Annotated in this window: 131 protein-coding genes, 1 other RNA gene and 2 pseudogenes (1 of these 134 only partly in view); 104 read left to right on the plus strand and 30 right to left on the minus strand. The window is 42.1% G+C overall.

The window, feature by feature from the left end:
* From M1E09_RS09255 to M1E09_RS09345, 19 genes are all read left to right on the plus strand, one after another.
* A protein-coding gene (locus tag M1E09_RS09255) for a VOC family protein (RefSeq protein WP_456274546.1) crosses the window boundary here: on the plus strand, positions 1-30 show its end. The gene continues 342 nt to the left of window position 1, outside the view; only the last 30 of its 372 coding nucleotides appear in the window; its start codon lies off the left edge, out of view; its stop codon occupies positions 28-30.
* Positions 31-43: 13 nt separating this feature from the next.
* Complete coding sequence (locus tag M1E09_RS09260) at positions 44-475, plus strand: DUF1801 domain-containing protein (RefSeq protein WP_456274547.1); 432 nt, start codon at positions 44-46, stop codon at positions 473-475.
* A gap of 218 nt (positions 476-693) precedes the next feature.
* A complete protein-coding gene (locus M1E09_RS09265; RefSeq protein WP_456272525.1) occupies positions 694-1884 on the plus strand; it encodes an IS4 family transposase in 1191 nt (396 codons plus the stop codon).
* 284 nt (positions 1885-2168) lie between these two features.
* Positions 2169-2519 carry a hypothetical protein gene (locus M1E09_RS09270; protein WP_456274548.1) on the plus strand — a complete coding sequence of 117 codons (351 nt, stop codon included), beginning with the start codon at positions 2169-2171 and terminating at the stop codon, positions 2517-2519.
* Between the two features lie 151 nt (positions 2520-2670).
* The gene (locus tag M1E09_RS09275; protein WP_456274549.1) at positions 2671-2877 is read left to right on the plus strand and encodes a hypothetical protein; all 207 of its coding nucleotides are present in this window, start codon (positions 2671-2673) and stop codon (positions 2875-2877) included.
* 131 nt (positions 2878-3008) lie between these two features.
* A complete protein-coding gene (locus tag M1E09_RS09280; RefSeq protein WP_456274550.1) occupies positions 3009-3335 on the plus strand; it encodes a hypothetical protein in 327 nt (108 codons plus the stop codon).
* Positions 3336-3350: 15 nt separating this feature from the next.
* On the plus strand, positions 3351-4385 hold the full coding sequence (locus M1E09_RS09285) for a serine hydrolase domain-containing protein (RefSeq protein ID WP_456274551.1): 1035 nt from the start codon (positions 3351-3353) through the stop codon (positions 4383-4385).
* A gap of 40 nt (positions 4386-4425) precedes the next feature.
* Positions 4426-5571 carry a substrate-binding domain-containing protein gene (locus M1E09_RS09290; RefSeq protein WP_456274552.1) on the plus strand — a complete coding sequence of 382 codons (1146 nt, stop codon included), beginning with the start codon at positions 4426-4428 and terminating at the stop codon, positions 5569-5571.
* A gap of 292 nt (positions 5572-5863) precedes the next feature.
* Positions 5864-6766, plus strand: a complete 903-nt coding sequence (locus tag M1E09_RS09295) for a TIGR01777 family oxidoreductase (RefSeq protein WP_456274553.1) — start codon at positions 5864-5866, stop codon at positions 6764-6766.
* Positions 6767-6968: 202 nt separating this feature from the next.
* A complete protein-coding gene (locus M1E09_RS09300; protein ID WP_456274554.1) occupies positions 6969-7445 on the plus strand; it encodes a DUF2975 domain-containing protein in 477 nt (158 codons plus the stop codon).
* Between the two features lie 578 nt (positions 7446-8023).
* Positions 8024-8425, plus strand: a complete 402-nt coding sequence (locus M1E09_RS09305) for a hypothetical protein (protein WP_456274555.1) — start codon at positions 8024-8026, stop codon at positions 8423-8425.
* 25 nt (positions 8426-8450) lie between these two features.
* Positions 8451-8615, plus strand: a complete 165-nt coding sequence (locus M1E09_RS09310) for a hypothetical protein (protein ID WP_456274556.1) — start codon at positions 8451-8453, stop codon at positions 8613-8615.
* Positions 8616-8648: 33 nt separating this feature from the next.
* Entirely contained in the window at positions 8649-9014 is a 366-nt protein-coding gene (locus M1E09_RS09315; RefSeq protein ID WP_456274557.1) for a cupin domain-containing protein, read from the plus strand.
* Positions 8998-9441, plus strand: a complete 444-nt coding sequence (locus M1E09_RS09320; protein ID WP_456274558.1) for an NUDIX hydrolase — start codon at positions 8998-9000, stop codon at positions 9439-9441. Before M1E09_RS09315 ends, M1E09_RS09320 begins: the two co-directional genes overlap by 17 nt.
* Positions 9442-9456: 15 nt before the next feature.
* Positions 9457-9939, plus strand: coding sequence for a GNAT family N-acetyltransferase (locus tag M1E09_RS09325; RefSeq protein WP_456274559.1), 483 nt, complete (start codon positions 9457-9459; stop codon positions 9937-9939).
* A complete protein-coding gene (locus tag M1E09_RS09330; RefSeq protein WP_456274560.1) occupies positions 9932-10222 on the plus strand; it encodes a hypothetical protein in 291 nt (96 codons plus the stop codon). Before M1E09_RS09325 ends, M1E09_RS09330 begins: the two co-directional genes overlap by 8 nt.
* A gap of 72 nt (positions 10223-10294) precedes the next feature.
* Positions 10295-11089 (plus strand): 2'-5' RNA ligase family protein, encoded by a 795-nt coding sequence (locus M1E09_RS09335; protein ID WP_456274561.1) that lies wholly within the window; start codon positions 10295-10297, stop codon positions 11087-11089.
* Between the two features lie 12 nt (positions 11090-11101).
* Positions 11102-11671, plus strand: a complete 570-nt coding sequence (locus tag M1E09_RS09340) for a GNAT family N-acetyltransferase (RefSeq protein WP_456274562.1) — start codon at positions 11102-11104, stop codon at positions 11669-11671.
* Positions 11668-12228 (plus strand): GNAT family N-acetyltransferase, encoded by a 561-nt coding sequence (locus M1E09_RS09345; protein ID WP_456274563.1) that lies wholly within the window; start codon positions 11668-11670, stop codon positions 12226-12228. Before M1E09_RS09340 ends, M1E09_RS09345 begins: the two co-directional genes overlap by 4 nt.
* A 334-nt stretch (positions 12229-12562) precedes the next feature.
* Here the strand turns inward: M1E09_RS09345 and M1E09_RS09350 are convergent, their stop codons facing one another.
* On the minus strand, positions 12563-13435 hold the full coding sequence (locus M1E09_RS09350; RefSeq protein ID WP_456274564.1) for a DUF6612 family protein: 873 nt from the start codon (positions 13433-13435) through the stop codon (positions 12563-12565).
* 143 nt (positions 13436-13578) lie between these two features.
* Here M1E09_RS09350 and M1E09_RS09355 point away from each other — a divergent pair, with 143 nt between their 5' ends.
* The 7 genes from M1E09_RS09355 (at position 13579) to M1E09_RS09385 (ending at position 18361) form a co-directional block, all read left to right on the plus strand.
* Positions 13579-13818: a hypothetical protein gene (locus M1E09_RS09355; protein WP_456274565.1), complete on the plus strand. Its 240-nt coding sequence runs from the start codon at positions 13579-13581 to the stop codon at positions 13816-13818.
* 18 nt (positions 13819-13836) lie between these two features.
* Positions 13837-14403 carry a 2'-5' RNA ligase family protein gene (locus M1E09_RS09360; protein WP_456274566.1) on the plus strand — a complete coding sequence of 189 codons (567 nt, stop codon included), beginning with the start codon at positions 13837-13839 and terminating at the stop codon, positions 14401-14403.
* A complete protein-coding gene (locus tag M1E09_RS09365; RefSeq protein ID WP_456274567.1) occupies positions 14387-14773 on the plus strand; it encodes a VOC family protein in 387 nt (128 codons plus the stop codon). The genes M1E09_RS09360 and M1E09_RS09365 overlap by 17 nt, the downstream gene beginning before the upstream one ends.
* A gap of 84 nt (positions 14774-14857) precedes the next feature.
* On the plus strand, positions 14858-15556 hold the full coding sequence (locus M1E09_RS09370) for a hypothetical protein (RefSeq protein WP_456274568.1): 699 nt from the start codon (positions 14858-14860) through the stop codon (positions 15554-15556).
* Positions 15557-15671: 115 nt separating this feature from the next.
* Positions 15672-16535, plus strand: a complete 864-nt coding sequence (locus M1E09_RS09375; RefSeq protein WP_456274569.1) for an STAS domain-containing protein — start codon at positions 15672-15674, stop codon at positions 16533-16535.
* 307 nt (positions 16536-16842) lie between these two features.
* On the plus strand, positions 16843-17367 hold the full coding sequence (locus M1E09_RS09380) for a sigma-70 family RNA polymerase sigma factor (protein ID WP_456274570.1): 525 nt from the start codon (positions 16843-16845) through the stop codon (positions 17365-17367).
* Positions 17360-18361 (plus strand): LCP family protein, encoded by a 1002-nt coding sequence (locus tag M1E09_RS09385; protein WP_456274571.1) that lies wholly within the window; start codon positions 17360-17362, stop codon positions 18359-18361. The genes M1E09_RS09380 and M1E09_RS09385 overlap by 8 nt, the downstream gene beginning before the upstream one ends.
* Positions 18362-18655: 294 nt before the next feature.
* On the opposite strand, the gene istB is transcribed toward M1E09_RS09385, so the two are convergent.
* Both istB and istA read right to left on the minus strand, forming a co-directional pair.
* Positions 18656-19420 (minus strand): IS21-like element helper ATPase IstB, encoded by a 765-nt coding sequence (gene istB / locus M1E09_RS09390; RefSeq protein WP_456273190.1) that lies wholly within the window; start codon positions 19418-19420, stop codon positions 18656-18658.
* Positions 19417-20991, minus strand: coding sequence for an IS21 family transposase (gene istA / locus M1E09_RS09395; protein ID WP_456273189.1), 1575 nt, complete (start codon positions 20989-20991; stop codon positions 19417-19419). Before istA ends, istB begins: the two co-directional genes overlap by 4 nt.
* Before the next feature lie 542 nt (positions 20992-21533).
* Between istA and M1E09_RS09400 the strand changes: the two genes are divergently transcribed.
* The 7 genes from M1E09_RS09400 to M1E09_RS09430 all read left to right on the plus strand — a co-directional run bounded on the left by M1E09_RS09400 (position 21534) and on the right by M1E09_RS09430 (position 27606).
* Complete coding sequence (locus M1E09_RS09400; protein WP_456274572.1) at positions 21534-23078, plus strand: CPBP family intramembrane glutamic endopeptidase; 1545 nt, start codon at positions 21534-21536, stop codon at positions 23076-23078.
* A gap of 196 nt (positions 23079-23274) precedes the next feature.
* On the plus strand, positions 23275-23817 hold the full coding sequence (locus M1E09_RS09405) for an RNA polymerase sigma factor (RefSeq protein WP_456274573.1): 543 nt from the start codon (positions 23275-23277) through the stop codon (positions 23815-23817).
* Positions 23807-24481 carry a hypothetical protein gene (locus M1E09_RS09410; RefSeq protein WP_456274574.1) on the plus strand — a complete coding sequence of 225 codons (675 nt, stop codon included), beginning with the start codon at positions 23807-23809 and terminating at the stop codon, positions 24479-24481. The genes M1E09_RS09405 and M1E09_RS09410 overlap by 11 nt, the downstream gene beginning before the upstream one ends.
* A gap of 13 nt (positions 24482-24494) precedes the next feature.
* On the plus strand, positions 24495-25367 hold the full coding sequence (locus M1E09_RS09415) for an ABC transporter permease subunit (RefSeq protein WP_456274575.1): 873 nt from the start codon (positions 24495-24497) through the stop codon (positions 25365-25367).
* Positions 25367-26371 carry an ABC transporter permease gene (locus M1E09_RS09420; protein ID WP_456274576.1) on the plus strand — a complete coding sequence of 335 codons (1005 nt, stop codon included), beginning with the start codon at positions 25367-25369 and terminating at the stop codon, positions 26369-26371. Before M1E09_RS09415 ends, M1E09_RS09420 begins: the two co-directional genes overlap by 1 nt.
* Before the next feature lie 203 nt (positions 26372-26574).
* Positions 26575-27039: a hypothetical protein gene (locus M1E09_RS09425; protein WP_456274577.1), complete on the plus strand. Its 465-nt coding sequence runs from the start codon at positions 26575-26577 to the stop codon at positions 27037-27039.
* Between the two features lie 9 nt (positions 27040-27048).
* The gene (locus M1E09_RS09430; RefSeq protein WP_456274578.1) at positions 27049-27606 is read left to right on the plus strand and encodes a GNAT family N-acetyltransferase; all 558 of its coding nucleotides are present in this window, start codon (positions 27049-27051) and stop codon (positions 27604-27606) included.
* Positions 27607-27720: 114 nt separating this feature from the next.
* Here M1E09_RS09430 and M1E09_RS09435 read toward each other — a convergent pair whose 3' ends face one another.
* Together M1E09_RS09435 and M1E09_RS09440 are read right to left on the minus strand one after the other, a co-directional pair.
* Positions 27721-28011, minus strand: a complete 291-nt coding sequence (locus tag M1E09_RS09435; RefSeq protein WP_456274579.1) for a hypothetical protein — start codon at positions 28009-28011, stop codon at positions 27721-27723.
* The gene (locus M1E09_RS09440; protein ID WP_456274580.1) at positions 28008-28241 is read right to left on the minus strand and encodes a helix-turn-helix transcriptional regulator; all 234 of its coding nucleotides are present in this window, start codon (positions 28239-28241) and stop codon (positions 28008-28010) included. Before M1E09_RS09440 ends, M1E09_RS09435 begins: the two co-directional genes overlap by 4 nt.
* A gap of 156 nt (positions 28242-28397) precedes the next feature.
* On the opposite strand from M1E09_RS09440, the gene M1E09_RS09445 reads away from it, so the two are divergent.
* The 12 genes from M1E09_RS09445 (at position 28398) to M1E09_RS09500 (ending at position 37865) form a co-directional block, all read left to right on the plus strand.
* Positions 28398-28802: a hypothetical protein gene (locus M1E09_RS09445; RefSeq protein ID WP_456274581.1), complete on the plus strand. Its 405-nt coding sequence runs from the start codon at positions 28398-28400 to the stop codon at positions 28800-28802.
* A gap of 106 nt (positions 28803-28908) precedes the next feature.
* Positions 28909-29742: a VanW family protein gene (locus M1E09_RS09450; RefSeq protein ID WP_456274952.1), complete on the plus strand. Its 834-nt coding sequence runs from the start codon at positions 28909-28911 to the stop codon at positions 29740-29742.
* 16 nt (positions 29743-29758) lie between these two features.
* Positions 29759-30481 (plus strand): class I SAM-dependent methyltransferase, encoded by a 723-nt coding sequence (locus M1E09_RS09455; RefSeq protein ID WP_456274582.1) that lies wholly within the window; start codon positions 29759-29761, stop codon positions 30479-30481.
* Positions 30478-30693 (plus strand): hypothetical protein, encoded by a 216-nt coding sequence (locus M1E09_RS09460; RefSeq protein ID WP_456274583.1) that lies wholly within the window; start codon positions 30478-30480, stop codon positions 30691-30693. Before M1E09_RS09455 ends, M1E09_RS09460 begins: the two co-directional genes overlap by 4 nt.
* Positions 30694-30832: 139 nt before the next feature.
* Positions 30833-31105, plus strand: coding sequence for a hypothetical protein (locus M1E09_RS09465; protein WP_456274584.1), 273 nt, complete (start codon positions 30833-30835; stop codon positions 31103-31105).
* 14 nt (positions 31106-31119) lie between these two features.
* Positions 31120-31677: a maltose acetyltransferase domain-containing protein gene (locus M1E09_RS09470; protein ID WP_456274585.1), complete on the plus strand. Its 558-nt coding sequence runs from the start codon at positions 31120-31122 to the stop codon at positions 31675-31677.
* 305 nt (positions 31678-31982) lie between these two features.
* Positions 31983-35066, plus strand: a complete 3084-nt coding sequence (locus tag M1E09_RS09475) for a GNAT family N-acetyltransferase (protein ID WP_456274586.1) — start codon at positions 31983-31985, stop codon at positions 35064-35066.
* A 91-nt stretch (positions 35067-35157) separates the two neighbouring features.
* Positions 35158-35691, plus strand: a complete 534-nt coding sequence (locus tag M1E09_RS09480) for a GNAT family N-acetyltransferase (protein ID WP_456274587.1) — start codon at positions 35158-35160, stop codon at positions 35689-35691.
* Positions 35692-35723: 32 nt separating this feature from the next.
* Entirely contained in the window at positions 35724-36341 is a 618-nt protein-coding gene (locus tag M1E09_RS09485; RefSeq protein ID WP_456274588.1) for a class I SAM-dependent methyltransferase, read from the plus strand.
* Between the two features lie 102 nt (positions 36342-36443).
* A complete protein-coding gene (locus M1E09_RS09490; RefSeq protein ID WP_456274589.1) occupies positions 36444-37181 on the plus strand; it encodes a protein phosphatase 2C domain-containing protein in 738 nt (245 codons plus the stop codon).
* 4 nt (positions 37182-37185) lie between these two features.
* Positions 37186-37389 carry a hypothetical protein gene (locus M1E09_RS09495; RefSeq protein ID WP_456274590.1) on the plus strand — a complete coding sequence of 68 codons (204 nt, stop codon included), beginning with the start codon at positions 37186-37188 and terminating at the stop codon, positions 37387-37389.
* A gap of 2 nt (positions 37390-37391) precedes the next feature.
* On the plus strand, positions 37392-37865 hold the full coding sequence (locus M1E09_RS09500) for a hypothetical protein (RefSeq protein ID WP_456274591.1): 474 nt from the start codon (positions 37392-37394) through the stop codon (positions 37863-37865).
* 20 nt (positions 37866-37885) lie between these two features.
* Here M1E09_RS09500 and M1E09_RS09505 read toward each other — a convergent pair whose 3' ends face one another.
* Positions 37886-39916, minus strand: a complete 2031-nt coding sequence (locus M1E09_RS09505) for a M3 family oligoendopeptidase (RefSeq protein WP_456274592.1) — start codon at positions 39914-39916, stop codon at positions 37886-37888.
* Positions 39917-40070: 154 nt separating this feature from the next.
* Between M1E09_RS09505 and M1E09_RS09510 the strand changes: the two genes are divergently transcribed.
* The 11 genes from M1E09_RS09510 (at position 40071) to M1E09_RS09560 (ending at position 49022) form a co-directional block, all read left to right on the plus strand.
* A complete protein-coding gene (locus M1E09_RS09510) occupies positions 40071-40784 on the plus strand; it encodes a class I SAM-dependent methyltransferase (protein ID WP_456274593.1) in 714 nt (237 codons plus the stop codon).
* Between the two features lie 216 nt (positions 40785-41000).
* Entirely contained in the window at positions 41001-41927 is a 927-nt protein-coding gene (locus tag M1E09_RS09515; protein ID WP_456274594.1) for an alpha/beta fold hydrolase, read from the plus strand.
* A 140-nt stretch (positions 41928-42067) separates the two neighbouring features.
* Entirely contained in the window at positions 42068-42403 is a 336-nt protein-coding gene (locus tag M1E09_RS09520) for an SdpI family protein (RefSeq protein ID WP_456274595.1), read from the plus strand.
* 4 nt (positions 42404-42407) lie between these two features.
* Positions 42408-43949, plus strand: coding sequence for a hypothetical protein (locus tag M1E09_RS09525; protein WP_456274596.1), 1542 nt, complete (start codon positions 42408-42410; stop codon positions 43947-43949).
* Positions 43950-44050: 101 nt separating this feature from the next.
* Positions 44051-45046 carry a DMT family transporter gene (locus M1E09_RS09530; protein ID WP_456274597.1) on the plus strand — a complete coding sequence of 332 codons (996 nt, stop codon included), beginning with the start codon at positions 44051-44053 and terminating at the stop codon, positions 45044-45046.
* A 360-nt stretch (positions 45047-45406) separates the two neighbouring features.
* On the plus strand, positions 45407-45703 hold the full coding sequence (locus M1E09_RS09535) for a YrhK family protein (RefSeq protein ID WP_456274598.1): 297 nt from the start codon (positions 45407-45409) through the stop codon (positions 45701-45703).
* A 147-nt stretch (positions 45704-45850) separates the two neighbouring features.
* A complete protein-coding gene (gene nagA / locus M1E09_RS09540; protein WP_456274599.1) occupies positions 45851-47032 on the plus strand; it encodes an N-acetylglucosamine-6-phosphate deacetylase in 1182 nt (393 codons plus the stop codon).
* Positions 47032-47784 carry a glucosamine-6-phosphate deaminase gene (gene nagB / locus M1E09_RS09545; protein WP_456274600.1) on the plus strand — a complete coding sequence of 251 codons (753 nt, stop codon included), beginning with the start codon at positions 47032-47034 and terminating at the stop codon, positions 47782-47784. The genes nagA and nagB overlap by 1 nt, the downstream gene beginning before the upstream one ends.
* 139 nt (positions 47785-47923) lie before the next feature.
* Positions 47924-48385, plus strand: coding sequence for a GNAT family N-acetyltransferase (locus tag M1E09_RS09550; protein WP_456274601.1), 462 nt, complete (start codon positions 47924-47926; stop codon positions 48383-48385).
* A gap of 4 nt (positions 48386-48389) precedes the next feature.
* Positions 48390-48581: a hypothetical protein gene (locus M1E09_RS09555; protein WP_456274602.1), complete on the plus strand. Its 192-nt coding sequence runs from the start codon at positions 48390-48392 to the stop codon at positions 48579-48581.
* 45 nt (positions 48582-48626) lie between these two features.
* Positions 48627-49022, plus strand: a complete 396-nt coding sequence (locus M1E09_RS09560) for an NUDIX hydrolase (protein ID WP_456274603.1) — start codon at positions 48627-48629, stop codon at positions 49020-49022.
* 64 nt (positions 49023-49086) lie between these two features.
* Here M1E09_RS09560 and M1E09_RS09565 read toward each other — a convergent pair whose 3' ends face one another.
* Positions 49087-49722 (minus strand): hypothetical protein, encoded by a 636-nt coding sequence (locus tag M1E09_RS09565; RefSeq protein WP_456274604.1) that lies wholly within the window; start codon positions 49720-49722, stop codon positions 49087-49089.
* Between the two features lie 324 nt (positions 49723-50046).
* Here M1E09_RS09565 and M1E09_RS09570 point away from each other — a divergent pair, with 324 nt between their 5' ends.
* The 9 genes from M1E09_RS09570 to M1E09_RS09610 all read left to right on the plus strand — a co-directional run bounded on the left by M1E09_RS09570 (position 50047) and on the right by M1E09_RS09610 (position 56155).
* On the plus strand, positions 50047-51237 hold the full coding sequence (locus M1E09_RS09570) for an MFS transporter (RefSeq protein ID WP_456274605.1): 1191 nt from the start codon (positions 50047-50049) through the stop codon (positions 51235-51237).
* 236 nt (positions 51238-51473) lie between these two features.
* Positions 51474-51776: an NUDIX hydrolase gene (locus M1E09_RS09575; protein WP_456274953.1), complete on the plus strand. Its 303-nt coding sequence runs from the start codon at positions 51474-51476 to the stop codon at positions 51774-51776.
* Between the two features lie 13 nt (positions 51777-51789).
* Positions 51790-52206: a metallothiol transferase FosB gene (fosB, locus tag M1E09_RS09580; RefSeq protein ID WP_456274954.1), complete on the plus strand. Its 417-nt coding sequence runs from the start codon at positions 51790-51792 to the stop codon at positions 52204-52206.
* A 15-nt stretch (positions 52207-52221) separates the two neighbouring features.
* On the plus strand, positions 52222-52776 hold the full coding sequence (locus M1E09_RS09585) for a histidine phosphatase family protein (protein ID WP_456274606.1): 555 nt from the start codon (positions 52222-52224) through the stop codon (positions 52774-52776).
* An 86-nt stretch (positions 52777-52862) separates the two neighbouring features.
* Positions 52863-53783: a nuclease-related domain-containing protein gene (locus M1E09_RS09590; protein WP_456274607.1), complete on the plus strand. Its 921-nt coding sequence runs from the start codon at positions 52863-52865 to the stop codon at positions 53781-53783.
* 737 nt (positions 53784-54520) lie between these two features.
* Positions 54521-55048 carry a hypothetical protein gene (locus M1E09_RS09595; RefSeq protein WP_456274608.1) on the plus strand — a complete coding sequence of 176 codons (528 nt, stop codon included), beginning with the start codon at positions 54521-54523 and terminating at the stop codon, positions 55046-55048.
* Positions 55049-55435: a flavoprotein gene (locus tag M1E09_RS09600; RefSeq protein ID WP_456274609.1), complete on the plus strand. Its 387-nt coding sequence runs from the start codon at positions 55049-55051 to the stop codon at positions 55433-55435. It begins immediately after the preceding gene.
* 74 nt (positions 55436-55509) lie between these two features.
* Positions 55510-55860 carry an STAS/SEC14 domain-containing protein gene (locus M1E09_RS09605; RefSeq protein WP_456274610.1) on the plus strand — a complete coding sequence of 117 codons (351 nt, stop codon included), beginning with the start codon at positions 55510-55512 and terminating at the stop codon, positions 55858-55860.
* A gap of 52 nt (positions 55861-55912) precedes the next feature.
* Positions 55913-56155: a hypothetical protein gene (locus M1E09_RS09610; RefSeq protein ID WP_456274611.1), complete on the plus strand. Its 243-nt coding sequence runs from the start codon at positions 55913-55915 to the stop codon at positions 56153-56155.
* A gap of 25 nt (positions 56156-56180) precedes the next feature.
* On the opposite strand, the gene M1E09_RS09615 is transcribed toward M1E09_RS09610, so the two are convergent.
* On the minus strand, positions 56181-57104 hold the full coding sequence (locus tag M1E09_RS09615) for a 3'-5' exonuclease (RefSeq protein WP_456274612.1): 924 nt from the start codon (positions 57102-57104) through the stop codon (positions 56181-56183).
* Between the two features lie 351 nt (positions 57105-57455).
* Here M1E09_RS09615 and M1E09_RS09620 point away from each other — a divergent pair, with 351 nt between their 5' ends.
* The 4 genes from M1E09_RS09620 (at position 57456) to M1E09_RS09635 (ending at position 60147) form a co-directional block, all read left to right on the plus strand.
* Positions 57456-58466: an ion channel gene (locus M1E09_RS09620; protein WP_456274613.1), complete on the plus strand. Its 1011-nt coding sequence runs from the start codon at positions 57456-57458 to the stop codon at positions 58464-58466.
* A gap of 145 nt (positions 58467-58611) precedes the next feature.
* Complete coding sequence (locus tag M1E09_RS09625; RefSeq protein ID WP_456274614.1) at positions 58612-59046, plus strand: peptidylprolyl isomerase; 435 nt, start codon at positions 58612-58614, stop codon at positions 59044-59046.
* Positions 59047-59198: 152 nt separating this feature from the next.
* On the plus strand, positions 59199-59651 hold the full coding sequence (locus M1E09_RS09630) for a CoxG family protein (RefSeq protein ID WP_456274615.1): 453 nt from the start codon (positions 59199-59201) through the stop codon (positions 59649-59651).
* Between the two features lie 91 nt (positions 59652-59742).
* Positions 59743-60147, plus strand: coding sequence for a cytochrome-c oxidase (locus M1E09_RS09635; RefSeq protein WP_456274616.1), 405 nt, complete (start codon positions 59743-59745; stop codon positions 60145-60147).
* Positions 60148-60178: 31 nt separating this feature from the next.
* On the opposite strand, the gene M1E09_RS09640 is transcribed toward M1E09_RS09635, so the two are convergent.
* Positions 60179-61210, minus strand: coding sequence for an alpha/beta fold hydrolase (locus M1E09_RS09640; protein ID WP_456274617.1), 1032 nt, complete (start codon positions 61208-61210; stop codon positions 60179-60181).
* A gap of 106 nt (positions 61211-61316) precedes the next feature.
* Between M1E09_RS09640 and M1E09_RS09645 the strand changes: the two genes are divergently transcribed.
* Positions 61317-61757: a ferritin-like domain-containing protein gene (locus M1E09_RS09645; protein WP_456274618.1), complete on the plus strand. Its 441-nt coding sequence runs from the start codon at positions 61317-61319 to the stop codon at positions 61755-61757.
* Between the two features lie 261 nt (positions 61758-62018).
* Here M1E09_RS09645 and M1E09_RS09650 read toward each other — a convergent pair whose 3' ends face one another.
* From M1E09_RS09650 to M1E09_RS09680, 7 genes are all read right to left on the minus strand, one after another.
* The gene (locus tag M1E09_RS09650) at positions 62019-62672 is read right to left on the minus strand and encodes an MtnX-like HAD-IB family phosphatase (protein WP_456274619.1); all 654 of its coding nucleotides are present in this window, start codon (positions 62670-62672) and stop codon (positions 62019-62021) included.
* A gap of 191 nt (positions 62673-62863) precedes the next feature.
* Positions 62864-63481, minus strand: coding sequence for a polysaccharide deacetylase family protein (locus M1E09_RS09655; protein WP_456274620.1), 618 nt, complete (start codon positions 63479-63481; stop codon positions 62864-62866).
* Positions 63482-63520: 39 nt separating this feature from the next.
* A complete protein-coding gene (gene phnC / locus M1E09_RS09660) occupies positions 63521-64276 on the minus strand; it encodes a phosphonate ABC transporter ATP-binding protein (protein WP_456274621.1) in 756 nt (251 codons plus the stop codon).
* A 10-nt stretch (positions 64277-64286) separates the two neighbouring features.
* The gene (phnE, locus tag M1E09_RS09665; RefSeq protein WP_456274955.1) at positions 64287-64979 is read right to left on the minus strand and encodes a phosphonate ABC transporter, permease protein PhnE; all 693 of its coding nucleotides are present in this window, start codon (positions 64977-64979) and stop codon (positions 64287-64289) included.
* A gap of 73 nt (positions 64980-65052) precedes the next feature.
* Positions 65053-65970, minus strand: a complete 918-nt coding sequence (phnD, locus tag M1E09_RS09670; protein ID WP_456274622.1) for a phosphate/phosphite/phosphonate ABC transporter substrate-binding protein — start codon at positions 65968-65970, stop codon at positions 65053-65055.
* 70 nt (positions 65971-66040) lie between these two features.
* Complete coding sequence (selD, locus tag M1E09_RS09675; protein ID WP_456274623.1) at positions 66041-67090, minus strand: selenide, water dikinase SelD; 1050 nt, start codon at positions 67088-67090, stop codon at positions 66041-66043.
* A gap of 2 nt (positions 67091-67092) precedes the next feature.
* Positions 67093-68112, minus strand: a complete 1020-nt coding sequence (locus tag M1E09_RS09680; RefSeq protein ID WP_456274624.1) for a glycosyltransferase — start codon at positions 68110-68112, stop codon at positions 67093-67095.
* Positions 68113-68511: 399 nt separating this feature from the next.
* On the opposite strand from M1E09_RS09680, the gene M1E09_RS09685 reads away from it, so the two are divergent.
* Positions 68512-70194, plus strand: a complete 1683-nt coding sequence (locus M1E09_RS09685; RefSeq protein WP_456274625.1) for a glycoside hydrolase family 13 protein — start codon at positions 68512-68514, stop codon at positions 70192-70194.
* Positions 70195-70584: 390 nt separating this feature from the next.
* A non-coding RNA gene (gene ssrS, locus M1E09_RS09690) (6S RNA) lies at positions 70585-70772 on the plus strand.
* Between the two features lie 87 nt (positions 70773-70859).
* Here ssrS and M1E09_RS09695 read toward each other — a convergent pair.
* The 4 genes from M1E09_RS09695 to M1E09_RS09710 form a co-directional block, all read right to left on the minus strand.
* Positions 70860-71057, minus strand: a complete 198-nt coding sequence (locus M1E09_RS09695; protein ID WP_456274626.1) for a hypothetical protein — start codon at positions 71055-71057, stop codon at positions 70860-70862.
* Between the two features lie 38 nt (positions 71058-71095).
* Positions 71096-71815, minus strand: coding sequence for an acetamidase/formamidase family protein (locus M1E09_RS09700; protein WP_456274627.1), 720 nt, complete (start codon positions 71813-71815; stop codon positions 71096-71098).
* 141 nt (positions 71816-71956) lie between these two features.
* On the minus strand, positions 71957-72322 hold the full coding sequence (locus tag M1E09_RS09705) for a hypothetical protein (protein ID WP_456274628.1): 366 nt from the start codon (positions 72320-72322) through the stop codon (positions 71957-71959).
* Between the two features lie 5 nt (positions 72323-72327).
* Positions 72328-73521, minus strand: a complete 1194-nt coding sequence (locus tag M1E09_RS09710; RefSeq protein WP_456274629.1) for a ParM/StbA family protein — start codon at positions 73519-73521, stop codon at positions 72328-72330.
* 213 nt (positions 73522-73734) lie between these two features.
* Here M1E09_RS09710 and M1E09_RS09715 point away from each other — a divergent pair, with 213 nt between their 5' ends.
* The 3 genes from M1E09_RS09715 to M1E09_RS09725 all read left to right on the plus strand — a co-directional run bounded on the left by M1E09_RS09715 (position 73735) and on the right by M1E09_RS09725 (position 76752).
* Entirely contained in the window at positions 73735-74553 is an 819-nt protein-coding gene (locus M1E09_RS09715; protein ID WP_456274630.1) for a CsxC family protein, read from the plus strand.
* 217 nt (positions 74554-74770) lie between these two features.
* A complete protein-coding gene (locus tag M1E09_RS09720; RefSeq protein ID WP_456274631.1) occupies positions 74771-75550 on the plus strand; it encodes a CsxC family protein in 780 nt (259 codons plus the stop codon).
* 110 nt (positions 75551-75660) lie between these two features.
* Positions 75661-76752, plus strand: coding sequence for a hypothetical protein (locus M1E09_RS09725; protein ID WP_456274632.1), 1092 nt, complete (start codon positions 75661-75663; stop codon positions 76750-76752).
* Between the two features lie 196 nt (positions 76753-76948).
* Here M1E09_RS09725 and M1E09_RS09730 read toward each other — a convergent pair whose 3' ends face one another.
* On the minus strand, positions 76949-77728 hold the full coding sequence (locus M1E09_RS09730) for a CsxC family protein (RefSeq protein WP_456274633.1): 780 nt from the start codon (positions 77726-77728) through the stop codon (positions 76949-76951).
* Positions 77729-77963: 235 nt separating this feature from the next.
* Here M1E09_RS09730 and M1E09_RS09735 point away from each other — a divergent pair, with 235 nt between their 5' ends.
* Together M1E09_RS09735 and M1E09_RS09740 are read left to right on the plus strand one after the other, a co-directional pair.
* Complete coding sequence (locus M1E09_RS09735; protein WP_456274634.1) at positions 77964-78539, plus strand: histidine phosphatase family protein; 576 nt, start codon at positions 77964-77966, stop codon at positions 78537-78539.
* 172 nt (positions 78540-78711) lie between these two features.
* The gene (locus M1E09_RS09740) at positions 78712-78885 is read left to right on the plus strand and encodes a hypothetical protein (protein WP_456274635.1); all 174 of its coding nucleotides are present in this window, start codon (positions 78712-78714) and stop codon (positions 78883-78885) included.
* 137 nt (positions 78886-79022) lie between these two features.
* Here M1E09_RS09740 and M1E09_RS09745 read toward each other — a convergent pair whose 3' ends face one another.
* Entirely contained in the window at positions 79023-79763 is a 741-nt protein-coding gene (locus M1E09_RS09745) for a ZIP family metal transporter (protein ID WP_456274636.1), read from the minus strand.
* A 156-nt stretch (positions 79764-79919) separates the two neighbouring features.
* Positions 79920-80471 (minus strand): DUF3231 family protein, encoded by a 552-nt coding sequence (locus M1E09_RS09750; protein ID WP_456274637.1) that lies wholly within the window; start codon positions 80469-80471, stop codon positions 79920-79922.
* Between the two features lie 162 nt (positions 80472-80633).
* Here M1E09_RS09750 and M1E09_RS09755 point away from each other — a divergent pair, with 162 nt between their 5' ends.
* The 6 genes from M1E09_RS09755 (at position 80634) to M1E09_RS09780 (ending at position 85372) form a co-directional block, all read left to right on the plus strand.
* Positions 80634-81188, plus strand: coding sequence for a DUF3231 family protein (locus M1E09_RS09755; RefSeq protein WP_456274638.1), 555 nt, complete (start codon positions 80634-80636; stop codon positions 81186-81188).
* A 116-nt stretch (positions 81189-81304) separates the two neighbouring features.
* Positions 81305-81538 (plus strand): DUF3231 family protein, encoded by a 234-nt coding sequence (locus M1E09_RS09760; protein WP_456274639.1) that lies wholly within the window; start codon positions 81305-81307, stop codon positions 81536-81538.
* Positions 81539-81553: 15 nt separating this feature from the next.
* A complete protein-coding gene (locus M1E09_RS09765) occupies positions 81554-82027 on the plus strand; it encodes a DUF3231 family protein (RefSeq protein WP_456274640.1) in 474 nt (157 codons plus the stop codon).
* Between the two features lie 178 nt (positions 82028-82205).
* Entirely contained in the window at positions 82206-82832 is a 627-nt protein-coding gene (locus M1E09_RS09770; protein WP_456274641.1) for a TetR/AcrR family transcriptional regulator, read from the plus strand.
* An 18-nt stretch (positions 82833-82850) separates the two neighbouring features.
* Positions 82851-83768 carry an ABC transporter ATP-binding protein gene (locus tag M1E09_RS09775; RefSeq protein ID WP_456274642.1) on the plus strand — a complete coding sequence of 306 codons (918 nt, stop codon included), beginning with the start codon at positions 82851-82853 and terminating at the stop codon, positions 83766-83768.
* Positions 83768-85372: an ABC transporter permease gene (locus M1E09_RS09780; protein WP_456274643.1), complete on the plus strand. Its 1605-nt coding sequence runs from the start codon at positions 83768-83770 to the stop codon at positions 85370-85372. Before M1E09_RS09775 ends, M1E09_RS09780 begins: the two co-directional genes overlap by 1 nt.
* Before the next feature lie 269 nt (positions 85373-85641).
* Here M1E09_RS09780 and M1E09_RS09785 read toward each other — a convergent pair whose 3' ends face one another.
* Both M1E09_RS09785 and M1E09_RS09790 read right to left on the minus strand, forming a co-directional pair.
* On the minus strand, positions 85642-86883 hold the full coding sequence (locus M1E09_RS09785; protein WP_456274644.1) for an MFS transporter: 1242 nt from the start codon (positions 86881-86883) through the stop codon (positions 85642-85644).
* A gap of 93 nt (positions 86884-86976) precedes the next feature.
* Entirely contained in the window at positions 86977-87534 is a 558-nt protein-coding gene (locus tag M1E09_RS09790; protein WP_456274646.1) for a GNAT family N-acetyltransferase, read from the minus strand.
* 74 nt (positions 87535-87608) lie between these two features.
* Here M1E09_RS09790 and M1E09_RS09795 point away from each other — a divergent pair, with 74 nt between their 5' ends.
* The 4 genes and pseudogenes from M1E09_RS09795 (at position 87609) to M1E09_RS09810 (ending at position 90393) form a co-directional block, all read left to right on the plus strand.
* Positions 87609-88109 (plus strand): hypothetical protein, encoded by a 501-nt coding sequence (locus M1E09_RS09795; RefSeq protein ID WP_456274647.1) that lies wholly within the window; start codon positions 87609-87611, stop codon positions 88107-88109.
* Between the two features lie 97 nt (positions 88110-88206).
* Positions 88207-88542, plus strand: a pseudogene (locus M1E09_RS09800) (PAS domain-containing protein); the annotation flags it as partial.
* Entirely contained in the window at positions 88525-89127 is a 603-nt protein-coding gene (locus M1E09_RS09805) for a methyl-accepting chemotaxis protein (RefSeq protein ID WP_456274956.1), read from the plus strand. The pseudogene M1E09_RS09800 and the gene M1E09_RS09805, both read left to right, overlap by 18 nt.
* A gap of 255 nt (positions 89128-89382) precedes the next feature.
* Positions 89383-90393, plus strand: coding sequence for a DUF3231 family protein (locus tag M1E09_RS09810; protein WP_456274648.1), 1011 nt, complete (start codon positions 89383-89385; stop codon positions 90391-90393).
* Between the two features lie 108 nt (positions 90394-90501).
* Here the strand turns inward: M1E09_RS09810 and M1E09_RS09815 are convergent, their stop codons facing one another.
* Positions 90502-90777, minus strand: coding sequence for a YqhV family protein (locus M1E09_RS09815; protein WP_456274649.1), 276 nt, complete (start codon positions 90775-90777; stop codon positions 90502-90504).
* Between the two features lie 272 nt (positions 90778-91049).
* On the opposite strand from M1E09_RS09815, the gene M1E09_RS09820 reads away from it, so the two are divergent.
* Together M1E09_RS09820 and M1E09_RS09825 are read left to right on the plus strand one after the other, a co-directional pair.
* Positions 91050-91490 (plus strand): hypothetical protein, encoded by a 441-nt coding sequence (locus M1E09_RS09820; RefSeq protein WP_456274650.1) that lies wholly within the window; start codon positions 91050-91052, stop codon positions 91488-91490.
* A 259-nt stretch (positions 91491-91749) separates the two neighbouring features.
* Positions 91750-92184, plus strand: coding sequence for a cell wall hydrolase (locus M1E09_RS09825; protein WP_456274651.1), 435 nt, complete (start codon positions 91750-91752; stop codon positions 92182-92184).
* A gap of 83 nt (positions 92185-92267) precedes the next feature.
* Here M1E09_RS09825 and M1E09_RS09830 read toward each other — a convergent pair whose 3' ends face one another.
* Together M1E09_RS09830 and M1E09_RS09835 are read right to left on the minus strand one after the other, a co-directional pair.
* Positions 92268-92708: a hypothetical protein gene (locus M1E09_RS09830; protein ID WP_456274652.1), complete on the minus strand. Its 441-nt coding sequence runs from the start codon at positions 92706-92708 to the stop codon at positions 92268-92270.
* Positions 92709-92760: 52 nt separating this feature from the next.
* The gene (locus tag M1E09_RS09835; protein WP_456274653.1) at positions 92761-94431 is read right to left on the minus strand and encodes a ribonuclease J; all 1671 of its coding nucleotides are present in this window, start codon (positions 94429-94431) and stop codon (positions 92761-92763) included.
* Positions 94432-94800: 369 nt separating this feature from the next.
* Between M1E09_RS09835 and M1E09_RS09840 the strand changes: the two are divergent.
* From M1E09_RS09840 to M1E09_RS09860, 5 genes and pseudogenes are all read left to right on the plus strand, one after another.
* Positions 94801-95120, plus strand: a pseudogene (locus M1E09_RS09840) (ArsR/SmtB family transcription factor).
* Between the two features lie 73 nt (positions 95121-95193).
* Positions 95194-95547 (plus strand): arsenite efflux transporter metallochaperone ArsD, encoded by a 354-nt coding sequence (arsD, locus tag M1E09_RS09845; protein WP_456274654.1) that lies wholly within the window; start codon positions 95194-95196, stop codon positions 95545-95547.
* 6 nt (positions 95548-95553) lie between these two features.
* Positions 95554-97335, plus strand: coding sequence for an arsenical pump-driving ATPase (gene arsA / locus M1E09_RS09850; RefSeq protein WP_456274655.1), 1782 nt, complete (start codon positions 95554-95556; stop codon positions 97333-97335).
* A gap of 255 nt (positions 97336-97590) precedes the next feature.
* Entirely contained in the window at positions 97591-97722 is a 132-nt protein-coding gene (locus tag M1E09_RS09855) for a hypothetical protein (protein ID WP_456274656.1), read from the plus strand.
* An 849-nt stretch (positions 97723-98571) separates the two neighbouring features.
* Positions 98572-99591, plus strand: a complete 1020-nt coding sequence (locus M1E09_RS09860; RefSeq protein ID WP_456274657.1) for a PD-(D/E)XK nuclease family protein — start codon at positions 98572-98574, stop codon at positions 99589-99591.
* A 473-nt stretch (positions 99592-100064) separates the two neighbouring features.
* Here M1E09_RS09860 and M1E09_RS09865 read toward each other — a convergent pair whose 3' ends face one another.
* Positions 100065-101216, minus strand: coding sequence for an ROK family protein (locus tag M1E09_RS09865; protein WP_456274957.1), 1152 nt, complete (start codon positions 101214-101216; stop codon positions 100065-100067).
* A gap of 267 nt (positions 101217-101483) precedes the next feature.
* Here M1E09_RS09865 and M1E09_RS09870 point away from each other — a divergent pair, with 267 nt between their 5' ends.
* The 7 genes from M1E09_RS09870 to M1E09_RS09900 all read left to right on the plus strand — a co-directional run bounded on the left by M1E09_RS09870 (position 101484) and on the right by M1E09_RS09900 (position 110511).
* Entirely contained in the window at positions 101484-103634 is a 2151-nt protein-coding gene (locus M1E09_RS09870) for a glycoside hydrolase family 52 protein (protein WP_456274658.1), read from the plus strand.
* A gap of 198 nt (positions 103635-103832) precedes the next feature.
* Complete coding sequence (gene xylA / locus M1E09_RS09875; RefSeq protein ID WP_456274659.1) at positions 103833-105164, plus strand: xylose isomerase; 1332 nt, start codon at positions 103833-103835, stop codon at positions 105162-105164.
* A gap of 79 nt (positions 105165-105243) precedes the next feature.
* The gene (gene xylB, locus M1E09_RS09880) at positions 105244-106743 is read left to right on the plus strand and encodes a xylulokinase (RefSeq protein ID WP_456274660.1); all 1500 of its coding nucleotides are present in this window, start codon (positions 105244-105246) and stop codon (positions 106741-106743) included.
* Between the two features lie 36 nt (positions 106744-106779).
* Complete coding sequence (locus M1E09_RS09885) at positions 106780-107436, plus strand: SGNH/GDSL hydrolase family protein (RefSeq protein ID WP_456274661.1); 657 nt, start codon at positions 106780-106782, stop codon at positions 107434-107436.
* 29 nt (positions 107437-107465) lie between these two features.
* Entirely contained in the window at positions 107466-108500 is a 1035-nt protein-coding gene (locus tag M1E09_RS09890) for an aldose epimerase family protein (RefSeq protein ID WP_456274662.1), read from the plus strand.
* Between the two features lie 15 nt (positions 108501-108515).
* Positions 108516-109499, plus strand: coding sequence for an aldo/keto reductase (locus M1E09_RS09895; protein WP_456274663.1), 984 nt, complete (start codon positions 108516-108518; stop codon positions 109497-109499).
* A gap of 352 nt (positions 109500-109851) precedes the next feature.
* A complete protein-coding gene (locus M1E09_RS09900) occupies positions 109852-110511 on the plus strand; it encodes a polysaccharide deacetylase family protein (protein ID WP_456274664.1) in 660 nt (219 codons plus the stop codon).
* A gap of 19 nt (positions 110512-110530) precedes the next feature.
* On the opposite strand, the gene M1E09_RS09905 is transcribed toward M1E09_RS09900, so the two are convergent.
* Positions 110531-111160, minus strand: a complete 630-nt coding sequence (locus M1E09_RS09905) for a YesL family protein (protein ID WP_456274665.1) — start codon at positions 111158-111160, stop codon at positions 110531-110533.
* Between the two features lie 195 nt (positions 111161-111355).
* On the opposite strand from M1E09_RS09905, the gene M1E09_RS09910 reads away from it, so the two are divergent.
* The 3 genes from M1E09_RS09910 to M1E09_RS09920 are packed head-to-tail and all read left to right on the plus strand — an operon-like array spanning position 111356 to position 115298.
* Positions 111356-113092 carry a sensor histidine kinase gene (locus M1E09_RS09910; RefSeq protein WP_456274666.1) on the plus strand — a complete coding sequence of 579 codons (1737 nt, stop codon included), beginning with the start codon at positions 111356-111358 and terminating at the stop codon, positions 113090-113092.
* A 6-nt stretch (positions 113093-113098) separates the two neighbouring features.
* Positions 113099-113884, plus strand: a complete 786-nt coding sequence (locus tag M1E09_RS09915; protein WP_456274958.1) for a response regulator transcription factor — start codon at positions 113099-113101, stop codon at positions 113882-113884.
* Positions 113885-113936: 52 nt separating this feature from the next.
* The gene (locus M1E09_RS09920) at positions 113937-115298 is read left to right on the plus strand and encodes an extracellular solute-binding protein (protein ID WP_456274667.1); all 1362 of its coding nucleotides are present in this window, start codon (positions 113937-113939) and stop codon (positions 115296-115298) included.
* The last annotated feature ends 45 nt before the right edge of the window (positions 115299-115343 follow it).

Consider the following 115343-nt stretch of genomic DNA (forward strand, 5'->3'; position numbering starts at 1 on the left):
GTGAAAGATAACACAGTATTTACAGGGTAAGGAGCTGAAAGGTATGTATGAATTGAAAACGAAAGAGAATGACAGAAGTGTCATTGAATTTATTGAAGCCGTCGATAATCCAAAGAAGCAGGAAGATGCGTACAGACTGTTAGATATTTTCACTGAAACCACCGGGTATGAAGCAAAAATGTGGGGGCCGAGCATCATTGGATTTGGTTCCTATCATTATAAATATAAAACTGGGCATGAAGGAGATGCTCCATTGGTCGGTTTCTCTCCGAGGAAGGCGAAAATCAGTTTGTATTTTGCAACCGGGGATCCTGACAGGGAAAAGCTGTTAGAACAATTCGGAAAACACACCTCCGGCAAAGCTTGTGTGTATATCAATAAGGTAGCGGATATTGAAGTGGAGGTTCTCAAAGAACTGATTAAGCAATCTATTCAATTCCTGAAAGAAACCTATCCAGAACAACCGAAGAAATAACTGCTGTGCACCCTGAAACCCAGGGTGTTTTTTCATGATCTGCACTTTAATGCTTTAAAGTAACAGGGGACAGTCCCACTAGCGATGCATGTGTTACAAAATATGGAAGCCTGTGGATAAAAAAATAAAAATACTTTCCTAAACGCAAAAAAAGCCCTAATGTAGAAGATGCAGGACCATACTTGTTCCCAAATCTTCTACAAAAGGAGCTCATCACAATGAGTAAAAGTATAGGTCATGAAACGTTAATTTGTCAATGTTTAAAATTATTGCCAACCGAACACCTGAGATGTCCACTACTGGACTACAGAAAGAAGCTCAAAACAGAGTCCTTAATCAAAGTTTTTATCGCTGGCCAGTTAGATCAGTGGAATTCGTACAATCGTATGGAAGAGAAGCTCTTCGCCCATCCTTCCTTACGCGAGGAGTTGGATCTCGATATGATCAGCGGCTCGCAATTAAGCCGCCGAATCAACGATCTTCCGACCGAAACTGTAGAGAAACTTTTCTATAAAGTTGTCGAGATACTTCTCCACCTTACACGCGACCAAAAAGGGATTTCAAAAAAAGTGGGGCTCCTCAAAATCGTTGATTCTACAGAACTGAAGCTGCCTAAAAGCTTGTGTGAGTGGGCAACGATTTCGAAGGATCATACGGCTGTAAAAATGCACACGAGGTTAGTTGTTACCTCACCAAATACGGCCTTTCCAGACAAAATCATTCCTTCTACGGGCAATGTCAGTGACTTTGAAAGTGCCAAATACCTCATCGAAGATTCTTATGCCACCTACGTAACGGACCGGGGCTATTCCTCCAAAATGAATCTGGAAGAATGGCTGAGGAGAGACATTTCTTTCGTTACGAGAATCTCGAAAAATTTGAGGGTATACATTGAAAAAGAGTTTGAACCAACTCATCCTTCTGTCACCAAGGATGCCATTGTCTATTTCGGCACCTCTCACCATCCTGTCCGATACATCGAATTTACGGATGAAAAGGATAGGGTGTATCGAATCTTAACCAATCGATGGGACCTTGAAGACACTGAGATTCTAGATATTTATAAAAACAGATGGATCGTTGAGCTCTTCTTTAAATGGATAAAACAGCACCTGAAATTCACTAAAATTTGGAGCACAAAGCCCCAAGGAATCTGGAATCAAATGTTCTTATCGGTCATTGCCTTTGGTCTATCTGTGATCGTTAAACTTATGACACGATCCACCAAGACTACATGGGGATTCTTTCAAGCACTTCAAACCTATCTCTATAAAACGTATAGCGATTTATTAGTAGAATTAGGGAGAAAGAAGAAAAAATCAAAAGGAAGGCAAAAAGTCCCGATCCCTTCGAAATCTAAACATGATTTTGGAACTGTAGCCATGGTAAAAGGAAAACGACGAATTTAACTATAAGTATGTAAAAAAATGGGAACAAGGTCTTTTACAACCATGTTACCATTTTTTAATTCCGGAGCTGAAACGAACTGTAAAAATTTTGAATAAATTTAAGAAATTTACATATATGCATCGCTAGTGGGACAGTCCCTCATTCCATTAAAGGGTTAAAGTGGAAAGGATTTAAATTTTTGTGGTTTTATGAAACAATTCTGAGGTTCGTTCAGTTACATAGTTAGGAAGAGGTTAAGTGTAATCACAAATCATTATCTTACATAATCCAAGGAGAGTGCAAAATGAAAAAAATTTCTGTGAAACTACTATTATCGACTTCTTTAATTCTTAGTTCTTTTACAATTGTGAGCGGTTGTTCAGTGAAACTGGACAACGAAACGGTTGAAGAGGAAAAAGGAAACGATGCTGAAACTGAAAAAACCGGTCTGGTGACAATCGAGCATTATAACTTACTCAAAAAAGGGATGTCATACGAAGAAGTAGTGGACATCACCGGATCAGAAGGGGATGGAGAAAGAGATGAAAATGGTGATGGAATATATATATGGGATGGCGAGATTCCCAACACTTTTATGAGTGTCAGTTTTAAAAGAGACAAGCTGACCATTAAGGAGAATATGGGATTAAGGTAATCCATATTTTCATCCTCTTCTTGCTTCTGCTGGGAAACTCCATAGCAGAAGCATTTTTAATTAATTCTGATTAATTGAATAATTAGAAGCAAAAGTCAAAAAAGTTGTGGTAAAATTTACAATAATAGAAGAATAAAAGAGGTGAGATTTTTTGGAGTTCATTGTACTTTCTATCCTTTCGGCAATTCTCAGTTTATATATTTTATACATCATTATCGAAAGGGCTGTAAGAAGGGGAATTGACACTTCGGAAACAGGCCAGCTGATCCAGCGCCATTTACAAGACAAAGGAGAACCTCCTTTAACCAACAGTGAAATTGAGGCAGAACTGGAAAATGACCGTAACAAGGAAGATTAATCAAACACCGTTCTTCATCTTTTGATATTTATCTCATACTGCAGGCTATAACATTTCTGTTTCTTGGGGTGATATCTGAATCATCTCCCTTTTTCATAATAGATTTCCAGTTTCAAAAAGGAGTAGATCATATGGGATTACCTAAATGCGGAGAATGTGGAAAGCCGCTTTCCTGGTGGAGGGTCTTTAAAGATTTATCAGTTGGAAGTATGTATAGCAAACGTAAAATTGAATGCAGCAAGTGCGGTACTAAGAATATGAGGATCATCTGGCAGCATTTAGCCGCTAATATCACTTTTATAGTATTGATCGCTACTGCAGGAACCTTTATCGAACTGGAAATATCACAATCAATCATCCTGTTGGTATCTATTCTTATTGGCGGTATGTTGCTTCTCCCTTTTGTGATTTCTTATGAGCCTTCCTATCTCCCAGAAGAAAAGGACAGTTACCAATAATTTCAAGACAAGGTGATGGTAAGAATGAAAGCACAACAACTATCTGAATTGATATCTATTGAAATGAAAAACGAAAAGTTCTCCGGCGCGGTACTTGTTAAAAGAAAAGATGAAAATATTTTGGAAGAATCAGCAGGATTTGCCGACAAAGCAGAAGAACGCCTCATTCACCTCCATACACGTTTTGGAATCGCTTCAGGCTGCAAAATATTTACCGCTATAGCCATTTGCCAGCTTGTCGGAAAAGGTATCATCACATTCGAAACAAAGTTGAAGGATTGCCTGGACATCGAATTTAAGGCATGGGATGAAGACATCACAATCCATCATTTGATGACCCACAGCGCAGGGATCCCTGACTATTTTGACGAAGAAACCATGAGTGATTTTGCTGACTTATGGAAAGAGACTCCAATGTATCTCTTGCACAAGCCGAAGGATTTTCTGCCGATGTTTCAGGATCAAAAAATGAAGTTCAAGCCTGGCGAAAAGTTTCATTATAATAATGCAGGCTATATTGTTTTAGGGTTGATTGTCGAACAGCAATCGGGCCTTTCTTTTACAGAATATATTAACGAAAATATTTTTGGAAAAGCAGGAATGTACGATTCTGGCTATTTTTCTATGGATTCTCTCCCAAAAAATACAGCTTATGGGTATGTAGAAAAGGCGGACGGAAGTTATAAAACCAATCTGTATTCCGTTCCAATCAAAGGAGGACCGGATGGAGGAGCTTTTATTACGGCTCCTGATATGGTGGAATTTTGGAAGGCTTTATTTAATCACCAGTTGGTATCCAAGGAAATCACCCAAATCTTGCTTGCTCCTCATGTACGGGTTAAAGAGGGTGTCGATTACGGATATGGGATCTGGATGAACAGCAGCGGTCCTTTCCGAAAATACCATGTAATGGGATATGATCCTGGGGTGAGCTTTCATTCCGGCTGTTATCCAGAAGCAGAAGTAACCTTTGCGGTTGTTTCGAACCATGGAAAAGGTGCCTTTGCGATTATGAAAAAGATAGAGGAATCCTTGTTTTCAATGAAGTGAAAACAGTGACAATACATAACAGAGCAGTGAGGGATTTAGTATGTGGAGAAAATTTTTTGCAGCAGCCGGTTTTACCATCTTCTTTGGGGTCGTTTGCTTATTTGCGATGGCATTTTCATTACTTGTTTCTTCTCAAAATGGCTATATTTATGTAGCGATTGTATTAGGAGCATCATTAATAACCGGGAACCTCCTTATTTTAGGAGTATTGAACAGGTTGAAAAAACAATTCCGTGTCCTGATTCCAATCCTTGTATATGGGATTCCGTTACTTTCATACGGTGGGTACGAAGCCTATATCAATCGCATTGAAATTTCAAATGCGGAAGTGGACTTGACCGCTTATGAACCATTTACAGCTAATTCAAAAGCAGCAGTGTTAGAAGAAGAATCGGACCTTAAACTCGAAGGCGATTTGCCGACATTGGATGGAGCAACAGCTCTATACCCAGTAATCTCCTCACTTGTCCAGTCTGTTTATCCAGAAGGTGACTATCCCCATGACAATCCCGCTCAAAGTGAAGTGGTGTCCTCAAAGACTGGTACAGCATACGACAGGCTCATCAAGCAGGAGGTTGACATGATTTTCGTGGCCGGACCTTCAGAAGCACAGCGTTCGGGGCTGGGAGAAGAAATGAACATGACCCCCATAGGGAAAGAAGCGTTCGTGTTTTTTGTTCATGAAAGCAACCCTGTCGAAAGCTTAACGATTGAAGAGCTGCAGAAAATCTATTCAGGTGAAATTAAAAATTGGAGAGAAGTTGGTGGGAAAGACAAGGAGATCATTGCTTTTCAACGACCTGAAGGCAGCGGCAGCCAAACAGGATTGCAAAATATGATGGGAGACATTCCAATCATGCAGCCGCCTACCGACCAGAGGGTGAGTGGCATGGGAGGAGTTATTGAAAAAGCATCAGATTACCGGAATTATCGAAATGCACTCGGTTTTTCATACCGTTATTTTGCTACAGGGATGGTTGACAGCAAAGGGGTCAAACTACTGAAGATTAACAATGTAGAGCCGGACACACAAGGCATTCAAAGCGGGGAATATCCACTCACCGGTGAATTTTATACGATTACTAACGGTACAGATAATCCAAACGTTGAACCGTTTATCAATTGGATATTGTCTGAACAAGGACAAAAATTAATAGAAGAAACAGGTTATGTACCGATTAACTGACTTAGCGGGGGGTGAACCTTGATTATTAGAAAAATCGAGCAAGCCCCAATTTTCCTTGCATCGGAAATAGATATTCTATGAATCCTTAAATTCTTTAGACCACTATCCAAGTGTTTTTGGCTAGTGGTCACTGAATAGTATTTAAGACATCATCTGATTTAACTTGAAATATATGATAATATAAAGATAATAATTTTCTAACTTCGAGAATTGAGCGGAAAGGAAAGCTTCGAATTATTATTTATAAAATTATTTGTGAATACATTCACAACCAGCGGGAGGGATGCTTAGGATGAAAAAGAAAGTGGTTCTGGCAGGCGGTACAGGCTTCATCGGAGAATACTTCAGTGAACAGTTCCGTCAAAGGGGTTATGAAGTTCACATTATATCCAGGGATTCATCCTATATTACATGGGAAAACCACAAGGGTATCATATCAGCTTTGGAAGGGGCGGAAATGGTCATTAATCTGGCCGGGAAATCTGTGAACTGCCGTTATCATGATAAGAATAAACAAGAAATCATGCAATCGAGAATCAGGACAACCAAGATCATAGGAAAGGCGATTGAATCCTGTGATAATCCCCCTGAGCTCTGGCTTAACTCTTCCACTGCTACGATTTATCGTCATGCGGAAGACATGCCAATGACAGAAACTGAAGGCGAAATCGGTTCCGGCTTTTCTGTAGAAGTCGCAAAAGAATGGGAAAAGGCCTTTTTCTCTTTCCAATTACCACATACCAGGCAGGCTGCTCTTAGGATTGCCATTGTCCTTGGAGAGGACGGCGGTGTGATGACTCCTTATATAAATCTAGTGAGATTCGGCCTTGGCGGGATCCAGGGGTCAGGAAATCAAATGTTCAGCTGGATTCATATCGAGGACTTATTTAATATCGTCCTTTTTCTTCAGAAAAACAAGAAAATAACCGGTGTATTCAATTGTTCAGCACCTGGACCAGTCACAAACCGGAAATTGATGAAAAGCTTAAGGAAAACAATGAACAAAGCAATCGGACTGCCGTCACCCAAGTGGATGCTGGAGGTGGGTGCGATGATGATCAAAACAGAAACAGAACTGGTGTTGAAGAGCCGCTGGGTCATTCCTGACAGGCTTGAGCGTGAAGGATTTCAATTCAAATACAGGGAGATTGATGAAGCCCTGCTCCAAATCGTCTCTAATCTGGAAGCCAGATGAATAATGTGGTTATCCATGATAGTCAAGGCGGTGAGCAGTAGACAATAACAAAGCAGTTTTACGTGAAGGAGCAGTTATCGCCGTATAGCTGTTTTTTTCTTATACCTTGAATATTATTTATAAGTGATAATTATTTATTGATAATCAATAAATAATGTAATAAGATGGATATTGAGAAAACAATCTGCTCAGGAGGTTACGGATGAAAGTTCATACTACTTTGTTTTTAAAGATTGCCTTAGTCATAATTGGTCTTTCAGTATTCTGCTTATGTCTATTCTGGCTCCCCTGGATCAGCAAGGAATCGGCTGAACTTGCTCCAGAGTTTGCTTTCTTACGGATACCAGTACTTACCGGACTGTATCTAACGGCTGTTCCATTCTTTTTCGCCATACTTCAGTCCTGGAAACTTTTGGTCTTTATTGAAGAAAAGAACGCCTTTTCGGTAAAGGCAGTTGAGACATTAAATTATATTAAATTCAGTGCTATTGCTATCATCAGTGTATATATCATCGGTATGTTTGCTTTAGTGATGTTCGAGGCTCTTCATCCGGGAATTGCCTTAATTGGAATCGGAATCATTTTCATTTCTGTGCTGGTTTCATTGTTTGCCTCCGTTCTTCAGCAGCAGGTAAGAAATGTACAGCAAATAAAAGCTGAACAGGACCTGACTGTATGAGGTGATTACAGGCTTTGGAGGGTATTTGATAAGTAATCGATTGCAAGTGCCAGGTGATTCCGGAGATTGTATGTTCAATAAGCGATTCTCTATTCATGCCACCCTCCACCATAAAAGCGAGGACCAATACTGAACCACTACCTGGAGCTTTTACCATAAGGGAAGAAATTTCCCTTATTGAAGAAAAGTCGAAAAAAATAGGTCAAATAAGGGTAAAAATTTCCGCTATTTACTTAAAAACATGAAAAATAGGGCTGAAGAGCATGCTTAACGGAAAATCCTTCCCTTATTTACCTATCCCCAGCTAATTTTTGCAATTTAACGGAAAAATTTTCCCTTATTATAAGTACTCCCCTTCCTTTGGAGACCTACTCAATTAATGAAATTTATTTTGTGCATTTTATACGAGTCCATAGTAAAAAAGCAGTCGGTTTAGACTGCTTTTTTCTAGTTTTGTACTCCAAAACTGAACTACTTATTTTTTTAAAAGGGAAGCTCTATTTTCTTTTGAAAGCCAAAAGCCATTGTAAAAAATGAGAAAATTTGAAATAATTGTTAACGGATAAACGGAAGAAGGGATGACTAATATCACTCGAATAAAGAGAAAGACATTAAAAGACTGGGGAAAATTTATCTTCATAACTTTTATGATACTGGGAGGTACTGTCTACTATACACAAGTTTTAAAACCTAAGAATTCTTTAGACTTATATCAATCAATTTCTTCTGCGGAAGATTTTGAAGAGGCTCAGGATATAACATTGGAAGGCTATGAAAAATATTTTAAAGAAGAAGATTTTGAATACATTCAGGATAATGCCAACCAGGCTGAATCTATCAAGCAATTTACCCTTTTTGAATATGAGGAAAATACTTACTTGATTATGACTACACCTGGAACTGAGAGCTTGAAGGTACTATCTGTGGAGGAGCTCCCCAAAGAAGTGAGATCATATTTTTTGAAAACCCTCCCCGAATGATTCATAGATGACAGGAGGAATGAAATTGGAAATGCTATTAAAAGCAGCTGCTTATATCATCTTTATCGCTGGCTCTGTCTATTTCTTTTATGGAGGAACAAAAAGGCCTGAAAACAGAAGAGGAAAATGGCAATCTGCGGCCATTATGTTCATAAGCATCATTCTTTTAAGTTATTATTATTGGGTTTAACTATCCTAACGATGGAAAGAGGAGATTAACTTCATGAGATATGAACCGCTGAACCTGAAAGAAAAGCTGACGAAATTTAATGACCATTGGTCACCAAGAGTCATAACCGAAATGAATGACTACCAATTCAAACTCGTTAAAGTACAGGGGGACTTTGTCTGGCATGATCATAAAGAAACAGACGAGGTGTTTTTCGTGCTGGAAGGAGAAATGTCGATAGAGTTTCGAGATGGGGAAGTGAAGTTGAAAAAAGGTGAGATGTTTGTTGTGCCCAAGGGTGTTGAGCATAAGCCTTTTGCAGAGAAAGAATGCCATATAATGCTGGTTGAGCCGAAAGGTGTTGTCAATACAGGAGAGGCAGAAGGAGACCTCACTGCCGACAATGACGTCTGGATATAGAAATGAGCTTGATTGGAGGGATGAAAGAATGCCGACAGTCGGTGTTTTTGCTGCTGTAATGGATGATGAAGACCGGATTCTCTGTGTGAAAATCAACTATGGGTCCTGTAATTGGACATTGCCGGGTGGACATTTGGAAAAAAATGAGTCCCCCGTGGATGGGGTCAAAAGGGAAGTATTCGAAGAAACAGGATATGAAGTGAATGTCACTGATTTAATAGGGGCATATTCAGCGCCTGAAAAAGACGATCTCGTCCTCTTATTCAAGGCAGTAATCAGGAAGGGTGGCCACTTTCTTCCTACAGATGAAATCTCTAAAATTGGTTTCTTCCATAAAAATGATTTGCCGAATGAAATGCACCCCTGGAATGTAAAAAGAATCACAGATGCTTATTCGGATAAAGTAAGCAATCTGCATATTTTTTAGAAAGTTGGCTGTTCTATGAAACTTTTACGTTTGTCCTCCGTACCTGTTAGGGAGAGAAGCGATTTCCTATCGTTTCTATTGATGGCTGATGAAAGCGAAGCCGCCGTTAAGGAATATATCAATGAGGGAGATTTGTTATCTATCCTAATGAACAATGTACCGGCAGGTGTCATCCTGTTTACAGAGATATCCGATGAGGTTGTTGAACTGAAGAATTTTGCTCTTCTGCCGGAATTCAGGGGTAACGGACTGGGAAAATCCATCATACAGGAGGCACTCCGGCTGCAGAAGGAAAAAGGGGTAAAAAAAGTGATAGTCGGAACTGCAAATTCCAGTATTGGAAACATAGCTTTCTATCAGAAGGCAGGGTTCAGGATGGCCGGAGTGAAAAGGGATTTTTTTGCCAGATATCCAGATCCAATCTTCGAAAATGGCATAAGAGCACTGGATATGATTATGTTTGAAAAAATGCTGATAAAGGGAGAAATTGATGGGTAAAAAAGTTTACTTAGGACTACTGGTGGTGGGGGGATTGCTAACTTTGATTGGGTTTGTAAAACTTCTTACAAGCGTTGATGATGGTATCGATACTGCCACTGAATTTTTTGTGATGGAAATGGATGGAGCCATGGATACTGAAACTTTTCAAACCGTGAAGGAAGGATTAATCATGAGAAATATCGCGATTGGTTCGATTGTATTTTCATCAGGGCTTTTATTCTTTCTCTTTAATCTTTATAAGGTTTCAGCACTCTTTTTTAATGAAAAGGATAAGATGTGAGCCTGAAAAGGAACAAAACCGACCATGTAGTATGTATGGAACAGATAAAGTATCAAAGAGGGAAGTGAGACTGTGTATTGGGTTGCTGCAATTTTTGATAGCAATACGGAACAGACCATCAAAGGGATCTGGAACGAATTATGTGAAGAGTCGATCTCCTTTTTTGCAGATGAAATTAGTAATGGCAGGCCGCATCTTACTTTAGCCAGTTATAGCAGCCTGGATAAGGAAGTTTACATTGAAGGCATGAAGGACTTTTACAAAGATAAACGGGCTATTGATATTTGTTTTAATACTTTGGGAACGTTTTTAAATTATGGAACCCTGTTCTTTTCTCCCACCATGACAAATGAACTGTTTGATCTCCATCAATCTCATCACCACTATTTCAAAGCTTTTAACCATACTGCCAACTCCCTGTATCTCCCTGGAAAATGGATTCCACATTGTACACTGGCGAATAATCTTGAGCCTGAACGAATGTCAGAAGCTTTTACATTTTGTTTAGAAAGTAACCATACGATTACCGGCAGGATTAAGGAAATTGCACTTATGGAAGAAAAAAGATGGACAAGGCGGACCTTTGGAAGCACCAGTTATTTTTTCAATTATACTAAAAGAGGGGGCAGAGTCATGAAGAAAACCATCGTTTTTATCGTGAGTTTTTTTATTGTATATACTGCAGTGCAGCTGATCTCAGGAATGTTTCTTACCCTCACTTATACTCCGGATATTGAAAAGTTGTGGCAGGGCAGTTCGATAACGAGTGTAGAACAGTCATCTTCTTTTTCACTTTATATTATACTGTTTCTTTCTGCTGGGATCGCCTTCTTAATTACAAAATTGTACAGTAAGTTAGTTAGATAAAGGAGCCAAGAAATGTTTAAAGTCAAACTGGATGAAAACACTTATCTTTCTCTTTTAGAGAGGCAACATGCTCCTGAGCTGTTTCAGGTGGTCGAGGAAAACCGGGAAATGTTAAAAAGGTGGCTTTCCTTTCCAAATAAAACGAACAGTGTAGAAGACTCAGAGCAATTTATAGACAGATCGATGAAACGCCATGAGAGTAATAACGGTTTTTGGGCGGGGATTTGGCATAAAGGAGAACTGGCTGGAGCTATCGGATTCCTGTATGTGGATTGGAATAATCACAAGACGGAAATTGGCTATTGGCTTGGAAGCAAGTTTGAAGGAAAGGGACTTGTCACGAGTGCTTGCAATAAGTTCATCAACCATAGTTTTGATACATGGGGATTGAATAAAGCAGAAATCAACATGGCAAAGGGAAATATTAGAAGCAGAGCGGTGGCAGAACGTCTTGGTTTGAAAGAAGAAGGAATAATAAGAGATTATGAGTTTTTGAATGACGAATACCGCGACAGGGTGTTTTATGGGGTTTTGAAGGATGAATGGATGGACAGAAAAGAAAATCGGAGAGAAAGCCAATGAAACCAGTAGATAAATCGCTAATAGGAAAAAGCATATTCTTCAGGGAACTGAAAGAGTCAGATTGGAGAGGGATCCATGAATATGCTTCAAAAGAAACAGTATCAAGGTTCCAGCCTTGGGGTCCCAATACAGAAGAAGAAACAATTGCCTTTGTCCAACAGGCATTGGAAGATAGCAATAATAACCCCAGAACACGTTTTATGTTTGCTGTCATTTGTAAGGAAGAGGGAAACCTGATTGGAGCAGGCGAACTGAATATCAGGGATTTCTGTAACCAGGCAGGTGAAATAGGATACATACTCAATCCAAACAGCTGGGGAAAAGGAATAGGGACAGAGGTCGCAAAGTTACTCATTCAATATGGTTTTGTAAATCTTGATCTCCATCGAATCTATGCCACATGTGCTCCGGATAATATTGCATCGTATAAGGTGTTGGAGAAGGCGGGTATGGAGAGAGAGGGTATCATGCGCCAGCATCTGAAGTTAAAGGAAGGCTGGCGCGATTCTATGCTGCATGCCATTTTGAGGAGCGAGTGGGCAGAAGAGGATTTGTAGCTCGCCATTATCAAGTCAGGGGGAGATGTATATTTTACTTCTATTAAAAATTCTGAACTTTATAGGGAACTTTGCAGTATTTCATTATCTACTCGGTAACCTCTATTTTAACAGGGCTCCAATATATTATTATGGAATAAGCATCCTGGGATACATTTTAGTCCTTGTGCTGTCGCTTGGAATGACTTGGTTCACATTCTGGTATGCTGAGAAAGTTTATTCAATAAAGGGTGAAAAAGCGAACTCCATATAGTTTGGAGAAGAGGATTAATTATTGTCCTTCACAATGAAAATAAGAAAGACTCTTAGAAACATACCTAAGAGTCACGAACCTTTATTGATCAAACATTGAATTCATTTCAACTGCAGCCTCTGTCACTTCTGCTGGAATTACAATGGATTCAAGCTCATTGAAATTTGAGAATTGGCTGTCGATCATTTGATTCATCTTTGTGATATCTCCATTTTTCCCCATCTCTATTACCTGTTCTACTTCCATTGCTGTAGTATGAAAGCTTTCTTTATCAATTGATACCTTCAGATTTAAAGCCAAAAGGCTGGTATCATCCATAATCCCTTCAAAGGTTCCTTCTAATTCACCTTGTATAATGGACATTCCTTCTTTCAACAGCTTATCAGCTTCTTCCCCTTCTAAAGCCAGTTGAAGAATATAAGAGTTCTCATCCTGAGTAAATGTAAATTGATCTAAGTATGGTTCATACTGTTGCAGCTGGTTTTTAGGTAACGATGATTCCTGGAAAGCCGCTCCGTTGAGAAGTCCAGCCATTTCGTTAGGAAGCTTTGTCCATTGATTCTGCATATTTTCCTTCATGTATATAGCTTCTTTGCCTAAGTACATTTCCAATTGTGTCACAGGAATTTCACTTAGCTCAGTGTCATCCATTGACATATTGACTGAGGAAGTTTGATGCATTGTCAGAGGCTCGAGAACGATATCGGAAGAAGAATTTGTACTCATTTTCATCGGGCCGTTTTCGCTGGCCTCTTCATGAATATCCTGCTCAAGATTCATTTCCATATGGAAACTGTTTAACTCGGCATCTGCCTTTTGTGATTTATCGAACACCTCTTTAAGTGTCAAATCACTTTGATTCTGGACATTCCCTTCAGGTGATGCTGTGGCCGAACAGGCGCCTAATGTGACGACAAGGGCAGCAGTTGTAAATAATTTAGAAAGCTTTCGCATTTTTCCACTCCTTTATTGTCTTCTACACCTATATACGATTCGCCCCGCGAAAAAGTTTCATAATTCAAAGAATTGTTCCTTTCTGCTGGATTCATTGTTATATACTAATAGAATAGAAAATGTCAGGAGGGGGCGCAGGCCATTTGAAGAATTATATTATTTTACTTTTAGCGGCATCCTTCCTTTTATCAGGATGTCTGCCTGAAGAAACAGGCAGGGAAGAATATACAATTTGGGTAGAAGGGTCACAGCAGAATAAGGAGATTGAAGAGTCAGCCTATGAAAGGCTTAAAGAAGCAGGAATCGATTTTAAAATCGATTCCAAGGGAAATCTGCTAATCAGGGAAAAAGATTTAGGAAAAGCAGTCATGTGCTGTTCTTGAGTGAAGGGAGTCTACAGAATGTATGGGGTAATTGGATTGTTTGATGAACACACCGGCAATAAGATAAGGACTATTTGGGAAGAGCTTAAAGAACAGTCGATTTCATTCTACGCAGAGGAAGTGGTGGACAGGAAACCCCATATAACCCTTGCAAGCTATAAGGAAATGAATGAAGCCGAATTTAGTAAGAAGATGGCCGAAATTTATAAAGCGCAGAGCTGCGTAGATATTTCATTTCCCTCGCTTGGATCTTTTCTCAATTCAGGGGCATTGTACCTTGCGCCTCTCGTCACAAATGAGCTGCTGGATTTACATAAGAGGCATCATGAACAGTTTGCCTGCATCAATCATTATGCTCAAACTCTATACTCTCCTAATCAATGGATCCCACATTGCACTCTGGCAAACAGACTGACTCAGGAGAAACTGTCACAAGCCTTCATTCATTGCCTCAAAAGAGAACAACCAATCGCTGGAAAAATAACAGAAGTGGCTCTTATCAGAGTAGAGGGAAATAAAGCTCCTGTCATATCATCGGTAAAATTAAAACCAACCGGGAGGGCGAAATATGCTTCATCATGTTGAAATCTATGTAACTGATTTAAAACGAACAGTGGAATTCTGGGGATGGTTCCTTGGGGAACTAGGATATACCTCATATCAAAAATGGGATAGAGGGCAAAGCTGGAAGTTTGGGGAAACGTACCTTGTATTTGTACAGACCGAAGACCGCTATATGGACATCCCTTACCACCGCTGCAGAACAGGATTAAATCACCTGGCATTCCACGCTGTATCCCGCAGCCAGGTTGATGAAATGACCGGAAAATTGAAAGACAGGGGAACGAACATCCTCTACAGTGACAAACATCCTTTTGCCGGTGGAGAGGATTATTATGCCGTATTTTTTGAGGATCCAGATCGGATCAAGGTAGAGCTTGTCGCCCCGAAATAAATGTGAAAAATAGCTTATTCATCATATCTAAATGCTGGAAAAATTTATATTATAGAAATAAAAGGTTTTTTCTGGGGGAGTACGATGAAAAGGTCAATCGGAACCTTTTGTTTAATTGGTTTTTCAATTCTATTGGCTGGCTGCAGGATAGACCTTCAATATTCTGCACCGGAAGCAGATGAAGCAGTGATAGACGAACCTGAGGAAGAAAAGGAAGAGGAAATTCAGTTTGTTACCGTAGAAGAGCAGCTTGAAGCTATTTCGGTAGGAGATGAATTGAATGAAGATGGCGAGATTAATACAAGTGTTGATATTGCCGGTATGGTCGAAGGCGGAATGCAGCTTAAGTTAAAAGGGAAATCCAATCTTCCGGAGGGTGCAGTATTGACCATATTATTGCAGGAATATGGGAAGCAGAGTGGTTTCAGCGTAAATAATATTTTGCAAGGTGAAGAACCAGAGGGAGACATAATTGCAGAAAGGGACATCGTCATTGGAGCTAGCGGGGAATTTAAAACTACCGTGACAAGGAAAGATAAATTGAAATACAGCAAGATGACTGTCACCTTCAGGCCGGAACGGCAGCCGGAAGAGCTGCAACTGATATATGGTCCACACGGTGAGAACATCACTCTCCCTGATAAGAGCCGAAGCCGGATAACATATACAGTAAATAATGAAGAATATACCGGCTACCAAGCCTATGCCCCGATTGAGTTTCTGAATGCCTTTTCACAGCTATGGGAAGAGTACCAATCCGCAGAAGAGCAAGGAAGTGAATAGTCCTTGCTGTTTTTTTAATGCTTAAAAGAATAACACTTTTTTTAAAATCCGGGAGGATATTCTTTATAGGAAAAGAATTTAAAATAGAACAGAAACTGAAGGGAGAGTGGTTATTATGGCTGCCGATTTTTTGAAAACAGAATGCATCAATGAGTTTATCTCAGCCAACCGTAATAAGTTCAAACAAAAACTGCTGTCTGAAGCGGTTAATGTTGGGACCAAAATTAATGACATTTTAGAAAAAGGGAATATTGATCTTTTAAAAAATGCTGAACTGCTCGCACTTTATATAACTGAAAACAGAGAAGATGACCTAGTCGCATTTGCCAGGCAGGAAGGAGTTGCTTGGGCAAAGCATGATTTGACATTGTCATTTAAACTGGAATGGGTTCATGCAATCAGGAGAACAATCTGGTATTTCCTCTATCAATTCGAAATTTTGGAAAATGAAGAGGAATATAATCCAGCAAGATTTTATGATTTAGAAAAAAGCATCAATGATAAAGTTGACCAATTCTTAAATACATTTTTTATAAGTTATTCTGACTATAAAGATGAACAGCTTTTATCTCAAAAGAAGCTGGTTGAAAACTTATCGGTACCAATCATTCCTCTTAATCCATCAATTGCTGTTCTGCCCCTGATCGGCATGATTGATTCTCATCGAATTTATACTATTGAAGAAAAGGTCCTCAAAGGGATTGACTCTATGAAAATCCAAACATTGGTCATCGATATGTCAGGTGTTGCGGAAATGGAGATTGATGTTATCATTCATTTCGAAAAGCTGTTGAGCGGGATTAAGATGATGGGGTGTAAAGCCGTTTTGACAGGCTTGCGTGTTGACCTTGTCAGAAGTATGATGAGTGCAGGAGCAACGTTTGAAAATCAGGCAGAGACAAAAGGGACATTACAGCAGACTCTTGAAGAACATTGGCAGAAGAGTACGAATTCCCTTAAAACATATAGTCATTCATAATAATTGGTTTTTTAGAACGGCGAATTGACCTGCAAAGAGCTCTTTTCAATTGAAATGAGCTCTTTCATTTTGAAAACTTTCTTTACCTGTTTTATGGTATAAACAAGTTGATAAGATAAAAGTCACACTAATCAGCAACCATACTTCAGATAAAAGTGCTTATCAAAGAATGTAGTTTAATTCTATAACACCCATAAGGAAAACAAATGGAAAATAATTACCCAATAAAATGAAACCTTTTAGGATGTGTGAATCGTCCAATAAGAAATTAATAAGACAGGTGAGGGGAAAAAAGGGAGCTGCAACAATGGATAAACGCAAACGAGACTTGTTACTGGATGAAATCATGACAGAATATGGAGACGAATTGGTCAGGCTTGCCTATTCCTATGTTAAAGATGCAGATATCGCAAAAGATATTACTCAAAATGCTTTTGTGAAATGTTATAAAAAGCTGGACTCCTTCCGTGGAGACGCTAAGATGAAAACCTGGTTATACCGTATTACAATCAATGAATCCAAAGACTACCTGAAAAGCTGGCATCACAAAAAAGTTCAAGTATTTGACTACATACAAGAAAGTACAAATTCGTTACTTCCTTCTGTTGAAACCACGATGGTTAATGAAGAGAAGAGCCAGGAAATAAAAGAAATCATCTTTTCCCTTCCGAAGAAGTACAGGGAAGTCATTTACCTGTATTATTATGAATCATTAAATATCGAAGAGGTGGCAGAAGTGACTCAGCTGCAAGTGAATACAGTTAAGACCCGATTAAGAAGAGCAAAACAGAGGCTGAAAATCAAGTTGGAGGAGGCTGAGGTTTATGAATGATAAAGATATCAGGGAGTCTTCAAGGGAGCTGCGAAAAGAGGAACTTCGTTTTACAAAAGAAGACAGAGAGAAAGTTTTTAAAAAAATAGAACGAGAAGAATCTTCGGCAAAACCAGGCTTCTTTCATACAATAAACCAGCGTGTTGCTCCTTTAGCAGCTATGGCTGTTTTGCTCACACTTTCGATTGTCCTTGCCTATTCATTTATTGATTCAAGCAACCAGACTGCAGACCATTCAGAAAAGCTGGCAGCAGAAGAAGCAAATAAACACTCTTCCTTGTTGTTTATTTTAGAAGGCGAAAATCAGAGGACAGATTTGCATTTACTGATTACGTATAACAAGGTGAAAGGAACAGTCAAATTGCTCTCCCTGCCACAAGATCTGTATGTTCCATTGGTGAATCCATTGAAGGATGTGGGGGAGAAGGGTAAGCTCACTGATGTCAATGCTTATGGAAATGGTGCAGAATCAGTTAAGGATTCAATATCGAAAATCCTTGATATGAATATTGATCACTATCTTGCGGTAGAAACCGATAATTTTGAATATATCCTGAACACCATCGGTGACACTGTGATAGATTTAGACGAAGAAAAAGTATTGTTTTCTTATGAAGAAAGTGAAATCAACTTAGAAAAAGGCGAGAGGAAACTTAATGGTTCTGAGGCTGTTACATTGTTAACGACCCCCGAGATGACAACTCAAGATAACAGCTGGAGTGAAGAAGATCGACTTCAATTATCAAAGGCCGTATTAAAAAACATGTTAAAACACCTGCCACCTGCTACTTTAGCCGACTTAATGGGTGATGCGAAAACGAACACAGACCTGGAAAAAATATTAGAAGAAGTGGCAACAACCAAGTTAAATACAATGGATACTGTTTCAATCCGTGAAGGGTTGGAGCCGGTAACAATCGATAATTGGTTCTACTTGAAACCAGATGAAGATTTCTTTAAAAAGGTAAAAAAAGAGATGACAACCTTTGAATAACTTAACAAAAATTATCACCCCTTAGTCGAATGATAAGGGATTCCGTTCAGGGAGAGAAAATAGCAAACAGCAATATTAATAGCAGGCTAATTCGCATATGAATTAGACCTGCTTTATTTGTTGTTATATCAAAGTTTCCATACGAATTTACAATTGAAAATAATGGATATTCCATTAAGGAGCAAGGAAAGTGGAAGATGATTTTTTGATTATAGAAAGTCCTATCCTTAAGTGAGGGGTCACAGATCCATAAATAGGTGTGACCGTCAAGTAGAATGATACAATTTTTGCTGATTAATTTGAGACACTTTGTTCACCAAAAATCGTTTTTCTATGTTTCATTCTCCAACTATCATCATTTAAATGAACTATTTCCACTCGATGTAATATCCGGTCCAGTATAGCTGTCGTGATGGCTTGATCGCCCAATAGCTCACCCCATTCTTTGGGTCCTTTATTAGATGTTAGTATAATCGAGGATTGATTATAAAGGTTGTTAATGAGGTGGAAGAACATATTAGCTTCCTGTTTATCCATTGCCATAAACATCAAATCATCAATGATAACCAAATCTGCCTCTCTAATTCGCTTCATTCTTGTTTTGGATTTCCTCGTTATTTCTTCTGTCTTTAATGCCTGAATTAGATCTCCCATAGTGGTAAAGATCACTTTATATCCCTGGTTTAAAGCTTCAATTCCAAGACCTATCGAAAGATGGGTCTTACCGACACCTGGCGGTCCTAGAAAAATGATATTATATAGCTGTTCAATCCAAGTTAAATCTTTTAACTGGTTCAACTTCTTACTGCTCAAAGACTTTTGCTCTTTCACGTTATACTCATCCACTGTTCTATGGAAGGGAAACGTTGCCCACTTAAATCGCCTTTCCAGCTGCTTTTCATCTCTGCGTTTTTGTTCATAGGTTGCTACATCTAGTAGAAACTGAGTAAAGGACAAATCCCTTTTCTCAGCTTCTCTTATTAACTCTGGCAATCGATCAGCTGTTTCAGCTAACCGAAGGGATCTAAATATATCTTGGACCTCCTGAAGCTGATTCAACTTTGATCACCTTCTTCCAATAAGGCAGTATAGGTATCGACATTTCTCTTTTGTGCTTCTGTTTCTATAATCCAACCGGATATGCTATTTAATGGTGAAACAGTCTCAGCTTTGTCGTTTGTTGTATCATGAACCTGGCGTTGTCGCTTGAGGTATAAAATGATATCGCTGAAATCTGTTGCACTATATAAGTTTCTCTTGATACATTCCGAGAGGGCTGCTGTTAGGAGCTGCTCGTTATTTTGTTTTGTTTCTTTTAGTATCATTTGTAACTGATCACGAATATACCGTGGGTACTTCTCACGAAGTTTATCCAAGTAATCGTAGGCCGTTTCTGTTTCTTCGAATCGGTTCGCCACAGTATCAATGAATGCATCAATTCCTTTTGTGCGATCTCTTGTATGCTTTCTGTCTTTAATTAATTGTCCTTTACCATCTGGAATCTGATGCTTGGCCAGGAGTTCTCCTGTCTCAGAGTGATAGATTAATAGTTCTCTGTCTTTTGTTTCTTTTATTGAGACAGTTTCATTCATATGAAAAGTTCCAAGTGGAAGGGAGTACCTATTGGATAAATACCGTATGGTATTGTCCTTATGGACGCTTCTTGTTATACTATTTTCATGATTGTTTAGGAAATTAATGTTTCCTGAGACTGGTCTTAAGTGTTGCTTTTCCAAGGAGAACACTTCGACCGGTCTTTTTTTTGTTGTGTTATGGATTTTTCTATTACCTGTACGGTTTAACCATTCCCATCCTTGCTCATTCCAGGAATCAATATTATTGAACACTCTATACTTGGCGAAATTGTACTTAATAAATCCTACAACGTTTTCTATTTTCCCTTTGCTTTCTGGATCGGCTTTCCTACAAACCCGAAGGTTTAATTTGCGAGTTTGTTTATAGTGCTGGAACTCTTTCGTTAAAATGAGATCACCGCCATTCTCGCTCACCACAATTAAGCTATCCTGATCATACACGAGTTCTCCTGGAATCCCACTAAACCATTGAAAGGCATTTTCATGAGCTTGAATGACATCTTGAGTTGTAAAGGGGCGATCTAACCACTCTTTATATTTGTATCTCGAGTTAGATAGCACAAAGGCAATAAAGTTAAGCTTTACTTCTTTATTACCAGACGTTTTTTGCTTGGTGTGCCCAAAGTCAACTTGGATCTGTTCCCCCATTGGTGAATCTGGAATTGCTTCATAATCCCTTGGTGAAGATTCCTTAGCTATTTTATATTCAACTCTTAGCTCCCTTACGTAAGCACGGACTGTACTTTCACCCACTTCAAGTTGTTCCTTATACCTTTCCATCAACCAATCTTCTACTTGTGCTGCTGAAAGATCAGGATGTTCCCTTAACCAATTCAAGATTAACTCTTTATAAGGATCCAACTTTTTCTTTCTTGTTTGTAAGGATTCAACCCATTCTGCCATCTCCGAAGGAGATTTCTTAAGGTGACGATATACAGTCGCCCTGGACACCCCCAGCTTATCTGCTACTTTTGTTTTACTGAATCCTTTCTTGAGTAACTGCTGTATTTCCATATACATTTCCCACTTATCCACCTTTTCTCAGCCCTCCAATGATTTAAGAATCAAACCATCATCATACAATGGAAGGGCCTTATATTTTACTGGTATATTAGGGTAAATAAGTGTTTCATCTTATCTAGCAAAAACTGTCTACTTTAGTTTAGCAGTCACAATAGGGGGAGAAATTCCCCTTAAACTGCAAAACATAGCTGAGTTAGCTATAAATAAGGGGAGGTTTTCCCCTTATTCCTGGCACGACACCCCATTTTTCATGATTTTCAAATGAATAGCGGTAAATATTCCCCGTATTTCAACTGTTTTTAGTGTCATTTCCTAAATAAGGGAAGTTTCTCCCTTTATTTTTATCACAAAATCCCTTAGTCAATGACAGGGGGTGTTTTTTTAGGTTAAATTCGAGACGGTTAAGGACATGATACCAAATAACTTTCGCCTGATGAATCTCAAAAATACCAGCCAGAATTAATGCCTGGAAAATAATGTTACGATATTATGTATAAACCCGGAAATCTATTTACATACCGCTGCCCCTTAGCTACTCTTAAATCAGGATAATAATGGAAAAGAGGGAGGAGAGGGGTATCGATACACAGACAATCGTCAAGTTAGTGGTCATTGCCGCATTATTTGAAGGATTTATGATCTTCCTGTTCATACGGTATAAGCAGGGGCAGATTGATGAGAATCCCTTAGTTACTGTATTTCAAAAAGAATGGAAATTATTGTATTATGCCTTCTTTAAGTGGAAACAGAATAAAACGCCGTCTACCGGCTCATTTCCCCTCCAAAAAAATACGAGTTATTTTTGGCTTTTCATCGCCCTTCTCCATGAGCAGGTCATTGAGATGGCTGCCTTTCATATTTGGCTTCGGAAAGAAGACCCGGCTTTCGCCTATGCCTTCACGGGACTTCATCTTTACAGCATTTTTTATCTGCTCGGCGACTATAACTGGGTGAGGAACACACCGGTTACCTTGGCTGATAACAGATTGAAAATGAAGATAGGTGCCAGAAGGGAGCTTAACGTTCACCTTAAGGATATAGACAGAATGGAAAAGGCGGAATTAAAGTATGACTCAAAGGGAGGGATCATTCATCCCAAAGACGTGTTTCATGTCACAGCGTTTCCGAGAATATGGACGAGGATTTTCGGGATGAGTGATCCTTTGCAGTATGAGATTGTTTTTAAGGAACCTGTAAAAGCCAAAGGATACTTTGGGTTGAAGAAGAAGGTATCGAAAGCTCTAATTTATATTGACCAGGCAGATGAACTCATCGAATCCATCAGAGAAAAAATCGAAACACTGGATAAGAATCAAACAGAATGGGAGGAGAAGCCTGCAGGGACATCTGTGAGAACTCCACTTATTAATTGGAAACTTTATAACATGTTGCTGGTTTTAAACCTCTTAGGAGCTTTGGCTTTAGCCCCTTATGCAATTGCCCGTGAGAATTATCACGAGATAATGGGTGTATCCAAGTGGGTGTTCACGGGAATCTTTACTGCTCAAACACTCATTGAAGGATCCATTCTGATCTTTATTGCATTGCTGCTTGGGAGAAAACTGAAGCTCAAAATGCCTATATTAGAAGCTATCAGTTCCAGACAGAAATTCACAAATTGGAAAATGATTGGGTATTCTGTTGTGATTGGAATGCTGACAGGAACGGCAATCATTATTACCTCATTGATCATTTCCAAACCGCTTGGGATCGATAACTCTTCCATTAATGAACCATCATGGTGGATTGGATTGCTCGGTTCTTTCGGGGCAGGTGTGACGGAAGAAACAATTTTCAGGCTGTTCCTTATCACATTCATTTTATGGATGATTTTAAAAGTGAAAAAATCTTCGCCTGGATTAACAGCAAAGTGGTTTGCCATCCTTGTTTCCACACTTGTATTTGGTGCCATGCACTTTGGAATCGCTTCATCCACATTTGATATGACCCCTGCCTTGATCTTGGCCATGCTGCTTATCAACGGAATCGGCGGAGTGGTATTTGGAGCACTGTTTTTATTCGCAGGACTTGAATTTGCGATGCTGGCACACTTTCTTGCAGATGTTCTTATTCATGTTATTAGTCCTTTGTTTATTTAACAAGGGGAGAAATACTGAACACAAAAGAAAATCCATTTTTCGTATCATTTTAAGTCGAACAATTCTGAGCGGAACTTCTTTTACAGGGAAGTTCCTATTTTTATAGAATTAAAGAATGAAAGAAATTTTAAGCAAAGACCGAACTGTTTTAACCTATATAGAGTAATAGAGATAAATGGAAAGAAAGGAGAAAGCCATGGGACTTTATATCAGTGAGGCGGAGGCCGAAGCTTTATTCAGTGAATATAAGAATTATGTATACAGGACAGCCTTGCTGCTTGCGAAATCGAGAAGCCTTGCCGACGATATTACACAGGAAACCTTCATAAGAATCCTGACCAACTATCATACCTATGATGATTCACGACCAATCAAGCCTTGGATTTATACCATTACCATCAATGTGACAAGGACAATAATGAGAAAACAAAAGTGGATTGAACGTTTTGCCCTGTTTACAGATGAGATTAAGGCAGATGGAGTCAATTCGCTTGAAGAGTCGTTTTTGAGGGATGAAGAAATGAAAGAACTGTGGGAAGCAGTAAGGCAGGTTTCTTTAAAAAGCAGGGAGGTCCTGATCCTTCACTTTTATCTGGGGTTTACCCTGAAAGAATCTTCAAGAATATTGAACATTCCAGAAGGAACGGCAAAATCCCGGTTGAATACTGCACTGAAGCAATTAAGGCGCATGGACATCAAAAAATTCCAAATGGAAGGGGGAGATATTGTTGAAAGATAGGGAACTAAAAAAGCTCTTCCAGGAGATTGACAGCAACGAAGGCACATCTGTTGATTTCGAAACTGTTTGGAGGAAAACCAACAGACAGAGTTGGTTGGATCGGTACTTTCATTCCCTGAAACATAATATCGCCATTCTATGTACATTATTAATTCTGGCCCCCATCATTGGCAGCCTTGTAGTCAACAATCCATTCTCCTTCCAGTCCAATAAGGAGGCAAACTTGTTCAATAGCGAATTTATCATTGAAGGGAATGTTACCCGCCTGGACAAAGATGTACTCATAAATGGGGATAGTGCATTACCACAAGGAACAATGCTTCAAGCAAAAATAAAACACGGGGACCGTGGGGGAATTATTCAGGAGAAGGAAATTGAAATAGGCAAAGAAGGATCTTTTTCCCTTTCCTTTCAACTTCCCGATGACAGCAAAGAATACCTTGTCACAATTGAATTGTTCCCGCATCTTCAGGACGCTGCAATTCAGAAGACAGTGGGAGAAAGGGGGGAACAGCTGTATAACAGCAGCCAGGTATCCGGTGTTTATCATTATTATATAGAGAACGAGCTGCATACAGGCATCCGCCTGTATGGAGAGGTGAAAAAGGAATTTCATGGTCAGAGCAAAATCATGTTCGGCAGCTTGAAGAGTGCTCACCCTTAAAGGAGGAGGGATAGTGAAGATATTAGAGAGGTTCGTCTATTTTGTCATTTCCATCATTGGAATTATTCTTGCCGGCGGACTGCCGGCATTGTTATCCGGTATCAATGACAAGGAATTAAAGTTTGCAGAGTACTGGTCAGTGATCAAGGAAATCCTGGCGGCAATCCTCCAGCCAAACGGACTGAAGTATGTCGTTATCGGCGGCCAGAAGGAAAGAGACCTGTTTCCATACCTTTTTGACCCGATTCAGTATTCATTGACCGTCCTGTTTTCTTCGTTTGCCCTTGCATTGCTAATAGCAGTTTTTTGTACAATCACCTCCATGCTGTTTTCGGAACGGGTTAGAAATAGAATCAAGCTTGGATTTTACCTGCTTGAATCACTGCCTGACTTATTGATCATTCTGTCTGCTCAATTATTGATTCTTTATTTTTATAAGAAGTCAGGGGTCCTGCTATTTAACACCGTCTCCACATACGAGGATAAGGCCTATCTGCTTCCTATCCTGATTCTGGCAATCCTTCCGGCAGTTCAGCTGTTCAGGGTCACTATTTTCAGCTTCGAGTCTGAAATGAATAAAGATTATGTGCTTCTCGCCAAATCGATCGGGATGGGTAAGCTAGCTATTCTTGTCTTTCAAGTATTGAGAAATGCCATCATCAGTGTGTTTTTTCAATCGAAAAAAACAATTTGGTTCATGTTGTCCAACTTGTTTGTCATTGAATTGCTGTTCAATATCCCGGGAATCACGCGTTTCCTCATGTCGACTATGCAGCCTAAGTTATTTGTTCTCGCCCTATTATCGATTTTTATTCCATTGTTTATCTTTTATAATCTGGGGGAACTTTTCCTCTCTAAAAAAGCTAATAGAGGGGAGGAATTATAATGAAGAGAAGCGTGTGGAGAAATCCTATGTTCTTAACCGGCTTCATTTTCATCATGACCTTGCTTGCTGCCAGCTTTCTCTATTCCCTGATCTGGGGGAATGAGGTCAGGAAACTGTATTATATTTCGGTTGATACTGTACCCGTTGAATCTGCGCCTATCTCGCCAAAATTGGCCTATCCATTTGGTACTGACCCCCTTGGCTTGGATATGCTGGGAAAAGTCCTTATCGGGGCAAAGTATACGATTCTTGCTGCATTTGCAATAGGATTCCTGAGAGTACTTATTTCGGTACCGCTTGGTTTCCTGATTGGTACCTATCTGCAAAGGTATAGGAAGTTCATTAATGGGACAGTTGATTCGTTTCATTACATTCCACTATCGATAGTGGCTTATTTCCTTCTCTATCCTGTCCTCTGGGAGCCTTTTGAAGGGTTTCAGACAACAATGACAGAACGCTTCATCATAGAAGTAATGGTCTTGACACTGCTAATAGTCCCTGTTCTTTCATCACTGCTTAGTAATGAAATTACACTTGCCTATAAGCAGGAGTACATTGCCAGTGCAAAAACATTAGGAGCAAACAGAATTCGGATTATCCGAAAACATATCTTTCCTGCGATCCGTGAAAAATTGATCATCCTTTTTGGCCAGCAGGTGATGCAGGCGTTAATCATCTTCATTCATTTAGGATTGTTAAAACTATTTCTGGGAGGAACAGATGTCGACTACCAGTTGGTCAACGATCCGCCGAAGTCAATGACGTTTGAATGGTCCGGTCTCATAGGCGATACATTTCGCTATTTGCAGGGGGCTCCCTGGGTACCGCTCACGCCGATCTTATTTTTCGCAGCAACAATGTTTGCTGTCGCCCTGATGATGGAAGGGTATATCCAGGCAACTGCGGGGTATTCGTATTACCGGAAAAAGTTTAAAAGGAAGTACTTTAATCAGGATAAAAAGGAGGTTCAAGTCATTCAGAAATCAGATTTTACCAGAGTTTGATGCTGTGAGAGAAGATCTTTATGTTTTGATGGGTCTCCGTATACTCAGGCACATGCGATTCATGCAAAGTTGAGTGTGGATTGAAGACTTATTGCACCTAAATTATGGTAAGATTAATGCAACATCGTTGGTGCAGTTTTGCTTGGGATTAACTGAATGATTCACTTGAAAGCTGATGGGTATGAATGCGGGGGATGATCTGAATGAAGATAAATCGATTGGCGGGCGCCTGTATAGTTTTTCTTGGATTGGCCGGCTGCTGTGAGGATAAGGCTGAATCGCCAAATCACATGTCATTTCTGTCACGAGAAGAAGCGCTGCTGGACGTTCTGAAAGACGAAGAGAGGGATATGAATGTTTATGGTTCCTATCAATTAAAGAACGGATCCGTCTTGACTGTTTTCAAAGGGTTGATGAATGACCAGGATATCTGGATGGCGGATATCGGCAAAGAAAACGAGCGTTGGAAAGTCGATCATCTTGATTTACTTAGAGGATCAGGGGAAGTAAATCAGGGCAACGGACTTATTTATACAAATGATGAAACTGGGTATGAGGTGGGTGTTTTATCAGGCAAAAATCCGGTTAGTAGCGTGAAAATTATAGAAGCAGGTAATGACACCTACTGGATTAAGGATTTAGAGGTGTTTTCTGAGCAGGAAGAATGAGGTGAGTTAATGACATCATTTAGATGCAGTAAAGAGACTGAGAGATTAATAGTAAGGCCTCTTGAAAAGGAGGATTATGCTGTTTGGCTGAGCGGTTTTAATGAAAGAATGCCCTCTCAGTATAGACATGATAAAGGAAAGCTGAACATGGAAGAGTGTACTGAAGGATGGTTTGCTGAACTTGTTGAGAAGCATCAACGAATGGCTCAGGAGGACACCGCTTATATTTTCGGTGTCTTTCAGTGCAAGGACGGCAGTCATCTGGGTATGATCGATTTTTCTACCTATGAAAGAGCAGACTTTCAGTGGGGAAGGATAGGGTACTCGATCCATAACCAGTTTTGGGGACAAGGTTTCGGAAGTGAAGCGGTGATGGGAGCCTTGGAGATAGCTTTTCAACAGCTGAAGTATCACCGTATTGAGGCCCATATCAATCTTGACAACGAAGCATCAATTAAACTCGCTGAACGTGCAGGCATGAAATATGAATGTGTAAGAAAAGGGTTTATTTTCGAATTTGGGGAGTGGACGGACAATCTGGTCTATTACATAAATGCACCACAATGATTTATAGAAATACATCCATCTGTAGTCATGAAACTAAATTATCAGCTATTTAGCAACAGATGAGACGCCCAGATGCATTCTGAGCGTCTACCTGCTGTTAAATTGAATTGAATATCACATCTTCCTCTTATAAATGAAAATAACCAGGCCCTGAACGATGAATGTGAGAAGGACAAGAATCCAGATGGCGTCTTGGTAGGCTGCAAAAGTCATAGGGGAAATGTAAGAATGATAGGAATCGATCAACAGCCACCCAATCGGGAAAATCGGAAAGGAATACGTATAAGCTGCATTTTTAATTTGGCTTCCCCGTTCATCTTTCCCTTCATCTCCGAATATGAACTTCAACGAGACCCATAGTGACACAAGGAACAAAGGCATCAGGATAATTCCAAGAACATTCATTTTTTCTCCTCCATTACTTCGTATTGAAATACGTCATTGATATCTTTCTCAAATATCCGGGCAATTTCAAATGCCAGTTTCAGTGACGGGTTATATCGGTTATTTTCCAGCGAGATAATCGTTTGCCGGCTTACTCCGACTTTTTCAGCGACTTGCTTTTGCGACCACTTCTTTTCGGCTCGCAGTACAGCCAGCCGGTTTTGCAAACAACCTGCAGCATTTAAAACCAATTGTTCTTCCTCCTTTTGAAAAAATTTCCTTGTCTACATAGTAATATATTTTTTACTTAGTGTAAAGTATTTTTAACTTTTTGTTATATATTTTTTACCTGAGCAAATTGGGAAGTTATGCTAAACTATATCTTAAAAAGAAAGAAGGGATGAAGCTTGCAATGGAAGGATCTGTTTCTAAATAGGAAAAATCTCAATTCCCTCACATTAAGCAATCTCGAACAACAGATGAAGAAAGAAAAGTTCAGTGAAGAAATCACCTCTGCTCTCTTAGAGGTCTTGAATGCCAGATTAGTTAAGTATGGTGAAGCAGGATTTCAAGAATGGCTGTATAATTTAAATTATAAAATTCCTGAAGAAATTATGGATGAGAAGCTCGCATTGAACATCTACTTAGAGAATAAGAGCTGGATGGAAGAGGAACTTGTAAAGCTGGAAAATGAAACTGGTCTTTCCTGGGAAGTGCAGGCAGAAGATCTCCAATCGACCGATATGCGTGTGGTGAAAACCCAGCTTGTTATCAGGCACAGATTGTCAGAAATCATTATGGAGCTGCTGTGAACATAAATATCTGAAAAATCAAAAAAGAGTCTATATTAAATTTCCAATATAGTACAATAGTAATCAGATAGATACTATTGTGAAAGCCGGTGAATTTATGGACTTTATTCAATCCATGGCAATGAAGCCAAAGAAGCGGTCACAGTTCAGAATCCTGCTAGGAACCGTATTTTACCGTACAAAACGTTATTTGGAATGGACAGCATCGAAAGAGACCTTCGCCAAGAAACACTCCAAGGATTTGCTCCCTTCAACTGCCTTTAAGCATCAATCGCTTCTCCTTAGGAAATTGAAGGACGTAGATATGTGGTATCAATACAATAAGATTACCAATCTGAAGATCGCGGTAAAGGAACTCGAAGGTATCATTATCCAGCCGGGTGAAACATTTTCTTATTGGAAGCTCCTCGGCAATACAACAAAGGGGAAGGGGTATGTCGATGCGATGATTCTGCATTATGGATCCTTTAAACCGGGGATAGGCGGAGGCCTTTGCCAGCTTTCCAATCTGATCTATTGGATGGCCCTCCATACACCGCTGACAGTAACCGAACGGCACCGCCACAGTTACGATGTATTCCCTGATTCCAATCGGACACAGCCATTTGGCAGCGGTGCCACCTGTGCTTATAATTATCTCGATTTGCAAATTAAGAATAATACAGACCAGCCTTATCAGCTGCATGTTTATCTGGATAAGACGCATCTCAGAGGTGAATGGAGAACGGTACATGCCCCACTTCAATCCTATGAAGTGTATGAAAAAGACCACTTGATCACTTTTGAGCATTGGGGAGGCTACATCCGCCATAACCGGCTCCACCGCAAAGTTTTTAATGTACAGGGAAATGAAATCGACGATCAGTATATTACAGAAAACCATGCATTGATGATGTATGAGCCTCTTCTTGAACAGAAACAGGATATTGTAAATGACTGATTAGAGGAGGAGAAGAATGGAACGTACTGCAGCAGAAGTATATGACAATTTAGCAGAAACCTATAAGAATGATATAGACGGGAGCAGCCACTATAACTCCCTTTATGAACGGCCGGCAATGATGGAGCTGCTCCCTCACAAGCTTGAAGGTATGAAAATATTGGATGCTGGATGTGCAGCAGGTTGGTATTCTCAAACATTCATTCGAAATGGAGCAGGAGTCACAGCCCTGGATATCAGTGAGAAAATGGTGAAGGCTGCCAAGGAGCGGCTGTCTCACAGTGCCAATGTTATACAACATGACCTGCGGGAGGATTTGCCCTTCGAGGATAACCAATTTGACATCATTGTTTCTTCTTTAACCTTGCATTACATAGAGAATTGGAATTCGACATTCAGGGAATTTAGCCGGGTATTGAAACCAGGAGGCACCTTCCTCTATTCTGTTCACCATCCCTTTATGGATTTTTCCAGGCACAAGCCCGAGGATTACTTTGAAACTGTTAAACTATCCGAAATCTGGAATAAACCGAACTTGTCCATTGAGGTAAGCTTTTACCGAAGGCCTCTGCAAAACATCATTAATATGACCACAAATCATTTCCACCTGCTCAAACTGATTGAGCCGCAGCCACTTGAAAAACTGAGGAAAGTGAAAGAAAAGTCTTATCGTTACCTAATGACCAAACCTCATTTCCTGATTGTAAAAGCAAGGTCTGGAAAGGAAACTGAAGAATGAAGGACAAAAGATTGCGATATGCCTGGATTGGGGGAAATATTTTTTGTTATGTAATGTTTTTTGGTTTCTCATCCTTTGTTGCCCTGAATGTCGATGGGCTTGCCGATATTAACCGTCTGTCCATCTGGGTCATTGCCATGCTGTTTCTGTTTTTTGTTTGTGTCTTCGGAACGGTTCAGATTCGGGGCTGGATAAAACAAGGAAGAATATGATGTTGATTAATAACATAGCCACTGAGCAGGGAGGAGAAGCTGGCATATTGAACGATACCACAGTTGGAATGATTCTCATCATTTGCATATAGAATTGTGTGATACGATAGAATGAACCTGATTATATGGAGGTGGAAAAGTGACTGGCACAACTGCCGTCTCAGTTATTTATTTTTCAGCGGTGATCCTTTGGTTTGTCTTCTTTGGAATGAAGCTGCTAAAAAGAAGCTGGCTATATAGTATTCCAATTATGCTGTTCCTCTTTTCTTCGGGGCTTCTCATCTTGGGGACCAACTACGGTGAAGGTAGATGGGCCGCAGTTGGTTATCTGGTGTATGGATTCCTTGGGATGGGACTAAGTTTGGTCATACACTTTATCGTGTTTATCATTGTAAAAGACCATAAAAAGTAGAAGAGGAGTCATGAATGAAAACAGAAAAAGAAAAGATGCTGGCCGGGGAAATGTACAACCCTGCTGACCCTCAGTTAATAGAAGAAAGAGTCAACGCCCGCAGATTGACAAGGCTGTATAATAACTCATTGGAAACCGATGAAGACCGTCCTGCAATGTTAAAAGAATTACTTGGCTCTACAGGTGAACAGGTGTGTATCGAGCCGTCTTTCCGATGTGACTACGGATCGAATATCCATGTGGGCGAGAATTTTTTTGCCAATTTTGATTGTGTTTTCCTGGATGTATGCGATATCCGTATCGGTGAAAATTGTCAGGTCGCGCCAGGTGTCCATATCTATACCGCAACCCACCCTTTGAATCCGGTTGAAAGAAACTCAGGGAAAGAATATGGAAAACCGGTCATGATTGGCGACAACGTCTGGATCGGAGGGCAGTCCGTTATCAACCCAGGGATATCAATTGGCAATAACGTGGTGATTGCGTCTGGTTCTGTGGTCACAAAGGATGTACCGGATAATGTAGTGATCGGCGGAAATCCTGCCAGGGTGATTAAGCAGATAGATGTGTAAGAGATGGAGTCTTGGGGATATTCCTTGAGGCTTTTTTTGGTTTATACATGATTTGATTTGTGATGGAGACTTATCCTAAGGTATCCAGATCCTGTTAGAAGATATATTAAAAAGGAACTAGATAACATAAAAATTTAGAATATTCTTTACATATGTTGCATAACATTTTAAACTGTGGGTGGGAGAAGTAAATTTTTCCAACATTACCGAAAGGAGGAGATGGCGATGATCAAATTCGTCGATGTAATTCAAGAAGATAAAAAATGTGAGGTCAGATCACTTAAAACCTAGTGTAGGAGGATGTTATGAAGACAACAGCAGAACAAGTGAAAATAGTAGAATATCATGAAGGTTTGGCAAAAGGGGTTGCCAAAATGTGGAATGAAAGTCGTGAAAACTGGGGTGCGGATGCCACGGTCACGACCGAACAGGATGTGAAGGAAAAAGAAGCGAATTCCGTGAACCTTCATTTATTCCTGGCAATGGCCGGTGAAGAGGTAGTCGGCTATTGCGGGCTGTCTCAGTACCGCGAAGATGAAGGAGCTTTATATATCCCGTTGCTGAATGTCCATCCGGATTACCAAGGGCTGAAAATTGGCAAACAGCTTGTGCTGAAGGCTTTGGAAAAGACGATTGAATTGAAATGGCCGCGCCTTGATCTGTTTACTTGGGCAGGAAATACAAAAGCTGTTCCCCTTTATAAGAAGTGTGGCTTCTTTTGGGAGGAGAAGGACGACAGCACGCACCTGATGAATTTCATTCCCCTTGTCATGCAGATTGACTTGCTAAAGCCATTTTTCCGAAAGCATGACTGGTATACAACGAGCCAGCGCGAAATCAAAATAGAGCCTGACGGAATTAAGTCTAACGAACATACCTGCTTCGAGTATAAATGGGAAGCAGGCGACGAGTTCGTCCGTGTACAAATTGAACGTACAGGCCGGGGGATAAGACTGATTGAGACTCAGGATTTCCTGATTGAAATGAATCTTGCAGATTTCAAGCTTTTAGAAAAACAAGAGCACTCTGTTACATACCGTGTGGTTAATAGAACAGAGCAGCCTCTGAACGTTTATTTATCAGGTGAATCTTCTGACATTGTTTCTCAAGATCTTGTGAAAACGGTAATGGTTGAAGAAGAATGGTCAGGTCATTTTCCTGCAACCGTTTCACTGCCTGAAAGGGAGCCGAGTCCTTGGAAGACACATCCCGTCATTTCTGCAAATGTGAAAATGGATGGATTTCATATTCCGTTAAAAATGGGCGTGTTTCCAAAGCAGGCAGGTAAGATCAGTCTTCGTTCCACTAAAAAGAATTGGAGAGCCGGCCAAAACGGACTGGTCCATCTGGATATCGAAAGCCAGTTGGAGGAAGACAGTACTTTCACAATTTATCTGCCCAAAAGCGATGTTGCCGAATGGGAACGATCAGAAGTGAAAGCCGAAATGAATGCGAAACAAAGGATATCCTTCCCGATTCCGGTAAAGCTGGTCAAAAACGGATTTTTGACAGAGGAAGCCGTAGTGGTTGTAGAGCGGCCGAATCAGAAAGCCCTCACATTCAAGACGACTCTCTCATTGGCATTCCCAGGTTTCGGAAGCAAATTCGGCGGTGAGACGGAAGAACACTGGTACTGCTATAATGGGGCTTATTACGTACAGGTCGAAAAACGCAATCACCATGTGACGGTGGGCTCTATCCATTCTTCAGGGGAAGCAATGACCTTTTTTGCACCCAAACTTGGAAAGCCATTCAGCGAGGAGTTTTCCAAGAAGGAAGCAAGCAATGTTGAATTCATTCCGCTGGTCGAAAAAATGGTCATGAAAACGACGCTTGAATCAGACGCCTATTCATCTTTGTCCGTGAATACCTATTTGATTATGTATGGTGACGGATATATTGAAATGAAACATGAAATCATCAATACCGGAAATCAGGTAAAAGAAGATATCTACTTGTTGCAGCCTGTTTTTTCCCAGTTCAGGGGAGCGGCCATCCCTCAAAAGGGCGGGGTGGTGATGGTTGGAACTGAAGCAATCGTTCCATTCATGGATTATATCTCAGACAAGGATATTTCAGAGAATTGGATGTTCATTTCGGGTTCCAATGGCGAAAAGACAGGTCTATCCTGGCCGGAAGAATCCGTCGGAAGAAAAGACGAATGGCGTTTCGGGGTGGAATATAAGGTCAATAGTATTCAGCCGCACGAAGAAATTTGCCTTGGACCAATCGGGATCGGCGTGAATACTGCTGCCAAGTGGCAGAACTGGCGGGACTTCGTTTTGGGAGAAGATCTGCCAGATTTAAAAGAAGCTCCGTTATATGCACTCGAATCGGCTGGTGGAGATTTCGTATCTTCTGCCGGTGAAACAGTGGAGTATTCCTTCCGTTCCATGCTTACCCCTTACGTGCATGGCAGCTTGAAGCTGAAGAATGAAGGAGAAATCTTTGAAAGATTTACGGAAAAAGAAGACGGAAGCAACCGGATCAATTTGCAAGTGGAACACACATCTCCTGGTATCAAACGGATTACAGGTTCCTTCAGTTCATCCGGGCAGAAAGCTGATTTAGAAGCCCTTCAGCTGGTCAAAGGGAAACATTCCGTGCGGGTTTCAGAGATTGACGGCAACTGGACTGTAGACAATGGAGTGATTTCTTTCAGTGCTTCATCTGCCTATTATCCAGGTGTTTACTCACTGAAATATGACGGCAAGGAGACACTTCATCATCAATATCCTGAAGCAGGTCCCAGAGCCTGGTGGAATCCATGGGGAGGCGGCATCCGCTATTTCTTCCATAATGTCAGCCCATATTCCATGCTGAAAGAAGAGACAAAGGTTGAAAAGGTCAGCAGAATCGATCAGAATGGCCATGAATGGACGGGTCTCTGTTTGACGACCGAGATCAAGGAACATGAATCAATGAAGGGAGTCACGCTGAAACAATATGCGCTGACATTGCCGGAGGTTCCTGTACTTGCTTTCTATGGGGAAGTTCACCAGCGTTCCGGACGTACATTCCATCAGGAGCTGGTTGACCTGGAAGCATTCTTTAAACCTGGTAAAGAGTTGTCATCTTCCTATGTTACGATTCCGAGTGAAGGGGTGTTCCAACGCTATTATGCCGGCGTGGAAGAATTCATGCTTGGTGACAGCCCTTATGTAACAGTCGGATCTGATGAAAAGGACGAAAAAATCACTCTTATTCATCCGGCTTCCAAAAAGCTTTCAGAAGTATACATGAATCAGGAGGTATTTGTAGCGGCTTCCATCCAGGAATGGTCAGCTTCGTCTGGAGAGACATTTACCATCAAGCCGACCATCCTTCTGATCGGTGAAGAAGAATTCACAGACTCTATCTTCCCTCTAAAAGGGATCACGTTCAGATAACGAGACAATCCAATAAGAGGGACAGTCCTCTGTTACGTTAACGTAGCAGGGGACTGTCCCTCAATACATTAAAGCGTTAAAGGGAGGCAGGATGATGCAGGTACAGGCTGGAAAACAGCTGTTTAGTTTGAGGAAGGCTGCTGAAAAGGATCTTGATCAGGTGCTTCAGCTGCTGGTAGGGGCGGCGGAATGGCTGCAGACAAAGGATACAAGCCAATGGGATTACTATATAAGCGATTTGGAAGGGAATACAGAAGAGGTTCTCGAATCCATTCAGAGGCAGAATACCTATATTTTAGAAAAAGACGGAGAATCTGCCGCATCCGTCACTCTCGAAAATCATCCGAATGAGTGGGATTGTGAGATATGGGCAGAAGAGGCTGAGAGGAAGGATGTCATTTACCTGCACAGGCTGGTGGTAAAGAGGTCCCTTTCCGGAAATGGAGTTGGAAACGCATTGATGGAATGGGCAAAAGAAGAGGCGAGAAGGAGAGATAAAAAATACATCCACTTTGACTGCCTTGCAAGCAATAAGGGATTGAACAATTATTATCAGCGCCATTATCAATTAAAAGGAATCGCCAATATATACGGACAGCATTCAAAGTATGAAATCCCCGTGTGAATGAATGGCTGTATCGTAAGGGAGTATGAAAAGTGAATAATCATTGGAATAAATGGGTTTACAAAATGTGGTCTCCGGTATATGACCTGTTGTTCAACAGAGGCTCATTCCTGAATGCCAGAAAACAAATCTTTCAGGAGATGGATTTTCATTGTACAGAGACAATCCTCTTTGCAGGTGTAGGAACCGGAGCAGATTTGGAATGGATCGACCATACCAGCCTGCGTATCACAGCCATCGATTATTCTCCGGATATGCTGCAGAAGGCAAAGAAGAAATTCCCTGATACTGGTATTATGTTTTTAGAGATGGATGTCCAGGACATGGATTTTGAAGATGACTCCTTTGATATCATCGCGGCAAGTTTGATTCTATCTGTTGTGCCCGATCCTCAAAAGGCGATGAAGGAAATGATCCGTGTTTTAAAAACAGGCGGACGATTGATTGTGTTTGATAAGTTTGCTTCAAGTAAGCCGTCTTTCATTAAAGGATTTTTAAGAGGGGCCATAAAAATGGTCGGGACTGATATCGGATTGAACTTCAATGAACTTATCAGTGAAAGTAAGGACGAATTGCTTGTCGAGATGGACGAACCCATCATGCTGCATGGTATGTACAGGAAGATTATACTAAAAAAGATAGAGTTATAGAGTATAGAAGGAAAGGGAGCTTAACATATAAAGGCTGAATATAGATGGGTTGGCAACGAGAAACATTTTGTAGACAAAATCCATACTTTGAAAGCTGGTAAGGTGGTCGTTGGCCATTTTGGCGGCAATTCATCGGAGGGCCAAACCAAAAATGAAGACGGCTGCCTGGTCTGGACCAGTGAAAAGGAAGACTGGGAGTTTGCTATTTTACTTGATGCCCATGATACGGCAGAAAGTGCAGAACTGATAGTTTCTTCGTTTTATCAGAAAAAAGCAGAAATCACTTCCTTACTTCAACTCGGGTGTGAATCCGCTTTTAATCAACTTAACAAGCTTGCGCTCACCATCTTTAAAAGCAATACTTTCAAAGAAGCCTGCCAAAAAATACAGGGTGAAACCTCATGCTTGATTGTTGTCAGAAAGGCAAACTTTCTGTCCTGGCTTTCCGTTGGTGACTGCATCCTTCACCTGTATCATCCGGAATTGGCAAGGCTGGGTGAATATCAGCAGAATCACCGGAGTTTCTATGAATGGGTGGGGAAGGAAAGTACCTTCAATAAGTCGGTCCCTTGCTATAGTACCGGAATCAAAGAATTAAGGCGGGGCAAAAACCATATTTTCATGACGACGGATGGACTGACTGAATGTCCTGGTGTGGATTTTCAGCGTCCTGGCCATATTTTTTCAATCTTCGATGACGTGAATAATCTTGACGGAGTCACTAATCTCCTGCATTCTGTAAAAAATAACAAGGTGCGGGACAGCACCACTATTTTATCCTGGATGGTAGAAAATGAAAATAACGCAACGATGCCTGGCAACATGAGGGAAGGGAAGTGATGAAATGGCAGGATTTTTATACGGATTTGGCCTTATCGTATTCATTGGCAGTTTCGCATTCTGTGTCATGAGTTTTGTGGGAGACTCTGGTGGCGGGATGGTTTTCGTGGGTTCCGTATTCGGAATGCTGAATGCGGCAATTGCGATGGCTGTCTCTGATATCCTCGTCAAGGTAAGCCAGACAAAAACGAAGGAAAACGGGGAATGACCTTGAAGCATTGGAAAAAGGGCTTGCTGATTCCCATTCTGTTATGTGTTGGTTTTGCTGCGGGGATATTCCTATTGAATGAACCTGTTTCAAGAGAGATCCAAGTAAGTTATCAAAACGGTGAACGACCAGGGGAATACATCATTAATAAGGTGATCAAGAATACAGAAGACCAGTCTGCAATAGACAATATCATGATGATTTATATACATAAGGAAAAAATGATGATGAATGAGAAGAGGATATCTGATCCGGTTTTTGATTTTGAAAATCCAGATGTTTTCATTCGCATTAACAGCCCAAAACAATACACAGTCTTGATTGACTCCCGTGTCTGGTTCCTTGAAGGAGCCGCCATCATTGCCGATCGTGCAGGAGAGGATTGGGAAGATGTCGATTTTTACAGCATTGATCCCGAAGACGCCAAGTATCTAAAGAAAATCATTGAGTATAATGAAAAAAACTCCCGGAAATAAAAGAATCCGGGAGTCTTCTATTATATAAGATCTTCAGTCAGATTAATATATTCCTCCATGGCATCGGTCACCGGTTTAATAGCTTCCTGCCAAAAGTCTTCCTGCGTCAGGTCCTGGTTCAAATACTTTTGGGCCAGCTGTTCTACCGTCATGCTTCCTGAGTTCATCAGAAGCTCATTATATTGAGCGTTGAATTCACTGCCGTGTTCTTTGGAAAGAGCATAAACACCATTGCTGAATAAATATCCGATTGTGTAAGGAATATTGTAAAACGGTTTTTCAGTACTGTAAAAGTGGGAGGTCGTCACCCAGCTGTAACTGTGGTAATAATCTACGGCATCTCCGTAAATATCCGCCTCTTCTGCAGCCATCAATCCTGTAATCTGCTCCGCACTTAACATGCCTTGCTTCCTCTTTTCATAGAGGTTTTGTTCGAAATTAAAATAGGTTGGAAGCAGCCCGAGGTAAGTAAGACCAGATACAATCTTAGATTCCAGCAGGGACAATTTTTCTTTATCATCAGTGGCTGTCTGCATCGCGGCATCCAGAACAAGGTTCTCGCAGAAAGTGGAAGCTGTTTCTGCCAGACTGGTTCCTTTTTCACGAGCAAACGGAGGTTGGTGATCAAGGATAGAGTTATGATAAGCATGGCCAAGCTCATGAGCGAGAGTAATGATATCCAAGTAGCTTCCTCTGTAAGTCGTTAATATTCTGCTTTCTTTTGAAAGAGGAAATGAGGCGCAGAATGCACCAGCTCTTTTGTTCGGGCGGTTTTCAGCTTCAATCCAGCCGTCGTCAAAGGCTTTTTCAGCAAGCTGGCCCATTTCCTTGCTGAAATCGTTTAATTGGTCAATGATGATCTTTCTTGCTTCTTCATAAGAATACTGTTTTTGTGCGGTAAAGGTATTGGCAGGAATGTCGTACCAGTTGATCTTATCCACTTTCATCAACTCAGCTTTTCGTTTCAAGAACCTCCGGAGGGCAGGCTGCTTTGATTTAATGGCCGCCATCATTGAGTTCAATGAGCTTTGCCCAATGCGGTTTTGATCGAGCAGTTCTTTCAACGGATTGTCCCATTCCCTCTGTGCATAAATATCGAGGCGAAAGCCGGAAACATGGTTCAATATGGCAGCAAAAGTATCTGACTTCTCTTTGCAGGACTTGTTATAAGCATCTATGATCGTCTTTTTACGGGCCGGATCTGGTGATTGAAGCACTTCGTAAAGGGCTTCGCCGACCGTCACGTTTTGCATTTCCCCATCCCGTTCAATGGGTACCCTGATCTGTGAAGCAAGCTGGCCAAAATGGCTTTCCCAGCCATTAAAGCCGTTTACGGAAAGAGTTTGAATTAACTTTTCCATCTGGAGGGGAAGTTTATCTTGGGCCCGCTGCCTTCTTTCTTCAAGGAAAAACGCGTACTCATTCACTTGTTCGTTCTCTAATAGTGCCTTCCACGTATCCTGTGGCAGAGCTAAGAGAACTTGATCCAGTTCTACTAATAGAATCTCAAATTCCCCTCTGAGCTTCGTACTTTGATTTACTAAATCTGCCGCTGATTGATCTTCAACATTGTCAGAAGTAACACAGATCAGGTATTCGTCGACATGAATGGTGCCTTCCATGACTTGTTGAATCTCTTCTAAAAGGAAGACTAGGTTTGATTCGTTGTATGTGTCACTTGTTTGGATGCTGCTCATCCTTGCTCTCAGCTCATTAATCTTGTTGTTTAGCCATTTGATATACTCATGTAACTCTTGTGACTGGCTTCCTCCTGAATAAATGGATTCCAAGTCCCATTTTTCACTGATTGTCTTCTCCACTTTTAACCCCTCCAATATTATGTAAAAATTTCCACGTAAAACAGTATAACGTAAATAGATTGAAAATTCATCCAACTCGAGGAGGAGGTTGCTTTGTAACATTAAGGTAACAAATGTAATAATGAAGGCGGAATTATCCATATGCCTTTCTGCTTCAAGGCTCTTTTCAGCGTTATTACGGCAATGTAGGGTGTTGATGAACAATACCCTTACAAGTGTTTTCTTGTTCAAAGAATAAGCTCCAATTGTTCCTCAGATTGATATTTACCAAGGGATTACGAGTTTGAGAGACTGTGGAAATAATAAAACATTAATGCTTATGTAACAAGTCGCCTGTGCTGTTTTAGTAAAATGAAAAGAGAGATACTAAGGAGGCGGATTGTGAATGAAAGAAATGATAATCAGGGATGAAGACGTGCTGGAAATGCTGGATTCGCTGTTGAATGAACAGAATTCAATTGATTGGAATTCCTTTTATATGAATCGTGAAAAAAAGATTCCGTTCTTTAAAAACGATCCAGATGAAAATTTAGTGGATTATTTTGAAAGGGATTTGATCAGCGCGGGAAGAACGTTGGAATTGGGGTGCGGTCCAGGAAGAAATGCTATTTTTCTAGCAGAAAACGGATGCAGGGTGGATGCAGTAGATTCTTCCAAAGAGGGTCTTGAGTGGGCCAAAGAACGGGCAAAGGAGAAAAATGTGGAAATAAGTTTTATAGAAGAAGATATTTTCCAACTGGACTTCGATGAGGGAAGTTACGATTTGGTATATGACTCAGGCTGTTTTCACCACATCCCTCCACACCGCCGTTTGGGTTATTTAAACCTAATTAAGAATGCATTGAGACCAGGGGGTCACTTTGCCCTGACCTGTTTTGTAGAAGGGGGAGATCTTGGCGGATCCATGATTTCAGATTGGGAGGTATACAGGCAGAGAAGCATGCAGGGAGGACTGGGTTACTCTGAAGCGAAACTGAAGGAGATCTTTAAAGAATTTGAACCGGTTGAGGCGAGATTGATGAGAGACTGTGGTGAAGACGAGGGATTGTTCGGTGTATCGGGTTTGAGAACTGCTTTGTTTCAAAAGAAGTTTTTATGAGGAAACTCCCGCCTGGAAAGGAAGTTGCTAGGCAGGGCAGCTGAAAAGAACTAAATACCAGATGATTTTTTGTAAAGGGATTAGAATAAACTTTCCATTTAACCCTAAATATGGAATGATTTCATGTTAAAATTAAGTGAATCTTCAAAATTAACTTTTAAAAAATAATTCTCATTTCTGATGAGGAAAAATCGTTCACATAGAAAGAGGGAGAAGATGAAAAAAGGTAAGTTAGTCAATATCAGAGGTAAAGGTTTATACGTAGAAGAGTATGGTTCTGAGAATGAAGATGCCATCCTTTATTTGCATGGCGGTCCTGGGGAAAGTTGCTATGATTTTTCATCTGCACAGGCAGAGAAGCTTGCTGCTCAGTTCAGGGTGATCGCTATCGATCAGCGCGGTGTTTGCAGGTCAGAAGGCATCCAGCCTGGGGAGCCGTTCGGACTTAATGATATTATCGAAGATTGCGAGGTGCTGCGGGGTCACTTGAACATAGCAAAGTGGTCTCTAATCGGTCACTCATTCGGTGGTTTCCTGAGTATTCTATATGCGACTCGATATCCTTCATCCATACATAAGATCATCCTGGAAGGACCGACTTTCGATTTTGAATTGACCTCTCGCAGTCTGCTCAGAAAAACAGCGAGTCTTTTGGAAGAGCAGGGAAAAAAGGCAGAGGCGGAGAAATGTCTGGTATTGGCGAATACAGAGGAAGCTGTGACAATCCGTGAACTGACAGAAAAATATATGAAATACAGCGATTTGCTTGGTGAGGAAAGAATGAGAATCTACCGGTATGATTTGCATGCGGGAGTGGATTACTCAGCCTATTCGGATGACGAGTGGGAAGCCTTTTACGATAATTCCGATGTTCATTATGATTTATTGAGGGAGGAAGGGAAAATATTTGAGTCATTACTTTCTCATTTTACATTACTTCCTCACGATATGCTCTTGCTGAAAGGTGATTGCGACCCGGTTCCGTGTGATGTCCAGATGAAGTGGTATTGCAGCGATGCTAAGAACGGATCTGTTTATACTTTTAAGGACTGCGGTCATACACCACATTATGAAAAACCTGACGAGTTTACTAAAGTCGTATCACAGTTTCTGAGAATGAAAGAGTTGTCGGATGTGAAGTAGTTCGAGTTTTACAAAAGCAAAGGGGGCTGTCAATGAAGAAAAAACGAAAAGTGATTTTTACTTTGCTGTTGGTTGCAGCCCTTGTAATGGGATGGAAATGAATAGGTATTAGAGAGAAGATATTCATTCAGGAGGAGCTTATGAATATAGTATTGGGCCTTATCTTAATAGGATGTGCACTGCTGTTTACCGGCTTAAGCCTGCCGCTATACTTAAAGAAAGTCAAAATGAATTACCTTTATGGAGTCAGGTTCCCGAACTCTTTTCAATCAGATGAAGCCTGGTATGAGATTAACCGTTATGGCGGAAAACAGTTGATAATCTGGTCTGTTCCCATGCTTATTGCGGGTGTTGTCATTCTGTTCCTTCCTTCTCTGGATGAATCGGCCGCAGCAATGGTCTCTTTCTTGCCGGTGGTCTTTCTGATTCCGCCTTTGATAAAAAGTTATATCTACTCTTTAAGGATTAAGAGGTAACGCAATGGAATTGAATTTTAACCGGTTAGCCGCCATTACGGACAGGGATCAATGGAAACAAATATATGAAGAAGAGATCTGTATGCTTGATACTATATATCAAGAAGAGGAAAGGCTTTATTATGGCCTTCATGCGGGGGAAGAACCAAGTGGCCGCCTTGATGAAATTCAGATATTGAAACACAACCTCATGACTGATTCAGTTGTAAAAGAAACGATGACTACCTGGAAAGATAAATTGAAGGATGACCGGATTTGGCAGAGGCGGCTGAGTGTATTTCTGGCAAAAATGGAACAGGAAGGATTGGACAGCCATCCGGAATTGAGCGGGCTGCATAAAGAGTTACAGGCAAGCTTGCTGAATAGCGAGTTTGTAGTGAACGGAAAGAGCTACAATCTGGGCTCTGTCCATTCCGCCATTATGGATCATCCAGATAGGACTTTGCGGAAAAGACTCATGAGGGAAGCTAAGCAAATTGGCATTATACATGAAAGTCGATTCCGGAAACTGATTAAAAAGAGGAATGAGTTAGCCCAAAAAGCTGGTTTTGAAAATTATTATCATATTCGCTGCAGTTTGAAGGGGATTGATATCGGCCAATATATGGAGGAAATGGACATTCTATTGAAAAACACAAAGGATGCAGCCGGCTATTGGGATGAGAGAATCAAAGAAAAATTCAGTTGGGAAACAATAAACCATTATGATCACTATTTTTCGATATTTCAATTCAACGAGATCGATCCATCGATCTTTTCATCTGTCAGCATCCACAGCGTCATGCAGGATATACTTGAGGGGATAGGTATAAGTGCCAAAAGTGTTCCTTTCAAATTGGAAACCCTTGAAATCCCCTATGGAGGATTTTGTATCAATATCAGTCCGCAGGAAATCAAACTGGTCGTCAACAAACGCCAATCTTACTCTGTTTACCTGTCGGGCATACATGAAATGGGGCATGCGGTTGACGGGCATTACAGTTCATTTGAGTACCCTGAGCTTTATCGCTTTTATTCGAGCATAGCGGCAGAAGGAGTTGCCGAACTATTTCAGACCATTGTTGCAGATGAGGAATTTCTGCAAAAGAACTTCAATATAGATCAAACAATAGTGGGACAGATGCAGGAAATCAACAAGGTAACGGAAATGAAGATGGTGAGAATCAATCATTATTACGCACTCGTGGAGTACAAAATGTATGCTAATCCAGAAGGTGACTTTCAGGAGATGGCTGATGATTGTTACTTAAGGGTGTTTGGTGAAGAAGGAGAAGCGTTTCACCCGGCAAGTGAAATGTTTTATGTTGAAAATCCGGCTTTCTTCCAGGATTACAATTATGCCCTGGCTATTCGCGATATGATTCGCAAGCGATACGGTATTATCAGTCCCTATAACCAGGCTGAATTCTTTCAAAAGCTATTGGCATCTTTCATACATCCAAATCAGCAGTATACGTGGCAGGAAAGGGTACGCATGCTTTGCGGAGCTGACTTCACATTTGAATGCCTTGCAGAAACGTTGAAAGGGATAGATGTGAAACGGTAAGAAAGTTCAGGAAACTGGTCCTTCTTTTAAAAATTTATCTGGAATTCTCCAGGTGAATTGCATATAGTTATTGTAACAATTCAGATGATTGGTGTGGGGATATGAAAGAGATATTGCTTGGTGTCCTGGCTTCAATGTTTTTTGCAGTGACGTTCATCTTGAACAGGTCGATGGAGCTTGCCGGGGGCAGCTGGCTGTGGAGTTCTTCGTTACGGTTTTTCTTCATGGTCCCATTTTTGGTTCTGATTGTCCTTGGGAGAAGGAATATGGGGAAGCTGATTCATGAGTTTCGCCTCCATCCGTTTCAATGGCTTTTGTGGAGCTTTGTCGGTTTTGTCCTATTCTATGGACCACTGACTTTTGCCGCATCTTATGGTCCCGGCTGGCTCGTCGCAGGGACATGGCAGATTACGATTGTCGCTGGGCTGCTGTTGGGGCCGCTGTTTTTTGAAACAAAGCAAACCGATTCAGGCTTAATGAAGATCAGGCAGACAATACCTGCCAAACCGCTTTTCATTTCATTATTGATATTGTGCGGTGTCATCCTGATTCAATGGCAGCAATCGGGTGAAATTACTGCCGGAATGTTATTGGCAGGGGTTCTTCCCGTTGTACTCGCGGCATTTGCTTATCCTTTAGGAAACCGCAAAATGATGGAGTTATGCGGCGGGCGGCTCGATACATTCCAAAGAGTCCTGGGCATGACAATGGCAAGCATTCCTTTTTGGCTGGCTGTCAGTGCGTATGGATATGTGAGTGTCGGCTTGCCTGAAGCTGAGCAGATTCTCCAATCCTTTATCGTCGCCATCTGTTCAGGCGTCATCGCTACCACGCTGTTTTTCATTGCGACCGACAAGGCTAGAGAAAATCCAGCGAAATTAGCTGCCGTGGAAGCAGCGCAGTCCACGCAGGTTTTGTTTGTCGTTATCGGGGAAGTGATTTTGTTGTCTTCCCCGTTTCCGAATGCTGTGGCCATGGCCGGCCTCTTTATTATCGTGTTGGGGATGCTTATTTACAGTTTCTATACACGGAAGATAGAAGTGAAGCAGAAAAAACTGCTTTTGGTATCTTCGGAACTTGAAAAAGTTGACCTTTAATGCTTGGAGAGCGTTCCCTGTTGGGAGCGTTCTTTTTGTGTTCAGTCTTTCTGAAAGTCCTATGGATTGGTAATGGGGTCATTTTGAGGAATGAAAAGCAAGTGGGAGTGTTCATATTGGGAACATGGGATAAATTAAACTGTAGATCGATCACCAATGTATTCTATATAAACCTTGTTTGGCCAATCGCTAAACAGTCAACGTTAATGAATTATGGGCCGTCTCTTTAGTATTACTTTTTGAAAATCACACAAATTTCCATTTTAGTCCTCGAACCAACGGGGTAATGAAAAATCTAAGCAGAAAAATTGCAAAGCCATTTTAAACGAATTGGAATTTTACTCAACAAGAGGTGAAAAGATGCTGAATAAACTCAAAAAAAAGACGGAAAAACTGGATGACTACTCACTTCAGATCCACCTTAGCAAAAAGAAAAAAATGGTCATCCAAAACCGGTATCGAATACTTGGTCATCTGAATGATAGTTTTCTCGGGATACTTTATTTAATTGGAAGCATTTTATTTTTGATGGATGCAGAACGTGTAATTGCCGTCACTTTTTTCCTGGCAGGAAGTATATTAATGATTCTTCGGGCAGTGATTCATATTGCAAGGGATATCCATCTCAAAAGGTTTACGAATGAAGACTTTAAATAGTAGTGGCCACACGTTTCTCCAAGGATGAGAAGCGTTTTTTTGTGTCAGATGGTTTCGGTCGTGGCTTCCGTTCATATTCATGATATTATTTTGATGAAAGCAATAGTAATATACATAGACAGAAGCTGCCAAAGGGGGTGATATCTGTTGAATAAACTGCTTATAAAGAATGTGAAGATTTTTGCTGAAAACAAAACAATCCCCAGAGGATATGCCAAAATAAAAAATGGAAGAATAATTGAAATAGGGGAAGCCGATGATCTTTACGGAGTCACCGGATATGAAGTGATGGAGCCAGGCAGGGAATCCTTCATGGTCCCTGGGATGATCGATGTCCATATACATGGCGTCAATGGAGCAGATACAATGGATGCAACAATAGATGCACTTGAGATTATGGCTGAAGCTTTGCCGAAGGAAGGGACGACCGGCTTCCTGGCGACGACGATGACGGATGAACCGTCCCGAATTGAATCGGCGTTGAAGAACATAGCTAATTATATGAGCGAAAAGAATGAACCGGGAACGGCTGAAATTCTTGGAATCCATTTGGAAGGGCCGTTCATCAATAAGAAAAAAGCGGGGGCTCAGCCTGAAAATGCAATCAAGAAACCGAGTGTTGAAGTATTCAAAAGGTGGCAGCAAAAGGCCGATGATCACATCAGATTGGTTACATTGGCGCCTGAAGAAGATGAAAAATATCTATTGATACAATATTTAAAGGAACATGGCATTATCGCTTCTGCAGGACACTCGAATGCGACTTATAAGCAAATGGGGGAAGCCGTCGAAAAAGGAGTCAGCCATGTCACCCATTTATTCAACCAGATGACAGGCCTGCATCATCGTGAGCCTGGCGTAGTTGGTGCTGCATTTAACCGTAAAGAACTTGTGGTCGAGTTAATTGCAGATGGAATTCACGTCAGTCCTGCCGCCGTAGAAATTGCCTTTAACCAGATTACGGAAGAAAGGTTGATCCTGATCACGGATTCAATGCGCGCCAAGTGCCTGAAGAATGGAAAATATGAATTGGGCGGCCAAACCGTGCATGTTCAAGATGGCAAGGCAATGCTCGATGAAAACACGCTGGCCGGCAGTGTGCTGAAAATGAAAGATGCATTCAAAAACATTCAGCAATTTTCAGGCTGTGATATACGAAAAGCAATTAGAATGACTGCAGAAAATCCGGCAAAAGAATTGAACTGCTTTAACCGAAAAGGCAGCATTTCGGAAGGCAAAGATGCAGATCTTGTCGTCCTTGATCATGAAATGAATGTAGAGTTGACCATATGCAGAGGGAAAATCGCTTACAGAAGGGGAGATGCCTAATGGAAATCATCAAAGTCAAAAATTACAGCGACATGTGCACCAAGGCAGCCCAACTGGTGATTGAAAGGGTGAATGATTTTTCTGCCCCGGTTCTTGGGCTGGCGACTGGAGGAACACCCAAAGGACTTTATGAGAAATTGATAGAAAATCATCAGAAGGGACATACCAGTTACCGTCATGTAACCACATTTAATCTTGACGAATATGCCGGACTTCCGCAGAACGATCAAAACAGTTATTTTCACTATATGAATGAGCGGTTGTTCAAACATATTGATATAGATAAGGGTAGCACTCATCTTCCTGATGGAATGGCAGACGATATTAAGAAAGAATGCATTCGCTATGAAGCCGAAATTGCCAAACATGGCGGCATTGACCTGCAAATTCTCGGAATCGGAATGAATGGCCATATCGGATTTAATGAGCCGGGCACTTCCTTTTCTGCGAATACACATGTGGTGAATTTGACAGAGTCAACAAGAGAGGCGAATGCACGTTACTTTTCTTCTATTGAAAAAGTGCCTCGGAAAGCCCTCACGATGGGTATCAATACCATTTTGAAAAGCAAAGAAATTCTCCTGTTGATATCTGGGGAATCCAAGCAGGAAGCGGTAAAGCGGCTTCTTGAAGGTGACATTACAGAGGAGTTCCCGGCATCCATTTTAAAAAAGCACCCCAATGTCAAAGTCCTGGTGGACAAAGCCGCACTGAAGCATGTTTGTGGCGTGAAGAAAGTGGAAGTCATTTAAACACGTTTACAAGAGGAAAGCAGAGGATCAGCCTCTGCTTTTTTTATGGAATAATGACAATTCAGAATAGTAAGATGGTAAATTATGATAAAATAAAAATAGCCATTCGCTGAAAATAAGGAAGGGTGGAGGATTCAATATGTACGGTTTTACAAGAATGACAAATGACATAGCTGAAGAAATCGCTTACAAGTGGAAGTATCAAGATAAGTATTCTTTTTACGATATGACGGAAGACGAAGAAGATCTGAAGGAATTTCTGGAATCGGACAGGGCAGGCTACTATATCGTGAAAAATACGGATGAAATTATAGGTTATTTCAGCTTTGAAAAATCCGATGGGAATGAACTGGAAATCGGTTTGGGAATGAAACCTGGCCTTACTGGACGAGGAATGGGGTTCCAGTTTGTGAAAGAAGGAGTTGCGTTTGCCTTGGAACATTATCCAGGCCGAGTTCTTGTGCTATCCGTTGCTACATTCAATGAGCGGGCGATAAGGGTATATGAGAAGGCAGGATTTGTTCCGGTCAGGACCTTTATGCAGGATACGAACGGAAGTACATATGAATTTTTAAAAATGAAGTATACACAAGGAGAATGAGAACATGTTTCTATTAACAGCACAAAGCTCTGCTTTCAATGGCGGAGACATATTATTTCAATTGATCATGTTTATTTTGCTGCTGGGAATTCCAGCTGCCATCGTGATCATTTTTGTTGTTTTAAGAAAGAGAAATAAAAGCCGTCTTGACCGGATTGAAGAGAAGATAGACAGGCTGCTGGAGGAAAAGAAATAATTCATTGCAAGGTAATGCTTGCTTTGAGTGAGGAGTGGGAGGCCAATGAGGAATCGCGGATCTGTTGTCATTATCGATAATAAACAGGTGGTACTTATCAAAAGAGTAAGAGATGGTGAAGTGTACTATGTTTATCCCGGCGGAGGGATAGAGGCAGGGGAAACGCCTGAAGAAACAGCCAGGCGGGAAGCCTTTGAGGAGCTGGGGGTAACAGTCGAACTGGAGGATTGCATTGCTGTAATCGATTATCATGGGAAGCAGTACTTTTACCTCGCTTATATCCTCAACGGACAAATGGGAACAGGCTCTGGAGAGGAGTTTCTTGACACCTCCCGAGGAACCTATGAACCGCTCTGGATGGATATCGATCAACTTCCCTCATTGGATGTAAGGCCTGGGGAGGTTTCAGAACGGGTGCTATCCTTGAATATCCACTTATAAAGAGCTCTGGAAATCACAATCATAAAAAGGTGAACCGGGATATTAGAGAAAATCTGCCGGACTTTCATTTTAGGATTTTTGTTTTTATCAGGCACAGGTCAAGTGCACTGCAGCTTAAAAGCAGAAAAATCCTGTTTCGGATTCCTTCCCTGGAAGAGGTTATAGCGGCAGTGAATGAAAGCACGAAACAGTATAGAGGAGCCAGGATGAAGTGCTCCCTCCATGAATGGAATTGTCCTCTTCCAAATCGGATTTTCCGGCTGGCGGCTGTGCAGTAGAGCAAAGTCACACCGATTACTTCTATGGACAAGAAGTGGATTATTTTCCTCATCCACTGCTGTTGCATCGAAAGTAATTTGTGAATCCCCTCACTAAGGTAGAAGTAAAGGGTCATCAAGACAAGTGTATAGTAGGGTTTCCACCAATGTACTTTATATAATTTCAAACGGATAAACATTTTTTCAACCAGATAAAAGTACAAGCTGAAACCGGCTTTCCATTTCCAGCCTCCCTTCAATACTGTGATGAAGGTCGACGTAATGGGCACATACACGCCCTGGGACAAAATCGCTCCGAAAATGTTATCAAAAAAACGTTTCTTCATGACAGAAGGCCGATAAGTATACGCCCTGAACAAATTCAATACAAAATATTCAAATATGTACGCCAAACCCATGTTGCCAAGTAACAGTAACCACATGTCTTTCTGCCTCTTTTTTAGAGTCAAAACAACCAGCATCAGCAGATGGACGATTGTTAGAAAGAGAAAGTATTTAGAGTTATTATTTAGAATGCTTTTTCGCCTCATAGAATCACCATCATTCAGTCATATAGAGTAGTATTGGCTTTATAAAAATTAATATTATTTAACAGCAAATATTTTTGTGAATAACCTCATACCCAATTAATGATGATTCCGTGAATTTTTACACATATAACAGGAAATGGTTCTTATAAAAGAGAATAGGTGCTGATAACAAACGAAGGAGGGATTGTTATCACGAATTGGAGGAGTTCCCTCTTATTGTTATTCGGACTCGGAATTTCCACTTTGGGGGACTTTATTTACCTTGTCGCCATCAATATCCTTGTCTTGAAGATGACCGGTTCTGCGGCTGCAGTGGCAGGGCTTTGGATCATCGGGCCGATTGCAGCCATTCTGACGAAATTCTGGTCGGGCAGTCTGATTGACCGGATGAACAAGCGGAAAATCATGATTGGGACGGACATTATTCGTGCCCTATTGGTTGCACTTATTCCGTTTTGTCAGTCGATTTTCTTCATTTACATACTTTTGTTTTTACTATCCATATCTAAATCGTTTTTTGAACCGGCATCGATCGCTTATATTACAGGATTGATTCCTGAAGGAGACAGGAAAAGGTTTAATTCTTTCAGAAGCTTAATCAGTTCAAGTGCATTTCTGATCGGCCCGGCCATTTCAGGAGTTCTGCTTATTTTTGTATCAGTCGATATATCAATCTGGATCAATTCCATTTCATTTCTGTTATCTGGCATGATGTTGATGATGCTTCCGGATGTTATGGGGGAACCAGATTCCAGACGAATTACACTAGGTGTCCTTAAGGAAGATTGGAAAAATGTGTTTCGATATTCTGCTGGGAACAGATTTGTTGTGACAATCTACTTTTTGTCCCAGTTTTTCATGGTGATTGCATTGGGCATGGACGCTCAGGAGGTTGTTTTTACCCAAGATGTTTTGGCGCTTTCCGAAACAGATTACGGATTTCTGATCAGCATAACGGGAATCGGCTCGATTTTGGGTGCTGCGGCGATATCGGCTGCGGCCAGGAAGCTGTCTATCAAAGTGATGATGAGCATGGGGTTCGCGCTTGTATCACTTGGTTATCTGATCTATGCCTTTTCATTTTCCTTTTGGTCCGTTGCGCTTGGTTTTGTGATATTGGGATTCTTCAATCCGTTTTGGGGAACAGGTTTCATGACGTTTTACCAGAATAATGTGCCTGTCGGGATGATGGGCAGGATCTCAAGTGTGTTTGGTATTTTTCAAAGTGTGCTTCAGGTTTCATTTATTCTGCTGGTCGGTTTTACAGGGGAAATCATCCCCCTAAGGTACAGCATCATGGCTGCTTCTTTTCTTATGGGGGCTATAGCTCTTTTGCTGATCGTTTTGATTAATCAATCGGAGAAGGCGGTTTTTGAGGAAGAAAGCATTAGTGATTCAACGCGTTAAAGCACTACGAGGGACTGTCCCTTTTAGTGCGGTAACGTGCTAAAGTTTCTTGGTGAGGGGGGACAGGTTGTTGAATATGGTTGAGAAGAATCACAGGTTTGAGTTTATTGAGTTTTTGCCTATGAAGGAAGAGGAGTTGGAGAGTTGGTTGGCAGCCACTGTCCGGTTCGTTTGTTGTTTTAAAGTGTGAGGATCGATACCTGCTTTGTTATAACATTTGGAGAAATCAGTGGGAGCTGCCGGCAGGGAAAAGAGAGGAAGGCGAATCGTGCAGGGATTGTGCAGCGAGAGAGCTTTATGAAGAGACCGGACAAGTAGTGGACAGCTTAAGTTTTAAAGGCATCATGGTCAAAGAATCCAAGGATGGCGAGCTGAGGCATAACCCGGTTTTCACTGCTGAAATAGATGTTCTGCAGCCTTTTCACGAAAATGAAGAAACTTCTCAGATCATGCTATGGGATATGAAAAGGCCGCTTGAATCGATTGATGAGGTGGACTTTATCCTATTAAAGTGGCTGGTTAAAAAAGAATTTGTTTGAAGTTGGTGAAGGTATGCTTGTAAAAGGACTGAATCATTTTTTGTTTTCAGTTGAGGATTTGGATCAGTCGGTTGATTTTTATGAAAAAGTATTTAAGGCAAGATTGTTAGTGAAAGGACGCCGCACAGCTTACTTTGATTTGGACGGGATGTGGCTCGCTCTGAATGAGGAGAAGGGTGTAGAGCGGAAAAGTGAATCGTATACGCATATTGCATTTTCTATTGATGAAAAAGATTATGATGCAGCCTATGATCGATTGATAAAATGCGGTGCTGTTATTTTAACCGGTCGTGCACGTGATTGCAGGGATAGGAAATCGATTTATTTTACAGATCCTGACGGCCACAAATTTGAATTTCATACTGGAACTTTGCAGGACAGGCTGCATTATTACAAAGAGGATAAACCTCATATGAAGTTTTTTGATTGAAAGGAGCGATTGGTTTTGGAAACGAATTTGTATTTTGTCAGGCATGCCCATTCGAGGTATACGCCTGAGGAGCTGACAAGGCCCCTATCGGCCAAGGGTTTTGATGAAGCTATGATAGTGACGGAGAAGTTAGCTGGTGAAAATCTCGATGTGTTCATCTCAAGCCCCTTTCTTCGTGCGGTACAGACCATCCAGGGTGCGGCGGAGCATTTTGGCAGTGAGATTGTTGTGCGGGATGGATTCAGGGAACGCCTTTTATCTGAGAAGCCTGTGGAAGATTTTGATGCTGCCATTACGAAGGTGTGGAGTGAATGGGATTTTTCCTGGGAAGGCGGAGAGTCGAATACGGAAGCGCAGAAAAGGGGAGTTCGGGCGACTCTGGAGGTACTTGATGAGTTCTCTGGCAAAAATATTGTGATTGGTACGCATGGTAATATCATGGTGTTGATCATGAATTATTTTGACTCACGATTTGATTTTGAATTTTGGGGTCGGCTCGGGATGCCGGATATTTACCGGTTGACGTTTGAGGGACATGAGTTGGTGAAAGTGGATAGAGTTTTTGAGTAGAGGAGCGGTTGGTTGCTTCTCTATTTTATTATTGTTGGAAAATTCAGGTTTTTGTTTTATGATAGTTTTAGAAAGGAGAGATGCTGATGATTATGAAAGAACGGGAAGTATCTGATGAGCTTAAGATATACAGGTCGTTGAGTGTGAGGACGGAACTTGAGATCGATGAGGAGAAGGCCTATCTATATGTAGAAAAGGGGTTTGAAGGAGAACAGAAATTCGACAGGTTGGCGGAACCAGTTTCTGGTAAAGTTGTATTTTTAAATGATCTTCTGCTGGAACACAAAAAGACGCTTTTCCAATTGGATTCTGTGGGAGTTAATGCTGGGAAAGTGTACCTGTTCGAGGTCAAAAACCTTGAGGGTGACTACTTGATTGAAGGTGAAAAATGGAAATCCTGTTCAAGCAAAAAAGAAATCAAAAGTCCAATGCTGCAGTTGAATAGAGCCGAGTCAATGTTACGGCAACTGCTGGAGGCGTATGGAATTCATGCCCCCATCGTTCCATACCTCGTTTTTGTGAATCCCGAATTTCACCTCTATAATCCCCCTATGGATTTCCCGATTGTATACCCCGCGCAATTAAACCGCTTCATCGACAAACTCCATAAACAGACGATCCATGCAAAAAAATCTGATATAAGGACTGCGGAAAAATTGTTGTCGTTTCATTCAGAAGAATCCCCTTATTCCCGGGTGCCTGCGTATAGGTATGAGGATCTTCGGAAAGGGATTGTTTGTTTTGGGTGTGGTGGGTTTTATGGACAATTTAAACGATTGACATTGTTATGTGAAAACTGTGGTAAGAAAGAGAATTGTAATGATGCAGTTTTGCGAGTCATTAGAGAATTTAAGTTATTGTTTCCGGAAATGAAGCTTTCAACTAACCAAGTTCATGATATCTGCAAAGTAGTCAGTAAGAGAGCTATACGAAGTATTCTTTTGAAAAATTTTGATTTAGTTGGATATGGGAAACATTCGTATTATGAGGGTTCAATAATAAAATGAAAAACGGATCTCATTTAGTTGTTTTTTAAAGTATGTTTAATGTCGGGTTCTAGTGAGCGCGGGATATAAAAATTTTGAAATAAAAGTCATTAACGGATTTTTGAGGGAAGCTTAGTAGATAATTTGATATCTAAATGTCTGAAGGGGATTTCTAAAGACATTTAGTTAGTAGTTCTGGAATTTAAGTGTCGCTAAGAGGCTTCTAAAGACATTTAGTTAGTAGCTTTGAAATTTAAGTGTCGCTAAGGGGTCTCTAAAGACATTTAGTTAGTAGATTTGAAATTTAAGTGTCGCTAAGAGGCCTCTAAAGACATTTAGTTAGTAGATTTGAAATTTAAGTGTCGCTAAGAGGCCTCTAAAGACATTTAGTTAGTAGATTTGGAATTTAAGTGTCGCTAAGGGGTCTCTAAAGACATTTAGTTAATTGAATTGGAATTTAAGTGTCGCTAAGGGGTCTCTAAAGACATTTAGTTAGTTGAATTGGAATTTAAGTGTCGCTAAGAGGGCTTTAAAGACATTCAGTTAATAGATTTGGAGTTTAAATGTCGCTAGAAAGCAGCAGCAGACCTACGGCAGTGTGATTGAGGAACAGTGATGGTTGTTAGAGCCTCTTGTTAAAGAATTCATGGTAACAACCACCAATAATCAGAATATTTCTGCTATAATCACCATAAAGGATGGTGAGCAAACTGGATTATGTGCAGGTAAGGCGGTTGCGGACGAGGCAGGCGGTGGCCATGAATGCAATGATTTTGGCAATAGCAGGAATTCTCATTATGGCTATAAATTATTTTCCGTTTACATTGCGGCAGCTCTTTGTTTTTTTGGGTGTTTTTGGAATAGCTCAAAGTATATTTTTATTCCTGCACTTGAACTCTCCACGTTCTCTTATCCCGGTTTTTGGTGAGGTGGCTCAGTATGAGAAGGAGAAGATGGGGGCAGAGTGGTTGAAGCAGCAGAAGGTAGCCATTGCATTTACTTTCTTTTTTTCAGTATTTTTGTTTTATATGGCTTTTGCTACACCTCTTCCGGAGGAATATATGCAATTTTCCTTTAAGGAGATAGCTGGATTTATTGGTTTTATGATAGTGGTTCTTAACCTCAGCCTGTTCTTTCGGATGAGAAAGGTGGATCGGTCTGTTTCGCCGGCCGATTTTAAAGGGTACACGCTGAGAACGAACATCCTGGCTGTTTTGGCAGGTATCGGACTAGGGGTACTTATGGTGATTTTTATAATAATCAGCGTTGTAAAGGAGGCAATATAAATGCAATCATTCGATTCTTTTTTAGATCAGTTTTTAACCGCCTGGAGTTCGTCTTCTCTTGAAGGGCTACAAGCGCTCATATCAAGAGATTATCAGGCGAGGGAGTTCTCGCGCGGGGAAATTCTCGATTTTGGATATGAGGAGTCTCTTGAAGGCTGGGAGCAGGGGTTCCACTTTGTAAAAGAAAACCAAGCCGAGTGGCAGTTGAAAACGATGTCGACGATCCCGCTAAGACATGATGAAACCATGGTGATCATTTCGGCGACTCTCGTTATAGAAGGTAACCCAATTGAGACTGCCAATTTATTTTTCAATACATACAAAAATATCGGCAGTGAGTGGAAGCTCGCCAGGAGTTATATTGAGGCAGGCGTGATGGTTCCTTGATGTGTTTTCGACGTTTAAACCCCCGATTCCTCCGGGTATAAATGAAATGAGAGATCAATAAAGGAGGAATGAACATGATTACCATTATTCCGAGTGGACGTAATGATCTTTTGGAGATTGAAGTGACGGGAAATATCACGAAGGAAGACATGAAAGAATTCGAAAGGGCGTTTCATGATAAGAAGACACCAGGTCAAGAAATGAATCTTTTGATGATCGTGAATGATATCGATGTTAGCATGAAGACATTGAAGGAAGATTTTAAGTTTGACAAAGAACATATGGATGAATTCAATAAAGTGGCTGTGGTCAGTGATAAGAAGTGGATTGAAATGGGTTCCAAGCTTGAGAACCTGATGCCGGGTATGGAAGTGAAGCATTTCGATAAAGACCATCGCACAGATGCAGTCACATGGATTCACTAAGCGGGGTGGAGATTTTCTCCATTCCTTTTTCTTATGAAAAGGAGGGGTTGAGATGCTGGTGATTGCCAGTGGATTGCTGTTGGTTGTTACTCTTACACTGAGCAGGAATGTCAAGAAATCGAAACGATTTGCTGCCTTTTATGTTATCGCCCTGGCCGGAGGCTTATTTGCTTTGGGATCAGCTGTTTTCCTCGGCGGATGGGACAGCCTGCCATTTGCCTTAGCGGGTGTTGCAGCTGGTGTGGTTGGTCTGTTCGGCATGATGATGGTTCTGCTGGTCAGGCAGAAGGCATGAGTATGTAGAAGGAAGCGCACAAGCTTCACTTCAGGTTTTTAATGGAATGCACGGAATGGTCATCAAGGATCATGACTCTGGAAGAACAGAGAAAATGTTCTTGATAGGATTCTCTTAATTCCTCATGGAAGTGAGTGAGGATCCCAACCAGCTGAAGAACCTCTTCTGTAAAAACACCAGATCGGTTGATTATGATATTATCATATTTTTTTACAGTCTTACTGACCTTTTTGAGCAGTTTCTTCGCATCTCTTAAACGGAAGGCGAAACGGAGATTTTCAGTCAGGGACGACAGGTCTGTTGTGACTGCTTGTCTTACTTGCGCATTGACAGTGGAATGATCAACTTCCTGTCCTGGTAAAATAAAGGCTTTTGCCATTTGCAAGTCTGATTGCAGTGGTTCGCTATAGTAATGCAGGAAAATCTGCAATGTATTGTAGGCATCGTACATAGGGTTATGAGCTTCACCTTCAAATTCAACACCATAAAGGGCGAGTGCATTTTCTACAGAAAGATTATCCTTGGAAACGCGTTTGCTGAACACATGTTGAAAATCGACATAGCGGTTTTCGATTTTTTCGATTGTTGCCTGAGGCAGTTCATGCAGCAGGCTGTCCATTTTCAGTCTGGATAAGTCACTTTTCGACCAGGAGAAAAAGCGGGTCTTTTTAACGCCGCCAACCCAATATAGAAACTCTTTGAATACTACGGGAAACATATCAGCAGAGAATAGGTCAACATCGCGGATACCGGTAAGTTTTTTGCAAAAGTCACTTAAAGGTTCCTGTGTCGTTGGCTGGATAAATCGATCAAAAGTGGTGATACACTTCGAATTTAAATCATATTTGACCGCTCCCAAGCGGATGGCTTCCATATTTTCATAGGCCATGCCCTGGTCATCGCATTTCATTTCAAAATCAAAGAATACAAATTGCTTCAGTTCAGCCATGGTCATTCTCCTTTCTCCAACTTGTCAGTATAAAGGGTGGACAGCCTTATTGAAAGCAGTAATTTATGGCAAAAAAAAGCTTGCAGTCCCGATGACCGCAAGCTTTGGCATTCCTATGTAAGAAGACTCCTCCCGATCCGTACAGTGGTTAAGTGTCCCGCAACAAGCGAATGGTATTCGGGAGGAGCCTTACTGTATTATACCCTAACATAGAAAAATAATCGAGTGAAGGGGGAATTGTTTCCTGCTAACTCACTTGAATGTTTGTCAATAAAAGCAGACGGGTATTTACATGAAATGTCAGGAAAAAAGAAAGGGCTCCCATAAATAACATAAGGGGAGGGATTTGAAATGAATGTTTTATTTTTGATTCTCGGGGCAGCGCTATTACTTATGGTAGCGATAGATTTATTATGGACAACGATATGGGTGGAAGGAAGTGCTGGACCTCTTTCCAATCAGCTTGCCAAGGGCTGTTGGCTGGGCTTGAAAAAGGTGAGTGGGGGAAATTCCAGATTGCTTTCTCTCGCGGGACCGATGATTTTAACTTTCACACTATTGATGTGGATTTTCCTTTTGTGGGCCGGGTGGACTTTCTTCTTTGCAGGAAGCGAACAGTCGATTTTGGTATCGCAGAGTAAGGTTCCAATCTCTTCCTGGGCGGAGAGGATCTATTTCGTTGGATTTGTGGTATTCACTCTTGGTGTCGGTGACTATATTCCGAATGATGGTTTTTGGCAGATCACTACAACGGTTGCGACCGGAAGCGGCATGTTGTTTATCACGCTTTCTGTTTCTTATGTAGTGTCGGTTGTCGGTGGAGTGATCCAGAAACGTGCCTTTGCTTCAAGTATTACCGGACAGGGGAAAGACGGCATAACGGTGGTCAAACAAGGGTGGAATGGCAGTGACTACAGTAATATCAACCTGTTTTTAAAAGATCATGCAGCACAGCTCAGTACCCTGGTCCATCAGCATAAAGCATATCCCATTCTTCATTATTACCATACTTCTAAAAAGGAGCAGGCATCATCGATGGCCATCGCCATTTTTGATGAGGCACTGACGATTTATAAATTTGGAGTGAATGAACAATATCAGCCGAATAAAGTATGGGTGAAGCAGGCCAGGTCGAGTGTAAAAGACTACTTGGAATTACTGAATTCCGTTTTCGCCAAACCAGCAAGAAAATCACCGCCTGCCATTGATTTGGATCCCCTCCGCTCTGAGGGGCTGCCGGTGAAATCAAATGAGGAATTCAATGTTGAAGTTTCCGAGTTGAAGAATCGTCGTGAAAAACTGCTGGGGCTTCTTGAAGCGGATGCATGGAAATGGCCTGCTGGAGGCAGTTTGGATGGTTAAAGGTGTATGATTGAGCCGCCGGGTATATTCGGAATTCCGGCTGTCTTCCCTTGAAATTTAAGATGTCCCTTCACAATCTTTTTCTTCTGAAGAGAATCATGGTATTATTATAAATGATTTCTAATGAATAGGAGTGTTGATCACTATGGCTAAAAAAGGATACATACAATTTGAAAATGGGGAGAAAATCGAATTCGATTTGTTCCCTAACGAAGCACCTGGAACAGTTGAAAACTTCTCTAAACTTGCAAAAGAAGGTTTTTATGATGGACTTTCATTCCACCGTGTCATTCCTGGGTTTGTAAGCCAAGGGGGCTGTCCTCAGGGCACCGGGACTGGTGGACCTGGCTATACAATTCCATGTGAGACAGAAGGCAACCCTCACAAACATGAAGCAGGTTCATTTTCTATGGCGCATGCTGGAAAAGATACAGGCGGAAGCCAATTCTTCATCGTCCATGAGCCACAACCTCATTTGAACGGTGTTCACACTGTTTTCGGTAAAGTGACTTCTGGTCTTGATACAGCAAGAAACCTAAGAAATGGCGATGTAATGCAGAAAGTTGTCATTGAAGACTAAATAATATCAACCGAGGGAGCTGATTTAATCAGCTCTCTTTTTTGTATGTCAGCCTTAAGCATTTAGCATACCTTTCATTTCTCCAGTAATAACCTCCCATTTTTCTAATATTTATATAGAGTGGCAAGAGAAGACTTATGGGAGGGGATTGTATGCCGTCTGGCCTTCATAAAATGCAGGTGGAAGCAACGGTTGAGGAGCTATGGAAGTTTGTTAGTGTGATGGATGTGTGGGCGCCGCTTGTTCCTGGCTATATTGATCATGAGATATTTAATGAAAGAGAGTCGACTTGGAAGTTCAAGACTGATTTGGGTCTCATTAAGAAAAAAGTTCACCTGAAAGTCGATATTACGGATTGGCAGGAGCCAACAAAGGTCACATTCAATCTGACCGGTTTGAATGAGCGATTTAATGGCCATGGATATTTTCAGGCAGACACAGTAGTTGGTGACCCATCCTATATGACCGGATTCCTTGAGATCAATGCAGAAGGACCATTGGCAAAAATGGTGAACCCTTTGCTTAACTCCATTTTGCCGGAGATGACGAGGGAACTGACCGAAGCAGTTGCTTATAAGGTGGAGGGAATTTATTCCTCTAAATAATATTTTTAATTTTCTAATAAATTATTGAATAAGAAAAAGGAATATAGTACTATTTTATTGTATTTATTTTACAATGAGGAGGTGAGATAAGATGGGTGCCAAACTCTTGAAGATTTCTGTGTTCTATCTGATTGTTGGTGTCGGTTTAGGTATGTATATGTCCATTGTCCATAATTTTGCGTACACAGGTGCACATGCTCATATCAATCTATTGGGGTGGGCTTCTCTTGCATTAGCCGGGTTGATTTATGTGTTATTTCCTGCAGCGGCTGAAAGCACTCTTGGGAAAATTCATTTCTGGCTGCATAATATCGGTCTTCCGTTCATGTGTGCAGGTCTGTTAATCGTCGTGCACAATCAGTCACTTGCCGTGCCGATCATATCGGCTGGATCCATTCTTGCTACTCTTGGTATTATTTCATTTTTCATTAATGTTCTTAAAAATGTAAAGGCGTCTGACGTGAAAACTGCTGCGTCAAATAATGTTTCTGCATGAACGAAGTCCTCTTCAGCTTTGAAGGGGACTTTTATTGTGAATGGTTCAGTTCTTGTATCAAAAGGTTCTCTATATCCTTTGTGTCATCAGGATGAAATAAATGAGCTGATTTATCGCACCAGACTATCCTTTTGCCATGTTCAGCATTCAAGTTTTCAACATAGTCTTCCAAAAGTTCACCATGAACGTGAACATCGTGTTTTCCATGGATGAAGGTTACCGGGATGCCGATTCGTGGAATGTCTTTTGCCACATTGATAAGAGGGATGTTTCTGATGAATTCATCTGAATAAACTAACTTGAAGCCATCATAAAAGGTATGTTTCATATCACTTAAGCGGTAGTCCTTCGAGAGCAACATATTGAGTGAAATTTTCGCCAAGCCCGGATGCTTGATATTTTTATCCGTGTAAACCATTGAGTTATACTTCATCTGCCATTTGCGCAAGACGCCCCATTGCTTCTGGCCTTCTAAAAACGGTGGTACTCCTACTGCATTCAATTCTTTCAATGCTTTCTTGTCATGACGTGCTGCTGCTTCAGTTTTAAGCCATTGAAGGCTCAATTTATCGTTTTCCGTCCAGCTTATCAGTTGGGAAATTCCTGTATACGAATAAAACTTCTGCGGATGATGATGAATCAGGTACATTCCGATCAGGCTGCCGTATGAATGGGCTGCAAGATAGATCTTTTGCTGATTGAATCTTTTCAACAGAAAGTCTGTCATTTCATTGGCATCTTGGACAAACTGTTCAAAATTCATGGTTTCTTGAGGGATGTTTTTGTGATAGGACTTTCCTGTTCCGCGCTGATCCCAGAAAACGAGGGTGAAATGTTTGACCAGTTCTTTCGTATTGGTGGCAACAGTGTAATTTTTTCCACGTGAAGAAACCCCTGGCAGAGGCATGGAAGGCCCCCCGTGAAGGAACAACAGGACGGGAAGATTCATAGCAGTGGATTGAATAAGAATGGTCTGTTGGATTCCGCCGAGAGTTACTCTTTCAACAGAATCAATTCCTTCTGGAGGAATCATGAAATCAGGTTTTTGAAATAAATTTAACATAATATTCCTCCTTATGTAGATATTGTAACACCATTGCCAGGTTGATGGTGCTTTTTTACATAACAACTCCTGGGAAGCAAATACTAGATCGAAAAGGAGTGTATTCATGGCAGATGAAAGTGTAGTAAAGACATTGAATGAATTTTTGAAAGGGCAGTATATGGGAATTCATGCTTATGAAGAATTCATTGAGAAAATAGAAGATCCCTCATTAAGGGATACCTTTCAGGAGATACAGGAGGACCATAAGCAGCATGCCTTAAAAGTTTCAGAAAGAATCCGGGCGTTGAGGGGAATTCCGGTTGTAGATGAAGGGGCCATGGGCAAGGTGCAGGGGTATTTAGGGAAATTCATGATTCCTGACAATGATGAAGATCTACTGGAGAGTGCCTTAAAGGGTGAGAGCCATTATGGGGTTGAAATGTCCGAAGAAATCGTAAAAGGGGATCTGGACTTTGAGAGCAAAGAAATCATTGAGGAAATTCTTGATAAGGACAGAGAGCATGTCCGGCTGCTGGAAGAATTGAGCGGACAGCAATTTCATTAATTTACTGAATATATAACACCTGGAAAAATACAGTTGTCGCCAATTAAAGTGAAAAAATAAATGGGATTTTGACAGCGTTGGATTAGACTGATTCTAAACAGTGCACAAATACCTAAAAGCCGTGCGTATTCCTGTATAAAGCGTGCGTATATATGTATAAACCGTGCGCATTATTGCATAAACTGTACGTATAGTTGAATATCCCGCACACAAGACCCCAAAAAAGAGACGGCCGCAGTATTTTTATGAGGCCGTCTCATATTATTTATCCAGAAATCCTTCATTAATCAAATACTCCTCAACATCCTTGAAGGTATCTACAGCTACAAAGTCTACTTTCTGTTCCCGAAGCATATCCTGAAGTCCTTTTTTGGCAAAAACCAGGTCGGCGTGTTTGGATGGGTGGGTGTCCGGTTCACTGTCACCAATGAAATGGACGGATTCATATTCTGTTTGCAGTTCCTTTATGACTTTTGATTTATCGATTCCGTAGCGTTCATGATAGTGAGGATGTGACGGGTCCAGTCTGAGGTGAACGCCTTCATTTTCGAAGTACCCCTCGTTGGAGTAGACTTTTACATTCTCAATACCATAATGCTCGAGCAGGTGGTGAATATAGTAATCGGTACCGGCACTTAAGATGAACACATCTCCGCCGTATTTCTGCACTTTTTTAATAAAATGTATACCGTGTTCATCGATAGGGAGATTTCGGATGTCCTCGATGACGTTTTCCTCTTTGTCATTGATGTTCTTGAACACCTCACTCAGAAACTCGATATCCTGCATTTCGCCATTTTTCCACTGCTTATAAAGTTCTTTACCTTCTTGGTAATAGTTTTCAATGACCAGATCGTAGAAGTCCTGATTTGAAATGGTTCCGTCAAAATCTGAGACAAATGCCCACTTTTTCATTGTCAAACCTCCAACTGAATATTATCTGTATTACTTTTCCCATTATAGTGTATTTATAACTTTATTGGTGAAATCATGCGTGATGAGGCTCTTATGGCATAGGGTTAATATTCAATGAAAGAGTATTTAGTCCGCAATATCTTAGAATATTACTCAATCAGATTCAAACTACAAAAAACGCTTAGGAAGCCCTAAGCGTCAAGTACACCGAATTGAAATCCTTTTTCTTTTATCCTCCGAATCAATTCAGGAAGCACCTTCACGGTTTGTGGCAGTTCATGCAGTAAGATGATGGCTCCGTCTTCTAGGTTGTCCAGGACATACTTCAGTATTTGCGCTGAATCATGCTGGAGCTCCCAGTCCATTGAGGCAATTCGCCACATGACGGTCTTCATGCCAAGTTCACCGGCTGCAGTGAGCGTATCCTGATTGTATTGTCCGAAAGGGGGGCGGAAGTAGTTTGGTTTTTGTCCGGTCACCTGTTGAATCCATGATTGGCATTGAGCTAAATCATGATATTGTTCCTTCTGGCTCAGCTTTGTTAAATTTTTATGATTTGTAGAATGATTGCCTATAATATGTCCTTCATCCAGTACCCGTTTCCAAGGGCGTTGGTGGTGGAGCAGGCGGGACTGCCAGAAAAAAACAGCCTGTACCTGTTCCTTTTTCAGTATATCGAGGATTTGACGCAGTACCCTGGCTGGCCCATCGTCAAATGTCAGCATGACGGTTTTTTCGCGGGCGTCATTAAGGTGTGTGATTACATTTTCATCAGTAGAGTCGTACACGACCCTGGTGCAGTCAACCACTCAAGGGCTATTTCTCATGAAGAATCAACTCTCCTTCAGTCAAATATGTTCATAGGTTTCTGATCCGTAGGTTTCCTGGTATTCTTTTTCGGTAAAGTCCCGAGCTCTTCCATCAAAAATTACCGCTCCATCTTTTAAAGCAACAATCCGGTCAGCATATCGTTTCGCCAATGAAACATCATGGACATTGATGATTGTCAACAACTCATGCTGATCATGCATCTTTTTGATAAGCGTAAAAATATGATTGGAAGTACCCGGATCAAGACTGGCAACCGGTTCATCCCCTAAAAGCACTTTGGGATTCTGAAGGAGTGCCCGTGCAATTCCAACCCGCTGTTTTTGCCCGCCGCTTAAATGCTCGACCCGCCTGTTCTCAAATTCAGCAAGGCCAACTTCCTCAATGAGGTCTTGCGCTTTTCGGACTTCATCTGGACTAAACCAGCCAATCATATTCTTGAATGATGAGCGGTAGCCAAACATGCCTGTCAGGACATTCTGCATCACTGATAGGCGGGGCACCAGATTGAAATGTTGAAAGATCATGCCCATTTCACGCCTTGCTTTTCTCGCCTCTTCTTCCGTTTGTTTAGAAAGGAGTTGTCCACGCCAATGGACTTCACCTTGAGTAAGAGGCTGCAGCCCGTTAATGGTGCGGATGAGTGTTGATTTTCCTGCACCGCTCTTACCGAGTACACAGACAAAATCGCCTTTGTTGAATTCAAGGTTTACAGAAGCCAGTGCAGGTTGAGCAGAGCCTTTATATTGGACCGTCATATTCTTCAAACTTAACATGCAGTGCCTCCTATATCACTTTATTTCGCACATAGCTTCCGAGGAAATCAACGGCGACCACCATGATCATGATGATCAACACATCGAGTGAGACGGAAGAGTACTGAAAGGTTTTGAAGTCATTGAACAACCGCTGGCCGATTCCGCCACCGCCGATAAAACCAAGCACGAGAGAAGTCCTGATGGCGACTTCAAATCGGTAAAAATAGTGGGACAGGACGTTGGGCCAAATTTGCGGAAGGATGCTGAAGAAGTAGGCAAACCATTTCTTGGCGCCGACTGCTTTCATGGCATCCTGAGGTCCCGGATCGGATGCTTCAATTAATTCAGACACCAGTTTCCCCAATACCCCGATATTATGGAGCATGATGGCAATGACAGCCGGGAATGGACCAAGACCAAGCGCCGTCAACAAAATCAAGCCAAAAACAATTTCAGGAACGGAGCGGACAAAGCTGAGCCCCACCCTCGTTAATTGATAGAGCCAAGAGGAGGGGGAAGTATTTTTTGCCGCTACAAAACTTAAAGGCAAGGCAAGCAGGAGCCCGAAGAAGCTCCCGAGAAAGGCCATTGCCAATGTCTCTAATCCGTCTTCAATCATTTTCGGCAGCAGGGAGAAGTCCATAGGAAACCATTGTGATAGAAAATCTATCATGTTCCGGAAGTCCCTGAACTTCGAAAGGTCGAATTCAGTCAGCTTCATACTGAAGTAGACAAAGATAATTAAAACAAGAAAGGTAAAGATGCTTCGCCTTTTAAACCACACACTTATCACTCTATTCTTCGATAATTCCCTGCTTAAGGGCAGCCTGCCTTATACTTTCATAATCTTCATTGCTTGCTTCGGTAAATCCTGTAGCACCAAATGCATCAAGTACTTCCTGATCTTCGATTTCAAGGAAAGCTGCCTGCAGGGCATCGATGGTTTCCTGATCGGTATCCTGATGGACGGCCCATGGGTATTGGAACAATTTATCTGATTCCCAGATGGTCTTGAGCTGTTCGCCATCCACTTTTCCGGATTCTACAAGCTGGTTATAGATCGCACTGTCAATCGCACCTGCATGAACCTGGCCATTTTGGACAGCTAGTGCTGTGGCATCATGTGAGCCTGTAAAACGGACGGAGTTGAAATCATGTTCATCTTCAGATGTGTAAACACCACGGTCCTGCAGTTCAATAGAAGGAATCAGTGAACCGGATGTTGAGTTAGGATCACCAAATGCGAAATCAACTTCGGAGCTGTTTTCCAGAAGCTCTTCCAAAGAGTTCGCTTCGAAGTCCTTTTGGGTGATGATATACGAATGGTAGAAAGGTTCTCCATCAATCAATTGAGTGATAATCGCTTTTGCACCGCTTTTTTCATGAGCGATGACATAAGATAAAGGACCGAAATAGGCCATATCAATTTTGTCGTAATTCATGGCTTCTACCACGCCATTATAATCCGGGTATACTTCAACCTCGACATCTCTGCCAAGTTTGTCTGTCAGGATGGATTGTAATTTATCCATGGCACCTTCCATGGAGCCTTCTGTTTGAGCAGGGATGACGCCAATCGTAAACGCTTCACCGCTTGCCTCTTCATTATTATCGTTATTGTTTTCTGCTGTGTTCCCGTTGTTTCCATTGCCGCAAGCTGCTATGAAAACGGAAAGGATAAGCAACAGCAGGAACGTCATGCTCTTCTTCATTCGCTGCACCTCATTTTTTATGAATTTTTGTTATTCCATGTGTAAAAAGGACTCATATAGAGCCCTTTTTTTATACAACGCTAATTCTGCCTGGGTTCTCGGCAGTGACTGTTCCAATGACAGCCGATGTTACATTTCTGCTGCTCAGCTCTTTCTGTAGTGCCTCTGCATGTTCTTCAGGAACAGAGATGAGAAGGCCGCCGGAGGTGATGGCGTCACAGAGAATCAATTGGTCGAGTTCTGGAATGGACGCATCATAATCAATCCGGTCAGCAAGCCACTTATGGTTTTTGCGTGTGCCGCCGGGAATGATATTTTGTTCTGCAAGCTCTCTTGTTCTATTAAGTACTGGAACTGAGTCCTTTTCAATCGTGATGCCGAGCTTGCTTCCCTCGGCAATTTCCATGGCATGCCCTAGCAGGCCGAACCCTGTTACATCCGTGCAAGCATTAACAGGGAATCCATCCATTGCCTCAGCGGCATCTTTGTTCAGAGCAGCCATTGTGTTCATCACTTCATCCAAATCTTCCTGTGGAAGTTTGTCGTTTTTGATGGCAGTCGTCAAGATGCCGACACCGATCGGCTTTGTCAGGATCAGCTTGTCTCCCTGCTTAGCCCCAGCGTTTGAGCGGATTCGATCAGGATGGACAGTTCCTGTAACCGAAAGGCCGAACTTTGGTTCCTGGTCATCGATCGAATGGCCGCCTACAAGCACGGCGCCTGATTCCAGGACTTTGTCAGATGCACCGGAAAGGATATCAGCCAGAATGCTTTTATCCAATGTGCTGATCGGGAAACCAACGATATTCATAACGGTAATCGGCTTGCCGCCCATTGCATAGACATCACTGAGAGCATTGGCGGCCGCTATCTGGCCGAACATGTAAGGATCGTCGACGATTGGAGTGAAGTAATCCAATGTTTGGACGAGAGCTGTTTCGTCATTGATCTTATAAACGCCGGCATCATCGGATGTATCAAGGCCGACAAGCAAATTAGGATCTTCTACAGAACGGGGTAAATGACGCAGAACCTGCGCCAGGTCTTCAGGACCAATTTTGCATCCTCAGCCACCTTTTGTAGACAGGGAAGTCAGTTTGAAAATTTCTTTATTTGTCATATCTATTCACTCCTTATTCGTAAGCTTTCATTCAGCACCTGCTGATAAATTTTGAGGAATGTCCGGGTTTCATATTCTCTCGAATGTTCTTGGAGAATGTATGTTTTGCCTGTTCTGCCAAAATTTTTCCTCATCTCGCTATTATTGAGCAAAGTCAGGGCATATTCAAGAAATTCGTCTTGATTATTGTATACAAACCCCGTTTTTCCATGTGCCACAATAGAACGGTTGCCTGAATTGTTCGAGGCTATCACTGGCAGTTCATTCTCCATCGCTTCTAAAATGGCCGCGGGCTGACCTTCCGAATGGGAAGTATTTATCACGATATCGGCATTTTCATAGGCTGCACTCATTTCAGAATGGGGAAGCTGCCCCGCATAGGTGATCCAACCTGCGTTCTCTTCGACAAGGTCAAGAACCCGTTTGGCTTCAGCTTCTTCAATGATAGGGCCGACCAATAGCAACCGGATTTGCGAGTGATCCTTATGAAGTTGCTTAAGGGCTTGGATTGCAAACGGAATATTTTTTACGGGCCGTATACCAGCAGGAAGCAGAAACAATAATGTTCCGTCTTCTTTAGGGACGGATGTATGTCCAGCCTGCAAGTCACTTGTCCCTTGGTGAATGACATGAATTTTATGCTGAATACCCTGAATCTCATTTGCCAGAAGCTTTTTGGCGGCTTGATCAAACACTGTGATCGCCCCAGCAGCATTTAAACAGGCAGCAATCTTTTTCCGTCTTTCTTCATTAAATAAGTCATGATTCAAATCGGTACCCGTCATCGTGATAATGAAAGGAGTATTGTTTTCATGCATCTTTTCCCTGTATGTATAAAATTTGTAGGCATGAAAGCCATGAATCAGATCTGCATCAGGGAAAGATGCTATGGCTGGTTCAGCTGTCACTGACAAAACTTCAGTCTGGACACCTGCTTTCTCCAGCCCATCTGTAATACGGTTAACAGTGACTGTATTCCCTCGCTGTTGGTGATAATCGGGAGAGGCCAGTACAATCTTCATTAAGCTAACCTCCTTCCTAACGTGATGTCTACAGGATTGCATAGTATTCCTATCAGTAATTAATAGCTTATCCATGAACGGTGATTTTGTCATTTATCTTGCTTACGAAGTGTGCCTTTTTTAGTCTGTTCGTTTTAGGATATGGAAAAGGGCATAAGTTCAACCGGGGTTTTGAGGATTTGGAGTAAATGGTTATATGTTTCGACAGAGTTAAATCAGAGGGAAACCATAGAGAGGGAGAGAAATCAGCATCTGTTGATTTTTATATTGAAATACTATTAATTACTGACAAATAAGCGGTTTCATACTATACTTCGTTAATGTACAGAAATACAGGGGATAATGGTATATAAACATATTCTTCATTATAAATTAATTTTACATAAGGAGTGAGCCAGCATGAGTGAACAATGGTGGAAAGAAGCGGTAGTATACCAAATCTACCCTAGAAGTTTCAACGACTCGAATGGAGATGGAATCGGTGATATCAACGGGATTATCGAAAAGCTTGATTATTTGAATACCCTTGGGATTGACGTGATTTGGCTGTCTCCTGTCTATAAATCTCCAAATGACGATAATGGATATGATATCAGTGATTATCGGGGCATCATGGATGAATTCGGAACCATGGAAGATTGGGACAGGCTTCTCGATGAAATGCACAAACGGGGAATTAAACTGATCATGGACCTGGTAGTCAATCACAGTTCCGATGAGCATGCATGGTTTGTTGAATCAAGAAAATCTAAAGACAACCCTTACAGAGATTATTATATATGGCGGGAAGGGGATGACGGCAAGGAACCGAATAACTGGGAGTCATGTTTCAGCGGATCGGCATGGCGATATGATGATGCGACCGGAGAGTACTTCCTGCACTTGTTCAGTAAAAAACAGCCAGACTTGAATTGGGAAAATCCAAAGCTTCGTGATGAAGTATATGACATGATGAAGTTCTGGCTTGATAAGGGCATCGACGGCTTCCGGATGGACGTCATCAACTTTATTTCAAAGGTGGAAGGACTGCCTGATGCAGAAAATTCTGAGGGAAGAAAATATGTACCTGGTGGCGATCACTACATGAACGGGCCGAAAATCCATGAATACCTTAAAGAAATGAACGAGAAGGTTCTTTCCCAATATGATGTTATGACCGTCGGCGAAATGCCGGGGGTTGATGTAGAACAGGCGAAAGAGTATACGGCGGATAGCCGGCACGAACTGAATATGGTTTTCCAATTTGAGCATGTTGACCTGGATTCCGGTCCCGGCGGGAAATGGGATCTCCGTCCAATGAAAATGGAGGCCCTTCGCGACAGTTTTTCTAAATGGCAGGAAGGTCTTGAGCATGAGGGCTGGAACAGCTTGTATCTAAACAATCATGATCAGCCGCGAATGGTTTCCCGTTTTGGCAATGATTCTGAATACCGCCTTGAATCTGCAAAGATGCTGGCGACATTTCTCCACACTTTAAAAGGGACTCCTTATATATACCAAGGGGAAGAGCTTGGCATGACCAATGTCAGGTTTGAATCCATTGATGATTACAAGGATATCGAAACCCTGAATATGTATCGAGAAAAAGTGATTAATAACGGGGAAGACCAGGAGCAGGTGATGAATTCTATTTATGTTAAAGGCCGGGACAATGCACGGACACCAATACAATGGAATGACAGTGAACATGCTGGTTTCACGACAGGTGATCCATGGATCAGCGTGAACCCTAACTATAGAGAAATCAACGCGGAAAAAGCGCTGGCAGATCCGAACTCTGTCTTCCATTACTACCGCCGATTGATTGAGCTTCGTAAAGAAAATCCAATCATGGTCTATGGAAGATACAACCTGTTGATGCCTGACCACAAGGAGATTTATGCCTATACACGTGAATATGAAGGCAAGAAGCTTGTTGTGATGCTGAACTTCTCCAGCAACACACCTGTGTTCCAACTACCGGAAGGAATCGATGCAGACAACCAGGAAATTCTTATCAGCAATTATGAAGTCGACGGCACTGATAAGATTGAGCGGGTCGAACTGCGACCATGGGAAGCTAGGGTTTACCTCATTAAATAATTTGGTTACCTGTAGGGAATCAGTATAGCTAAGATATAATTTAAATTGCGTTTGTTAAAGTAAAAGGTTATCCTCTAATAATTCGTGGTTTTACTCTTTTTTTACTCCTGCTGTAGTATGATATTTTTTGATTGGAGCGGAAGGTGTGCGACCTCCTGCGGGAGTAGCGGGACAGGTGAGACCAAGGTTACGTACCCACCGGAACGTAACCCCGCAGGCAAAGCCGAGGAGGCTCAACGCCCGCCCCGCGGAGTCGCACACCTGAAGCGGAAATCACTCAACATTTTTTTGAAAATGGCCTTTGATGAAAAGATAGTGCCCTATAACAAACCAATCAATCTGGAAAAAACTGTCCTTGATATTTCCTCATCAGTGGGGTAATATATTAAATACAAGCTGCGTTGTACGTAATGATAATAAAGTTTTAACCTTTAAACTGTAATAGGGAGTTTTACATCGAAGCCGGAATGTCAGGCCGCCATGGACTGCGGAAGACAGGAACGTTTCTGCAAACACCCACTTTGAGGAGTGGTGGTTTAAAACTTTCTTAGACGATTTACGGCAAATGCGGCCTACATACTACCACCAATCACAAACCAGTTCCCAATCGGGAGCTGGTTTTTTTGTATATAGTGAGTGACAGGCACGACCCGGTTTTTGTCGAATCAAAATAGTGCATCGTGTGGAAGGAATGCGTGCACACCTTTTTTAGAATTGACGATTTGGGTGATCCTCAAGTCTACAGGTAGGGAGGCAAGGGCATTTGCCTCTGTGCGGCTGATATTATATAGTCCGCTCATCAGATCAAGCATTTCATTTAATGCTATCCACATCGCCTGATTCATGTCTTCGTGTATTCCCATCGTGAGCCAGCCTTCTGGAGTTTTTGCTCTGAGCATTTTTATCGCATATTGTCGAGTACTGAAAAGGTGAGCTCCACTCTTTCCATCCCGCACTCCAGAGCAGGCCCGCCAACTTCTCCATCTCCCTGCACGGCATGCCCGTCACCAGTGGAGAACAATCCGCCTTCAACAGGAACAGGAAGATAAAGTGTGGAGCCCTCCGTTAATTCCTTACAATCAAGATTACCGCCATAAGGAGAAGGGACCACTGTGGAATGACGTCCAGGCTCATTTGGAGGCATTCCCATAATTCCCATGAACGGTCTCAGTTTGATAGAATGATTGAAGTTTCCAAACCTGCTGACTCCAATCTTTTTCTCTGAATCCAAATCGAAGTCTAAGGTGACTTCTTGTTCATCTGCAAGACCGAGCGCTTTATTCCAGTAGCCCGGGAACCCACCTGCTGAAGTCCATCCATAATCAGAAGGGATGAGTTCGTTAATCTTTATTTCCAATGTAGACCCGGGTGTTGCCCCTTTGATAAAAAGCGGGCCGACAAGTGCATGGCCAAATTGATCGTGCTGTCTTTGGGGTGTAAGGCTTGTAAACTTTTTCCGTTTTCCTCCAGGTTCCTGCCTCTTTTCAATTCCCCAGGATGAATCAAGTGTCTGGTAAACAATCGTATCTCCGGATTCAATCGCGAGAGAGGGGGCCAGGTCTTTGTCAAAAAATCCATGAAGAGTGGTTCCATCAGGTTTTAAGTAATGAACAGCAGTCATAAACATCTTCCTCCTAATGTGTAATATATGTAAAATATACCAACATTACTTTTTGGAGTAAACAAAATTATATTTAAAAGTATTTAATTGTTTTCGACATAATTCGGGGAGTCCCTGTCACACAAAAAAACCTCCAGGGTGTCAGCCCCCGAAGGCTTCGAGTATGTCGTTCAGTTCTTTTATGTTGAGCGGTTTTGGAGCCTGCTGCTTTGAATTGGCGTTTTCGGTATTCCCCGGTGCAGCGGAATAGCCTTGCTGCAGCATCATTTTGATGGCTTCCAGCTCTTGGAGAATTTCCGTGTTGGTCGTTTTTTTGGCAGCTGGCGAGAAATATTGGTCCAGTGCCGAGAAAACCAGGTGTACCAGGGTATGATTATGGGCATGGTATTCGATTTGTTCCTGAATGAGTTTGGAAACGGTATGGGTGTCGCCGGTTTTAATGTCGATGTATTTGTCCGGCATCGTGATGGCTACTCGGTTTACGTAATCAGTGTACGTTTCTCCCATAACGATCAACCCCTGGTGGCAGCTAGATCAGTAGTTTCTTCTTGTTGTTGTTGTTTTAGATGATTCATTTTCGCCAGAATCATTAACCCCAGTACATTCAGCTTCTCCAGGTTCTCAGGGAATGTCAAATCGATTGGGCGTCCTTTTTCACTCCAGCGTACGGCCGCTTCCTGGATTTGTTTTTGTGCAAGCTTTGCTGCACCGCCGACAGCAATATACCGGGCTGCCCCCTTGATTTCATTCGAACTGCTTCTGACACGGTCGAACAGTTCCAAATATTTGATCGCCATTGATTTCAATTGAGGCGTTACATATTTACTGATATCTTTCCGGACACCTGCAAATGGTTCGACATACCATTCTGATTGGCCGGCATACAATTTTTCCTCCAATTCAGAGCGTGAATCAAACTTGTATAATTCATTTTTGCTCACTTTCTGAATGATGATATCAAGGAATTGATTGATGCCGAAGTGTTCTCCTTCTACAGACGCTACCGGCTTGTTGTTTTTGATACCGACAAAGTCAACCGAATCCCCGCCCAAGTCTCCAATCAGCACGCCTTTAAGTGAATCTTTTACTAGTGCATCATCTTTAATGCCGAGTGTTTCCTGGTCACGTGTCATTCCAAGATAGGCACATGCACCTTCAGCACCTACGATGACATCATTGATGGCCAGCTTGACACACACTTCTTTCGGTTCAGGTACCCCGGGAACTTTATGAAGAATGATCGTATGTGTTCCGAGCAGGCGCTGCTTCAGCTGTTCTTTTTTCTGTTTATATTGAGTCGTCGGCAGAGAAACTGCGAGCTGGTCAATATCATAGTTTATCTCGGTTTCATTTTGATTGTTCAGGACAGCATGATACGCGGCAATCGAGAACAACAGGATATAAGTACGGACTTCATCCACTTTCTGATTGTTCACTGACGTCAGGCTGACATTTCGTTGTCTGGCTGCAGACTTTCCAGTGTAATAGATATCTCTTTTATTTTGGACAGCCGGGCTTTTCACCTCGACGATCAGATTTTCTTCCAACTCAATATCTTCTTCATCATAGGGCATTTCATAGAATTCATCATCAAATAACGCAATCGCATTAGGCAACTGGTACTCAGACAGCTCACCACAGTCCGATGCAAGCACTTTGTACCAGCTGTTGCCTATATCAACGGCAAGAAAGTTACTTCTCTCCATTTTATCCCTCCTCATGATGAATCCTATGCAAAGGGGGAAGGGACCTGTGCAAGTACCCAATTCACTTTTTGAAAAATAGCCCAAATCAATTTTCTAGTAAAAATCAGGTCTGTTATATCAAAAATCCGCGTTTATACTGATGAATTTGACCAAGCTTATGGTGCCTGTACGCATAGGATAAAGTGAAGGTAAAATACAAAGGAGGAAGTAAAAATGAGTGATAAGTACAATCATCATGATAAGAGCTGTGTTGAATTCAACAAATCAGCTCACATTGGGGAGTGTAACTCTGCAGAAGTAGATCCAATTACAGCTCCGGTTATTGATGCAGTCAGAACGATTAATGTACCCGTAAGGCTGGCAACAAGAGAAGTCACAACAAACATGGTTTGCAACATTGACTTTCCAGACCACGTGATGGAAATTAAGGATATTAAGAAGAGAGTTGAGATTGTTCAATGCCGTTTGATTACCACACCAGTATCCGAGCTTCCAGTATTCTCAACTCCGGGTACCATGTATCCTTTAATGATTAAAGGGTATGTTCGCAAAAATATCCAATATGCTACACCTTGCTATAATTCAGATGGCCAATGTGTTTCTTCTGACATCAAATCACTGACAGTCAGAGTTCCATTCGAATGCTTTACCAATATTACATTGGATGCACCAGTTCAATTGCCTCTAACTAATTCACGCAGTGAGTTTGATTTCTTCAGAGCACAAAAATTAGGAAAAGGGTTCCCTGAAAAAGATGAATTCCTTTCCAGCGATATTTCACAATTCCATCAGCTAAGTACTCAATATTACAACCCGCTGCCATATTGTGAACTGCTTTCCAGCACAATGCTAGAATGGGATGAAGCAACAAACCGGGAAACTTATGGCCACGGTCCAGTTGGAGAAGGCTGTTTTGACAAAATGGTTGAAAAACTTGTATTAAGATTCACTGTTAATGTAATGCAAAATCAGCAAGTTCCAATTGCATCAGTAGCATTTCCAGGCAATGGAGACGACAACGGAGGACTTTAGGATTCAGGGGTTTTCTACACTCCCATATTGAGCAGAAGCATTATCCCATATTCGGGGTAATGCTTTTTTCATATCTATAAATCCAAGAATAGCAACCAATGGAATAGCACTACTGTAAGCAGTTTGAAAATTATGGGTTTGCCCATGGGCATCCGCCTATACATAGACTGATGACCTTCATACATTGAACTATCTTGAGTTTTAAGGAGGACTTCAAATGTCTGATTCATACAAAGAGAAAAATGAAAATCACTGCAAGCCGAAACACCACCATCCGCATGTGAACATTGGAAAAGTAATTACAAAGGTGCCCGTTGTCTTAGCTCAGTTGTCCTTGACGGCAAACATGAGTGCAACAATCACATTCCCTGAACCGGTACTTGAAATCAAGGATATAAAAAAGAGAGTGAAAATCACGCAATGCCGATTGCTGCTTCCATCCAATAAATTATTCATCAGCGGATTCGTCCGTAAAAACATTCAATACGCAAGCCCATCAACGGATATTGAACAAACGACTAATTCTTCCATCGCTTCCGATCTTCACTCCTACACAGTTGATGTTCCGTTTTCTGTTATCACAGAGATTGAAGACTATATCACAGACCCGGTACTGCCTAAAACAAATTCAAGAGAAGAATTTGATTTCTTCGTAGCACAGCCGCTGCCTTCCGGGTATCCAGAAAAAGATGAGCTGCTTTCCAGCGATCTTTCTCAATTCCACCAAACGAGCGCACAATACTACAATGAATTGCCGTACTGTGAACTGGTTTCCAGCAAGATCATTGAGTGGGATGAGGCAATCGACAGAGGCCCGCTTCCAACAACGACACCTCTTGCAGAGGGGATCTTCACAGTGATTGAAGAGAAAATGGTCCTTGATTTCACATTGAGAGTCCTCCAAGACCAACAGATTCGTGTAGCATCTACTACAAATGACGACTGCCACCACCATCACCACCATGATGACTGTGACGACGAAAAAGATCATTACTAAAAACACTGAAAATCCCGGGGTTACACTAGATTATTAGTGTAATCCCATCTTCTATTTATTTTTTCAGGAGGAGGTGAAAAAAGAGAGGCTGCTATCATAGCCGCACTTTCTTGTCAGCGATGAGCAAATGGGAAAATCAATATGAATATCCAAGGAAACGAGATGACCGGAGAACCATCACTTCACTCTGGGAAGAGATGAATAGCAGACGGCATCCATATCCCAGTTCTTTTTATCAAGATAACGAAGAACTCGAACATACACCTGAGCCCCGGAAAAGGGTGCCTAAGAAGGAAAACCATGTTGCACCGCCTTTGATTCTATCGCCTCCTCCTGTAACGGCAAAAAAGGTAGAACGAAAGAATGAAAAGAAGGAAGAGTTTATACCAAAACGAAAAAAGGAAGAAATCATTCCAGTTCCAGATGAGTCGATAGATGAATTTCTGGTTGAAAAAGAGCTTTCTGATAATGAGGACTGGAAACCTGCAGAAACAGAATGGGAGTTAGCTGAAGAAGATTCATATGAAGTAGATTCTTATGAAGAAGAGAAGGACGAAAGCGAAGAATCTCCTGATGAAGAATTACAATATGAAGAAGACAAGGATGGGTTGGAAGAGGAAAAAGAAGAAGAGGAAAAAAATAAAGATGATGTTTGTGAAAATCCAATCCCTTCCAAGAAACTTTTAGCAAAACTGCCTGTGTTGATTTTTAAAGAAAAACTGGAGATTGATATATTCGACAGCTTCAATATCATGATTCCTTTATGTGAAATCACAAACATGTCCTGGAGAATCCGTTCATTCAAAGGCCATGCTGTTCTGCCGTCAAAAACGGTGTTCGTAAAGCTGGTCCTGGTCGCAGATATGGATTTTGTTTCAGAGGATGGCACACTCCAATCACTTCAGATCGAGGTGCCGTTAGAGAGGAATTTTGAAACGAACTGGTTAACAGATCCGGAACTCTCGTTTAATGACAGCCGGGAATACTGGTTCCGGTCCAAAACCGATCACCATATCAGTGTCCACAGGGCATTCGAGGAGACATTGGTGTCACCGGTTACATTCAAGTATAATTCGTTCGATGTCATCTGGCATCAGGAAGTGATTGAAAAACCGGATGGAGAGCTGAGGCTTGGTTTGAAGGGAAGCGCTAAGTTAACGATTGAAGGGTACCAGGATCAGGTGGTAGAAATAGAAATATGAAGGGAAGGCACTCATGGTGTCTGTCGGAACCTGTCGAAGCGCCGATAAGTTTTCTTGTTTGGCCGATAAAATTCATTTTTCGCCGATAAAATGGAAGTAACCGCCGATAAACCCAATTTGCCTTTTCATTCGATATCCGGCCAAAATTGCAGAGCAAAATAAAAAGGGTGTCTCCTAAAAAGACACCCATTCATCATTAGCTCATGCGGTCGATTCTGTCTTTGATTCTATCAAGCATTGTTTTCGGCTCTGCTGCTTCTTCAGCTTCAGCATCTTCTGCCGGAGCTTCATATCCAGGAGAGTAGTAACCATGCTTCTCTTGTTTTTGGACAAGTTTGAACCAAAGGTTGACGTCCATCTTTTCAGTGATTCTTGAGAAGCGGCCGAACTTGTCGTGATCTTTGTAAAGATCAAGTTCAAAGACGTCTGCATACTTAAGAACACAGTCGATTGGCTCGTTGAAGAATTCAAACGTATGAGAGCCGTCTCTGCATCTGTCTGCACCATGGCCGTCTTTTGCAAGGAATTTGTACTCCGCAGTCAAAGAGCTCTTCTTGCTCTTATGCTGATCGACATAGCTGTAGATTTTCACTTCATCACTGCATGTGAAAGGAACATCAACTGCATAGTCTCTTACAAATCCAGTGCATGCATCAACATACTGAATGTTTTTGTGGACGACACCCGTGATATAGAGCTTCACTTTATAGTCACTGTAAGGGTGGCGCAATGCTTCACATTGCTTCAAGGAAACATTTTTCTTGATCATCTTGATTTCTCTTGCTGGCGTCGGTAATTTAATATCTGCCTCTACGTTAGCCTGAAGCTTAACATCGGAAAGAACGACAGGTACATATACCTCACCATAAGTCGGCCAATCTTCTGCCTTACAGTCAACATGCTTTGTTTTAGCTTTGTCGCACTGCAGCCCTGGAGGACACCCCTTGTGATGGGTACCGCAAGTATTTTTCTTCATCCAATTCACTCCTTATATATTTTTGTCAAAAAAAATGAGATTTATCTTTCTCTCTTTTCTTTTGACTTACTATCTTTATATGCGAACAAGCATTGAGGAGAATGGACGAGTATCATTGGTTATAAGCATATTTTGGTGGACAAGGGTCAAATCGTGACAAAAGGTGAGATGAATGAACCATATTTCCGGGTTATGGTACAATTTTTAAGAAAACAGGGATAAGGGGGAACCAGCTTTGACGAAAGTTTGTATCGTCCGCCATGGACAAACCGACTGGAATAAAGAAAGAAGACTTCAGGGATCGACAGATATTGAACTGAATGAAACGGGAAAGCAGCAGGCAAGGGAAGCGCGTGACTTCTTAAATGGAGGGGGATGGGATGCCATCATCACGTCTCCATTAAAGCGCGCAAAGCGTACGGCTGAAATCATCAATGAAGGGTTACAGCTTCCTTTGGTGGAAATGAAGGAATTCGCGGAAAGGCATTTCGGGGAATCAGAAGGAATGCTCATAGAAGAAAGCCGAAATAAGTATCCTAATGGAGGAAGTCCGGGACAGGAAACACGTGACGATGTCATTGAGCGGGTACTGAGTGGAATCGAACATATCCAACGGAAATATCCAGGGGGAAATGTATTATTGGTAGCACACGGTGCGGTCATTTCCATCCTTCTGGCACACCTGTCACCTGACAAATTCATCTATGGTGAAACCCGTCTCGTCAATGCCTGCTTCAACACCATTCACTTCAGCGACAACAAGTGGGACGTCAAAGAATTCAACCAGACCGGGCATCTATCAGAAGTATAGCTATGTGCTAGCACTCTGATAGAGCACAGTAACAGGGGACTGTCCCTCTTAGTGCGGTGATGTGTTAAAGGGGTTTGATAAGAATTTAGGTGTTTTATTTTCCGGCTTGTATTATAATTATCTGAGGTATATTTATTACACGCATGATCATCATGCTAAGGAGATAAAGGAAATGACGGAACAAAAAAAGGTCAGCCTTCAGGAAGCCATGAAGCAGCAGCTGGAAAGAAAGAAACAAGCTCAAGGAAATGGGAAACAACAGAATAACGGATTTGCCGGCAATCAGAGAATGCAGAGCCAGCAAGCGAAGAAAGCAAGCGTGACGCGCCGCAAAATGGGCGGCTGAATCGACATGCTAAAGGAGCCGCTCAATATGAGAGCTCCTTTTTTTGTTTTGGCGATAATAAATTAACCTTTGTAAATATTGATAACAATGTCATCCGTGGCAAGCTCCAGCAACCACGGGCGCTGGAGCGTTTATTTTTAAAATGCAGCTCCATGCAGGTTAGTCAAAATATAGGAGAGGATAATACCGACAGATGATATGAATCCGACCACTGGTCCGCCTTGCTCAAATGCCTCAGGCAGCATGGTGGATGAAACCATCGCCATCAAACCTCCAGCACCGAAAGCCCCGATCAGATAACTGATGCTTTCAGACGCTCCTTGTAAAAAAATATAGCCCAGCATTGAACTCAAAGAAGATAGAACCACGACACTTCCCCATAAAAATAAAATCTTCCTAACGCTGTAATCATCCATTTTCAACCCGATACTGCTGGACAGTGATTCCGGCAGATTACTGATGAATATCGCCAAGATGAACACCCATTGAATGGGCTGGGTGCCAATGAAACTGACTCCAATGATGATGGATTCCGGGATGGCATCCATGATCGTCCCTACATAAATCGCCAGTCCTGCATGGCCATGTGGGTTTTTCTTGGAACGTTTTCGCTCATTTCCGCCTTTTTTGGCGATAATCATCTCAAATATCGTAAAAATCAGGGCACCCAGCAAAAACATAAGAGTAATGAGGAGGAGATAGGCATTTCCCTGAGCCTCACTCAGCAAGTCGAAGGTCGCCGAACCGATGATCAATCCTGTTCCAAAGGCCATGATATAGGCAACAATCTTCTTGGGTATCTTCAAATAAATACCCATTAAAGCGCCGATAAACAAAGACAGGCTTGTAATTCCTCCCCATAATGCAGCTTGAAACATCCGTCCACCTCCGATGACTGTACAAGATAAACTATAGGTTTCCCGATAAAGCCAGGTTTATCATAATTGCTGCCAAGGTACAGTATTAGATTACATGCACCCTTTTAAAAAGGGCCATAAAAAAAAGAAAAATCCATAAAAGGATTTCTCTTTGAATCACTGTTGTTTCGGCATGCCCGGCGGATAGTAGTAAGGAGGGACCTTGATCCAGCCTTTCTTCCTCATCACCCCTTTAAGTTCAGTGCCGAATTTCATTTTTTCTATCATACATTGAGTAAACAGCATGCCAACATCATTCCGGATCGACTGGCTGGCTGAGGCTGCACAATGCATCACGGCTGCCACGGTTTTCATACTTAGTCCGTTCATAATTTCATCGTCGGTCATTTTTACACCCAGGGGTACACTATTCGGTTCAGAATTTGGTCGCTGTTCACTTGTACTTGGCAAGTGTACACCTTCTTTTTTCATGAAATCCCTGAACCTCTTTCCTTGTACATCGCATTGATTCAAGCTTTGGATTAACATCTTTCGAACCTCGTCGTCGTTTGTGGTATTTAAGCCGATTTGAATATAGACTGTCGCTTCATCCATCAAGGCCAAATACATCCAACAGCTCATCACTTCACCGACATGAAGGGGATTCTTGGGCTCATCATCAAGTTTCATTTGTAAATATTCTTTAATTGATTCAAATACTGACGTCATTATAACCCTCCTAACAAGTTCATTTTTTCCTAAGCCTCAGGTGTGCATACATATTTATTACCAAGGAATGTGCATCATTTTACTGCTTTATCTAAACAACTGTAAATGAACTTACATTTTTGCAGATATTTAAGAAATAATAGTATGTAAGGAGGTGCAGAAATGCCAAATCCATTCGAGGCGGTATGGAATATGCTGAAAACTTCGATCGATAATGCAAATGAACCGAAACAACCTTTACATATTGTAGAAGCGGGAGACTGTTGGAAATATGTAACGTTGATGGAGGAGTTCATCCGGTATGAAGAGGTAGGGTTGAACACAACTACAGATGATGAAGTGAAGGAAATGCTGACAGATGTTGTTCACTTATGTGAATCCCAAGTCGGAAAACTTTCTGGTTTCATGAAAAAAGAAGGCATTCCTTTGCCGGATGTGACTTCTGCAAAACCGGAATCCATGCCGAATAATATTCCTCTCGGAGTAAAGTTAACTGATGATGAAATTACCAATGGCATTGCTTTTAAACTGGTTACCTGCATGCAGGCATGTGCTAAAGGACAGGCTGATTCAGTCAGAGGGGATATCGGCCTCATGTGGTTCGGATTTTATTCAGAATGGAGCAATTTTGGCCAAACCCTTAAAACATTGATGAGAAAGCGTGGTTGGCTGAAAGTCCCTCCTTACTATTATCCGCCAGGCTTGCCGACAGAATAAGCAGCAGAAACCAACCGTTTACAATGGTTGGTTTTTTTATGAAATATAAGAGTGTATATCACAAGTGAAACGAACAGAAAATAAATATAACAGAATTTGCAGAAGGAGGTAGAAAAGTGGAATCATCCAACAGCTTCAACTTTACAGAAATGGTAAAAGAACACCAGAAGAATAAGAAGCTGGTAGCCTCTGAATTAGGCGAGTTATTCGCCAATTATCAAGGAGATTCAGTCTATTACTGTGTATTCGAACACTTTATGGAGGTTGTTGAAGATAAGGATATTAAAGAATTCATTACGTATGCAAAAGGGCTTCCTCAAAAGCATTGGCAAAGGATCAGCAGTCTTTAAAAAAACAAACCGCTTATGGCACTTGAGATCAAGCATCTTCAGTTAAATCTATATACCAATGTGTTAGGGAAAGCATTGATGCTTGCATTCAGCCAAATTGCTTCTTCAGGTAAATTACGTAAGTTTTTCCGGGAAGATGCCAGTTTGGCTGACAAACAAATCATGGAACTTGGAAGCTTCTTAATCAAAGAGGACTTGCCGGTGCCAAGTGTATTGGATGCGCATGTGACCTATTCCACTACACCTCCGTTTTCGGATAAGCTGCTGCTGGTGCATGCATCAATGGCAAACGGAACAGGAATCTTGAATTATGGGGCGGCCCTTTCTAAAATACTTAGGCATGATCTTCATGCCAAGCTGATCACATTGTCTTCTGGAATTGGAAAGTATGCAAATGAAGGGCTGAATTTGATGATCGGACACGGATGGCTGGAGGAGTCTCCAACTGCTGCAGACCGGAAGAAGCTTTCAGAGCACGCACCTGATTGATGGGACACGCAACATTGCTAAGGTATTGAATGTTAGGTCAAACAACTCACTTCAGGGGGTTGTTTTCTTTTTTGGATGAAAAAATATTATTATACAGAAAAAATATTGACCAATGTGGTCAACGGGTGTATTATGATGTTGACCACACTGGTCAATCACGTTATATGGAGGTGTGAAAATGGATGAAAAGTTTTTCGGGCTGGAGCAGGAAAAACAGGACCGGATACTGAATGCAGCATTGAATGAATTCGCCCAGAAAGGCTTTAATAGCGCTTCGACCAACCAAATCGTCAAAGAGGCCGGCATTTCAAAAGGTGCATTATTCCATTATTTCAATAACAAAAAAGATCTCTATTTATCTTTGTATGACCACTTTGTACAGATGGTCATCGACCGGATGAAAGCAGACATCAACTGGGAAGAGAAAGACATTTTTGAACGGCACAGGGAGATGTCCAAAGTTAAAATGAAACTTTTTCATCAGTATCCAGCAGTGTTCCATTTTATGAGTGCGATATTCCTAGAAGATGACCCGGAAATCCTGCAGGAACTGGAAAAACGCAAGGCGGCATTCTTAGCGAATAATTATAAAGAAATGATCGATGACATTGATAAAAGCAAGTTCAGAAAAGGCGTGGATATCGAAAAAGCCAAAAATATCATCACGTGGTCGATGGAGGGCTTTTCGAACAGTATGCAGGCCAAATATAGGGGATTGGGTTTTGAGCATCTGAATATAGATGAAATAATGAAAGAAATGGACGACTATCTGGATGTATTGAAACAGTCGTTTTATAAAAAGTAAGATAGAGGAGGAGCGGGTATGGCTGTATTGCAAACGAATGACCTGACAAAGAAATTTGGGAAGTTCACCGCATTGGATGGTGTAAATATTGAAGTGAATCAAGGAGAGGTATACGGTTTCATCGGACCAAATGGTGCCGGAAAATCTACTACCATCCGTGTTTTGCTGGGTGTTCTGAAAGCAACTGCCGGGGATGCGAAGATATTTGGAATGGATGCCTGGAAGGATGCAGTCGAAATCCATAAACGAATTGCTTATGTTCCTGGAGACGTAAATCTGTGGCCGAACCTGACCGGCGGGGAAGTCATTGACTTGTTCATGAAATTGAGGGGTTCAACAAATCTTGAGAAGAGAGAAGAACTCATTGAAAAATATAAACTTGATCCAACGAAAAAATGCAGAACCTACTCAAAAGGGAACCGCCAGAAGGTTGCATTGGTAGCCGCCTTTGCGTCTGGTGCTGACCTGTATATCCTGGATGAGCCGACATCCGGATTGGATCCACTGATGGAACATGTATTCCAGGAGAGTGTATCTGACCTGAAAGAAGAGGGGAAAAGCATTCTCCTTTCGAGCCATATTTTATCAGAAGTAGAGAAGCTGTGTGACAGAGTAGGGATCATTCGCGAAGGCCAAATCATTGAAACGGGTACTCTCAATGAACTGCGTCATCTGACCCGCACAAACCTGCTGGTGGAGACCAAAAAGCCAATCGCATCCTTGCAGGGTTTGAAAGGTGTGCATGATATCAATAAGAACGGCCAGGAACTTTCCTTCCAGGTTGATTCAGAAGAATTGGATAAAGTCATTCAATATGTCAGCGGTTTTGGGATCACCCGGCTGGAAAGTGCTCCACCGACGCTTGAAGACCTGTTCATGCAGCATTATGATACAAGCGGCAAAGGTTCAATCATGGGAGACGGAGGTGAATCCTGATGACCAGCCAGTTATTCAATAAAACAGGAATGGTATTCCGGTTTGTTTTACGGCAGGACCGTATCCGGATTCCTGTCTGGTTACTTTCATTTGCGGTCTTAAGCCTGATGACGGCTGCATCCTTTGAAGGGCTGTATCCTACAGAGGAGAGCAGACAGGCAATTGCCGCTACAATGATGAACCCAGCCATGACCGCTATGCTCGGGAAGGGGTATGGAATTGATCATTATACCTACGGTGCCATGTTTGCTCATGAAATGCTGCTTTTTACTGCGGTTGTCGTGGCGATCATGAGCATTCTGTTGACAGCCCGCCACACTAGGGCTGAAGAGGAAGATGGACGAATTGAAATGGTTCGCTCGCTTCCTGCAGGCAGGTTGGCGAATTTGAATGCAACGATCCTTTCGATGGTTTTAACAAATGTTTTGCTTGCACTCATCATCGGATTTGGATTATTCGGTCTTGGTATCGAGAGCATTGACTTGAATGGCTCTCTGTTATATGGTGCAGCGCTTGGTGCGACCGGTTTGGTTTTTGCCGGTATCACAGCAGTGTTTGCCCAGCTGTCTGAATCTTCAAGGGGAACGGTCGGTTTTTCATTCACTTTGTTGGGTCTTGCATACTTGGTCCGTGCCATCGGAGATGTCAGTAACGAGACGCTTTCCTGGTTTTCGCCATTAGGATGGATCCTTGGTGCTGAAGTTTACGTGAACAATTACTGGTGGACGGTCATTATGACAGCAGCTGTTTCAGCGGTCCTTTTCCTTCTTGCGTTATATTTGAATTCAATCCGTGACATGGGGTCTGGATTTCTTCCCTCACGTCCTGGCAAAAAATTTGCATCACCCCTGCTGCAAAGTCCATTCGGCCTTGCGGCGAGGCTGCAGCGAACAGGTATGATATCATGGGCAATTGGAATGTTATTGATTGGTGCATCTTACGGGTCAATCTTCGGTGATTTAGAATCCTTCTTCAGCGAAATTGAGATGATGCAGCAGTTACTTCCTTCGGCGGAAGGATTTTCGTTGACTGAACAATTTACAGCAAAAATTATGTCCATCGTTGCAATGATCAGTACCGTGCCGGCGTTAATGGTTGTCTTCAAGCTGAAAGGGGAAGAAAAAGGGGGTAGAACGGAACATTTGCTAGCCCGTTCGGTGTCGAGAACCCGCTTGCTTGGAAGCTATTTAGCTCTGGCACTCATTGTCGCTTTTGTCATGCAGGGTGTGGCGGCAGTCGGACTCGGAGCAACGGCTATCACTGTAATGGAGGATGGAATCGAATTTTTCACATTCATTGAAGCAGGTTTGGTTTATCTTCCGGCAATGTGGGTGCTGATAGCGCTCGCCGTATTGCTAGTCGGTTTCTTCCCCAACCTGACTGGGCTGGCATGGCTATATCTTGGTTATTCCTTCTTCGTTGTATATTTGGGAGGGATGTTCCAATTCGATGAATGGGTAGGCAATATTTCTCCATTCGCCCATATCCCGGAGCTTCCGATTGAAGAGATGAATTTCCTGAGTGTTTCCATTTTGACGGTTATTTCTGTCTCTGTTATGGCTGCGGGGATTGTCGGGTATAATCGCCGTGATATTCAAGGCTGAAGATGAGTAAGGGCGTTGATTTGAATGAGAGCATAAAAATAAACTTTGAAGACTGTTCGAATCCACAACGCTAGTAAACAGAGAAAATGCACCGCACAATGCGGTGTTTTTCTTTGTGAAAGGGTTAGTTATTTAATATAGTGGTAATTATTTTTTTGCTTCCGCTAACTTACTTCTGTCTTCTGCTAATCTATAAGTCTCCAAAAATTCAACAAGCCAAAACACCGAGAAGAATACCTCCCCGGTGTTATCAAATCCAGACCTGCGACTTAAACATTCACCGTCTTTCCGGTCTCTGCACCATACCTCACAACCGCCGGAACAAAGAACCCGACAAGCCCTGAGAGCATTCCTAGCACTCCTCCGTAAAAATAAATGTCATGCACACCGACTGCATCGATCAACCAGCCGTTAATCGCCTGGGCAAGCGGTGTCATTCCTTGTGCGACAATCAGGATGATGCTGTAGACGCGTCCCATCATATGCTGTGGAATGATCGTCTGCGAAATACTCTGCTCCAATACTCCAAGCGTAGCGCCAAAAGCGCCGATCAATCCGATAAGGAAAGCGACCTGCCAGTGATTTTGGGTAAATCCGATGCCGAGGATCATGCCTCCCTGTAAAAATAGAATCACCATTTTGGCACGGAGACTTGGTCGTTTGATCACAATAAAAGCAGATAACAGAACCGAGGCAAGGATCCCGCCGACCCCTAGTCCCGCCTGCATCTGGCTCAATCCTTCTGCGCCTACTCCATAGTCATTGGCAAGGAAGGGCAGTCCCACAAGGATTGTGCTCATCGCCATATTGCCAAAAACCGCTGTAATGATGATGACCATCAAGATCGGACTTTCCCAGACAAACCGTGCGCCTTCCTTAATATCTCCGAGTACGGATTTTTTGGGATTTTCCGTAACCATTCCGCCAGCTTTAGGAAGCAATTTGATAAAGAAGAGTGTGACCGCTGAAATCAGGAAGCTGAAGGCTGTCACGGTGAAACTTAAGGTAAAACCGAACAAATTGATCAGGATACCGCCAAGCAGCGGTCCGGCAATCGCCGCAATCTGCCAGGTACCTGTCAGGACGGAATTGGACTGGGTATACTGCTCTTTATGGACAATGCGCTGGCGAATCGCTGTGATTGAAGGCCAGTAAAATGCATCGACGATCCCGAAAACAGTTCCAAGACCGAAAATCAAAGGCATGGTAATATTCCCAGTCAGAGAGGCTGCAGCAAAAATAAACAAGACGACCGCTCTCAGAGTGTCCGACCAGAACATCACAGTCCTTGAAGACAAACGGTCAACGACAATGCCTCCGACAAGCATGAAGATAACGCGGGGAATTCCAACGAATAACAGGAACGTTCCCATGACGACACCTGATCCCGTCATTTTAACAATCATCCAGGAGACACTGAGGATGAAGACGGCATCCCCTAAAGCAGAAAAAAGATACCCCAGCCAATACATTACGAAATTCCTGTTTTTGAAAATCTCCCATTTGCCCATAGAAACAACCCCTTTTTAGTAGGAACCTATACTTCTATTTTATTCCATTGGAAGATTGATGAATATATGAATGAAAGCGATTTCATAAATTTGTCACTTTGCATATGTTGCCAACTTCTCCTTGGTGCTTCTAAGTACAGTGATAAAACCATCCAGAATATCATGGCTGACAATGAAGCCTTTCTGTAGATAAAATTTGAGGGCATTCTCATTTCCATTGGAAACGAAAATAAAATAGTCTTCAATTTCTTCAAACTGTTTCAGCCACTCCATTGACATGTTGAACAATACCGAACCAACTCCATATTTCCGGTATTCAGCTTTTAGATAAAATTGTGATAAACACCCAACAAGGTCGCCATCAACTGAATCCATATCAAAGAACGTAGCGAATTCATTGGAATACACATCTTTTGGCGATACATTGGAATAGACATAGCCGACAATCAAGTCCCCGTCTTTTACCGCAATGGCATAATTATGTAAGGCATTTTTCACCGATGGCAGCAGCCTGGTGTCAAAGTTCATCTCATCGAATAATTCAGGTGTGATATGTGCAACAGACTTCTGAAAGGCCATCAGCTCATTGCAGCTCTCTCTCAAACATGCAATATCAGTTGTGGGAATTACCTCATAGTACAGGTTCATCATATTTTCTCCTTCTTTCCAAAATAAATTCAGACAATATTGACACTTCTATTATATGATAAAAAAGGGGGGATTCGATGAAAAAACTAATTGGAATTATTGCAGCATTAATACTGCCGTTCATTCTAATAACAGGCCTAATCATTTATCTTGCGAAAGAAGGTGAATTCACAAAATGGTCTCATACGACCATGGCAAAAACATATTTTGAAAGCGGCGGCGAATATTTCTTAAGCTATTATTTTCACTGGGACGGCATCGCGAATCCAGTGCTCCAGAAGATAGAATTCATCAAACAGGATGGAAGGGTCTTAGACAGCAGTGATTCTTTACAAATCACCCCCTTCATCAGCAGTAGAGGATTCGGGACAATAAGCGCAGAAGAACTTAAAGCAGAGGACCTTACGCCGGTTAAGGGCTATACGGCAGAAGATGAATTTCATCTGGCGTTGCGGGCGAAGGCAAGGGATTCTGAGATGGAAGATATCAGGACTGTCCGAATTACATACAAAAATCTCGGTGTGTTACAGCATCAGGATATCTCTTTTGAAGAAGGGATCATTACAGACGAGCAGTAACGTTTCGTTGATTAAGTAGTTAATATGGGGTATCTTTATATATAAATAGACAAACAATTTGCTAAATTTACAAATTGTGACTTTTGGGGGAGTAAATATGAACGGGATCGTGAAGGAAGAAAATCATCTGGTGACAGACGAATTGGTTGTAAAAGCAATAGAGCAAAATTTGGCGATCATCCGATTTGACAGTAACCGCCGCGTTGCGTATGTCAATGAATTATTCGCGCAGGCAATGGGATATACTGTCTCTGAAATGCAAGGAATGATACATAAAAAATTCTGTTTTCCTGCTTTTGCAAATAGTCCGGAGTATGAGAAATTCTGGAGCAACCTGTTGGCAGGCAACAGTTATCAAGGGAAAATAGAACGAGTGGATGCCGGAGGGAACAGGCTGTGGCTTGAAGCGACATACATGCCCGTTTTTTCACAAGACGGACGAAAAGTGGTCGGGGTTTCGAAAGTAGCGACAAATATTACGCAGAGACAAAACCAAATCGTAAAAATGGCCGATGATTTGAGAGAAATGTCAGAACAGCTTCATACCCGCTCAGAGCTTGGCATGTCAAGAAGCAAAGAGCTCTTGACAACGATCGAACGTATTTCCCATGAATCACAAGAAAATGCGAAGAATCTGGAAAACCTGCAGAACCAGGCCAACTTCATCACAGGAATCGTCAAAACAATCCGCGAAATCGCTTCGCAGACAAACTTGCTTGCACTAAATGCCGCCATTGAAGCTGCACGTGCAGGTGAACATGGAAGAGGCTTTGATGTGGTGGCAAAGGAAGTCCGCAAGCTTTCTGAAAAAGTGGAACTTTCCATTACGGAAGTCAAAGATAACATCGAAGGGATCGTCCAGGAAGTGGGCAAGGTGACAGGCAGCATCGACCGCATCTCACAAAGCGTAGAAGAGAGCCAAAAGCAAATCGATATTGCCATGAGCGAGTTTGATGCGATTTCCAGCTCGGCTGGCAATTTGGATAAACAGGCTCAGGAGTTTACATCGATTGTCTGATAAATGAGAATTCAAAGAAACGCGGTGATGGCTGCGTTTCTTTTTTTAAAATCCATATCCAAAAATCCATATCCAAAAATCCATATCCAAAAATCAATTTCACAAAAATAATATGAGGCCAATTAAGTCCTTCAGGCATCCAAAACTTCTGCATTGCTTGGTAAACAGTAATGGAAATAGAGCTTTTTTTCTTGAATTGGCAGCAATCCTTCCGGTTAAACTACTACTACTGAAAATGCGGGAGGGGCCATTACTTTGGAGAACACGAACCACCAAACCACGATGACTGCAGCAGAATTGGGTGTCATATGGTCACAGTACATAAATGATAGTTTATCAAAATGTATATTAAGGTATTTTGTGAAAAAAACAAAGGATGATGCGATCAGAGAAATCCTTCAGGGTGCATTGGGGTTATCAGAGCTTCATTTGGAAAAGACAAAACAATTTCTGAAACAGGAGCAATATCCCATCCCTGTTGGATTTTCAGATGAAGATGTAAATTTGGATGCGCCTGATTTATTTACCGATACTTACAAAATCCTTTATATCAATATTATGTCCATTCATGGTCTGACAAGGTATGCAGGTGCTGTGGGCAGTTCGCTTCGTGAGGACATAGTGAGCTACTACATTGGCTGTACAACAGAAACGATGCAGTTGTATTCTAAGTCAACCAAGGTATTGTTGGAGAAGGGAATCATCAGTAAACCGCCTATTTTAACTCATAGGCCTAAGATTGAATTTGTCGGCAAGCAGAGCTTTCTAACGGGATGGTTTGGAAAACGCAGGCCGATTAATGCAATGGAGATCAGCGGCACCTATTTGAATTTGCAAAAAATAATGGGGAAGATGGTATTAGAACTGGGATTCAGTCAGGTGGCGCGAACAAAAGATGTTCGGGACTTCATGTTAAGAGGCCGGAAAATCTGTCAGAAACATTTTAAGATTCTATCTTCCATGCTTGAAGAAGATCATTTGAATGTTCCGATGACTTTTGAAACGGAAGTGACTGATTCAACAGAACCTCCTTTCTCAGACAAGTTAATGTTATTCCATATCAATACACTGCTGTCTTCAGCAGTCGGTTATTATGGAGAGGCATTGTCTGTCAGCCAAAGACGGGACATCGCAGCCAACTACGGGCGAATGATAGCCGAAATAGGGATTTTGGCAGAAGACGGAGCAAACTTGTTAATCGAGCATGAATGGATGGAAAAACCGCCTGGAGCTATTGACCGGGAAGGTTTGATAAAAGATAATTGATTATATTTCGCTTCTAGGCATTTGAAATTGAAACACTAACCAATCATTTATGGGACTCATCCATGCAGAGTGTAAAAGAAGAAATGAGCCGGCAACTATACTGCCGGCTCATTTTATTTTGATGCTAAGCCCAATCAGCAAAACCCCCGCAATCAGGCATGATGCTTTCAGTGGGGAAATTCTTCCCGACAGGCCCGCAAGCCCAATGGCTGTCGTGGAAAAAAAGATAGTGGGGCCGACAAAAGCAAGAAGGGAGTTAATCATAAATGCTTTGTGCAAATCATTGAATTTCAACATCAGCAGGGCTGCGCCGATTTCAATGCTCCCCGACAGGATCCGTAATGCGACCATGGCCAGAAGCGCTTTTTCTATAAAAACAAACATCCAAAGTCTCCTCGCTTGTTCTATTTTCTTATTATGTAATTTCCTAAAGGAATCGCTTGTACACTTTATGCGAGAAGGCCGGGGAATAGACTGGAAGACAACCAAATGGAAGAATGAGTTTTATATAGGTCACAGAGGCAAGGAATTTCCTGAGGAAGGTGGAATTATTATAATAAGAGGTTTTTTATTGAAGAGTATTAAAATATTCTGTTCAGAACCAGGCGACGGTTCTGAATCCAGTTCCAGCGCTTTTTTATCAAGGAGGGGTTAGTGTGAAGGTTAAAGCCATTTCATGTCTTCTGCTTGCTTTATTTTTGGTCTTTTTATCGGCATGCAGTCAGGGGAAGGATGAAATCGTTTGGAAGGAATCAGTGCCTTTTCAGCATGAAGCCATGACACTGTATGGAACAGAAGGGAAGCTTGGGATTGTAAAGTTAAATGGAAAGGCTGATGAGCCGGCATTCCCGGTTGGGGAAGGAAGGCATTATGGTGTCTATTTCTTAGACGAATCAATGAACCATAATGCAAAGAAGTATCGAATGTCGGCCACTCATGAGGGTACAGATGAAACCATTCAACTTTATGAAAGGGGGATAGGGAATAACCAAAGCGGTGCCAAATTCTCTTTAGACAAAGAGGGCCTTTGGATGTTTGACGTTTCGGTCGATGAAGAGCCCCTCACAAGCTTCATAATAAGAGCGGAAAAGAAGTGAAGGAACCAAAGTAGTTATTCATCCTTCACTTGTACTTCATGTACCTCTTCCAACCCGGTGTCTTTCAATCTGACACCAGATATCTGCTTTGGAATCATCATGCTACCATAACATCCCAATGGAGCTTATCATAAAATACCAATCCTACAAATGTTGTACTCATGCAGCCATCTTTGCAATTTCAAAATAACCACTCAGAATTAATAAATAATGACATCAATATAGGCTTTTTTCATACAATATTTCTGAGGTGAAAAAAATGCCAAGAGTAAAATACCGGGATTCAGATGTAGCCTTAATGGCAAGGATGATGAGAGCGGAAGCTGAAGGTGAAGGACAACAGGGAATGCTCTATGTTGGAAATGTAATCGTAAACCGGGCGATAGCGGATTGTCTTGATTTTAAAGATGTAAGAACCATTAATGATGTCATTTTTCAAGTGCAGGGAGGAAATTACTCTTTCGAAGCGGTTCAAAAAGGCAACCTATTTTATAACAGAGCGAGATCGGTTGAAAAAAGGTTAGCAAAAAAGAATCTTGATTATTGGAGGCAGCACCCGGGAAAATACGCACTCTGGTATTTTAATCCATATGCCCCATGCCCTCCAACATGGTACGGCCAGCCTTTTGCCGGCCAATTCAAGAATCATTGTTATTATGAACCTGTAGGCGGGACGTGTGACAGTGTTTATTGAATGGCTGAAGTAGAATTTGCATTCTTTAGTAAAACCCGCCCATTGATGGGCGGGTTTTTGACTTCGTTGTATTTAAACTGAATTCATCTCATTTTCTTTAACGGGAATTCTTTAACGATATCGACCCCGTCGAGGATGAGCAAGGTGGCATCAAGAGCAGCAAGTTCCACTTTATCAAGATTCGCCGCCTCTTTTATTTTATACTCCAAATGGAAGCGGCCTTCCATACCGGGATCCATAAGACCTGTACTGCCCGAGCTCCACATCATCATCTTAGGATACTTACTGTCTTGGACCATTTCCATTTGAGCCGCCAGCTTTTTGTTCGGCCTGATGACTGCCTCGATTCCATAATGTTGCTGCCCAGGATAATCAAATTCACTCTTGAATGAGGTCTTTCCTGTGTTTTTCAGCCTGATATCATATCTGAGCAGCCGTTCCCCTTTGATAATCGTTGTCTCGATATTCGAGATTTCCAGCTGATCTCCTCTGTCAAAACCGGCAAGGAGCAGGCAAGAAAGCAAGATGAGGATCCACACTAATTTTCGAATGAAAAACGCCTCCTGTTTTTAATAATCAAACTTCAATAATCACCGGAATGATCATTGGCTTCCGTCTTGTCTGCTTAAAGAGATATTGTCCGACATGTTTCATGATGCTCTGCTTGATGACTTTCCACTGCACTTTGCCGGGAGGAAGCTCATCGAGTGAATCCCTAACGATGTTATTCACTTTGCGGATGAGCTCTTCGGAATCTTTTACATAGACGAACCCGCGGCTGATCGTATCGGGACCGGATATCAGCCTTTGCTCCGATTTGCTCAATGTGAGGACAACGATCAGGATTCCGTCCTCGGACAGCTGTTTACGGTCGCGGAGGACAATATTGCCGACATCGCCGACACTGACTCCGTCCACATAGGTGTCACCGGAAGAGACGGTGCGGGTTTGCCTAGCTTCAGAGTTTTCGATATCGACCACCTCACCATTTTTAATAATGAAGGTATTGTCTTTTTCGACACCGACGGATTCAGCAAGCAAACGGTGATGATGGAGCATCCGTGTTTCACCGTGGATGGGTATGAAATACGTCGGCTGCATAAGTGAGAGCATGAGCTTCAAGTCTTCCTGATAGCCGTGCCCGGATACATGCATCCCTGTTGAGCTGCCTGTTCCATAAATGACATCGGCTCCAAGATTAAACAGGTTATCGATAATCTGTGAAACAGCTTTTTCGTTTCCGGGAATAGGGGAAGCAGCCAGGATGACCGTATCCCCTGGGTAAATCGATACATCACGGAACTGGCCGCTCGAGAGACGCCCGAGTGCAGCCATTTGTTCTCCCTGGCTGCCGGTACAAAGGATCGCCACTTTTTCCGGGTTAAATGAATCAATGTCCCGCTGGTCGATGATCATTCCCTCTGGAACGGTCAGGTAGCCTCGTTCTATTGCCACCGACACGACGTTGACCATGCTTCGCCCCAATAAGGCGAGCTTGCGGTTTGTCTTGATCGCTGCATGGACTACCTGCTGCACCCGGTTGACGTTAGAGGCAAAGGTTGAGACAAATATTTTCCCGTCTGCTTTCATGAATGCTTCATCCATATGGCTGCTGACAATCTGTTCAGAAGGGGACAAGCCGCTTCTTTCCGCATTCGTACTTTCTGATAATAATGCAAGCACCCCGTTTTTCCCGATTTCAGCCATCTTGTGGATATCGGCCTTCTGGTTATTAAGCGGGGTCCAGTCGAATTTGAAATCTCCTGTATGGACGACTCTTCCTTGTGGTGTGTCAAAGACGATTCCGAGACAGTCAGGAATGCTGTGGCTGACATTGAAAAAGGAAACATCGATTTGACCGAGCTTCAAAGTTGAATTCGTATCGATTTTTTCAAGCGTCGTTTCTCTTCGCAACTTATGTTCTTCAAGCTTGAGCTCAATCAATCCAAGGGTGAAATTTGTGGCATAAATGGGGACATTCAATTTTTTCAAAAGATAGGGAACACCGCCAATATGGTCCTCATGCCCATGAGTAACAAGCAGAGCTTTGACTTTATCCGCATTTTCTTCCAAATAAGAAATATCCGGGATGATCAAATCGATTCCCATCAGGCTTTCATCCGGAAATTTTCCTCCACAATCAATCAGGACGATATCGTCGCCATACTGAACGACATACATATTCTTGCCGATTTCATTACAGCCTCCAAGGGCAAAAATCGACAATAGGCTGGAATTATCACTCATATCTGTTGTCCTCCTATAGGTATGTTGAAAATAGCTTTCCCTGGAAGTCTGGTTTTATTTACCTGTATTTAGCAAGTTAATAACTTGAAGATAAGGACTTTTAATTTGGCCTATGTATAAGTACTTGTTCTTAAAAGTAGTCAAATTGAAATCCTGAAAATCTTATTACTTCAGAAACTGAGAAAGTTGATATGAATCTTGTTTTTGAATCTTAATCGATTGAAAAATCACTTTACACCCAATCCCCTTTTACACCACAAAATTTAAATTCAATACTCAACTTTACATATCTACTCTTGAAAATATTATATAAGCATTTTATTATATAAGTAGAGTATTATATATTGAATATCAATCGGAGGGGTTTGCATGACTTCAGTAATGATCCCAATAGAAAAGACGGCTTCAATCATCAAATTACTTGGAGATAAGACAAGGCTCACAATGGTCAAGCTTCTTGACCTTCATGATTGCTGTGTTTGCGAATTTGTCGAGATATTCAAAATGAGCCAGCCGGCCATCAGCCAGCATCTACGCAAACTAAAGGACGCTGGATTAGTGAAAGAATCGAGACAAGGCCAATGGATTTTTTATTCATTAAACACAAACAGCGAATTTTACCCCAGGGATATAGAGTGAAGGAACTAGAAGAGCAGGGACTGAGAATTGCCTGCGATAATTCTTGTTAAAAACGGGAAGTTTATTCTTTCATATTTTAAATGAGTTTAGTAATCCAAAAGTACTGGGAAAGGAGCTTTTGATATGACGAAAATCGAGATTTTTGATCCAGCATTATGCTGCCCTACAGGGGTTTGCGGACCAAGTGTGGACCCGGAATTGACCCGGATCGCTTCCGCTGCCTTTATTTTGGAGAAAAAGGGATTTGACGTAAAGCGGTTCAACCTTGCGAACGATCCGGCAGCATTTGTGGAATATGAGGTTATCAATACATTGCTTCATGAAGAAGGACCGGAATCGCTTCCAGCTGTTATGCTCAATGGCATAGTTGTAAAGACCGGTGAATATCCTTCAAACCTTGAACTTGCAGAGTGGTTTGGCATCAAAGCAGAAGAATTAACAGAGAAAAAACCGCGGGTAAAGCTGGATTTGAAATAGGAAAGGATGAACACTTTGTTTCAACCATTCGATACAAAAGCAATCACAACGACGAAATTTTTATTTTTTACAGGAAAGGGAGGAGTCGGAAAGACGTCAACTGCCTGTGCATCGGCTCTAAAGCTCGCCGATGAGGGAAAAAACGTGCTGCTTGTCAGTACAGATCCTGCGTCAAATTTGCAGGATGTCCTGGAGTTGGAACTGACAAATACTCCAATGCCTGTACCTGGGGTGTCAAACTTTTCTGCCTGCAACCTCGATCCAGAGGAGGCAGCCAGTGCATACAGGGAAAAAGTCGTCGGGCCTTATCGCGGCAAGCTGCCTGAATCCGTTGTATCGACAATGGAAGAACAGTTGTCGGGTGCATGTACGGTTGAAATCGCAGCATTCGATGAATTCACAAATTTATTATCAGACGCAGCTATGGTTGAATCCTATGACCATATTATCTTTGATACCGCACCTACCGGCCATACTCTCCGGCTTCTTCAACTTCCGACTGCATGGAGCGGGTTTTTAGAAGAAAGTACACACGGGGCATCATGCTTAGGACCTTTATCTGGCTTAGCCCAAAAGAAACAGGCTTATTCAAACACGATGAATGCGCTAGCCGATCCAACCCGGACAACCCTATACCTGGTGGCAAGGCCGGATGAGTCTTCCTTGCTTGAGGCAAGCCGGGCATCTAAGGAGTTAAAAGGACTCGGGATCAGCAACCAGCACTTAATCGTGAATGGATTGATGCAAACCCATATTCCCGAAGATGAAGCTTCTTTCTCTTTATTCAGCAGACAGCAGCATGCACTGAATGAAATGCCTGAGGACCTGAAACAGATCGGTACGTACTCGCTGCCTTTTGTTTCTTATTCATTGACGGGCCTGGCCAATTTGCGTCACCTGTTCAGTGGGCAAATTCTGGCAGAATCAGATGCTGTTTCCCCGTTAGAAGAGATCAGCTTGCCTGGTCTTAGCAATATTATTGAAGACTTCTCTTCAAAAAACACCCGAGTCATTTTTACGATGGGGAAAGGCGGCGTCGGCAAAACGACGATGGCTTCAGCGATTGCGGTCGGCCTGGTTGAAAAGGGGCACAAAGTCCATTTGACCACGACAGATCCTGCCGCACATTTGGATTTTATGTTTCAGCGGAGCAAAACGAGTGATAATTTGACGATCAGCAGAATTGATCCTAAAGAAGAAGTGGAAGCTTACAAGGCAGAAGTTTTGTCCAACGTAGGAAGTGAATTGGATGATGAGGCGCTGGCCTACATTGAAGAAGACCTGAATTCACCATGTACAGAGGAAATCGCCGTCTTCCGTGCATTTGCTGATGTGGTATCCAAGTCTGAAGATGAAATCATTGTCATTGATACAGCGCCTTCCGGCCATACCTTACTGCTTCTGGATGCCGCTCAGTCTTATCATAAAGAATTGGCACGCTCGACAGGTGAAATTCCCGAAAGTGTCAAAAAACTGCTGCCCCGTTTAAGAAACCCTGAAGAAACGGGCGTTGTGATTGTTACATTGGCGGAAGCCACACCAGTCTTGGAGGCGAGCCGTTTGCAAAATGATCTAAAGCGGGCCGATATCGATCCGAAATGGTGGCTGATCAACCAAAGCCTCTATGCGACGGAAACAAAAGACCCGGTTTTACAAGGAAGAGCGAAAGCAGAGGCCGGCTGGATTCAAAAGGTATCAACAGAGTTAAGTAAGCAATGTGCGATTGTGCCTTTAATGAGTGGAGAACAGACAGGCTATGAGGACTTAAAGAGATATACGAAGCAGTAGCTGCCAGTTCGTTATCTATATCACAAAAAGCCGTTTGACTCGCCTTTATCCCGTTTTTTGATGTACAATGAAATGGTAGAAATATTTTTTAATTGAGGTGTAGGGAAAGTGAACATTACTGATCAAGCTCGTGAGTTCTTGAAGCAAATGTTGCAGGAACACGAAGCTAAAAACATTCGTTTTTATTTTGCCGGCTTTGGCTGAGGACAGCCACAAGTAGGACTGGCTCTGGATGAGCCGGAAGAAGATGATAAAGTGGTTACAATAAATAAAATTACAGTAGCAATCGACCCCAAAGTAGAATCTGCTACAGAGAATCTTACCCTTGATTTCAATGAGGAAGCTAATGGGTTGACTTTGACGGGGAACGAAAGTGATTGCTGTTAAAAAGATTTTTTAATAAACATACTAAAAAACGTCTCGTTATCATGTAAGGGGTTCCTTTTAAGGAGAGAAACCTTAAAAGGAACCCTGTTTAGCAGCTGAAATAACAGTGCAAATAACACTGTATTTAAATCAAAAACCCGGATCCAAAAAGGTCCGGGATTTTTGATTTTTTTAAACTTCTTATTCTATTACCCCGATCGCTGAATAGGTGAACAGCAGGTTCTCTGCTGATTGAGAATTATAGAGGGAAAAATTCCCCTTAATTAGCAAATAATACTGGAAATAGCTTAAATAGAGGGAGAAATTCCTCTTATTCGGCTCAAAAGACGTGAAAATAGGCAGCTTTGCTTTGTATAGAGGGAAAAACTCCCCTTATTTTCGCCAAAAGCCACTTCTAGTCTGCATTTAACGGTAAAAACTCCGCTTATTTTCTATAACGTGGTACTCAATCTTCATTTTCCCAACTACCGTATCTGCTAATAGCACTCCAAGAAAAAGATGATAATTCGCAAGTCGTTTAGAAGCCCAATTAGCAACTCATTTTTGTCTGCACAATAATTATTGTACGCTTGTTAAATAAGATGCTATTCGAAGTCCTCATTAACCCAAAATCAAGCGAAAACATTTTTTTAACAATTAATAGAGCAGGTCTAATTCATTTGTTAGTTAGCCTGCTATTATAATGCTATTTGTAATTTTCTCTTCCAATACGGAAACCCTTAGTCATCACGATGCGTTTATCTGTGAGAAAAGAAAACAGGATAGCCCTTTTTAAAAAAGTTTGATATTATAATCTATGGAATATTCTTACTTTTCTATCAAAATACCTTTTGCCACGGAGTGAAGACCATGAACCGACCGAACTTATTCAGCTATGCTACATCAGATTTATCTCAGGATGCCTTTCTATGCTGGTTATTAGAATGGGGCGATCCACAACATCAGCCAGCAGATATGGCTCTACATAATGCAGGAACTCAATTCATCACAGATATCTTCTCCAAGCACCAGCTTCACGCACCTGCCATTCATTCAATTCAAATCACAAGACAAGCTGCCGATCTTGACATACTCGCCACCATCAATGATGAGTTTGCGATATTGATAGTAGGTAAAAGCATTACGGCCGATCAAACAAACCAACTAATGAAGGTTAGAAACAACATAGAAAAAAAAGGATGCCTGCATCAACTGCCAATCTATTATCAAACCGGCAACCAGGGGAGTTATCGCGGTATTGAGAAGGCGGGCTTCCAGCATTTCAGCCGGCAGGATATGCTGACCCTTATGGGAAAAGGCATCATGAACGGCATTGAGGATTCGATTTTCACAGCTTACTATGAACATCTGCTGAAAATAGAGGCTGCCCATAACAGCTATGTCACCAGCCAAATTACCGATTGGAGAGCGCTGGCATGGCAAGGCTTTTACAGCGAACTGCAAGCGCGGGGGCTCCAAGGAGATTGGAGCTACTTTGCCAATACGCAAGGAGGGTTCACCGGTTTTTGGTGGCACTGGAAGAGTGACGAGGAGTCAAATCAGTACCTTCAGCTTGAAGAAGATAAACTGTGTTTCAAAATCAAGGTTGAAGAAAAATCAAGACGGAGAATGCTACGTGCCCAATGGCATAAGGCAATGGTCGAGAAAGGGAATGAACTTGGACTCGCATTTAGAAGGCCGGACAGGTTCGGAAGCGGGAACTTTATGACCGTTGCTGTACTGGATGATTACCGTGTGGCCGACGAGCAGGGATTGATTGATTTGGAGGCCACGATAGAAGGACTGAGAAAAGCTGAAGAGGCTTTGGACTCGATTACTCAAGGCAAAGATCGTTCACTGTTTACCCATATGAAGACGCCCGCTACTTGAATATAAGTAGTTCAGTTTAGAGGTGCAAAATTTGGAAATCTATTCATTCATGGCCCTTCTCCACCATAAAAGCCAGGACCAATAAAGAACCAGTACCATGAGCTTGTACCATAAGGGAAGAAATTTCCCTTATTGCAGAAATGTCGAGCAAAATTGGTCAAATAGGGGAAATATTTTCCGCTATTCACTTAAAAAACATGAAATTTGGACTTACTGAGCATGCTTAACGGAAAATTCTTCCCTTATTTACCTCTCCCCGGCTAAGTTCTGCAGTTTAACGGAAAAATTTGCCCTTATTTTAAGTACCTTTCCTTCGGTGACCTACTCAATTAATGAATTTATTATGGGGATTTTAGTACGAATTTATAGTAAAAAAGCAGTCCTTTTGAACTGCTTTTTCTAGTTTTGTACTACAAAACTGAACTATCTTTACTTGAATAGCGGGCGTTTATCACTCAAAGCGATAATGTTTTTTATGAACTCTTCGCTTCCTCTTTAATAAAGCTTTCCACCACAAATGCCGACATACCCATCGCGGATGAATATTTCTTTAATTTGGAGAAATCCAAATGGCATTCTTTTTGGTGGTGTGCGAGAGTGTGGCTTCCAATCGTCTCGCGAACCGGTTTATTGATCCATTCTATTGCCAAGGCCAGTCTGTTCCCGATGATCACCTGGTCGGGGTTGAACGTATTGATGATATTATTGATGCCAAACCCAAGGTATTTCCCGATCTGTTCAAAAAGGTTTTGCGCAGTGTCGTCTCCATCTTCGGCAAGCTTGAGCAACTCTTCCAATGAATCGATCCTGTCTTCGGCCATCTCCAGCAGAGCATGTTCAGAGGCATATGCTTCCCAGCAGCCTTTGCTTCCGCAATTACATTGTTTTCCGTTCATTTCGATGATCATATGTCCCATTTCACCTGAGAATCCATTTTTACCTTGATAGAGTTCTTTGTTCAAAATGATTCCTATCCCGATTCCGATTCCGGCACTGACATAGATGATGTTTTGAGATTCTTGTCCTGCCCCGAATTGCTGCTCACCAAAGGCCCCGGCATTTGCTTCGTTTTCAATGATCACTGGAACTTGAAATTCTTCTTCAAGCTCTTTTTTCAACTGAATGTTTTCCCACCCCAGGTTCGGCGCAAGAAGGATGGATCCCTCTTTGTTAATGATTCCCGGGACACCAGCGCCAATCCCTACAATTCCATATCTGCTGTCAGGCATCTCATCGATTAGAGATTGAACCATCCCTTTTACAGTTGTGAGGATATCGTGATAGGGAGTTCTGGTGACGGGCTGATTTTTTTCAATGATAATGTTGCCTTTCAAATCGGTCAGAACACATAAAACGTAATTCACTCCGATATCGATTCCGATGGCATATCCAGTGACCTTATTGAAATGGAGGATGACCGGACGGCGCCCGCCGCTTGATTCTCCTGGTCCAGATTCATAGATCAGTTCTTCCGCCAGCAGTTCATTGACCAATGAGGAAACGGTTGCTTTATTCAGGCCGGATACCTGGGCGATATCTGCTCTTGAGATCGGCTCATTTTGCATAATCAATTGCAAGACGAGTGCTTTATTATTCTTTTTGACTGTTTGTTGATTCCATGTCATGGTTCCCACGTCGTAATCTCCTTATCTGCTATCTCTTAGTGATTTTATCATATCATAAACTTAGTTTAGTGGGTATACAAACTAAGAAAAAGATATTATAATCAAATTAGTTAGTCAATTGTGAGTATTTTAAATTACAAATGCGGAACATGCTGGATAGCCGGCAGCGGGAGGGGTTCCTTCACTTCCATAGCAGACATTACATAAATCTGCGGCATTGTTCTGCTGTCATGAAAAGTAAACACTTAAAGAAAGTAGGGGAGAAAATTGGCCAAAAACATGTTTTTCAATGCACACCATTCACCAATTGGGGCATTTTCAAGCTTTACCCTTGGATTTCCTGGAAGCGGAGGCGGTTTTGATTTAGAACTCGGCCGTTCACCAAAGACAAGTGTATATGTAGGTGTAGAGTCCTCTGATAAGGAAGGTATGTATGATGCGCTTCCATTCTTCGAATCTGCAGATGATGAAAGCAAGCGCTATGATATTGAAAATATGGATCCGGACCCTGACAAACCACGAATTATATTCCCCTTCCAAAAGGATGAGATTCAACGTGATTTCCACTTAGGGACGGACTCCTGGAAGGCCGGCGATTTGACCTTTACGGTGTATTCCCAAGTTGAGTCTGTACCAGATCCTGAATCAGGGTCAGAAGAAGAGTTGAAAAAGGCGCTGGTACCGGCTGTCTGGGCAGAGCTAACTGTCGATAATTCAAAAGGAACGAAAAGCCGCCGTGCCTTTTTTGGCTATCAAGGCAGTGACCCTTACAGCTCCATGCGCAGGATGGATGATACATGTGATGGTCTTTCCGGTATCGGACAGGGGCGTTTGACCGCCATTGTTTCAGATGATCCTGAAGTGAAATCGGCCCTTCACTTCAGCTTGGAAAATATTTTAACGACTCCATTCCAAGAGAACTGGACGTTTGGTCTTGGACCTGTTGGATCTCTCATCATGGATGTTCCGGCAGGGGAAAAACGCACATACAGATTTGCTCTATGTTTTCACCGTTCGGGTTATGTGACGGCAGGGATGGATGCATCGTATTACTATACGAAGTATTTTCCTAAAATTGAATCTGCAGCTGCATTTGCATTAGAGAATTTTGAAGAATTCACCAGTCGTGCAAGAAAGGCAAACACCCTGGTAAGTGATGCAGAGTTATCTCAAGACCAGAAGTTCATGATGATCCATTCGATTCGCAGCTACTACGGCTGTACACAATTGCTCGAAGCGGAAGGCAAACCATTCTGGGTGGTGAATGAAGGTGAATACCGGATGATGAATACTTTCGATCTCACGGTAGACCAAATCTTCTTTGAATTAAAAATGAATCCTTGGACAGTCAAAAATGAGCTCGATATGTTCGTAAGCCGTTTCAGCTATGAGGATAAGGTCCGCTTCCCTGGTGATGAAACAGAATATCCCGGCGGAATCAGTTTTACCCATGATATGGGGGTTGCCAATACGGTGTCCCGTCCGCAGTATTCATCCTATGAACTGTATGGGTTAGACGGCTGTTTCTCGCATATGACTTACGAACAGCTGGTCAACTGGGTCTTGTGTGCATCCGTTTACGTTGAACAAACAGGGGACCAGGAATGGCTGAATGAGAATCTGGATATCTTCGTCCGCTGCTTTGACAGCATGCTGAACCGTGACCATCCGGAAGCGGATAAACGGGATGGCATCATGGGCCTCGATTCCACCCGAGTAATGGGCGGAGCTGAAATAACGACGTATGACAGTCTGGACGTTTCACTCGGCCAGGCAAGAAATAATATTTATCTGGCAGGAAAGACATGGGCATCGTATGTAGCATTAGAAAAGATTCTTAAAGAGAATGGGTACGGAGAGCTTTCCAAGCAAGCTGGAGACCAGGCAGAGAAATGTGCTGCGACGATTTCCTCTCATGTGACAGCAGGCGGTTATATCCCCGCTGTGGTAAAAGAAGGGAATGACTCCCGTATCATCCCGGCAATTGAAGGATTGATTTTCCCTTATTTTACAAACAATCAGGATGCATTGGATCCTGATGGGCGTTTTGGAGCCTATATCCAAGTATTGAAAAAGCACTTGGAAACTGTTCTGACCAAGGGAGTTTGCTTGTTTGAAGATGGAGGCTGGAAGATTTCATCGACAAGCAATAATTCCTGGTTAAGCAAGATTTATCTGTCGCAATTCATTGCCCGTGAGATTCTTGGTTGGGAGTGGGATGAGAAAGGTGCAAAAGCAGACGCGGCCCATGTGGCATGGCTGACTCATCCAACCTTATCAGTATGGAGCTGGAGCGACCAGATCATCTCGGGTGAAATCGCGGGAAGCAAATATTATCCACGCGGAGTAACGAGTATCCTTTGGTTAGAGGAGAGCAAGCAATCTGCTGCAATAGAAAGCTCTGCACAACAAGTATAAAACTGAATAGGAGAGGCTGTCTGTTACAGGCAGGCAGCCTAGAAGACTGCTAAACTATTTTTTTATCAACTTAGTTTATCCAATAGACAAACTAAGTTTCCGATGTTATAATGTTACCAAATAAAGGCGGAAGACGAACAAGATTGTAAGCCTTTACATAGGTGGCATAAACGATAATATGACTAGGGGGATTAACAAATGGCTTATTTCCAAACGGTTAACAAGATTGAATTCGAAGGTGCAGCATCCAAAAATCCTTTTGCTTTCAAGTACTATAATCCGGAAGAAAAAATCAATGGCAAGACGATGGAGGAAATTCTTCGTTTCTCGGTAGCCTACTGGCATACATTCACAGCAGATGGATCCGATCCATTTGGCGTCGGCACAGCTCTTCGTCCTTGGGATCATTTACAAGGATTGGATCTGGCCAAAGCACGTGTCGAAGCTGCTTTTGAACTTTTCGAAAAATTGAATGTCCCATTCTTTGCTTTCCACGATGTGGATATAGCGCCAGAAGGAAGAACGTTGAAGGAAACAAATGAGAATCAAGCTGTTATCGTCGGCATGATCAAAGAATATATGAAAACAAGCAAGACCAAGCTGCTTTGGAATACAGCCAATATGTTCACGAACGCCCGATATGTACATGGTGCAGCTACCTCTCCAAATGCAGATGTGTTTGCTTACTCTGCAGCAAAGGTAAAAAAAGCGCTAGAGGTAGCCAAAGAACTTGGTGCAGAAAACTATGTCTTCTGGGGCGGCCGTGAAGGCTATGAAACTCTGTTAAATACCAACATGGAACTTGAACAGGACAATCTTGCACGCTTCTTCCATATGGCAGTCGATTATTCTAAGGAAATCGGCTTGACTGTCCCATTCCTGATCGAACCAAAACCAAAAGAGCCAACAAAGCATCAGTATGATTTCGATGTTGCTACCGGTCTTGCATTCTTGCAAAAATACGATTTGACAGACTACTTCAAATTCAACATTGAAGCCAACCATGCTACATTGGCAGGCCATACCTTCGAGCATGAATTAAGAACAGCGCGAATCAATGGAATGCTTGGTTCAGTAGATGCCAACCAGGGGGACACACTTCTTGGCTGGGATACGGATGAATTCCCGACAGATCTGTATTCCAATACCTTAGCGATGTATGAAATTTTGAAAAATGGCGGATTAGGCAGCGGCGGCCTGAACTTCGATGCGAAAGTAAGAAGGGGATCGTTTGATTCTGATGATCTCTTCCATGCTCATATCGCAGGTATGGACGCGTTTGCCATCGCACTCAAAGTGGCGAACAGATTGATTGAAGATAAGGCCCTTGATGGCTTTGTTGAAGAACGCTACAGTAGCTATACGAAAGGAATCGGCCTGGAGATTGTGGAAGGGAAGACCAACTTCCGTGAACTTGAAGAATATGCGCTTCAATTGACTGAAATTAAAAACACATCAGGCAGAACGGAACGCTTGAAAGCGGTCATCAATCAGTATATCCTCGAAACTCTTACAAGTGTAACGGCGTAATCACTTAAATAGAATAGACAAAAATGTGCTGGCGGTATTATTGCTCCAGCACATTTTTGTAAAAAAAAGGATGATAAAGATGAAGTATGTAATAGGTATTGACCTAGGAACGAGTGCAGTGAAAATCCTGCTCGTCAACCAGGAGGGTAAAGTTTGCAATGAAATCTCAAAATCGTATCCCCTGATCATTGAAAAATCCGGTTACAGTGAGCAAAACCCGGAGGAATGGGTGAAAAAGACGAAGGCCGCATTGTCAGAAATGATCCAGCAATTCGATGGGGACGTTAATGATATTGAAGGAATAAGCTTTTCGGGACAAATGCATGGCCTCGTATTAGCAGATGAACATCATAAAGTGTTAAGAAATGCAATCCTTTGGAATGACACAAGAACCACTCCGCAATGTCAAGAAATCTACGAAACAGTCGGGAAACAACATGTATTGGACATTACGAAAAACCCTGCTTTAGAAGGGTTCACATTACCGAAAATTCTCTGGGTGAAAGAACATGAGCCTGAAATCTTTGAGCGTACGAAAGTATTCATGCTTCCAAAGGATTATCTTCGTTACCGGCTGACAGGAAATATCCATATGGACTATTCCGACGCCGCAGGAACTCTACTGTTGAACGTGGCAGAGAGAGAATGGAGCAGCGAGTTATTAGAGAAGTTCGATCTTTCCCCTGAAATCTGCCCGCCGCTTGTGGATTCTCATGCCTTTGTCGGGACCATTACGGCGGAAGCGGCAAAAAAAACTGGGCTTTCAGAAACGGTGAAAGTATTTGCCGGGGGAGCGGATAATGCCTGTGGTGCCATCGGATCAGGCATTCTTGTTGAAGGAAAAACGTTATGCAGTATCGGGACTTCTGGTGTCGTCCTGTCTTATGAAGAGCGAAATGATTTGGATTTTGAAGGAAAAGTCCACTACTTTAACCATGGAGAAGAAGATGCTTATTATACCATGGGAGTAACCTTGGCAGCCGGATACAGCTTGAGCTGGTATAAAGAAACCTTTGCAGGAAAAGAAACATTTGAAGAGCTGCTGGAAGGAATTGATGAAGTACCTCCCGGAAGTAACGGTCTAGTGTTCACACCTTATATCGCCGGTGAAAGGACACCCCATGCGGATTCAACCATCCGGGGGAGTTTTATCGGGATGGATGCAGCCCATGAACGCAAGCATTTTACCCGTGCTCTCCTGGAGGGAATCACATTTTCACTGAATGAGTCGATTGATATTTTCAGAAACAACGGCAAAACAATTGGTTCGATCATCTCCATCGGGGGAGGCGCCAAAAACGATACTTGGCTGCAAATGCAGGCGGATATTTTCAACGCTGAGATTGAAAAGCTGGCAAGTGAACAGGGGCCAGGTATGGGAGCCGCCATGCTTGCCGCTTATGGATGTGGATGGTTCTCTTCCTTGAAAGAATGCGCCAATGAATTCATCCAAACGTCGAAAACCTACTACCCGATTCCGGAAAATGTAGAAGCCTATCAAAAGCTCTTTGCACTCTATCAGCAAGTGTACGGTCAAACCAGTGAATTAAATGCACGATTAAAGGAGTTTAGGAAGTAGATTCTGTTGGTGAAGTGGTTGAAAAGGAGGTAGAGAATGAAGCTTACTAATGGTGAAAAACTTTTATTTATCGGTGATTCTGTCACGGATTGCGACCGTGCGAAACCTGAGGGCGAAGGAGTGCCTGGCGCACTTGGAACAGGATATGTTTCGTTCATTGATGGCCTGCTCCAAGCCGTTTATCCCCGCCTCAGAATCAGAGTGGTGAACAAGGGCATCAATGGACATACGGTCCGCGATCTGAAAAAAAGGTGGCAGGAGGATGTCACCCTGCAACAACCGGACTGTTTGTCGATCATGATCGGTATCAATGATGTGTGGCGTCAATTCGATACTCCGTTCATCAAAGACGGGCATGTATACATTGATGAGTATGAGAATTCACTAAGGGAACTTGTTGGTGAAGCAAAATTAACGGTGAAGAAGGTTGTTCTTATGACTCCCTTTTACCTGGAGAGCAATACAGAGGATCCGATGCGCACAGCAATGGATCAGTATGGACTTGTGGTGAAAGCAATTGCCCGTGAAGAAGGATGTCACTTGGTTGATACTCAAGCTGCATTCAATGAGTTGTTAAAAGACATGTATCCGGCAGCCATCGCTTGGGACCGCGTTCACCCTTCCACAACAGGCCATATGGTTCTGGCACGTGCCTTTTTAAAAGAAATCGGCTTTGACTGGAACCGTTCTTAACGAACGATGAAACGGAAGGAGGAATCAAGTTGAGCGTCATTCAAGAAAAGATTAGTGAAATAGATCAGCAGCCTGTTTTTTCATTCAGGCTGAAGAACGAACAAGGCATAGAAGTAGAAGTGATGAATTACGGTTGTATCATCACAAAAATCATGGCTCCTGATAAAAATGGAATCTATGAAAATATTGTTCTGGGGCATGATTCATTAGAAGAGTATATCCAAGATCCATATTACCTGGGAGCTGTGTGCGGACGGGTTGCGGGGCGAATTGGAGACGGTTCATTTGAACTGGATGGAAAGACATATACTCTCACAAAAAATGACAGGAACAATCACCTTCACGGAGGCCGCAGGGGATTCAATAAAATCGTTTGGGACGCTGAAATCATCGGGGAAGGCGTTCGGTTTACCTATATCAGTCCTGATGGTGAAGAAGGATACCCAGGCAATGTAAAAATAAGTATTACCTATACATTAGACAACGTCAATCAACTGACGATTCACTATGAAGCGGACACAGACCGAAAGACACTCCTTACTTTGACGAATCACTCTTATTTTAACTTGAGCGGAAACTTGAAACACAATGTTTTACAGCATACTCTCAAAATTAAGAGCGACCGCTATTCTGAATTGAATCAAGAATTCATCCCGACAGGCGAGCTTAGAAGAGTGAAGGGAACGCCATTTGATTTTACTACTGAAAAATCATTGGAAATTGGAGCGGGCTCTGTGCATCCACAAAATGTCTTAGTGGGAAATGGCTACGACCATCCCTTCCTGTTGAGTGACAATCATGAAGAGGAAATCGTCTTGAAGGATGCCGCCAGCGGGCGTGCATTAACGGTGGAAACCGACGAACCGGGGGTTGTTGTGTATTCTGGCAATTCATTAGGAGCAGAAGATGAATTCAGGGGTAGACCATCTGAAAAATATCTGGGGATTTGTCTCGAGACCCAGAGACTGCCAGATGCGATTCACCATCCTCATTTTCCATCAATAGTGTTGGATGCTGGAGAGAGCTATTCATCAAGAACCATTTATAGATTTGGAGCCGAATAGAAAGGAGATCATTCAATGAATTATCGTGAATTGGGAAACACCGGAATCAAGATCAGCGAAGTCAGTTTTGGCACATGGGCCATCGGCGGTTCGTGGGGAAAAACCAGTGATGAAGAGGCACTGAAATCACTGCAATATGCAATCGACCGGGGAGTCAACTTTTTTGATACAGCTGACGTCTATGGGGACGGCCACAGTGAAGAATTATTGGCTAAAGCAACTAAAGGCAGAGAAGGCGAGATTTATATCGGGACGAAATTCTGCCGTCAAGGAGACATTTTCGATCCGCAGAACTACAGCTATGAACAGGTGAAATCATATTGTGAAGACAGCCTCCGCAGGTTGAACAGAGAGGCGATTGATTTGTATCAGATCCATTGTCCGGCAACTGAAATCCTGAAAGATGGGAGCGTGTTCGCAGTGCTGGACCGCCTGAAGGAAGAAGGGAAAATCCGTCACTACGGCGTCAGTGTCGAAACAGTGGAAGAAGGCATGATCTGTTTAGAGAACCCTAATGTGAAAAGCTTTCAGGTCATTTTCAATATGTTCCGCCAAAAGCCGATGGAACAATTAATTCCTGCCGCTTATGAAAAAGGAGTCGGCCTGCTCGTCAGATTGCCGCTTGCGAGTGGGTTGCTTACCGGGAAGTTTACACCAGGCCACACATTTGAATCTGATGATCACCGCAATTTCAATGAAAATGGGGAGGCCTTCAATGTAGGGGAAACGTTTGCCGGCCTTGGTTTTAGAAAAGGCGTCGAGTTGGCGGATCAGCTAAAGTGGATAGCAAAAGGGCGCAGCTCAATGGCCAGTGCCGCGCTCCGTTGGATTCTGGACCAAAAAGAAATTACCGCAATCATCCCAGGATTCAAAAATCTAAAGCAGGTCCAGGATAACCTTTCTACACTTGATACCAAGCCATTTTCTGTAGAAGAGCAGAAGCAAATCGAGCGCTTCTATCATGAAAAGGTGAAGGATTCTATTAGAGGACCTTATTGATATGTAATAATGCAGGCTTCAGTGCTCATTTTGATGGAAGATGCACCCCGGGAAAGGGCTGAACAGGGTGCGAGTTTTCATTTTGAGGGAAGATGCACCCCGGGGAAGGGCTGAACAAGGTTCGAGTTCTGATTTTGAGGGAAGATGCACCCCGGGAGAGGGCTGAACAAGGCTCGAGTTTTCATTCTGAGCGAAGATACACCCCGCAAGAGGGCTAAACAAGGCTCGAGTTTTCATTTTGAGCGAAGATACACCCCGCAAAAGGGCTGAACAAGGTTCGAGTTCTGATTTTGAAGGAAGATGCACCCCGCAAGAGGGCTGAACAAGTCCCTAGTTTGAATTTAAGAAGAAGATGCACCCTGAAAAAGATACCAGCAGGGGAGGGAACATATACTTGTCCGATTCGCTCATTAACGAAATCCCAACAGCCAAAAAAGCAATCGCCATCACATTTGATGACGGACCGAATTCCATCTATACACAGCAGCTCCTCGACATTTTACAGGAAGCGAACGGAAAAGCTACCTTCTTCATGATCGGCGAGCAAATGGAGAAGTGCCCTGATGTGGTCAAAGAGGTTTCGGCACAAGGTCATGAAATCGGAAACCATACTTACAAGCATCCAAGATTGTCAGCATTAAGCCGGGAAGATTGTTTTAGAGAGATAGAAGATACAGAAAGACTGATAGAAAAACTGGCAGGCTTTAAACCTGCCGTCTTCCGCCCTCCCTATCTTGACTACAATCAAAACACAGTGCAGATTCTTCAGCAAAAAGGGTATCCAATGATCGGGGCACTCAATATGGATGCACAGGACTGGGAGCAGCCAGGGGTGGATTTTATCTATGAACAATCGAAGAAACATATAAAAAATGGCAGCATACTGCTATTCCATGATGGGTACGGGGACAGGTCTCAATCCATTGAAGCTGTAAGAAAACTGGTTGTCGAATTAACTTCAAAAGGATGTCAGCTTGTTACTGTCAGTGAACTGCTGAGAGAGGCAAAATGAGCAACAAAAAGAAGCACAATCATAGGGTTTGTGCTTCCTTTTGTTTCTTTTCGACTTTTTGAAAAGCAAGATAACAGGCTGCCATGATGATAGCAGCTGTGAAACTGGCGCCGAAGAAGAACAGCAGTCCAGGCAGTGCACTCATAACAAAAATGGCTGAACCGACACCGACGATCATAATTAAGTTGGAAACCGGATTAACCAGCATGATCAAAAATGCATTTTTGAACAGCTGAATAAACCGGACATCAAAATGAACGTACACCGGAAAGATATACAGGATGATCATCCCAACGGCCAATATTAACATATACAGCGGTATGTGGGTCACCTGAAGGCCGTTTCCAGAGTTGTCCATATAATATAAATCTACGAATAACAGGCCGGCAAGCATTACAACCACGATACCCAGGCCGTTTGCTTTGAAAAATTCTTTTCTATAAGTATGCCAGAAGGTGCGGAAGACTGGCAGCTCACTTTCACCCATGATCCACTTTCGTAAAATAGTAAACAGGGAAGCAGTGGCAGGAAATAGACCGAAAACCCCTAACCCCAGGATCGTAAAGCCCATCCATAACAGATTAATATAGGCGAATTTAGCCACCCATTCGGTTAGGGAAAAGAGGCCCCTCATAGATCGATGATTCATAGAAAAACCCCCCTTTGTCAGCGCTTTTATATCTCTAGTATTCAATAATTATAGACCATTGTATCATTAATGAACATAGATAACTTCTTTATTTAAAAATATTGTCGGATAATTTCAAATACGGTTAACCTTTGTAATTAAATGAGTTATAGTAAATAAAAACTATTCTAGTGATAATAGAAGGGCGATTGCATCATGTTTACAAGAATGAAGAAATGGAATACATTGCGAAATCAAATACTGGTCGTATTTCTGGTTGTGATGGCGGCCGTATTATTGATCGTCAGTATCCTTACGTATAACAAAGTTTCGACTCTTTTGAAAAATAATGCCGAGAAACAAATCTATCAAACAGCTCTGGAGGCAAATGGAAGATTGGAGTCTTTATATAAACAAATCAGTACAGCCTCCAAACTCGTCATGACCAACTATAACATTCAGAGGGTCCTGACCAGCGCCTATGAAGGGAACACGATATCGTTTGCCGAACGGCAGCAATTAGACGGAATTGTCAACACCATCCAGGCAAATACGGAAGGGATCTTTGCGTTTGAGCTTTATACAAATGACATGAACAGGCTGCTGCCATTGGATGATTCAAGTTTGGTGAGCCGTATTGATAAAAAGTGGATCATTCAGGCGGATAAAGCCAACGGGGGACTGATTTGGATTGGAGAGGACCCTAATAATTCCGACAACCTCCTTGCTTTAAGGCAGGTCAATCTCATAGGGCAGGGATATGCGCGTGGCGGATACCTCCTGTTGAGTGTTTATCGCAGTTATCTGCAGTTTGAAAATGATGCCAGTAATTCAAATCAATATTCTCTTTTGCTTGATGAAGAAATGAAGCCGATTCTATCAAACTATGATGGATCTCTTGCACCAATTATCGGGCGTGATAAGCCAGTCCTCACATTGGAAGGGGAGGAATTCATGGTGACCAGACAAACATCCCATGAAACCGACTGGACATTGATAATCCTGACCCCGATTAGAGCACTGACAGAAGGAATCACGGTGCTGAGGACGGTCATCGCTATTTCCGGCATCCTTGGTTTAATTATCTTCTTCATCAGTTCGTTGTTTCTCACAAGTTTCATTACAAGACCCATCATCAAATTGACCAAGACGATGCAGCAGGCGAGTGCAGGTTCCTTGACGATGAATCCAAGTGTGACAACGGTCAATGAAATCAATGAACTGAACAGTACCTACAATCAGCTGGCAAAACAAACGAATCACCTGATCAAGATGGTCTATGAAAAAGAAATTACCCGCAGCCGCAGTGAACTTAAGGCGTTGCAGGCGCAGATCAACCCGCATTTTCTCTTCAATACCCTCGACGCGCTGAAGTGGGCGCTTGAGGACAAGGATGAAGAGGAGCTTGCAGAGTTTGTCGTCTCCCTTTCTGAGTTATTCAGATATACCATTTCCAAACAAACGGATGGAGACTGGGTGACAATGCAAGAAGAAATCTATCATATTGAAAACTATATGGAAATCATCAGATTGCGTTTTGGAGACCATTTAAAATGGGATGTGGATCTTCATCCTGAATGGAGGAATGTGAAAATCCCTAAACTGTTGATTCAGCCCTTAGTGGAAAATGCAGTCCTTCATGGTGCAGGAAATACTTCAGAACCTTGCACGATCACAATATCCATACAGCCTGTCATGGATGATGAGTTCCTGAAGATTTCAGTAATCGACGACGGACCGGGGATCAGCCAGGAAAGATTGGATTCCATCAAGCTTGCCATGACAGCCGGTGGAATTATGTCAAAAAAAGGCAATGGCATGGCGGTTTCCAATGTGCATAAACGTCTGGAACTCTATTATCCGGATCAAGTTCAAAGCGGCCTCGAGATTACCAGCACAGAAAATGCCGGTACGATGGTTTCCTTTGTGATACCAGTGAAGGGGGAGGAGTAAGGAATGATGAATACGAAAACGATTTTAATTGTGGATGATGAACCAAGAACCCGCCAAGGCCTTGCCAAGACCGTGGATACATGGGCTGATGGACAGTTTCAAATCGTCACGGCCTCCAATGGGCAAGAAGCGATAGACCAAATGAAGCAGCATAAGGTCCATATCCTGATTACCGATATCCGCATGCCGGAAATAACAGGCCTTGAGTTATTGAAAATAGCCAAAGATCAACAACTCCATCCGGTCATCATTGTCATTTCCGCTTATTCGGAATTCGAGTATGCCCAGGCAGCCCTCCGACTCGGTGTCATAAACTACCTGTTGAAGCCGATCAGCAAGAAGGTACTGCTTGAAGCACTTGAGGATGCCATCCAAGCAGTTAAAAAGCAAGAAAGGGCAGGGGTCATCGAGAAAGTGGTTGACAAAAAACTGGTTGAAGCAGATTCGCAAAACTATGGGGAGCGGGAACCAATCAGGGAAGCGATCGAATATATCAATCATCATTTGAAAAATGAACTCACATTGAAAGAGGTCGCTGATCATGTTCATCTCAACCCAAGCTATCTCAGCGTTTTATTCAAAGAACATGTCAAATTGACTTTCAGTGAATACGTGACAAGACGCAGGATCCAGCGTGCCAAGGATCTGCTCATTTCTTCGAGCCTGCCAGTTGCGGAGATCGCTGAAGAATCAGGATACAAAACTTCCAAATATTTTATTAAGATATTCAAGGAACTGGAAGGAAAGACCCCGAGTGTATACCGGAAGACGAATAATGAAACCGCTTTCTAAAAATAGTAGTACTTTTCCTAACCGTTGTTACCTATTTTTCAGAACTATCTGAATGTACACTATAAATGTAAGCAAAACACAAACAAGGTCAAAGGGGGATCTTACATTGTTTAAAAAGAAAGCGTTTGCAGTATTGGCTTCTTCGCTGATGGTTGCCTCGCTTGCACTTGCAGGATGTTCATCTTCAAGTTCAACAGATGAAGCAAATGCGGATGGCGACAAAGTGATCAAATTCATGCATTTATGGCCGGAAGGAAGTTCGAATGCCCAGTTTTCCATCGTGAAAGACATCATAGGGGAATACGAAGCAGAACATGATGTGAAAATCGAAACAGAAATCCTCAATCCGGATCAATACAGAGAAAAGCTGAAAGTATTGGCTTCTTCCAATGAACTGCCTGATATCGGGATGACCTGGTCTGATGGATTCATCCAGCCTTACGTAGAAGGGGGCATGCTGGCACCGCTTGATGAAGTCGATACAGGCGGAGTGGAATTCATCCCTGGTGTAAAAGAATCTTATGCAGTTGACGGAAAAACTTATGGACTGCCGCTGGAACTGAATATTTCATACGTTTTCTACAACAAAGAAATTTTTGAGAAATATAACTTAGAAGTCCCAGAGACTTTCGAAGAATATAAAAACGTTGTCAAAACATTGGCTGACAATGGTGTGACACCGGCAACTGTAGGAGCGAAAGACGGATGGCCGGCGTCATTCTGGTTCATGTACATGGCAGACCGTATCGGCGGATCGACAATCCTGACAGATGTAATCGATGAAAAAGCGAAATTCGATGATCCTGCGATCAAGAAAGCTGCTGAAGAAATACAGAATCTAGTAGATATGGGCGGCTTTGTAAAGGGTGCAAGCGCATTATCAAATGACGATGCAAAAGGCTACTTCATGAATGAACAAGCTGCGATGTTCCTGACAGCTACTTGGGAACTTCCTAACTATACGACAAGCCCTGACGTGACTCAAGAATTCAAAGACAAGATCGGCTACTTCAAATTCCCTACTTATGAAGGCGGTAAAGGAGAGTCCATCGACAGTTATGTAGGCGGTCCTGGTGTTGGCCTATTCGTAGCGGAAGATTCTAAAGTCCAAGATGAAGCAAAAGATTTCGTTGGATACCTAGTGAAGAGATGGGGAGAGAAATCAGTGACAGATGCTGGTGTCATCCCTGCAACGAAAGTGGACACAGCAAGCCTTGACCTTGATCCAATGTACATTGAAATCCTGGATGACTTAGGTTCAGCTTCAAATGTAACGACGTATTTTGATACTCAATCAAGCCCAGCTGTATCTGAGCTTCACCATGACCTGGTAACGGCTCTGTTCGGAAAGCAAATTACAGCAGAAGAGTTCGTCAAACAGCATGCAGACGAAATTGCCGAAGAGCAAGAGTAATAGTTTCAGTGATAGAGGGCATATCGATATGCCCTCTATCCTTTT

The organism is Bacillus sp. AK031 (assembly GCF_053903065.1).

Bases quoted from the DNA above. Each gene is read 5' to 3' on its own strand.
- M1E09_RS09260 (WP_456274547.1), top strand. From the start codon at position 44: ATGTATGAATTGAAAACGAAAGAGAATGACAGAAGTGTCATTGAATTT.
- M1E09_RS09265 (WP_456272525.1), top strand. From the start codon at position 694: ATGAGTAAAAGTATAGGTCATGAAACGTTAATTTGTCAATGTTTAAAA.
- M1E09_RS09270 (WP_456274548.1), top strand. From the start codon at position 2,169: ATGAAAAAAATTTCTGTGAAACTACTATTATCGACTTCTTTAATTCTT.
- M1E09_RS09280 (WP_456274550.1), top strand. From the start codon at position 3,009: ATGGGATTACCTAAATGCGGAGAATGTGGAAAGCCGCTTTCCTGGTGG.
- M1E09_RS09285 (WP_456274551.1), top strand. From the start codon at position 3,351: ATGGTAAGAATGAAAGCACAACAACTATCTGAATTGATATCTATTGAA.
- M1E09_RS09290 (WP_456274552.1), top strand. From the start codon at position 4,426: ATGTGGAGAAAATTTTTTGCAGCAGCCGGTTTTACCATCTTCTTTGGG.
- M1E09_RS09295 (WP_456274553.1), top strand. From the start codon at position 5,864: ATGAAAAAGAAAGTGGTTCTGGCAGGCGGTACAGGCTTCATCGGAGAA.
- M1E09_RS09300 (WP_456274554.1), top strand. From the start codon at position 6,969: ATGAAAGTTCATACTACTTTGTTTTTAAAGATTGCCTTAGTCATAATT.
- M1E09_RS09305 (WP_456274555.1), top strand. From the start codon at position 8,024: ATGACTAATATCACTCGAATAAAGAGAAAGACATTAAAAGACTGGGGA.
- M1E09_RS09315 (WP_456274557.1), top strand. From the start codon at position 8,649: ATGAGATATGAACCGCTGAACCTGAAAGAAAAGCTGACGAAATTTAAT.
- M1E09_RS09320 (WP_456274558.1), top strand. From the start codon at position 8,998: ATGACGTCTGGATATAGAAATGAGCTTGATTGGAGGGATGAAAGAATG.
- M1E09_RS09325 (WP_456274559.1), top strand. From the start codon at position 9,457: ATGAAACTTTTACGTTTGTCCTCCGTACCTGTTAGGGAGAGAAGCGAT.
- M1E09_RS09330 (WP_456274560.1), top strand. From the start codon at position 9,932: ATGGGTAAAAAAGTTTACTTAGGACTACTGGTGGTGGGGGGATTGCTA.
- M1E09_RS09340 (WP_456274562.1), top strand. From the start codon at position 11,102: ATGTTTAAAGTCAAACTGGATGAAAACACTTATCTTTCTCTTTTAGAG.
- M1E09_RS09345 (WP_456274563.1), top strand. From the start codon at position 11,668: ATGAAACCAGTAGATAAATCGCTAATAGGAAAAAGCATATTCTTCAGG.
- M1E09_RS09350 (WP_456274564.1), bottom strand. From the start codon at position 13,435: ATGCGAAAGCTTTCTAAATTATTTACAACTGCTGCCCTTGTCGTCACA.
- M1E09_RS09360 (WP_456274566.1), top strand. From the start codon at position 13,837: ATGTATGGGGTAATTGGATTGTTTGATGAACACACCGGCAATAAGATA.
- M1E09_RS09365 (WP_456274567.1), top strand. From the start codon at position 14,387: ATGCTTCATCATGTTGAAATCTATGTAACTGATTTAAAACGAACAGTG.
- M1E09_RS09370 (WP_456274568.1), top strand. From the start codon at position 14,858: ATGAAAAGGTCAATCGGAACCTTTTGTTTAATTGGTTTTTCAATTCTA.
- M1E09_RS09375 (WP_456274569.1), top strand. From the start codon at position 15,672: ATGGCTGCCGATTTTTTGAAAACAGAATGCATCAATGAGTTTATCTCA.
- M1E09_RS09380 (WP_456274570.1), top strand. From the start codon at position 16,843: ATGGATAAACGCAAACGAGACTTGTTACTGGATGAAATCATGACAGAA.
- M1E09_RS09385 (WP_456274571.1), top strand. From the start codon at position 17,360: ATGAATGATAAAGATATCAGGGAGTCTTCAAGGGAGCTGCGAAAAGAG.
- M1E09_RS09400 (WP_456274572.1), top strand. From the start codon at position 21,534: ATGGAAAAGAGGGAGGAGAGGGGTATCGATACACAGACAATCGTCAAG.
- M1E09_RS09405 (WP_456274573.1), top strand. From the start codon at position 23,275: ATGGGACTTTATATCAGTGAGGCGGAGGCCGAAGCTTTATTCAGTGAA.
- M1E09_RS09420 (WP_456274576.1), top strand. From the start codon at position 25,367: ATGAAGAGAAGCGTGTGGAGAAATCCTATGTTCTTAACCGGCTTCATT.
- M1E09_RS09425 (WP_456274577.1), top strand. From the start codon at position 26,575: ATGAAGATAAATCGATTGGCGGGCGCCTGTATAGTTTTTCTTGGATTG.
- M1E09_RS09430 (WP_456274578.1), top strand. From the start codon at position 27,049: ATGACATCATTTAGATGCAGTAAAGAGACTGAGAGATTAATAGTAAGG.
- M1E09_RS09435 (WP_456274579.1), bottom strand. From the start codon at position 28,011: ATGAATGTTCTTGGAATTATCCTGATGCCTTTGTTCCTTGTGTCACTA.
- M1E09_RS09455 (WP_456274582.1), top strand. From the start codon at position 29,759: ATGGAACGTACTGCAGCAGAAGTATATGACAATTTAGCAGAAACCTAT.
- M1E09_RS09460 (WP_456274583.1), top strand. From the start codon at position 30,478: ATGAAGGACAAAAGATTGCGATATGCCTGGATTGGGGGAAATATTTTT.
- M1E09_RS09470 (WP_456274585.1), top strand. From the start codon at position 31,120: ATGAAAACAGAAAAAGAAAAGATGCTGGCCGGGGAAATGTACAACCCT.
- M1E09_RS09475 (WP_456274586.1), top strand. From the start codon at position 31,983: ATGAAGACAACAGCAGAACAAGTGAAAATAGTAGAATATCATGAAGGT.
- M1E09_RS09480 (WP_456274587.1), top strand. From the start codon at position 35,158: ATGATGCAGGTACAGGCTGGAAAACAGCTGTTTAGTTTGAGGAAGGCT.
- M1E09_RS09495 (WP_456274590.1), top strand. From the start codon at position 37,186: ATGGCAGGATTTTTATACGGATTTGGCCTTATCGTATTCATTGGCAGT.
- M1E09_RS09510 (WP_456274593.1), top strand. From the start codon at position 40,071: ATGAAAGAAATGATAATCAGGGATGAAGACGTGCTGGAAATGCTGGAT.
- M1E09_RS09515 (WP_456274594.1), top strand. From the start codon at position 41,001: ATGAAAAAAGGTAAGTTAGTCAATATCAGAGGTAAAGGTTTATACGTA.
- M1E09_RS09520 (WP_456274595.1), top strand. From the start codon at position 42,068: ATGAATATAGTATTGGGCCTTATCTTAATAGGATGTGCACTGCTGTTT.
- M1E09_RS09525 (WP_456274596.1), top strand. From the start codon at position 42,408: ATGGAATTGAATTTTAACCGGTTAGCCGCCATTACGGACAGGGATCAA.
- M1E09_RS09530 (WP_456274597.1), top strand. From the start codon at position 44,051: ATGAAAGAGATATTGCTTGGTGTCCTGGCTTCAATGTTTTTTGCAGTG.
- M1E09_RS09535 (WP_456274598.1), top strand. From the start codon at position 45,407: ATGCTGAATAAACTCAAAAAAAAGACGGAAAAACTGGATGACTACTCA.
- nagB (WP_456274600.1), top strand. From the start codon at position 47,032: ATGGAAATCATCAAAGTCAAAAATTACAGCGACATGTGCACCAAGGCA.
- M1E09_RS09550 (WP_456274601.1), top strand. From the start codon at position 47,924: ATGTACGGTTTTACAAGAATGACAAATGACATAGCTGAAGAAATCGCT.
- M1E09_RS09555 (WP_456274602.1), top strand. From the start codon at position 48,390: ATGTTTCTATTAACAGCACAAAGCTCTGCTTTCAATGGCGGAGACATA.
- M1E09_RS09560 (WP_456274603.1), top strand. From the start codon at position 48,627: ATGAGGAATCGCGGATCTGTTGTCATTATCGATAATAAACAGGTGGTA.
- M1E09_RS09565 (WP_456274604.1), bottom strand. From the start codon at position 49,722: ATGTGGTTACTGTTACTTGGCAACATGGGTTTGGCGTACATATTTGAA.
- fosB (WP_456274954.1), top strand. From the start codon at position 51,790: ATGCTTGTAAAAGGACTGAATCATTTTTTGTTTTCAGTTGAGGATTTG.
- M1E09_RS09590 (WP_456274607.1), top strand. From the start codon at position 52,863: ATGATTATGAAAGAACGGGAAGTATCTGATGAGCTTAAGATATACAGG.
- M1E09_RS09595 (WP_456274608.1), top strand. From the start codon at position 54,521: ATGAATGCAATGATTTTGGCAATAGCAGGAATTCTCATTATGGCTATA.
- M1E09_RS09600 (WP_456274609.1), top strand. From the start codon at position 55,049: ATGCAATCATTCGATTCTTTTTTAGATCAGTTTTTAACCGCCTGGAGT.
- M1E09_RS09605 (WP_456274610.1), top strand. From the start codon at position 55,510: ATGATTACCATTATTCCGAGTGGACGTAATGATCTTTTGGAGATTGAA.
- M1E09_RS09610 (WP_456274611.1), top strand. From the start codon at position 55,913: ATGCTGGTGATTGCCAGTGGATTGCTGTTGGTTGTTACTCTTACACTG.
- M1E09_RS09615 (WP_456274612.1), bottom strand. From the start codon at position 57,104: ATGGCTGAACTGAAGCAATTTGTATTCTTTGATTTTGAAATGAAATGC.
- M1E09_RS09620 (WP_456274613.1), top strand. From the start codon at position 57,456: ATGAATGTTTTATTTTTGATTCTCGGGGCAGCGCTATTACTTATGGTA.
- M1E09_RS09625 (WP_456274614.1), top strand. From the start codon at position 58,612: ATGGCTAAAAAAGGATACATACAATTTGAAAATGGGGAGAAAATCGAA.
- M1E09_RS09630 (WP_456274615.1), top strand. From the start codon at position 59,199: ATGCCGTCTGGCCTTCATAAAATGCAGGTGGAAGCAACGGTTGAGGAG.
- M1E09_RS09635 (WP_456274616.1), top strand. From the start codon at position 59,743: ATGGGTGCCAAACTCTTGAAGATTTCTGTGTTCTATCTGATTGTTGGT.
- M1E09_RS09640 (WP_456274617.1), bottom strand. From the start codon at position 61,210: ATGTTAAATTTATTTCAAAAACCTGATTTCATGATTCCTCCAGAAGGA.
- M1E09_RS09645 (WP_456274618.1), top strand. From the start codon at position 61,317: ATGGCAGATGAAAGTGTAGTAAAGACATTGAATGAATTTTTGAAAGGG.
- M1E09_RS09650 (WP_456274619.1), bottom strand. From the start codon at position 62,672: ATGAAAAAGTGGGCATTTGTCTCAGATTTTGACGGAACCATTTCAAAT.
- phnC (WP_456274621.1), bottom strand. From the start codon at position 64,276: ATGTTAAGTTTGAAGAATATGACGGTCCAATATAAAGGCTCTGCTCAA.
- phnE (WP_456274955.1), bottom strand. From the start codon at position 64,979: ATGAAGCTGACTGAATTCGACCTTTCGAAGTTCAGGGACTTCCGGAAC.
- phnD (WP_456274622.1), bottom strand. From the start codon at position 65,970: ATGAAGAAGAGCATGACGTTCCTGCTGTTGCTTATCCTTTCCGTTTTC.
- M1E09_RS09680 (WP_456274624.1), bottom strand. From the start codon at position 68,112: ATGAAGATTGTACTGGCCTCTCCCGATTATCACCAACAGCGAGGGAAT.
- M1E09_RS09685 (WP_456274625.1), top strand. From the start codon at position 68,512: ATGAGTGAACAATGGTGGAAAGAAGCGGTAGTATACCAAATCTACCCT.
- M1E09_RS09695 (WP_456274626.1), bottom strand. From the start codon at position 71,057: ATGGGAATACACGAAGACATGAATCAGGCGATGTGGATAGCATTAAAT.
- M1E09_RS09700 (WP_456274627.1), bottom strand. From the start codon at position 71,815: ATGACTGCTGTTCATTACTTAAAACCTGATGGAACCACTCTTCATGGA.
- M1E09_RS09705 (WP_456274628.1), bottom strand. From the start codon at position 72,322: ATGGGAGAAACGTACACTGATTACGTAAACCGAGTAGCCATCACGATG.
- M1E09_RS09710 (WP_456274629.1), bottom strand. From the start codon at position 73,521: ATGGAGAGAAGTAACTTTCTTGCCGTTGATATAGGCAACAGCTGGTAC.
- M1E09_RS09715 (WP_456274630.1), top strand. From the start codon at position 73,735: ATGAGTGATAAGTACAATCATCATGATAAGAGCTGTGTTGAATTCAAC.
- M1E09_RS09720 (WP_456274631.1), top strand. From the start codon at position 74,771: ATGTCTGATTCATACAAAGAGAAAAATGAAAATCACTGCAAGCCGAAA.
- M1E09_RS09730 (WP_456274633.1), bottom strand. From the start codon at position 77,728: ATGAAGAAAAATACTTGCGGTACCCATCACAAGGGGTGTCCTCCAGGG.
- M1E09_RS09740 (WP_456274635.1), top strand. From the start codon at position 78,712: ATGACGGAACAAAAAAAGGTCAGCCTTCAGGAAGCCATGAAGCAGCAG.
- M1E09_RS09745 (WP_456274636.1), bottom strand. From the start codon at position 79,763: ATGTTTCAAGCTGCATTATGGGGAGGAATTACAAGCCTGTCTTTGTTT.
- M1E09_RS09750 (WP_456274637.1), bottom strand. From the start codon at position 80,471: ATGACGTCAGTATTTGAATCAATTAAAGAATATTTACAAATGAAACTT.
- M1E09_RS09755 (WP_456274638.1), top strand. From the start codon at position 80,634: ATGCCAAATCCATTCGAGGCGGTATGGAATATGCTGAAAACTTCGATC.
- M1E09_RS09765 (WP_456274640.1), top strand. From the start codon at position 81,554: ATGGCACTTGAGATCAAGCATCTTCAGTTAAATCTATATACCAATGTG.
- M1E09_RS09770 (WP_456274641.1), top strand. From the start codon at position 82,206: ATGGATGAAAAGTTTTTCGGGCTGGAGCAGGAAAAACAGGACCGGATA.
- M1E09_RS09775 (WP_456274642.1), top strand. From the start codon at position 82,851: ATGGCTGTATTGCAAACGAATGACCTGACAAAGAAATTTGGGAAGTTC.
- M1E09_RS09780 (WP_456274643.1), top strand. From the start codon at position 83,768: ATGACCAGCCAGTTATTCAATAAAACAGGAATGGTATTCCGGTTTGTT.
- M1E09_RS09785 (WP_456274644.1), bottom strand. From the start codon at position 86,883: ATGGGCAAATGGGAGATTTTCAAAAACAGGAATTTCGTAATGTATTGG.
- M1E09_RS09790 (WP_456274646.1), bottom strand. From the start codon at position 87,534: ATGATGAACCTGTACTATGAGGTAATTCCCACAACTGATATTGCATGT.
- M1E09_RS09795 (WP_456274647.1), top strand. From the start codon at position 87,609: ATGAAAAAACTAATTGGAATTATTGCAGCATTAATACTGCCGTTCATT.
- M1E09_RS09805 (WP_456274956.1), top strand. From the start codon at position 88,525: ATGCCCGTTTTTTCACAAGACGGACGAAAAGTGGTCGGGGTTTCGAAA.
- M1E09_RS09815 (WP_456274649.1), bottom strand. From the start codon at position 90,777: ATGTTTGTTTTTATAGAAAAAGCGCTTCTGGCCATGGTCGCATTACGG.
- M1E09_RS09825 (WP_456274651.1), top strand. From the start codon at position 91,750: ATGCCAAGAGTAAAATACCGGGATTCAGATGTAGCCTTAATGGCAAGG.
- M1E09_RS09835 (WP_456274653.1), bottom strand. From the start codon at position 94,431: ATGAGTGATAATTCCAGCCTATTGTCGATTTTTGCCCTTGGAGGCTGT.
- arsD (WP_456274654.1), top strand. From the start codon at position 95,194: ATGACGAAAATCGAGATTTTTGATCCAGCATTATGCTGCCCTACAGGG.
- arsA (WP_456274655.1), top strand. From the start codon at position 95,554: ATGAACACTTTGTTTCAACCATTCGATACAAAAGCAATCACAACGACG.
- M1E09_RS09860 (WP_456274657.1), top strand. From the start codon at position 98,572: ATGAACCGACCGAACTTATTCAGCTATGCTACATCAGATTTATCTCAG.
- M1E09_RS09865 (WP_456274957.1), bottom strand. From the start codon at position 101,216: ATGACATGGAATCAACAAACAGTCAAAAAGAATAATAAAGCACTCGTC.
- xylA (WP_456274659.1), top strand. From the start codon at position 103,833: ATGGCTTATTTCCAAACGGTTAACAAGATTGAATTCGAAGGTGCAGCA.
- xylB (WP_456274660.1), top strand. From the start codon at position 105,244: ATGAAGTATGTAATAGGTATTGACCTAGGAACGAGTGCAGTGAAAATC.
- M1E09_RS09885 (WP_456274661.1), top strand. From the start codon at position 106,780: ATGAAGCTTACTAATGGTGAAAAACTTTTATTTATCGGTGATTCTGTC.
- M1E09_RS09895 (WP_456274663.1), top strand. From the start codon at position 108,516: ATGAATTATCGTGAATTGGGAAACACCGGAATCAAGATCAGCGAAGTC.
- M1E09_RS09900 (WP_456274664.1), top strand. From the start codon at position 109,852: ATGCACCCTGAAAAAGATACCAGCAGGGGAGGGAACATATACTTGTCC.
- M1E09_RS09905 (WP_456274665.1), bottom strand. From the start codon at position 111,160: ATGAATCATCGATCTATGAGGGGCCTCTTTTCCCTAACCGAATGGGTG.
- M1E09_RS09910 (WP_456274666.1), top strand. From the start codon at position 111,356: ATGTTTACAAGAATGAAGAAATGGAATACATTGCGAAATCAAATACTG.
- M1E09_RS09915 (WP_456274958.1), top strand. From the start codon at position 113,099: ATGAATACGAAAACGATTTTAATTGTGGATGATGAACCAAGAACCCGC.
- M1E09_RS09920 (WP_456274667.1), top strand. From the start codon at position 113,937: ATGTACACTATAAATGTAAGCAAAACACAAACAAGGTCAAAGGGGGAT.